Below are 115343 nucleotides of genomic sequence, written 5' to 3'. Positions count from 1 at the left end.
TGAAGGCACTATGGTCGACACATGGGCGACTGTGGGGTCGTGTGCGCAAATCGGTAAAAACGTACACCTGTCTGGTGGCGTGGGTATTGGTGGTGTGCTTGAACCTCTGCAAGCCAATCCAACCATTATTGAAGATAACTGCTTTATTGGTGCCCGTTCTGAAATCGTAGAAGGGGTGATTGTTGAAGAAGGCGCTGTTATCTCAATGGGCGTTTACATTGGTCAAAGCACGCGCATTTATGATCGTGAAACGGGTGAAATCCATTATGGCAGAGTACCAGCAGGCTCTGTTGTGGTTTCTGGTAGTTTACCGAGCAAAGACGGCAAATACAGTCTGTATGCGGCTGTAATAGTGAAAAAAGTCGATGCCCAGACACGTTCAAAAGTCGGTATCAACGCGTTATTGCGCGCTGCAGAATAACGTCACAGTTGATTCATTGAACGCGACATAGACGCGTTCAATGAATCTGGTTAACCTTCGTTTAAACGTTTGAGTTATTTCCAATACCTTTATCATTTGCTGGTCTGGTTGAACAACTCATGAGCATCTATTACTGAATCCATAAAATCCGCCTCAAGATGGGCATTTTCGTCACTACTATGCAATACCGAAATATCGCCGGTAGTTTCAAATACGACAGCTAACACTTGATCATAATTCAGCGCATTAGCTTCGCGCAGTTTACCGAATAAATCGGCTCGGGTCATATTTGCGAGGGCCAAATTATGGTCAAAAATTCTATTGCCGGTCATCAACAATATGGGCCTGTTATCAATTAACCTACTCACCAATTTGGAGCGTTTTCGAGCCCAAGCAATCAACCACTGACCGAAATAAATAGCAGCCAATGCCGTTAACCCCACTAATAAAGAAGGCGATGACAACGAAACAGTGGATGCAAACAAAGAACCAATAGCAATGGTCATGACAAAATCTGCAGCCGACATTTTAGACAAACTGCGTAAACCTACTATGCGGGTATAAAGCAAAATTGCGATGTAGGCAGCGAGCACCGATAGCAATACCCAAGGAATAAGTTGTCCACCCGATGTTATCCATTTTTCAAACATGAAATTCATACTCCTTTGTAATTAATCTACTCGTTTCAATGAGGCGTTATAAACTACCCTTATATGACTAGCTTTTGGGCGAGCGCTGGTTAGGTCGATGACTTTGTTTCACCTTAGTTAAGATAAGTAACAGTGTTATTGTTTAACTAACTTAGGCAGTAATGTTTCCAACCAAGGCACCACGTCATTCTCTGGCTCCAAGGTTTCCATAGCATCCACAATCAACAGCTCATCTACAGGCTTGCCTTGCAACTCTAGCAGGGTTTCAAAAATCTGTTTGCCAGCACCACAATAAGTATCGCCATAACTGCTATCGCCAAGGCCAGCTACCGCGAACGGCTTTTGCTCCATCAACGGCATTTTTTCTCTTAGATCGTAAACAAAAAACTCGAGATTAGGCGGAATATCGCCCTGCCCTGTGGTTGAACTAACAAAAATAATAGCGCTGCTTTGCACGAAGTCATCAATAGTGGGATCGGTAAATAATTCCACTGAGTAGCCCTTTCCGGCAATCATCTCTTCAGCTTGCTCAGCAACGTGCTGTGCGTTGCCATAAACTGATCCAACAAAGATACCTACATCTGCCATTTTTCGTTTTCCTGTGATTGTGTCAATTGTAAAAGTTGTTGCGGGGTTACGCCCCACTGTAATAATAAATCGGCCATTCTGCTATCAAACTGACTACGAATTGTCAGTGGCGTTTGGCTAATGGGGTGACTCAGTGACATGCTAGAGCAGCACAGCGCCAATCCTTCAAAACCAAATTGCTGACGTACAAAAGCGTTTTGCTTACCATCGCCGTGGGTGGTATCTCCGACGATAGGATGACGAATGTGCGCCATGTGTCTGCGTAGTTGATGTTTGCGACCACTCAACGGGCGCAGCTCCACCAGCGAATAGCGTGCGCTTTGATAACGTCCGACCGCAAAAGGTAACTCAAAAGTGCGCAGCGTTTGGTAATCCGTAAAAGCCGGTTGCGCAGGCTTATCTTGGCGAGCTTGCTTATCCGCTATTTTATCCAGTTTTTCTTTTAACGCGTAATCAATGTGCCCTTGTTCAGGGCAAAAGCCGCGAACAATTGCAAAATAACGTTTAGCTACTGCTTTTGCGGTTAATTGTTCAGTCAGTGAGCGAGCCACCTCTGAAGACAGTGCGAATAACAATACGCCCGACGTCGGTTTATCTAAGCGATGCACTGGAAACACATGTTGGCCGATTTGATCGCGCAAAATTTGCATCGCAAATTGGGTTTCACGTTTATCAATTAAACTGCGGTGCACCAATAAACCGGCCGGTTTATCGATCGCAACCATGTACTCATCTTGGTAAACAATATCCAACATCACACTGCAACTCCAACACCCTTGGGTACCGTTTAAAAAATATCAATTCTAAGAATAAAAATCGGTTAGCACGTTAAATTTAACGATTGCGCCAAGCTAACATACTGGCATGAATGAAAATTTCATCTCAGCTTTTGCTCGATGTGGTTAGACGATATACTCTCGACCAACGATATTGCGCTACCAATGATAGCAAAAAGGCCATATGACCCAAAATCAAATCTCCACAATTAGTGAATTCTTATTACATGCTGGCACCGACTATCGCGTGTTTGACATGGGTAGAGGAATACGAGCCCTTGATACTCAGCAATTTTTAGACTGGGAACTGACTAAAGACCTTCCCGCCTTCCCTCGAGCAGGACACGCTTGGTTTGGCATCGTATTTTGGGATAAAACTCGCTCAGACCAGCAATATATCTGGTTTGTGAAACTCCCTTTAGATGAACAAGGCCAAATTGTCACCGCAGCACGTAATCATTATTTACAAATCATCGTTGATGCCCTTGGCTCTCAGCTGCAAAATGCTGAACAAAAAAATGGGCAATTGCCTGATAATCCCTACTCGTTTGTGCCCAATCAGCACCAGTTAGCCGATTTTAACAGTATTAGCCGATTAACATTGCAATTAGGCAACTCGCAGTTTTTCGCGCCAGCGAAAAATTACATTCGCACACCTATGGTAATCGATTGGCAGACGATTGCCTTGCAAGGTCTGGCAGATGTGGTCGCAAATATCCAATCTGATGACATTGCCGAGGTCATTGCGAAGCAATTCGAACACTACCCACAAACGGTGCAACACGCACTGCTCACCAGCATGGAAAATACGGTTGTTCCCGACGTGATCATGCAGAGCATCAGTCATTGGTTATTAGCCCGCCCGGATAATGCACAAGACTGGCAGCACGGTTTACGCGCAATGAGCCAAGTGGCGACTCATCCTTATAGTATTGAATTAACCTCCAATGCGCTGCAATTAGCACTGAGCAGTCAACCCAACACGCTGGCGGTGATCAGTGGTCGATTATGGTCTGCACTACTGGAGAGCAATGCGCAAGGACAACAATTACTTCATCCATTTTTAGAAAAAGTGGCACAAGTAGATAGCAGTTTTCAGTTTTTCCAAGCGGTATTTAGCGATTTGGTGCGAATTCCGTCAATGCGCGAAGCCATGTTGGCGCAACTGCGAAGCACAGATAAATCACAGGGCCTCACACAAGCCGTCGGCTCGCTGTTTTCGCAACCGCAAAACCAAGCCGCGAAATCGGAGTAAATGCATGGAATTTAGTTTGTCGAATATTGTGCTGTTTGCTGTGATTGCCGCGATCATATTTCAATTTTGGCGGATCCGAGCGATTTCCGAGCAAGCAAAAGTTCATCTTGATCGCTACTGCCATCAGCACGGTTTGCAATTGATCAGCATTGCTCGATTTAAAACTCGCTTGATTGTGTATCAGGCAAAACTAGACTGGTATACCCAATTCGCCTTTGAGTTTTCCAGTACCGGCGAAGAACGTTACACCGGGGTAATGACCATGCGCGGTTTAACCATGGCGGATATCGACTTACCCGCGTATCGGATCAATGAGACCTTGTAATAACAAGGTTTAATTGCTGCTTTTTCAGCAAGAGTTTGATGCACCTACAGCAACTTTGATGAGCACTTGGGGTTGATTTGGATTTCTTTAGTCGTTGAATCGAATCCAATACCGTCACCTTGAAGTAAGTGATCACTTTCGTACTAGCCTTTTAAATTAGATACTAACTGCCTAAACCACGTTAAGGCTCGGTCATGTTCGGTATTTTCATGCCAATACATATGAGTCTCTATGGTGGGCATTGTAAACGGCATGGCCAATAAGTGTAATTGCTCATCTTTGAGTCGATTGGCCAACGAAGTCGGGGCGGTTAAGAGCCAATCCGTGTGCTTGATCATCTCTTTAGCGGCATAGTAGTTTTGACAACGCACCACTAATTGCCTCGCCATTCCTTGTTGTTGCAGAATTAAATCTTCTAATACCGCACCGCTGGGGCGATGAGAAACACTCACGTGCTGCGCATCAAAATACGCTTGCTGAGTAGCCAAGTTCACCATCTCGTGATGTTTATCCACTAAAATACTAAAGCTATCATCAAACACTTTCTCATGTCTTACCGGCAGGTTGATCGGCATAGCCACATCAAGCGCCATATCAATATGACCCGATGCCAACGCGCGGGTCAACTGACTGCGCTCCACCTTGACACTGGCAAAGGTAGTATGAGGCGCTTGGTGTGCTAGTAGGTGCGCGATTTGCGGCAACACTGCCGGTTCAATGGCATCATGCATGCCAATGCGAAAATGATGCGTACTGGTCTGGGGTTCAAATTCGCCCCATTGCTGCAGAATTTGTCGCAGCCGACTCAGGTTATCTAAAATCATCGGTGCCATGCGTTGACAAGCAGGTGTTGGTAACATGCGATTTTGACTGCGTTCAAACAATGGATCCTCCAAACACAGACGTAAACGTTTTATGGCATGGCTGACCGCTGAAGGGGTGATATGCAAACGTTCAGCGCAACGCGTCATGTTTTGCTCTTGATACAAACTCTCAAACACTTTGAGTAGGTTCAGATCCAATTGTTGAATTTGTTTTAAGTCAGGCATGTTTGCACCAATATGTGAATAGAATTCATATTACATAGTTAGTTTGTTTCATTTCATTCAAATTAGCAGAATGGTTTATGCTATACCAGTCACATTCATTAATTGGAGCAGCCCATGCATTTCGAACACAGTCAAAAAGCGCAGGATTACTTAGCCCGTGTTAAAGCATTCATGAACGAACACATCTATCCAATAGAAAACAGTGTGTATGCCGAGTTGCATGAACTTAATCCAACTGGCGATTGGCGTAAATGGAAGTTGCATCCGCAAATAGAAGCCTTGAAGCAAGAAGCCAAAGACCAAGGGCTAACTAACTTGTTTTTGCCGGATGAGGAATTGGGTAAAGGCTTAACCTGTCTTGAGTATGCGCCTTTGGCTGAAGAGATGGGACGAGTGCCATTTTCACCTGAGATTTTTAATTGCAACGCGCCTGATACCGGCAACATGGAAGTGCTCTATCACTTTGGCTCTGAGCAGCAAAAACAACAGTGGCTTACCCCCTTGCTTAACGGAGAAATCCGTTCAGTTTTTGGTATGACAGAGCCTGATGTGGCTTCATCAGATGCCACTAATATGGCCGCGAGAATTGAGCTTGATGGTGACCAAGTGGTGCTCAATGGTAAGAAATGGTGGAGCACTGGGCTTGGCCATCCCAACGCCAGATTCACTATTTTTATGGGGCTGTCAAACCCAGAAAATGATCGTCACGCACAGCACAGCATGGTGATTGTGCCATTGGATTCTGCGGGCCTAGAAATTAAGCGCATGCTCAGTGCCTACGGTGATTACGACGCCCCCTATGGTCACGGTGAAATGCACTTTACCGATGTGCGAGTACCCACAGAAAACGTCATTATGGGGCTGGGTAAAGGCTTTGCAATTGCCCAAGGGCGTTTAGGTCCAGGCCGCATTCATCATTGCATGCGCGCTATCGGTATGGCTGAGAAAGCTTTGGAGCTAGCGATCATACGTGGCAGTTCCCGTAGCGCCTTTGGTAAACCCTTAATTGAGTTAGGTGGCAATAAAGAGCGTATTGCCGAGGCACGCATGGCCATTGACCAAGCGCGCTTGCTCACGCTTAACGCGGCATGGAAAATCGATGCGGTAGGGGTGAAACGCGCCATGACCGAAATCTCCGCTATTAAAGTGGTAGTGCCACGCATGCTAGAAAGCGTCGTCGACATGGCCATTCAATTGCACGGTGGGGCTGGCATGTGTAACGACTTCCCACTGGCTAGATTTGCCGCTGGCGCTCGGGCTTTGCGTTTAGCCGATGGTCCTGATGAGGTGCATCAAGGCATGGTGGCGCGCCTTGAGTTGAAAAAATATGCGAGCCAATAATGAACGACACTAAATCAAATCCCAATCCTAAACATATCCTGATCACGGGCGCAGGCTCAGGTTTAGGCAAGGCACTTGCCCTCTCTCTGGCTGGCCCGGGTACGTCTCTTTGCCTTATCGACCAAAATAAAGAAGCGGTACAAAAAGTCGCTGAAACTCTAGCCAAATCGGGGTGTGATACCTGGTTTGAACGCTGTGATATCACCAGCGAAGAAGACATTGCCCAACTCAAATCGACGCTTCAATCCCGCTGGGGAAAGGTCGACCGACTGATCAACAATGCCGGAGTGGCAACAGGCGGGGCGTTACAATATGAAGACATAGAACAGTGGCAATGGGTGCTGAATATCAACCTGCTAGGCTTGGTCAGAATGACGAAAGCCTTGGTGCCTTTGATGTCTGCTGGCGCTAGTATCATTAACATTGCCTCGCAAGCTGGGATAACCCCCATCCCAATGATGGCCAGTTATAATGCCAGCAAAGCAGCAGTGGTAAGCTTCTCTGAAACCATGCATCTAGAACTGGCACCTAACGGCATTCATGTATGTGTGGCCTGTCCGTCTTTTTTCCCGACCAACTTGGACAAGTCCTTGCGCAGCAAGCAGCCAGGCATCGAAAAACTGGTGTCAAAAATGCTCAGCAGATCTGATATCGATGCACACGAGGTGGCGCGGATTATTATCCAGCAAGCCGATGCAAAGAAATTCATGATCGTGACTCATAAACAAGGGAAAACCGCTTACGCGTTAAAACGGTTTTTACCCCAAGGTTATTATTTAGCTATGATAAAACGCAAGACACGCCATTTCGGTCGGATCAAGGAGTCCTAGTGAGCCAATCTAAGTCAAACAAAGTCGATACTGCAGGACAGGTTCGCAGTGGCGAAGAGTTAGATCTAAGTCGCCTCAATCCTTGGTTACTCGAACACCTAGAAGGCATATCGGGACAGCCACAAGTAAACCAGTACGCTGGCGGTGCTTCGAACTGGACTTATTGTCTTAGCTATCCACAAAAACAGGTCATCTTGCGCCGAGCCCCAGCAGGCACTAAAGCCAAAGGTGCCCATGATATGGGCCGTGAGTACCGTCTGCAGAAGGCGCTTAAACCGGTGTATTCCTATGTGCCTGAGATGCTCGCTCATAGTGACGATGACCAGCTGATTGGCAGTGAATTTTATGTGATGGAAAAGCTCACGGGGGTTATTCCCCGTAAGAACTTGCCACGGGGCGTAGAGTTAACTCCTCAGCAAACCAAAGCCCTGTGCACCAAAGCCTTAGACAGCCTAATTGAACTGCACCAAGTCGATTATCAAGCGGCTAATTTGCAGCACCTGGCTAAAGGGTCTGGCTACACTCAACGTCAGATTGACGGTTGGACCGCTCGCTATAGCAAAGCCAAAACCTGGAATGTGCCCAAGGCGGCGTATGTGATGGATTGGCTAAAGGACAATATCCCAAACCATGAACACATTTGTATCACCCACAACGATTTCCGCTTTGATAATTTAGTCCTCGATGCGCAAGACCCAACCCGTATTATCGGCGTGTTAGATTGGGAATTGGCGACCTTGGGTGACCCTTTGATGGATTTAGGTAACAGCTTGGCTTACTGGGTTGAAGCCGGCGATGATCGCATCGCGCAAGGTACGCGGCGTCAGCCTACTCATCTGCAGGGCATGTTAACTCGCCAACAAGTGATAGATTATTACTTGGATAAAACTGGCTTTAAAGTCGATGACTTTACCTTTTATGAAGTCTATGGATTGTTTAGATTAGCCGCCATTGCCCAACAGATCTATTATCGTTATCACCATAAACAAACCAACAATCCGGCCTTTAAACACATCTGGTTTTTCGTGCACTATTTGCTGTGGCGATGTAAAAAAAGTATCAAGCGAGCAACGTCATGAGCGTTATTTATTTAATTCGCCACGGACAAGCCTCCTTTGGCCAACAAAACTATGACCAGTTATCTCCCTTGGGTCACCAGCAGGCAAATCTGTTAGGGCAGTCACTCGCTAGTCGGGTTGGCACATTTGACAAGGTGGTACTGGGCAGCATGCTACGACATAAGCAGACCCTAGATAATTGCCTACCGGCGATGGGACAATCGGTGACGATAGAGGACCAACAGATTGATTCGGGCTGGAACGAATATGATCATCATGACATTTTAGCCCAATTAGGACCTGATTTTTGCGATGCGCAATCTATCGAAACCTGGGTGCGGGCCCAGCCCAACCCGAAAAGCGCTTTCGAGACTTTGTTTAACCAGGCAATGAATCGATGGATGTCAGGCAAACATGATCATGAATATCTGGAGTCTTGGCACGACTATCAGGCACGGATTAAAACGGCATTGCAAAATGTGATAAGTACAAGTAGCGACGCCAATACCATAGGGGTGTTCACATCCGGTGGACCAATCTCAGTGATCAGCCAGCATTTGCTCGGTGTAGATGCCAATAAAGTCATGCATGTGAATTGGACATTGGTAAACTGTAGTTTGACCAAGATTGTTACTACTAAAAATCGAACTTTTGTATCTACACTCAATGATCACAGTCACTTTGAAGGCAAGCATAAGTCGTTAATCACTTATAAATGACGCGTACAATTAGCGCATATAAATATCAGTTAACAATAATCGGTGTGATGAGCACCCATAACAAAAGAAACAGATAATAATGATCAGAAAAAATATCCTTATCACCGGCGCTAGCTCTGGCCTTGGCAGGGGCATGGCCATCGAATTTGCTAAGATGGGCCGCAACTTAGCCTTGTGTGCTCGTCGTGTGGAACGTTTAGAAGAGTTAAAAACCGAACTTTTACGCATCAACCCAGACATTACTGTGTTGATCAAACCTTTGGATGTGGACGATCACGACCAAGTCTTCGAGGTCTTCAAGGCATTTAAAACCGAGATGGGCGAGATTGACAGGATCATCGTCAATGCCGGAATGGGTAAGGGAGCTTCCATTGGTACTGGCTATTTTTATGCCAACAAACAAACGGCCATCACCAACTTTGTGTCGGCGCTGGCCCAGTGCGAAGCAGCTATGGAGATATTCAGAGCCCAAAACGCCGGACATTTAGTGACCATCTCTTCCATCAGTGCGTTTCGTGGTGCAAGACGCGCCATGAATGTGTATGCGGCAACCAAAGCAGGCTTAACCTCGTTAAGCGAAGGATTACGCGTAGATGTGCTAGGCACGCCAATCAAGGTATCCACTGTACACCCCGGTTTTATTCGCAGTGAAATTAACGAAAAAGTGAAAAAGGTGCCCTTTATTGTCGATACCGAAACGGGCTGTAAAGCCATGGTTAAAGCTATCGAAAAAGAAGGCGGCAATAGCTATGTGCCTGTTTGGCCGTGGGCATTCATGCGCTTTGTCATGAAAGTTGCCCCCCTTAGCTGGCTCAAAAAAATGAGCTAAGCGCAAAGCCGGAACTACAAGGTGACCTAATCAGATGCAAGACTCTGCGCTCACGCAACTTGTTCTGCCGCTACTAATCGTCCTTATCATGTTCGGTATGGGACTGAGTTTGGTGGTGGCTGATTTTGCTCGTGTAATAAAAATGCCCAAGGCCATCTTGGCTGGTTTAGCAGGTCAGATACTGTTAATGCCATTACTGGCCTTTGCCGTTGCACTCTTTTTTGAGCTTAGCGCTGAGTTAGCAATTGGCTTGATGATCTTAGCGGCTTGCCCAGGTGGCACCATGTCCAATGTTATTTGTCACATCGCTAAGGCTAATCTGGCCCTATCGGTAACCTTAACGGCCCTTTCCACGCTCATTTGCGTATTTACTACCCCTGTCATTATTGCGTTGGCAGTGGCACACTTCAGCCAAACTCAGATAACGGACTTTTCCATTGTCAGTAGCACAGTGGCACTGATTGTGATCACCTTGCTGCCTTTGTCGTTGGGTTTATTCATTAGGCATAAATTTTCCACCACATCCTTATATTTAGTCCCTTACTTTAGGCGATTCTCTGCGGTATTTGTGGTGCTGATGATCATCGCAATTTGTATTGAAGAGCGTAATACCCTGCTCTCGTCATTCTCATCGGTATTCATGGCCACCTTGGCGCTCAACTTATTGGCGATAGGCATTGGCTTGTTATTAGGCTGGCTGACTCGTCTTAGCGCAATTGACGGCGTCACCTTAGGTATTGAAGTGGGCATTCAAAATGCGGCACTGGCGATTGTTATCGGCGTGTCGCTGCTAAAGCATCCCGATTACGCCATTTCAGCCGGTGTTTACGGCGTTACCATGTACATCGGCAGCTTATTACTAGCCATGCTGGCAAAAAAGGATTGAATTGCAACGGCACAAATACAGCTTGTCGTAACTATTCCTGCAACGGGGAATGAGTTTCAGTAATTTGAAGGAAAGTTCAAACCGTTACTTTATTAAGTTCTAACGACCTATTTCTTTTTTGTCGTTAGCGAATAAGGTTTCAAGCTCGGTTCGACCTTTTTTGCTGATTTCTATCATTTGCGATAAGTCGGAGTTTTTATCGATGACTTGTTGCAGTAATTGCTCGTCGTGCTGTTCAAACATGCTGCACATTTTGCTGGCTTGGTCTTTATCAAATCCATAACTGGTCAACACTTGCTTGGCCGCTTTGATGCCACTGGCAAACATCTCGCGGGTGAATTCTAGGTTTTTGTATTTGGCTAGCTGCATTACGGTAGCGCGGTTACGAGCACGTACAACCATTTTGATATGAGGATAATGTTCACTGACCAAATCGACGATTTTTAACGACTCGGTTTCACTATCTACTGCAATCAGTAATATTTCAGCATGTTCAATGCCTGCGACTTTGAGCAAGTCTAATCTTGTCGCGTCACCGTAAAAAATTTTATTACCGAAGCGGCGCACAAATTCTATCTGTTCAGCATCTTTATCAAGTGCCGTGAATGAGATGTGGTTAGCGGCGAGAATGCGCGCGGTAATCTGACCAAAGCGGCCAAAGCCAGCGATCAAGACACGAGGCTCGTCTGTATCGCGTTGGCTGTCATAAACCGGCGGACAATTACGACTGTTAAACCATAAACTGTGCAATATCACCAAGGGCGAGGTCAATGCCATAGACACGCCTACGATAAGGGTAATTTCACTGGCAATAGTCGGTTCGATAAGACCGGTCAGTGCGGCTTCACCCATCACCACAAAGGCAAATTCACCACCTTGAGATAACATCAGCGCGATCCGCATTGAGTCGGTTTTAGATTGTTTAGATAAGCGCAAAATAGCAAAGATAATGGTGGTTTTAATCGCTACCAATAGCAGTGCTGCGGCAAAGATGAACAGCGGCTCATTGACCAACAACTGCAAATCCAGATTCATGCCAATGGCGATAAAAAACAAGCCTAGCAATAAGCCCTTAAAGGGTTCAATTTCCATTTCCAACTGATGTTTGAAACTGGAGTTGGCCAACAAAATGCCTGCCACGAAAGCGCCCATGCCCATCGACAAACCGGCTTCTTGCATACCCAGCGCCGTTGCCATAACGATCAAAAGCGCCGCCGCTGTCATGATTTCGGAACTCCCGTAATGAGAGATAATCCGCAGAAACGGATTGATCAGATATTTACCAACGACCAACACCGCCACTATGGCTAAGACGCTTATCCACCATGCTGGCGTATCCGCAGAGTGTCCTTGTGATAGCGCTTGAACCAACAACAAGATGGGGATCACAGCAAGATCTTGCATCAGCAGAACCGAAAACCCTTTTTGACCCGGTGCTGTGCGCAATATCCCTTGCTCATTCATTAACTGAATCGCGAACGCGGTCGAAGAAAGTGCCAGCGCCAAGCCAATCACTAAACCGGTTTGCCAGCCTGTATCCAGCATGTAAAAAGTCAATAGTCCAATAACCAAGGAGCAAAACAACAATTGGCCACCGCCGGTGAATACAATCTCACTGCGCATTTTCCACAGCTTTTCCGGCTCCAGCTCCAACCCAATCACGAACAGCAATAGCACCACACCAAGTTCGGCAAAGTGCAGTATAGTTCCCGGCTCAGACACCCAGTCCATTACCGCAGGCCCGATTACCATGCCCGCAACCAAATAGCCTAAAATAGCGCCTAACTTTAAGCGTTTGAAAATAGGGACGGCAACCACTGCTGCGGCAAGAAAAACCATTGATGACGCCAGTACACTCATGTGCGATCCTTATTGTTTGTGGTTGAGGCCAAAGCAACAGGCTAACAATCTAACTTATCTTGGCTTACTCGTACTATGCCCTACTGCACGCTCGCAGCATACCGACTTGGTGATTAGCGTAAGCCTAGCTCCACGTCAGTGATCACAAAATTGCCAGTAAATACTGGATCAGGCATGCCGCTAGGTTCAATTGCAAAATAGCTTTGTTCCTCAGTGGTTAAGCCCTGATACCCGCCAATCACTTGATATAACCACGCTTCGGGATCAAATTCTAATTGTTGCTGTTGATAATATTCCAGCGCAGTGAGGCGCTCGCCGGTATCAATGATCCGACAAAAATAATCTTCTACCGCTTTTTTAAGGCTGTCCTCGGCAAATTCCACCGCACTTTGCTCTTCAATTACGATCTCATGGGCAGCACGATCTGGCTGATAGTTTTTCTGCGGTCGGTTAATCGCGCGTATCGCACTGACCAGCTTTTGCAGCTCGGCTTCATGCTCTATGCGTTTGACATCAGGACTGGCAGGGGCAATGATCCCCGGAGCTTGATTAAACAACATCGGCACTTGTGACAGGCCACAATAATTGACTGGCTGAAAATCAGGACTTTGCTCCATATGCAGCAAAAACCCTTTTAATAAACGGGTGCGCCCGCGCAACTCTCTGAAACGCCCTAATAAGGATAATAGTCTTGCTTGCACAACAGAGAGCTCTTGGGTGACGCGCGAAAAACTGTGTTGCAAAGTGACGATCAAAAGGTGTCTAAGCTCGCGATGGCTTGCGGCAATATTGCTGAGCTCATCGAACTTAAACATTTCCAGTTGATCCAGTAACTCGGATACTTGCGATTGAGCTAATTGGTTTTCACGAATTTTCGCATCAATTGACGACACATAACCAAATTCATTATTGATGCGGCTGAACAACACCCGCACGCTGTTCGATAGCGTTTCGGTTAAACCATACACGTGCTCAGTCAAATCCGACAGGTGCGCTTGTGACTCAGCAAAGCGCTGGTGCTGCAATGCCTCTTTGTAATGTTGTGCTAAGGTTTTTAAACTCGCCAGTGAGGCGCCGATATTAGCATCAATATGACGGGTTCTTTCATCTTGCAAGCTGCCTTCTAATAATTGGCGAACCGCGTTTTTTAAGCGTAAATCGGCATCGTTTTCAGGACGCCATAAAATCCCCTGCTTGATCAAACTGTCAATAACTTTAGCGCTAAACTTGCTCTCATCCAGCGTGCCCGATAGGTACACCTGCATCACCAGATCAGCATGACGGCTCAGTGCATTGAGCAGTTTAACCCCTGCTTGATGCATATTCTGATTCATATCAGACTACCCTGCTGCACTGCACTTTGAGCCTGTTGGGCAAGCGATAGAGACTCTGTTTCATCGATGAATTTGATCACCTCATACAAATACTCCACTTTGCCAGTGGCGATAAAAATCTGTTTATCTTGATTGGGCCGCAGCATATAGCCCAAATCAGTCAGGCGTTTGAATACCTGCTTAATTTGCCCGTCTGTGCTGACACTGGTTGAACCAAACAATTTGTAGTGGGAAATCTTCGCCAATTGCTCGGCAAAAGCAGGCGTATCTTCGATAGTGCCTTGCAATTCAGTTAAGCGGATCGCACTGCCCTGAGTGATCGGAATGTCGGTGCCACTGGCTTGTTGCACCAATAACAACCATTCCACCAGCGGTACGAGATGACCCGATATCTCTTGAAATTGGCTGCTCAATACCCGCCGTTCATTATCGCCCAAACTTTGATAAGCGGCGTAGAATACATCGCCATCAGCAGCGCTGGCCAACGTGCGATTGAGCAGATTTAGCTGCACTTCAATTTTGTCGGCATTCCCGCTGGTTTTCAAAAAACGCCACGCGTCCTCATCACTGACTTGGCAAATAAAGGCGCCGCTGAGTAATTGTTCTAAAATACGACCTTGTTCACTGATCATACATTGGCCTCCTCAGGACGGGATTGACGTTTTTGTAAGCGCTCGGTAATGGCACTGATTTTCGGTTGCACCACTTGGAGTTTGCGGGTGGTTTTGTCAATTAAATAACGATTATCAAACAAAGTAAGCACTTCAGACTCAGGATTAGGGAATGCACCCACCACACTGATATTGTTGTTCTGACAAGCATCAAATATTTTCTTCACATTGGATTGATGCAAGGTGCCCAATTCATCAATCGGCCAATGAATAGTGGTGTTGGCATTGCCACGCAATAAGCGGGTAAAGGCCAGCAGGAACTTACATAAAATAAGATACGCCATACCATGACTCGAAGACTCATTGAGCTGTCGGTCGGTACGAATGATCAGATTTGAATTACCTTCTTTAATATGCAACTCAATGTCTAACAGCTTGCTGATACCGCCACTGAGAGCCGCTCTGCCAAGGATGTCTAATACTCGGCGCATGCTAATGGCATAATCATCATCGGGCAGCTCAACCGCGCCTGTGTCCATCCACGCTTGATAAAGCTTATTAAATTGTGCCAATTCTGGCCAAAATTCCAATTCGGCAATGCGCGAGCGAATTTTCACGGCTGAATCAGAGACCCCATCCAGAAACAGCTCTTCATCGACTTCTTTACTGATGCGCTTACTCTGGCTAGCAATACGTTTATCGATATCTTCAAGTACATTGTAATACTGGGTCAGATCGGCACCAAAAATACGCCCTTGTTCACGCAAGCCATGCAGTTTTTGCGGTACTACTTCGTTGAGCAATTGCGCTAGGTGCACCACCATTCGACGATGCTCAATACTGCGGATCCCTTGGGCATTCACCACCGCACATTCTTCACGAGCCCGCTCCCAGATATCAGCAAGGCCAGTACCCGATTGAGCCGCAATCAATTGATCAAAATGCTCAACATAGACTTTGATATCGGCGATTAAACGCTCTCTGGTTTGCAACAACTCTTGTGCTTCAGAGATACGCTGGCCAATATTCACCGCGTCAGGTTTATCATGCTTAATATCGCCCACGTCTACTTTAGGTAAACGCAACTTTTGCATGCTGCGACTGATACTTTTCACTTCCACGTCTTGTTCGCGGGTCAGTTTAAGCTCCTGCTCCAACAACAGTTGTTGTTCTTTGCAATGTTGTCGCTGCTGTTTAAATTCGGCTTCTTTTTTAGCTAATTCACGTTCTGCTTGGCTGGCAGCTTTTTTGGCTTTCGTCAGACTTTGCTGCCATGTAATTTTGTAACCGACAAAATAGGTTTGATACCAGCGCTCATAGTCTTTGACTTTATGACGGTGGGTGTCGGTGTAAGTAATGTCTTTTTGCAATTGCTTAATGCGCTTTTGCAAACCACCGATTTCATCCACATCAACGCCACGATTGTCCAGCTCGTCAGCCAACCACTGCTCGGATTTCTGTTTGTCCTCTTTGGCAACTTCACGGGCACGTTGCATGTGCTGCTCAACCACACGAATTTTATCTTCGGTGTCACCAATGAGCTGCTGCCAATGGAATTGGTGTTCAGTTTCAGCTTCGCGCTGCTGGTCCTTTATTTCTTGCGTTGCCTGTGCGTACTGAGCCAAACATTTCTTCTGTTCGGCCTCGATACTGCTCAAGCGTTTTTTATTCTGTTGTTTACGTTGTTGCAGTGCTTGGGCGTACTCTTGATACACTTGTTCTTTGTCCTGCTGAGCACGTTTTCTGCTTGCCTCTGCAGTTTTGCAATGACTTTCCGCTTTGGCTTGACTAAGCTCTTGGTTTCGCACCGCTTCACTGGCTTTGGTCAATGCCAGCTCAGCTTCGTTCTGCAACTCCAATGCGCTGCTCAATTGTTGTTGCGCGTCACTCAAGCTTTTTTGTAGGGCCTGTTCGGATTGGGCGTACTCGGGCGTATCTAGACTGTGCAAATCAAGGTTAATACCAAACAGCCCCTGCGCCTTTTTATCCAGCGCAGGTTTTAAATCTTTACGTTTGAGCAGATCTGGGTGAATAACCTTACCCAAATCCTCTTGCCAATTCGGGCGCTCTTTGCGCAGAAATTCCAGCAAGCTGTTCTCTTGTGGATACAAAACCGCTTCAATACGTTCTACTTGATGTTGCGCCTCAAGGTGCTGGCGACGACGTTCTTCCAACTGATTGTTAGCTTTCAGTCGTTGTTGGCTTGCTTGTTGGAAGGCTTTTTGAGCCTGACGAAAGTTTTCTCTTACCGCGTCCTCGGCTATCCCCGCTTCTTTGATTGTCGCATCGAGAATATCCAACTGACTTTGTTCAAATTCATTAAAGCCGGCATTTTTGATGGCCGCGGTAACATCGGCATGTTGAATATTAAGATCGTTTATCTGAGCACGGTGTTCGCTCTCTAGGGCCGCTAGTTGCGCTTGATAGTCTTCGCGGATCAGTTGTAATTTTTGTTGTTCTTCACTTTTTTGTGACGCAACCTGCTGTTGATATTGGCTCTTTTGCTGGCTGAGCTCGTCCAGTTCGAGATTGAGTTTTTCACTCAGTTGGGCCATGCGCTTGTTAAAGCTTGATTCAATATCTTGATGTTTCTCGGTGAGCAGCTGGTAGCGCGTTGACGCAGTTTCTAGCTCACTTTCCCATGCTGGCAGGTGCTGCAAATTGCTTTGCAAGGTGTCAATATCTTGTGATTGCCAGTCGTCATATTCGTTTTCAATCTGCTCTAAATCCGACTCTAGTTTATCTGCATCGGCTTTGGCTACCGATAAGGTTTGATTCAGTGTATCTCGACTTTTCGTCCACTGTGAGTCAAGTTTTTTGCTTTCGAGTTGCGTCTCGTCCAATTTGCCTTGCAGTTCGATTAGGCTGGCAGATAAGGAACTGGCATCCAGCTCCAATTGATGATTCAGTTGAGCCAGTCGCGCCTCAGACTGATTGAGTTGATGATCTGCTTGCTCTAATTTGGCAAATTCTGGACGTATAGCGTCAAACTCTTTGATCAGGTGACATTCTTTAATCCAGTCTTCCACGCGATTGCCACTGAGGCTAGAGCTTGGGGGTTGCACACCGTCCTCTTCTAAAATCGCGGCGATCATGGCTTTGATGGTTTCCATCTTGCCTTCTTTGGAATGCACCGCTTTAGCCAGCTTTTCAATATGACGTAAATGATTGGCTTGGTCGCACAAACTGAAAATACGGGTGTAACCTAATAATTCACGATTGTTGGTACTGTCGTTCAGTACTGCGGTGTCATTTTGCAGTACCGCCCTGAATTCTTTGGTATTTAACAGGTTCGTTACTAGCACGTTGGAACGCTTTAAGCCGCGGGCAAGCTCGTTCATGGTCACACTGCGGTGCTCGCCTGCTTTGTTCTTATACAGGTAGTCGTTTAAGTCGAAAGGCTTACCAATAAAACGATAATTCACACCATTGCCACTGGAGGCCAACACCACCTGACACAAATCATCTTCGTTACGAGCATACTCATAGACGATAAAGCTCGATTCGCGGGGCAAATACCATTTTTCAAAACTATCGCGAGTCGCAGGCACGACACGACTGGGGTATTCACCATAAAACACCGGGATAAGACGCTGCAGCGTGGTTTTACCCGACGCATTAGTGCCACAAATGTTGGTGTGTCCGTTGAGTTTTAATTCGACAACGCCAGGAAGGTGAGTATCGATAAGAATAATGCGGTGTAACCCAGGCATAAACATCCTATTTATTATTATAATTAAGCCAAAGTGCGCAGTGCCCATCACGGTATGTAGAACGGCATGATGAATTTTCTGCAGCTGAGGATTTTAGCGAGCTTTGGCGCAATTTAACACCGAAAAATGGCCTGTAATTCACATCTGGCTGATAAAGCTGAAAATTGTCTGTACTATTAGTCGCTTGTGTTTATCCTTTGCGTCGAATTTTATCAGGGGTGGTGCTTTGAGCGAGCAAATTAACGTTTTTCTATTACTCATTGTTGCAGCCAATGGCGGCTTTATTGCAACGTTACTATTCAACAAAGATCAGCGCACTGTGGCCAACGGGATATTGCTGTTCTTGATTGCATTGTTGCTACTTAAATTGGGCTTTTATATCACCTTCGAACACAACAGCAATGGTCTGCCAAGTTGGGCGTCTGTGCCTCCTTTAGAAGTGTCACTGGTGTTTGGCCCATGCATTTACTTATACCTTACCTATCTGGTGAAACGGCCATCTAACCGTAACGATTATATCCATTTTGTGCCACTTCTAGTGCAGCTCAGCTATTACCTAGTGCTGCACTTATTACCTCCTGAAACAGCGAGTAATTGGGTGTTAACCCATCATCTTGGATGGCTGTCGCATTTCGAATCTTTGCTAACAATAGTGTCACTTACTGCCTACCTGATCTTGAGCTGGGATATGTTTGCTGCCTATCAACACTGGCTCGATGAACACCTCAGCGATGCAGAAAATTATCGCCTTATTTGGCTGCGCAGAATGCTGGGGATCACCTCAGCCTATAGTGTCTTGTGGGCAATATTTACACTCAGTAAAGTTTGGATTGAGTCGAGTTACGAGTCACACTTTCTGTTATTTACCGCACAGGTATTGTTGTTGGGGTTTTTATCTTTAGAAAGCTGGCGTAACTATCAAATGCGCTATCCACGCGTCTATGAGTATCATCTTGAATCTAACGCCATCGACAGTCTTGAACCGCAACTAAGCAGCGCCAATTCAGCATCCCTCAGCGAGGCATGGTATCAACAAATTATCGAGCAACAATGTTGGAAAGAACCTAATCTTAGTTTGGCAAGTTTGGCGGCGCGTTTAGGAACCGATTCAGACTCCTTGTCCTTTGCCCTCAGTGAAGGACGTCAGGAAGATTTCAATGCCACTATCAACCGTATTCGCGTTGAGTATGTCTGCGAGCAGCTGCTGGAAAATCAGCAACAACATGCTAAACCAACTGATATATTGACGATAGCATTAGAAGCGGGATTTAATTCAAAGATCAATTTTGAACGTAATTTTAAACGATTCACCGACACTACACCCGAGGATTTCCTGCGCGGCCTAAGTGAAGAATCATAAGTTCATTTGAAGTCCTTGGCGGCAATAGCTATACCTAACCTAGGTGGCATACTATTCGGATTGCACACTGAACGAAGATAGTTACAGTGATCGAAATGATAAGATTGCGAGTATCCAATACGACTATTGTATCCGACTTGGAGATTAATGATGTTTGGCCTATTCAAAAGCGACCCGATCAAAAAACTGCGAAAGCAATACGATCAAAAACAAACCGATGCCATGCATGCCCAGCGAAGAGGCGACATCAAAACCTATTCCATGCTAACCGCTGAAGCAGAGGCTTTGTGGCAACAAATTCAAAAGCGGGAAGAAAACAGTTAGCAGTGCTTGCACAATTTTGGATTTTTAAAGTTTACTCATTTAGCATTGCTCAACGCACCCCATGTTGATTCGTAGGAGCGTCTAATGTGCAATTAATCATCGTCTATTCTGGCACATAAGGTATAATCGGCTCAGGTTATTGTCTTAAAAGGGTTGTTGATGAAAACACGTGGATACCTACTGTTAATTTGTTTGTTGTCAATTTTCGCGCAAGCTGAAGAGGCTTCAGATTCAGTTGGCCCTTTGGATCCTGCCTATGAGGGAACGCATGGCATGTTAGTGTTTAATGCTGCTTCAGCTCTTTATGCATCTCATATGCCGATGTATCGCAAACCCCACAACGCGCAAATCATCTATAAAATAGAAGCAAGAGACCCGGCGTTAGTGTATTTGGTAAGGGATGCAAATATGGTGACCATCAAACCCGAAAGCTTTAATTTACAAAGACTCATTCGCGGTGAAACGTTAACGGTTAAGGCTGATGTATATATTGGTCATTTTGAACGTGGTGGCAGCCTCACTTACGAGCAAATAGAACTGACATTCAGTGAGCAAAAGTATCTGCGAATGTTAAAGGATCTTGGTGAGCCCGTAACACGCCAAACCTATGATTTGGTGAACCTAAAACGCGGTTCAAGAATGCTCGTACATCAAATACAAAGCGCTCCCAGCTACGATCATATGCTTTTGTTATATGGTGATGTGAATTGCATCACCAATATTGACACGGGTAAACCGGTGCCTTCTGAAAAGATATTAACCGCTAAATTAAGTTTTTGTGGTCCTATGAAACCTTTGTATTATGAAACCCAAGACTTCGCTGAGAATAGTAGTTCTGGAAAATAGGTTAAAAGATCAGATAAAAGAAAACTAAAAAAACTGCACAATCTCTTCACTATGAATGTGCCCTTTGTATCATAGGTTACGCAGTACAAAATAAGCATGATACGTTGCCTAAAGAAAGCGGCGGTCCGACCCATGTTGTAATTCAGTAAGTCGTTATTTTTAACTTTAATTAACGATGAGACAACAAGCGAGCTTTAATTTAAAAGTGCAATAAATCGAGAAAGCAATGAGTTTAACTGCATACAAAAGACACTTCGGCGAGCACACTCTTTTGGGTCCTAAAGGGGTGCTAAAATTATGTCGGGTTCAACACCCTCTACGTGATGCTCCTCTGGACGAAATTGCATTGGGGCAGTTTGATAATGTTTTAAGTCAATGTCGCAAAAAGACATCAACGCTTGGCGGTATTATTGGTGGCACAGTGGCCAACAAAGCGTTGGTTCTAGCCAATCTTGCAACACAAAGTTCTTGCCCTGTAGTGATAGTGACGAAAGACTTCTTTGCGCATTGTGAAGCCGGTGATTTGTCACGCTTGTTCGCCCAATTGGCTCATTACAGTGCCATCTTATTTTTCGACCAGTGCGATGATCTTCTCGACGACACAATATCGAATCACAATGATAACCTTGACAAACAAGCAGTGCTAAAACTCATCGCTTTACGACAAGGTGTTACGCTTTTCTCATTAAGTGATGAGTCGGTAGCCTCTATTATGAAACTGAGATCCCCCTACTTCATTCAACTTGCTGTTGCCTGATCCCTGCGAGTATGGTGTCTAACCATTTAACCACGTTGTTAACCGCGCTCAAAGCGCATACCCAGGAGCGAGCGCGGTATTCTCAACCCCCTTTAACACCTCCAAATTAGCCAACGCAAGCTGACATCCTTGCCCAGTGAATTTATGTCCTTTTGAGCAGTCAACTTGCCATTGTCGAAGCAAATAAGCAGCCAGCGCAGCTCTTACCTTAAGCTGCAACTTTCCATCAGTCATACCATAGTCCATCTGGATTGCTTTGGGCTGAGGAATACTCGGGTGAGCAATTAGGTTTAGTTCAATCTGTTGATGCCACTGCTGATCATATTGTCGACCTTCACAGGTATTGATGCTTTGTTGCAAAGCGGTGATCCCGGTGAATCGCGTACACACAAAATCTCTGAAACTTTGGTGCTTGCGATCATAAGCACGGACATGCCAACGATGACCATTGTTCACTATCGCATGGGGCACAATGACGCGAGTTGACTCGCCAGAACTAACCGACACATAAGCACATTTAATCGGTTGTTTATTATGGATAGCACGCATCAAGGCGGCAATAATTGTTTGATCTGGGTGAATTAGTCGTACCGCATCAAAACATTGCTCAGATGGTTGAATACCACTTGAAATGCCATTACCGAATCCACGACTCAATGAGGTTAAAATCACCTCAGGATCATGTTTGAAAATCGGTTTGAAGCGATCTGTCCGGTGATAACTCTTGGTTTGATGTACTAATGTCAGATTGTCTGGTGCTAGTTCTTTATAGGCAGTGAAGTCACGGGTACTTGCCGCCAAACCGGTTTTAAATCGCTGAATAAGATCCGTTCTGGCGATGTGACCAAAATATTGCAAGCTAAAATCAATGAAAGCTAAACGTTCGCGTTGCGCATGAGTAAACTGATTAAGTTGATCTGACATTGTGTGACTCTTGAAATCTGAAAGTGTATTGAGTGTATTCTTAAAACAAGAAAGATGCAATCATTATGATGCCATCATTATGATTCAGCATGTGCTGGTAAAAAAATAATCAAATAAATTAAACTTTTTGCGCAGATTGAGCGTCGTACTTATAGGCAGTCGTGAGTAAACATGCGATTCGCCTCTGGTAGCCTAGTGAACTACCAGCACTTTCTGGGCCGCGACATTAATCGTACGCGGCTTTTTTATGCAACATAATGTTGCTCCACCTGAACTCTGGTTACTTAGCTTGCTAAACGTTTAGATACGGCGGATAAACACAGGTTCAAATGTTCGGCGATAAAGTCAAAGTGGGCAAAATCTTGCGCTGTGAAAGTATGAGTGCGATCCAAGTATTGTGAGGACAGTACGCCGACATTTTTCTGATTTATCTTTATCGGCGATAAACACAATATGCCCGACTCAATAAATTGTTCTGATTCTATAGTCATATAGTCACGCCACTGCGCATCATGAAAATCATGAATAAAAATTGGTGATTCATGTTCCAGAGTATGTGTCATGACATTGCTTCCCTGATCCAACGAAAATTCCCGATAAAATCGCACGGGCTCACCTTCTTCATCTACTGTTAATCGGCAATCTAATTGGGTTTTGTCTGGACTTATCACCCAAAAAGTACTGCGATGAAAATGAAAAATCTGCGCAAGATGAGTCATAGTGGCATTTAAAAACTCGTTAATACTGCGGCTTGTTTTTGTCAAACCTGACAATGCTTTTACCGCATGAAGTACTTTTAGCTCAACTGACAGTTCGACTCGTTGTTTGTGAATGACGGCAGTGCTTGTGCCGAAATCTTGCGGCTTTGGTAATGGTTTGAGATAGCCTTCAAGCACCGAGGCTTTATATGATCCGAGTAACTCAATCGCAATCTTACGGGTCGATTCGATCTTGGCTTTAACCTTTGCCTCACTCACTCCCATCACTTTGCCAACATCTTTAATAATTTGATCAAAACGTGCTCGGTTTTTTGGTGGAGAGCCTATCGCTTCGCTTAACTGATTAGATAAGCTAATAATATTCATTTCTTTCGTGCGGCTGCTGGGTTGATCCAAAGACTTAATTAATAATTCGCCAAGATTCCACGTGCGGGCTAAGCCAATACTTAATTCTTTGAATTTTATTCCGGCAGTATTTGCACAATATTGCTCAAAAGCCAATTTTGGCATGCCTGATTTTTGGATGAGCTCTCGTGTTAACGAATTACCCGTGCTCCAAAAGGAAGTTTCGCCAATGTTATACATCATGGCTGCGAGATACACTTCTTCTTGGGTATTTTCCTCGTAATCCGGCACCATCATTTTTGCCAACAAACCCGCGTAAAAGGCGTTTGCCATAAGTTTCATTAAACGCTCATACACTTCAGGCACAAGATGTTTAGAATTCAGCAGACCTTCAAGTACTTTGGCGGTTAAGCAAATATTTTTAACCGCATGTACGCCTAAAAAGATAGAGGCCCGAGACACTGTCGTTACTTTTTTAATAGGCGAGCGACTAGAGCTATTGGCGACTTTGATAAGACAAGATGACAAGGCTTGATCGTGTAAAATGATTTTGCTGAGTTTGGGAATGGATGAGCGATCATCATTGGAAAATTTATCCAAGATACCGGCAATAGACGTGATTGCGGGCAGTTCCTCTTTGGCCAATAAGGCTACCCATTGAGAAGAAGTCAGTTTCGGCTTTTCACGCATATTAAATCCCAACGCCGTAATCGAAGGCCAAAGATTGTTCGAAATACGAACATAATTATTTTAAATCAAATAGTTACTTTATAAATCGGGTAACTTTCGATTGTTCAGATTAGCCTAGTCTGGGTAGACAGAGCAAGTTTAATGTGATGCAAACAAACAGAAAACACCTTGCTCAATCGGAACACCAAGTGCTTTGTGTTGACCTATAGTGATGAATGAACGTAATCCAATAGCCTGTTCTTATCTACCTATGTTTGACGTTCATAAGTATTAGCCAAAAACACCACATTTTAGCAAAATCACCTTCTATGAAATCGGAATGAAAATATAACACATTGAATTTTATATCATTTTTATTTGGAACAGACTTTGCTCTTTACAGTGTATTCGGTGTCACATGATGTGATTGCTGATCTTTAAGGAGAATTAAATTATGTTTAGCTTTTTATGTGCTGTGGTGTTCTTTTTCTTTTGGATTATTCCCATTGTGGCAATAGCGGTATCTGATCGAACAAACGGTGGCGAGAAGCTGGCTTGGCTATTAGCGGTCATTTTTGTTTCTTGGTTCGCATGGATATTTTACTTATTACTAGCCCCTCTTAAATCCACCCGCTATAGCGTCTAACGTATTTATTTGGCGAGCTACTTTATTATCCTACAGTTCAGGTTACTTAAAGTTAGCTCGCTTTGCTCTTTGTGCTTTTTAGCCTGCTATTGTGCTATTCGCTTGATTTGCTTTTGTCATGCGATCAAAATCAGGTTTACACACTATACCGGCTAGATTGTCGACAATTGACCTACAGTAACTTGATTATTTAACCTTTCACCTCTATATTGTCGACATTATTTTTAACTCACTTGGTTAATTATCCGTTTTGACACCTGCTCAATCCCCGATTACATCTGCCGATAAGACCTTTTTTCAGTTGCGTACTGACATTGTTGAAGGCGTCATTGCGGCTGGTACTAAATTGAGCGAGACCGAATTATCGACAAATTACGGCGTGAGCCGGGCTGTGATCCGCGAAGCAATCAATCGTCTCGTCGCTTGTCACATAGTAGAGCGTCGCGCCAATGTAGGAGCTCGGGTAGTAAACCTAACCACTGAAGGTCTTATCGAGCTCTATCAAATTAGAGAATCTCTAGAGGGCATGGCCGCGCGTTTAGCAGCAAGCAACATGACCGACACTGAAATTAGCAATCTAGAAAGCTTACTCAACGATCACTTTGAAGAAGTGAAGCAAGGTCACTCTTATTATCAAGAAGCCGGAGATGTGGATTTTCATTATCGGATTATACTTGGTTGTAAAAATAACCATCTTATCTCTATGCTGACTGATGGTATTTACCATTTGGTGCGCATGTACCGCGTGCAATTGGGTATGGCGGGCCCACGAGTTTCAACGGCCTTTGATGAACATAAACACATTGTTCAAGCCATCGCTAACCGCGACGGTGAGCTAGCTGAAATATTAATGCGTAGACACATACTCTATTCGAAAAACAATATTCAAAAGAAACTGTTATAAATTTTGACTCAGGTCATCCCATCTAATTAAAGCGAGGAATACAATGAGCGCTGGAAAATCGTTTCGACAGGCACTTGCCGATAACAAGCCACTGCAAATAGTCGGCACTATCAATGCTTATTCAGCCATGATGGCTAAGCAAATTGGCCACAAAGCTATTTATTTATCTGGTGGTGGTGTGGCTAATGCCTCTTATGGTTTGCCTGATCTAGGTATGACGTCGTTGAATGACGTGCTAGTTGATGTGCAGCGCATTACTGCGGCTTGTGACCTGCCGTTAATGGTCGATATTGATACCGGCTGGGGCGGTGCGTTTAATATTGCTAAAACCATTAAAGATATGCAAAAAGCTGGCGCGGCGGCAGTGCATATGGAAGATCAAGTGGCGCAAAAGCGCTGCGGCCACCGTCCAAACAAAGAAATCGTATCCATTGAAGAAATGGTTGACCGGATCAAAGCCGCCGTCGATGCGCGCACCGATCCTGATTTCTTCATTATGGCCAGAACCGATGCTTTTGCTCAAGAAGGCTTAGACGCAGCGATTGAACGTGCCAAAGCTTATGTGCAAGCCGGTGCCGATGGCATTTTCGCTGAAGCGATTCAAACCGAAGAACACTATCGCGCCTTCAGTGAAGCGCTTGATGTGCCGATTTTGGCTAACATTACTGAGTTTGGTAAAACCGAACTTTGGAATACCCAGCAGTTAGGTGAATGGGGCGTGGATATGGTGTTGTATCCCCTGAGTGCATTTAGAGCAATGAACAAAGCGGCAGAAAATGTATACACCGCCATTTTGGAAAAAGGTGATCAGAAATCCGTTATCGACACAATGCAAACTAGAATGGAACTATATGATTACTTGGGTTATCACGACTACGAACAAAAACTCGACAATTTGTTCTCCCAAGGTAAAAACAAGTAGATAGCCCTTTAGCCAAAAATTAACAATAGAATTCAAAGAGTAGGACGTAAACATGGTTGATAAAAAATTAAGCGGCGCCGGATTACGCGGTCAAAGTGCAGGCGAAACCGCATTATGCACCGTAGGTAAATCGGGTTCTGGACTGACTTATCGCGGTTATGACATTTCCGATTTGGCTGATAATGCGACATTCGAAGAGGTGGCTTATCTGCTTTTCAAAGGCGAGTTACCCAATCAAGCGCAATTAGATGAATACAAAAATACCTTAAAAGCAAAACGCGATCTGCCCGAAGCGCTAAAAACTGTGCTTAAACTGATCCCCGCAGACGCTCATCCAATGGATGTGATGCGCACCGGTTGTTCATTTTTAGGTAACCTTGAACCTGAGCAAGACTTTGAACAACAACAGCAAGCAGCAGATCGTTTGCTTGCCGCCTTCCCAGCCATTATGTGTTACTGGTACCGCTTCACACATGACAATGTTGAAATTGATTGCGCGACTGACGAAGATTCAATTGCCGGTCATTTTTTAAAACTATTAACCGGCAACACCCCCTCGAAACAACACGAACGTGTAATGGACGTGTCGTTAATTTTGTATGCAGAGCATGAGTTTAATGCCTCTACTTTTACTGCCCGTGTTTGTGCATCTACCTTATCTGACATGTACTCTTGTATCACAGGTGCGATTGGTTCACTGCGAGGTCCATTGCATGGTGGCGCAAATGAAGCGGCGATGGATATGATCCAGAAGTTTTCGTCACCTCAAGACGCTAAAGAAAAAATGGCGGAAATGTTGGCCCGTAAAGAGAAAATCATGGGCTTTGGTCATGCCATCTATCGTGAGTCTGATCCGCGCAACGTGATCATTAAAGCGTGGTCTGAAAAGCTCGCTCATGAATTTGGTGACACTAGCCTTTATGATATCTCTGTTGCCTGCGAAGAATTCATGTGGGATACCAAGAAACTATTTTGTAATGCGGACTTCTTCCATGCGTCTGCTTACCATTTTATGGGTATTCCGACTAAGTTATTCACGCCTATCTTTGTCTGTTCAAGACTAACAGGCTGGGCGGCTCACGTGATGGAACAACGCAGCAACAATCGCATAATCCGTCCAAGCGCTGACTACACCGGTGAAGAGCCGCGCAAAGTGCCGCCCATTAGCCAGCGATAAACTACACTTTTCGGCACGACCGAATAAATGTAGAGACACAAACCGCTAAATCCACAAGGTCTGTTATTAAACAGGCCTTGTGTCGATTAAACCAGTAACCAAATAAACGGTGAAACAGCATGAATAGCCAATATAGAAAATCCCTACCCAATTCTAATCTTGATTACTTTGATACCGAAGAGGCGGTGAATGCCATCAAGCCAGGAGCATATGAAAAACTGCCTTACAGTTTGAAAGTGTATGCTGAGAACCTAGTACGCAAATGTGATCCCGCCATGCTCGGCGCGTCTTTGGATCAGATAATTGAACGCAAGCGCGATATGGATTTTCCGTGGTTCCCTTCCCGTGTTGTCTGCCATGACATTCTTGGCCAAACCGCGCTCGTCGATTTAGCCGGCTTGCGCGATGCAATCGCTGCCAAGGGAGGCGATCCCTCAAAAGTGAATCCAGTAGTACCAACACAACTGATTGTTGACCACTCATTAGCGGTGGAACATGCTGGATTTGAAGATGGCGCCTTTGACAAGAACCGCGCCATTGAAGATCGTCGCAACGAAGACCGTTTCCATTTTATCAATTGGACCAAGACCGCGTTTAGAAACATTGATGTGATCCCACCGGGTAACGGCATCATGCATCAAATCAATCTGGAAAAAATGTCGCCGGTTGTACATGCTCGTGACGGCGTGGCTTTCCCTGACACGCTTGTGGGTACTGACAGTCACACTCCTCATGTGGATGCCCTAGGGGTAATCGCAATCGGTGTAGGCGGCTTGGAAGCAGAAAGCGTCATGCTCGGCCGTGCTTCTTATTTACGACTGCCGGATATTATCGGTGTAGAGCTAACCGGTAAACGTCAACCCGGTATCACCGCTACCGATATTGTATTAGCAATCACCGAGTTTTTGCGTAACGAAAAAGTGGTATCGACCTATTTAGAATTCTTTGGTGAAGGCGCAGCCGATTTAACCTTAGGTGATCGCGCGACTATCTCCAACATGACCCCTGAATTTGGCGCCACTGCCGCCATGTTTTATATCGATGAAAGAACCATTGAGTATTTAACCTTAACTGGCCGTGATGAAAAGCAAGTGAAGTTGGTGGAAAACTACGCCAAGCACACTGGCTTGTGGGCGGATTCAATGAAAAACGCTGAGTACGAGCGTAAATTAACCTTTGATTTATCTTCGGTGGGTCGCAACATCGCCGGTCCATCTAACCCCCACCGCCGCGTTTCAACGGCCGATCTTGCCTCCAAGGGGATCTCCGGTGTGGTGGAAAATGAAGAAGGGCTAATGCCGGATGGCGCCGTGATCATTGCTGCAATAACCAGTTGCACCAATACTAGCAACCCGCGCAATGTGATTGCCGCAGGCTTGATTGCCCGCAACGCGAATAAACTGGGATTAACCCGTAAACCTTGGGTGAAAACCTCACTCGCGCCGGGCTCCAAAGCCGTTCAGTTGTATCTTGAAGATGCAAACTTATTACCTGAGTTAGAACAACTCGGGTTTGGCATTGTCGGCTTTGCCTGTACCACCTGTAACGGCATGAGTGGCGCTCTTGATCCGGTGATCCAGAAAGAAGTAGTAGAACGTGATTTGTATGCCACTGCCGTATTATCAGGAAATCGTAACTTTGACGGTCGAATTCATCCCTACGCTAAGCAAGCTTTCTTGGCGTCACCACCGCTGGTAGTGGCCTATGCAATTGCGGGCACAATCCGTTTTGATATTGAAAAGGACATTCTGGGCACCGACCAACAGGGTAATCCTATTCGCTTAATGGACATCTGGCCAAGTGATGAAGAGATCGACGCTATCGTGGCGCAAAGTGTTAAGCCTGAGCAATTTAAAAAGGTCTACGATCCGATGTTTGACTTAACCGTGGATTATGGCGACCACATCGACCCGCTTTACCAGTGGCGTCCTAAGAGTACCTACATTCGTCGTCCGCCCTATTGGGAAGGCGCGTTAGCGGCGCCTAGAACCATGAAGGGTATGCGCGCACTAGCGGTACTCGGTGACAACATTACTACCGACCACTTATCTCCTTCTAACGCCATTATGCGCGACAGTGCTGCCGGTGAATACTTGTTGTCAATGGATGTGCCTGAAGTGGATTTCAACTCTTATGCGACGCACCGCGGCGACCACTTAACCGCGCAAAGGGCCACCTTTGCGAACCCTAAATTGCTCAACGAAATGGTCCAGGAAAATGGCGAAGTAGTGCAAGGATCACTGACCCGTCTTGAGCCTGAAGGTAAGGTCATGCGCATGTGGGATGCGATTGAAACCTACATGCAGCGCAAACAACCGCTTATTATTGTCGCGGGTGCCGATTATGGACAAGGTTCCTCTCGTGACTGGGCCGCAAAAGGTGTGCGTCTAGCCGGTGTGGAAGTGATTGTGGCCGAAGGCTTTGAGCGTATTCACCGCACCAATCTGATTGGTATGGGCGTATTACCGGTAGAGTTTCACGCTGGTACGACGCGCCACACATTAGAAATCGATGGATCAGAGACCTTTGATGTCACCGGTGAGTGCCAACCAGGTGCAACCTTGACGCTGCACATCACCCGTAAAAATGGTGACACTGTCGAGGTACCCGTGAAGTGTCGTTTGGACACCGCCGAGGAGCTTTCTGTGTATGAAGCAGGTGGTGTATTGCAACGTTTCGCACAAGACTTTTTAGAATCTGAAGGTCAATCTGCATGACCCACACTGCGAAGCAATTAAGAATCCCCGCCACCTACATGCGTGGCGGTACCAGTAAAGGAGTGTTCTTTAACCTTGCTGATTTGCCGGAAAAAGCCCAACAGCCGGGCCAGTATCGCGATGCATTGTTATTGCGCGTGATCGGTAGCCCCGATCCCTATGCTAAGCACACCGATGGCATGGGTGGGGCGACTTCCAGCACCAGTAAAACCGTGATTGTGTCTAAAAGTAGTCAGCGCGATCATGATGTTGATTACTTGTTCGGGCAAGTCGCTATCGATAAAGCCTTTGTTGATTGGTCAGGTAACTGCGGTAATTTATCTGCGGCGGTAGCACCTTTTGCGGTGCATGCGGGACTTATCGATAAAGATCGTCTGAGCCAAGATGGCATGCTGACAGTCAAAATTTGGCAAGTGAACATTCAAAAAACCATTATCGCTCATGTCCAGATCCAAGATGGACAAGTACAGGAGTTGGGGGATTTTGAATTGGATGGCGTGACCTTCCCCGCCGCAGAAATTCCGGTCGAATTTATGCACCCCGCTGATGGTGAAGGCGATATGTTCCCGACCGGCAATGTCCAAGATGAACTGGAAGTACCGGGTTTAGGCACTCTAAAAGCAACCTTAATTAACGCAGGCATCCCAACCATTTTTGTTAATGCTAAAGATATTGGTTACACCGGTACTGAGTTGCAGGATGACATCAATAGCAACAGTGACGCCTTGACCAAATTCGAAACGCTGCGCGCCTATGGAGCGCTAAAAATGGGTTTAATAGCGGATATTAGCGAAGCGGCAGGTCGTCAACACACGCCCAAAGTTGCTTTTGTGGCACCGCCAACGCCCTATCTTTCCTCTAGTGGTAAACAAGTCGAGGCGTCCGACATTGACTTGTGTGTCAGAGCCCTGTCGATGGGGAAACTGCATCATGCCATGATGGGTACCGCAGCAGTGGCTATTGGCACGGCCGCTGCCGTGCCGGGTACTTTAGTCAATCTCGCTGCTGGTGGCGGTCAACCTGAGACTGTCAACTTTGGCCACCCCTCTGGCACTCTCAGAGTTGGTGCTAAAGCGGTACTTGAAAATGGCAAATGGCAAGTAGAAAAAGCCATCATGAGCCGTAGCGCTCGAATTTTAATGGAAGGTTGGGTGCGCGTTCCCGCTCCAAAAGCGTAAAAACCTAGTTATGGGGGCGGGTTGAATATAACAATATTCAACCCGCCCCCAACTTCCAGAATCTTAATGAATTCTCGTCAAGTTAGTATCAGGTGAGCTAGACTTAGCGAATCGATTCAACCCGTCCCATTCAATCAGTCATTATGCTTGAGATTTTTTCCTACGCCTTGTCTTACCAGCAACTTGCTTTGCTGTTTTTGTGTGCGTTTTTTATTGGCATGGCGAAAACCGGTGTGCATGGTGTTGTCATGTTTTCGGTGCCTATTATGGCCATCATCTTTGGTGGGAAAGCCTCTTCGGGACTGGTATTGCCAATGTTGATCATGGCCGATGTATTTGCCGTGTTCTACTACCATCGCCATGCTAATTGGGGCTTTTTAATCAAGCTATTCCCCTCCGCCGCAATAGGAGTTCTGATTGCGACTGTAATCGGCAACAACATTAATGATGAGATGTTTAAGCAGATCATGGCGGTCGTCATCATTCTCAGTTTAGCGATCATGATTTGGCTAGAAACAGGCAATAAGCAGAAAATCCCCGATTATCTGTGGTTCGCCATATTGATGGGCACCTTGGGTGGTATTACTACCATGATTGGCAACTTGGCGGGCTCGGTGATGGCGCTGTATTTATTGAGTATGCGCTTACCTAAAAATGAATTCATTGGCACAGCGGCTTGGTTCTTTTTATCGATTAATCTGTTTAAAGTACCATTTCATATTTGGAGTTGGGAAACCATTTCGCTCGACTCGTTTTATCTCAACTTATTGAGCTTACCCTTCATAGCCGTTGGTGCTTACTTAGGGGTTCAGATTGTCAAACGTATATCGGATAAATCCTATCGATGGTTAATCCTTACAATGACAGCCGTGGCAGCGATATTCATGATGATCTAAGTCATGAGATCTGTTGTAGGGCAACCTGTGTCTGCTGTTGAGAATAACGATTCAGCTTGTGGTGTTCACTTGCCCAGCCCATTAAAAATCGCTCAAAATCGGCCCATGCAAAAGGAACTAAGTTGCGCCACTCTTGCTCTAGCGAGGCGAATTCACATTCTAGATTATAGTGAGTTAATGCCTGCTCAAGATACCTAAAATATTGATCAACATTGTGTTGCGCTTGAGTAAATAACTCGTTTTCATTCATACAACTTCCCAGAAAATACACCAGATCTTTGATGCCCACACCACGACCGACATATTGAAAGTCAACGGCAGCTAAGTCTTCTAAATCAGCACTAAAACAAAAATTGGCCAATTTGGCATCGCCGTGTACTAGAGTCCGGTGTCGTGCTTGGTTGAGCTTATGATCAATCGCACGAGCTTGTTGCTTTAAAACACCATCGGTCATGTTTCTATATTCATCTGGGCGTGTGGCCAAATGCCAATACGTACCGACTTGCCACAAGTCTGGTGTCTTGTGCTGCAAAAAGAGGGCATGAAAATAGGCCAGCCAACGTATTCCTTTGTCGATTAATGTGGGCGGCGCGTCATCGCATCGATAAGTAAACCCCTGTTCATCCAAGTCTTCCATGACCAACCAACGCATATCGTCTTGTTTGCCGCTGGCGATAAACTTTGGCACTCGGCAGAACGAGTCTGTCAGGTGTGTGTAGTTAGCATAGAAAGTCTGTTCATTGTGATAAGAGTCCAGTTTACGCTGATGAGATAACGACGTATTCCAGCCCCGAGGATGGTGACCCTGCCCTACAGGATCCACGACTTTCACAACCACTGCCATACCATCAATGCGATATCGAACAATCTCGCCATAGCCACTCCATAGCGATTGAATGCGCTCACCTCGGAGGATTTCTTCAGCGTCGAAATGACCGCTAAGAAGGTTAAACAAAGCTCGTTCAATATCACTATTCATCGGCAACTAGACTCATTGGCTATCTTCCTAATTCGTTTCCATCGCTGAGGAGCTTGGTAAATGTTCGACATGTCGCTAATCATGGGTGTCTTAATAATTATTGGTCATATATCTAATCATGGGTGTCTCGGTAAATCTTCGGTAAATCTTATTTGAGCTTTAGCTTTTCGTTAACACAAAAGGTTGCACCCGATGCTTTCGCGTCTTACTCTTTGTGAATACTGTAAAAGGGCTACGATATGACAACCACTGCACCATTTCCACACTTATTAGCTCCCCTTGATTTGGGATTTACCACCTTGAAGAACCGCACATTAATGGGTTCCATGCACTTAGGGCTTGAAGAAGAAAAAGGTGGGTTCGATAAGTTAGCAGCCTTTTATGCTGAACGAGCAAAAGGTGGCGTGGGTTTGATAGTTACCGGTGGGATCAGTCCTAATATTGCCGGTTGGGTGGCGCCCTTTGCTGGCCGTATGAGCAGCCGTAGGCACGCAAAGAAACACCGTGTTATAACCGAAGCGGTGCATGCGCAAGGCGGAAAAATTTGTATGCAGATCCTGCATTCCGGTCGCTATGGTTATCATCCTTTTAATGTGTCTGCGTCTGCGATCAAGGCACCTATCTCACCATTTAAACCCAAATCATTATCCGCAAGAGGTATCAAAAGCACGATTAAAGATTATGCGCAATGTGCTAACTACGCCAAAATGGCAGGTTACGACGGTGTTGAGATCATGGGTTCTGAAGGATATTTGATTAATCAGTTTTTCTGCGAGCGTACCAACCATCGTGATGATGAATGGGGCGGCAGCTTGGAAAACCGAGCGCGATTGGCAATCGAAATCGTCAAGCAAACCCGTGAAAAAGTCGGGAACGAATTTATTATCATTTATCGCCTTTCGATGATAGATCTGGTTGAAGGCGGTGCGCCTTGGGAAGAGATAGTTTATCTAGCCAAAGAAATTGAAAGCGCTGGCGCGACCCTCATCAACACAGGAATTGGCTGGCACGAAGCGCGTATTCCCACTATTTCGACTTCGGTGCCACGAGCGGCATTTACGTGGGTTACCGAGCGTATGAAATCTGAGGTAAAAATCCCATTAATTACCACAAACCGAATTAACACTCCCGAGGTCGCCGAGCAAGTGCTCGCCGAAGGACAAGCCGACATGGTGTCTATGGCCCGACCATTCTTAGCTGATGCGCACTTTGTTGCCAAAGCGATGCGCAACGAGTCAGACCAAATAAACACCTGTATTGCCTGTAATCAGGCCTGTTTAGATCATGCTTTTGAGCAAAAACGAGCGAGCTGTTTAGTCAACCCGCAAGCTTGTTATGAAACTGAGTTGATATTTAAAACCGTCGCCTCGCCAAAAAAATTAGCAGTGGTAGGGGCGGGCCCAGCAGGATTAGCTTTTGCCACCTATGCCGCTGAGCGTGGTCATAAAGTGCACTTGTACGAACAAGCCAGTGAAATTGGCGGTCAATTTAATTACGCCAAACAGATCCCCGGTAAAGAGGAGTTTTATGAAACCCTGCGTTATTACGCCAAACGTATCGAAATTCTAGGAATTGAACTCCATTTGAACACCAAAGCAGATGCCCAACTGTTAGCGTCACAACAGTTTGATGAAGTGATCATGTCTACCGGCATTAAACCCAGACAACTGGATATTCCTGGCATTGATCACCCCAAAGTTATGGGTTATTTGGATGTACTGCGTGATCATAAACCGGTGGGCCAAAAAGTGGCTCTTATAGGTGCAGGTGGTATTGGCTTTGATGTTGCTGAATACCTTGTTGAGCAAGAAAGTTTAACCACACACCCAGACAAATGGCTAGCCCATTGGGGCATTGATAAAGACTACAAACACGCCGGTGCATTGACTGAACCTAATATTGTCAGTAATGATCGCGAAGTATATCTGCTACAACGTAAATCTACCAAGGTAGGCGCTGGATTGGGTAAAACCACCGGATGGATCCATAGAACCTCCCTCGCCCATCACAAAGTTAAGATGATGAAATCCGTTAATTATGTGAAGATTGATGATCAAGGGCTGCATATCACCATTGATGATAAGCCCAAGGTATTAGAAGTCGACAACATAATTGTATGTGCCGGACAGGTGCCATTTCGAGAACTCGAAGACAGCTTATTGCAAGCAGGTATGACGGTACACGTCATTGGCGGTGCCGATGTGGCCGCTGAGTTAGATGCCAAGCGAGCGATTCGTCAAGGCGCTGAATTAGCAGCCGTCATTTGATAATAACTAAGGAAGTGCAATGCGCGGCTTAATATGGATTTTGTTGCTGCTAATGGGTCTGGGACTGATGCTACCAGAGACCCCCACTATTCCTGTGCAAGGGGCCACCGCGGCGGATTGGAATCACAAAACGTTTTGGCATGCGCCATGGGGAACTTCTGGCGTTCACAAAGGCATTGATATCTTTACCGTTAAGCGCACGCCTGTATTATCGTCAACCTATGGATTGGTAGTAAAAGTAGGCAGCGACGAGAAAGGCGGCAACATTGTTTGGGTACTTGGCCCCAAATGGAAACTGCATTACTACGCCCACTTAGACGACTATAAGGTTAATGAAGGACAATGGATTATGTCGGGCGACCAAATCGGCACTGTCGGCACATCGGGAAATGCCGGAAATCGCCCCCCTCATTTACATTATGCAATCTACTCATTAGTACCCATTCCTTGGCGGTATGATATCGATCAACAAGGGTGGAAAAAGATGTTTGTGCTTAACCCTCATGAGGCATTAAATCGTTAGTAAGTCACTAAGCTTTTAACTCGCTGCGGTATGAAATTGAATTATTAAGCATGCCTGTCCATGTAATTATTAAGCATGCCTGTCCATGTAATTTTTTAAGCATGCCTGTCCATGTAATTTCTCAGTTAAGGTACTTAGCGTTAAAGAACGATTGGTTTTTCGAGCTAACGCTAATTTCTAGCCCATGCTCATGTGTTAATTAGCTTAAGCAAGATTATTTAAGCACCCTTTGTTCAGCCAGACGACAGCGAACCACTCTTAGCCAGTTATCGATTTCAGCAAGTGTGTAATTTTTACTGTAGATCTGAAATAACAAAGTGCAATTGGGTAAGTGTCGATGATAACACGCTACAGTCTATGTAAAGGCGTATCCCTTTAGCCGCCTAGTGCGTGAGATAATATGTCCGACTTGTTTGTGAGTGGTATGGAAGTTGCTCAATCTTTGTTAACAATGTGAACCTATAAAACTCCTCTAACTAAGTTGTGAAGAAACACGTCAGCAAAACGACTTAGAAGATGAGTGTTAACGGTGTTGTTAGCGTGGTCGAGCCGGTACTTACCAGCTTGCCAATAATTGGAGAAACTCAAAATGTCAAAAAGTGATAAAATCATCAGTGGTCCATTACTTGCTGCGGTAGTTTTTGGTGGCGGCTATTTGGCCAGAAAAGGGATCGGTAAAGCGTGGTCTGGAGTAACCAAAGAACCTATCCCCCCTAAAAAGAATAATGCAGAAGCGGAGCTTGGCGAGGCAGTTACCTGGGCAGTAGCCACTGGGGTGGCAGTGGGCTTGTTTCGATTTGCATTACGCAGAGCAAATTACAAAGGCAGTCCATTAGAATAATATTTTATATTGATAAAAATCTAATTTGGCTACAATGTTCACAACTCACATTCCTCCTAGTGGGCTAAGATATTGTGAACTTGTGGCCTAGAAATATTCTCGTAAATAATTAAATTCTGAACACACCTGCAGCACCAAAAAGCTGTTTGTGAACCTCAACCAATGCCGCAATGTTGCGCTGATAACCGCCGCCGATCACTGCGGCAATGGGCAGGCCTTTTTGTTCGCACAAATTAAACACCAGTTGGTCACGCTGGAAAACTCCTTGAGTTGAAATCGCCAGATGCCCCAAATCATCATCGTTATGAATATCAACACCGGCATCAAAGATCACAGCATCAGGTTGAAAGCTATTAATAGCCAAATTAAGTGCGCAATCTACTGTGTCTAGGTAGAGTTCATCTTCAGTGCCTTTAGGCAATGGAAAATCGAGATCAGAAACCTGCTTGCGATGCGGAAAGTTCTTTTCACCATGTATGGAAACTGTCATTACCTTGGGATTATTTTCAGCCAGCTTGGCTGTACCATCGCCTTGGTGCACATCGCAATCAAAAACCAGTACTTTATCGATCTGCGTGTCTTGTAACATTGTTAAGGCTGCTAAATACAAATCATTAAGCATACAAAACCCTGAACCATAATTGGCAAACGCGTGATGGTAGCCGCCTGTAAGGTTTAGCGCCTTGCCTGACTGCAATGCCAATTGTGCTGTTAACACAGTCCCCCCCACAGCCGTTAAGGTTCTCGCAATCAGTTGTTCTGACCATGGGAACCCGATGCGTCGCATGGCCTTCGGATCTAAAGTACCCAGTACGAGCTGATCAACATAATCGGGATTAAACACTTGCTTGATACCTGACAAGGATACTTTTTCTGGGATTGAAAACCACGAAGGCGGCACGCCTTGGGCTATTAGCGCATCATAAATCCCCTGATATTTTTCTATCGGGAAACGATGGCGTTCAGGTAGTTCCAATTGACTGTAGATAGGATGAAAAACCAGTGGGATCATGAAAACCTATGCAAGTTAACCATTTAAAAATAACCTTTTTATGTAATTTAAACCGAAGTTAGTCAATGCCTGCTGAAGCGGTTAATCAGTTACAACAAAGGCATATTTCACCGTTATAAATCGTAATCTTAACGGTTTTTACTACTATCTTGGTGTTTTTCTGGTTTTAATAGTGGATTAATAGTCGCAAAATCAACAGTGGGATCCTAATGTATTTAATTCGCACTTTCGTCAGCCTAACAACGCTGAGCCTGTCAACCTTGGTCATTGCAGATTCTAATCTCGCTTTGCAATACAAAGACTTACAACCGCTGCATGAGATTGCGAAAAATGTGTCAGCGCAGAATATAGAAAAAGATATTACCACCCTTGTCAACTTTGGCACTCGCCATACCTTGTCCGAAACGCAATCTGATACCCGAGGCATTGGGGCTGCAAGGCGCTGGATTAAGGCGGAGTTTGACAAAATATCAGCTTCATGTGGCGGCTGTTTAGAAGTCTATTATCAACAGCAAAGCATCAGCGGTGAGCGCCGCATTCCTGATGCCACTGACGTGGTCAGTGTGATCGCTATTCAGCGAGGTACAACCGATCCTGATCGTTATGTGATCATGTCCGGAGATATTGACTCTCGCGTATCCGATGTGATGAATGCCACTTCAGATTCACCTGGCGCCAATGACAACGCCTCAGGGGTAGCAGGTACTCTGGAAGCTGCCCGCGTGCTGTCACAGTATCAGTTTAACGGCAGTATTGTGTATGCCGCGCTAGCCGGAGAAGAACAAGGTTTGTTTGGCGGCAAAATTATGGCTGAGCAGGCACAAAAAGACGGTTGGCGGATCAAAGCCGTGCTCAATAATGACATGATTGGCAACATTGAGGGAATCAATGGTGTGATCAATAACACCACCGCCCGCATATTCGCTGAGGGAACCAGACAAACAGAAACCGCCGAAGAGGCCCGTATCCGACGTTTTACTGGCGGTGAAGTTGACTCCCCCAGTCGTAATCTGGCTCGCTATATTGATCTAATGGCAGACCGATATATTCCTAACTTGGATACTATGGTGATCTACCGTTTAGACCGATTTGGCCGGGGTGGCCATCATCGTCCGTTTAATGACTTAGGCTATCCCGGTGTGCGTATTATGGAAACTAACGAGAATTACCATCGTCAGCATCAAGATTTACGTACCGAAAATGGCATCGTTTATGGTGATACGCTCGAAGGCGTTAACTTCGACTACGCCGCCAAACTAACCGCGCTCAACGCAGTATCGCTAGCGGGTATGGCGTGGGCACCCACGCCACCAGCAAAAGTGACTATTAAAGGCGCCGTGCAACCAAGTACAACGTTAAGCTGGGCAGCAGCAGACAAAACCCAAAATCCTCAATTAGCCGGTTATAAAATCTACTGGCGCTATACCGATGCCCCCCAGTGGCAGTTCAGTCGTTTTGTCGGTGATGTCACCAGCTTTACCCTAGAGAACGTGGTTATCGACAACTACTTCTTCGGTGTTGCCAGTGTCAGTAAAGATGGCTTTGAAAGTCCGGTGGTATTTCCCGGAGCGGCAGGCGCATTTGGCGAATAAGGCACCACAGATTTCATCGTGGTTAATCATCAAGGCTCGGACAAGTAGACTCTTGCGGGCCTTGATGACACACAAAGGTATCCTCAAAACGTGCCTGCCAGAGCGTAAATTCGCTATCATCCACATCAAACTTCCAAATTTTCTGAATTTGATAATAACTTTCTTGCCCTTGGATCATGAGATGTAACATTTCGGCTACCACCTTGTTTTCGAGTTTGCATTGGGTGCGCCAAAATAGCGATTGCATTTCGCCTTGTTTGGGATGCGCTAACACATTAGATTCAAAGGTTTGACAATGCTGCTTCCCGGGGGCATCCATTTCTTGGCGTTTTAGTTCCAGATTATGAAATTGCTTATAGTAAATACTGACAGCATAGGTGTCTGCCCAACGCTCACCCGGTTTTTGCCACATGTTAGAGCGAAAACTGTCATCGGCTTTTTGAAACAATTGCCACTGTTGAAGCGCATCGACAAAGGGGATCACCAAATGCTCGCCTTGATAGCTACCACGAGGGCTTGCACAACCCGTGAGCAAGATAAGTAATGGCAACAATTGCAACCAAATCTTCAATTAAACCCTTCCTATCAACGACTGACGTTTGGTTTGTGAAAGTAAAGATTATCCAGCGAAAAGGTCTATAGAAGCAAGCGGCGTATCCCATAAAGCTTGGACGGAGTGCTCAAACCGCTGATCATAGCCACTGGAATAAACGCTCACCTTGCCGCGCACCGTATTAGGAGTTAATAGATTATGCGCTTCAAGCAAGTTGGTGGTCTGGCGGGCGATGGCCGCGCTGGTATTGACAAGTTGTGCACGGTCTTGCAACAGCACGTTAATTTGTGGTGTTAGAAAACCGTAATGAGTACACCCTAGCACTATCTGATCAGCATTATTAAGTAGCATGGGCTCAAGGTATTTACGCAGCAAACCAATGGTTTTGTCGGAGTCAAAGTCATTGCTCTCGATTTGTTCAACTAACCCATTACAAGCTTGATTTATGACTTTGTGTTTGCCTGCATAACGCGCCAACAATCGCTGATATTTTGCACTTTCCAAGGTACTTTGGGTTGCCATGACCCCAATAGTACCGGTCAGACTTGCTGCTAATGCAGGTTTAATCCCTGGCTCAGCACCCACAAATGGCATGGAGAAATTCGCACGTAATTCACTAATACAATTGAGCGTGGCGGTGTTGCAGGCCACCACCACCAGTTTTACCTGTTTGCTGGCAAGAAACTCGACAATACGATGGCAGCGTTGTGACACGAAATCTTCTGATTTTTCTCCGTAAGGGGCATGTAGACTGTCTGCAACATAGATAATATCTTCGCTAGGCTGCGCTTTTTGCAACGCCTTCGCGATTGACAACCCGCCTACTCCAGAATCAAATACGCCAATCGGCGAGGTAGGCGAACAATTGCTCCGAGCGCCGCTCATAGCGCTTCAAGACTGTGGTAAAAGTGAAAACAAATGTGCTTAAGCATAGTTAGTCAACCTAAGACTCAGTTACAGATCGTCAAGGAAATCCTCGTAATTCACTTCATCTTGTTCCGGATCCGTATTTAAATCACTGGGAGGCACATCACCATCGGTCACTTTAAACTGCAAGTTTTGGAAATACGCATTCTTAACAAATGCATAAGGATCCAGTGATTGTTCAAGTTGCGCTTCTTGTTCCATCAACTGCGCTCTGGCCTCTAGAACCTTGATGCCTGTGCGCAGGGCCGCGACGTAAAAGGTCAAATCTTGTAGAGGAAAGTAGGACGCGTCAACAAAATCACCCACGCTGGAACGAATATCAGTCGGGCCCATTGCCGGCAACATCAAGAATGCCCCCGTACCCACACCGTATTTGCCCAAAACTTCACCGAATTCTTCTTCTGCTCTTTCCAAACCGATCTCTTTGGCTACATCAAATAGCCCTAGAATTCCGACGGTAGAGTTCAGCACGAAGCGTCCTAGACTAGTCAGACTGCCGCCCACTTTACCTTGCAGTAAATTGTTAACTGTATTGGAAGGCTCTTCTAAATTTAACGCTGCATTGTACAAACCAGTTCGGGCGGGTTGAGGCATATAGTCTACGTAGACAACCGTGGTAGGACGTAATATATATTCGTCTAGCACGTCGTAGTTAAAATCCCACATGACGCGGTTAAAGCCTTCTAGCGGATCACGCTCATCAGTATATTGTTGTGATGGTTGATCTGCTTGTCCATTCTGACGAGAAGCACAGCCCCCCAAAACAGTCAGTGTGACTAACAGGACTAATATCTGAGCTTTGTTCACTGCAATTCCTTATCAATTGTAATCTGTTGTTGCACCTGTGAGCCGGTTTCAAGGTCGATAATAACGTCACCTTGCAACTCGCCCTGAGCCTGCGCAACGTTTTCATCAACAGACACCCTCGCAACTAATTTAACCTGAGTAAGTTGCGATAACGTATAGGTTGGCATCATCGCATTGGCATCAGACAACTCAATCGTTACCGGTAGTTGTACCAATGGCATTTTCACCACTGCTGCAGGCATGCGCACTTGCCCTTGAGCGTCTTGGGCAAAAACAAATAAATACCCGGTTTTTGGTAGTTTTTCAATTAAGTTCTGCGCAATATCTACGGTTACTGTAATTGCCGTTTTTGCAGAAGGTAACGACTCCCCGCGCAACTCGGCAATACGTTTGTCAACCTCAGCACGCATAGGATCGGACGCTGGCAACTTATCTTTCAATTTTTGCCAACTAGCAATGGCTTCTTGAGTATCTCCCAATGTCCCAGATGCAACCGCTAACATGCCATAGGCGTTGATATCCTCAGGGTTTAGCTCAATCGCTCGCTTAATCAATCCTTGTGCTCGACGAAGATATTCCTCTTGCCCTGTTCTGACAAGTGTCTGACTGTAGCTGGATAATATACCGGCATGATTTGGTGCCAATTCATAAGCTTTGGCAAACGCGTGTAGCGCCTCATCAATTCGGTTCAATGACGCTTGCAAACGCCCCAATAGCAACCAGCCGATATGGTCATCTGGAGTGTTGATTAATTTGGTGCGCATCGCCAGAGCAAAATCCTGTACGTCTTCGCCCGTGATCGTTGGGTCAGCTTCTACCACGATGCGCTTGGCCAAAGCAGAAGACTGTTGGGTCACATTTTGCCAATGACGAATATCCGATACTTCATTACTTTGCCAATAAAGGTACCCGCACAGACCAACGCCAATTGTTAGGCCAATGACCAAAACACCGGTGGCACTGCCCGTTTTAGTATTTGTCTCGGTCGATTCATCTACCAATGCTAATTTTAATTCATTGATGGCACTTTGCTTATCTTCCGCTGAGACCAATCCTTCGGATACTTCTCGATCTAATTCCTGCATTCGTTGCTTGATGATCCGAGTATTGGTTAAAATATCCTGCGTTGCACGATCGCCTTTGCGGATCCAAGGCAATACAATAATGCCGATTGCGAGCAAGGATAGCAGCGCAACACCAAGCCAATAACTACTCAATTGTCTTTCTCCAATAGTGAATCTGCTTTTGCTAATTCTGATTCATCAAATCCGGTTGCTTGCTTTTTACGTTGTACCAGTACAAAAGTAGCAGCGCCTATGACGAACAATAACGGCAATAGCCACAACCAGACAGTGACGGCTGTCACAGGAGGATTGTAAGTGACAAAATTTCCATAGCGAGCGATCATAAACTCCATTACCTGCTCACGGCTTTTCCCCTGCTGTAACAGTTCATGCACTTTGCGCCGTAAATCAACCGCAATCATGGCATCTGAGTCAGCAATATTTTGATTTTGACACTGCGGGCAGCGCAGCTCTTGAGTGAGCTCTAAAAACAATTTCTGCTTAGCGGGATCATCAAAATGGTAGGCTTCTTCCGTGGCAAATGCCGCTGAACATAACAATACCAAGATGAATATTAGCGATTTCATTGTGCCATCAACTCGTTGTAAAGGGGTTCAATTTTGCCACGCCAAACACGGGGATTGATATCGCCTATGTGATGCATTCTCACCACCCCTTGTTTATCGATTAAAAAAGTCTCAGGAGCGCCTGTCACGCCTAAATCAAGCGAGTAATCTCGTTTCACATCAAAGATATTAAAGGCGTAGGGATTACCCAGTTTACGTAACTTAGCCGTTACCTCTTGTTGAATTGTGGGTATGCTTTTGATACCGAAATCCGGATCGGTATCCTGATCGTAATACAAGCCAACAATTCGCACGCCTTGCTCGCTAAGTTGCGTTAAGTAAGGCAATTCCACTGCACAGGTTATGCACCATACGCCCCACACATTCATTAAGGTTACCTGTCCATTAAATACGGCAGGTGTGTGGATCCTTTCTGGCTGCATTAAATCCGGCAACTCAAATGGCGGCAATGGCTGATTGACCAGATTCGAATCTAGCTTGCGTGGATCACTGTACAATCCGGAATACAAAAATCCGGACAACAACACAAACAAGGTTAATGGAATTAAAAATATAACGGCCTTTCTCATACTCTTCCTTGGGTAGCGACAGTTTGATCATCTGGTGATGGTGCAGGACTAAATGTTTGTTTTACTTTTGCGACTTTAGCCATCCGATAGCGCTTGTCTGCAATGGAGAAAATCCCCCCCATTGCCATGAACAGGGCGCCAGCCCATATCCAGTTTACAAAAGGTTTAACGTAAATTCGCACAGCCCAAGCACCGCTATTAAGCTGCTCACCCAGAGCAACAAATAAATCACGGGTGATACCACTATCAATACCCGCTTCAGTCATGCTTGAACGTTGTACTGGATAAAAACGTTTTTCAGCTTCTAAATGGGTGATTTTTTTGCTTAAGTTAGCATCAGCATAAACATCCAATATACCCACGTGCCCAGAATAATTGGGCCCTGTGAGATCTCGAACACCGGTAAATTTGAAGTAATATCCACTGACCTCAACCACGTCGCCGCTTTGCATACGCAGGTCTTTTTCCTGTTCGTAATTACTGACCAAGGTAATGCCTATTAAGGTAACGGCAAAACCAATATGACCAAGCACCATCCCCCAATGACTTGGTGTTAAGCTAGCTAACCGGGTGCTCCAAGTACGCTCATCGGCCACGCCCGCCTGAGTGCGTTGCATCACTTCTTGTACTGTGGATACCAGTATCCAAAAGCTCAGCACTAAACCGAGTGTGGCCATATACGTCATTTCGCTGTAGCTACTTTGCACTAACAATGCCGCACAGATGCTTAAACCAAAGGCAATCAGCAAATGATTTTGTAATGCTTTGGGTGATTGGTTCTTCCAGCGAGAAAGTGGTCCCATGGCCAACAACAACACAAAAGGTACAATCAAGTAGACAAACATTTGATTGAAGAAAGGCGCACCAATGGAGATAGAGCCCAAACCTAATTCTTTGTGCACCAAAGGTAGTAAGGTGCCTAACAGCACCACTATAGTGGCTGCGGTTAATAGTAGGTTGTTACCTATCAACATCACTTCTCTGGAGAACCATTGGTAGCGGCCAACACTTTTCAGTTGCGGCGCTCGAATAGCGAATAGCGTCAGTGAGCTACCGATAACAATGGCTAATATCGCAAGGATAAAGAGTCCGCGTGAGGGATCACTAGCAAACGAATGCACCGACACCAGAATGCCAGAGCGTACCAAAAAGGTCCCCAAAAGGCTGAGTGAAAAGGCCGAGATAGCCAACAACACAGTCCAAGATTTAAAAATTTTGCGTTTCTCGGTGACCGCCAGACTGTGCACCAATGCCGTGCCTACTAGCCAAGGCATAAAGGAGGCATTTTCAACCGGATCCCAAAACCACCAACCGCCCCAACCAAGTTCGTAATAAGCCCACCAAGAACCCAATGCAATGCCGACTGTCAGGAACGCCCACGCGGCGATAGTCCAAGGTCGCGACCAACGAGCCCAAGTTGAATCTAATTTTCCAGAAATTAATGCGGCTATAGCAAAAGCAAAAGCCACAGAGAAACCCACATAACCCATATACAACATTGGCGGATGAATGATCATGCCGAAATCTTGCAGCAATGGATTTAAATCGCGGCCATCCACGGGGTAAAAGGGTAACAAGCTTTCAAACGGATTAGACGCGATCAGCATAAACAGGTAGAAACCAATCGCAACCATGCCGAGCACGGATAACACTCTTGCCACCATTTGCTGAGGAATACTATTACTTAAAAGGGCTACGGCAACTGTCCACACCGAGAAAATCAGTACCCAAAGTAGGAATGAACCTTCGTGTCCTCCCCAAACGGCGGTGATCTTGTAATACCAAGGCAACAGGCTATTGGAGTGATGAGCAACATAAGCAATGCTAAAGTCATCGGTATAAAAGCTGTAACTTAGCGCCACATAAGAAAACGCCGTAAAAACAAACATGCCAATGGCAAGCGGTTTGGCCAAAGCCATTACCGGTTTGTGATCGTGATGCGCTCCCCACATTGGATAGATAGCCAATAAAATTGACATCAATAGCGCGAGTACCAGTGAAAAATGTCCTAACTCAGCAAACATAGGAGGTCCCTATTGGCCTGCGCCATAATTTTTAGGTTTAACGTGCTTGATGCCTTTGAGCTTTTCAGCCAATTCCGGTGGCATATATTCTTCATCGTGCTTGGCCAAGACTTCATCTGCAACTATCTTGTTGGTGTCGGTTAATCTGCCTGTGGCGACTATGCCCTGCCCTTCACGGAATAAGTCTGGCAAGATGCCGGTATAACTGACAGTTACGGCTGGGCCGGTATCGACAAGATCAAAAGTGACAGCTAGGGTCTCTTGATCACGGCTTACGGTGCCAGGGACGACCATGCCGCCAATGCGCAATCGTTGACCCACTTTAGGTAAAGTGCCATCTTTACCATCGATGATTTCCGAAGGAGTGTAAAAATGGTCAATATTTTCACTCAAGGCGCTTAACATCATCCAAGCCGCTGCTGCAACCAATAGGACAATAGATGACACGGCTAATAATCGTTTTTGACGTCTTGGGTTCACGCTCGACCTACCTCTTGTTCAGATTTATCATGCTCTGTAGTTGATTCTGTTTGCTTATTGCTTTGCATCTTTGCCTGTTTTATACGTTGTTTACGGGCAATTTGTGCATTTACTGCTTTAATTAATTGTTGCTTGGTCCAAATGCTTTCGTAAACCAATGCCAACACCGCTAACAGCGACACGCCAAAGGCCAGCCACACATAAAAACCGTAGCCCCCCATTTGCCAGAAGGCTTGCCAACTTTCGAACTGAAATGTCATGCTTTGCTCTCTTTGATCAGGGTTTTAACCGCCCAAGGACGATGAATTTCACGGCGTAATAATTCGTTTTGTAATCGTTTGATACTCAAAGCGCCGACTAACAAACTCGCACCAAGTAAATTTATCAGTAATGGCCAAAGCATTTCTGATGCAATCGAGGGGCGTTCAAACTTGCTAATAGTTGCACCTTGATGCAGTGTATTCCACCACTCTACTGAGTAATGAATGATCGGCAAATTAATCACTCCCACCAGCGCCATGACGCTAGCCGCTTTGCCAGCCTGTACTTTATCATCGAATGCTTTATACAAAGAAATGACGCCTAGATACAAAAACAACAAGACTAACTCAGAGGTCAACCTAGCATCCCACACCCACCAAGTTCCCCACATAGGTTTACCCCATGCAGCACCGGTAAACAAAGCAATAAACGTCATCATTGCGCCCACCGGAGCGATGGCCATCATTGCCATGTAAGAAGTACGGATTTGCCAGACCATTCCCACAAAGGCTGCAATTGCCATTGCCGAATATGCGCCCATGGACAAAATAGCGCTAGGCACATGGATGTAGATAATCCGAAACGAGTCGCCTTGTTGATAATCAGCTGGCGCGAACGCCAACCCCCACAGGGTACCTACGAACAAGGTGAGCACTGAACTCCATGCGAACCACGGCAACAACGTTTTGCATAGTTGATAAGCAGATTCTGATTTTGCGTAGGGGTGCAACCACTTCCACATTAACTTTGACTCACTCTTAAGGCATAAGCGATGGCAAGGGGAGCCAACGCTAAGGCTAATAATAACATTGCGCCGATTAAACCTAAATGGGCGCTATAAGGTAATTGCATGGCTGCGGCATCCACCGCCGCTGTCGCAAAAATCAGCAGCGGAACGAAAACCGGTAACAGCAGCAACGCCAATAATACGCCGCCTTTTTGCAGTCCCACGGTTAAGCCAACTGCTACGGCTCCGACCAAACTTAACAATGGCGTACCAATGAGTAAGGTCGCCAATAAAGCCCAATACATTTCAACCGTCAGATTCAAAAAAAGGGCCAGCAATGGTGATAACACGATTAACGGCAGGATACTGGCAATCCAGTGCACACACACTTTCACCACAGACACTAACGCCATAGGTGCGCCGCTTAACATCAGTTGCTCTAATGAACCATCTTGGTAATCATCGCGAAACAAACGTTCCATACCGAGCAATGACGACAGTATCGCTGCCACCCAAATCACCCCAGGACCAATTTTTTGTAACGTGTCAGGCCCAGGGCCGACCCCAAGTGGAAATAAACTGATCACTAACACAAAAAACATCATCGGTTGCAACAGCTCAGCCCGCTGGCGAAACGCCAACGCCATATCACGTTTAAAAATGGCCATCAGCACTGACATCATATGCGGTACTCCAACATCAGTTCACTGGTTTTGTAATCAATATCCAATTGTTGATGGGAGGTAATAATCACTGCGCCACCTTGACCGAGGTGCCCTATTACTCTTTGTCTCAACAACTCTATGCCTTGAACGTCTAAGGCGGTAAAAGGTTCATCTAATACCCAAATTTTTGCGTCTGATTTAAGCCATAGTCTCGCCAACGCCGCCCGGCGCTGCTGACCAGCGGACAGTTGCCTGACAGGAATATCTTCTAGCCCCACGAGCCCGAGCAAGGCAAGGATATCCATTAATTCATGTTCACAATGGGGTAAATTATGCAGTTGGCACCAAAAAGACAGGTTTTCTATGGCGCTTAGAGTGTGATTGAGGCCCGGTTTGTGGCCAATGTAAACCAACTCCTGATGAAATTGGTCATTGACGGTACGAATGTTTTGCCCCTGATAATCAACCTGTCCGGTAGTGGCGTCGGTGAGACCCACTATAATCCGCAAAAGGCTGGTTTTACCCGCGCCATTTTGCCCTCGAATATAAAGTAACTCGGAGGCTGCAACCGAAAAATCTAAATTGTCAAAAAGAAGGCGGTCTTGTTTTACACAAGAAAGATTATGTCCGCTTAACAAGGCCAAAAGTTGCTCGTCTCCAAGGTAGCAATGACATCAACGACGTCAATAAAAAACGGCGCAAATGATACCATAGCAACAAGCCAATACCAGTTATTAGATTCTAAGTGCACAACAAGGTATTCTTAAGTTACATTCAATCTGCGAAAAGCCTGCCGATAAACTGGTTATGTCAGACATTTCCCTCAATACTCAGCAACAACTCACCCAAGCTCTGGCGCAGCTAACGCGGGCTCAAAGCACTTCACCTATTGCAAAGCAAGCGGCTCAGGTGATCATCCAGCACTTGGCCGGTAATCAAATCTCCCTTGGGGTGAACCGGCAACCAGCAAGTATACAACTGCCTAAACCGGATAAATTGCCTGCAGGGTTAGTAGGTACACCAGTAGAAGCGCAACTTCGCGCCGCAACCGATACAAGCGGCAAAGGACTACAGCAGTCAATTCTTGCTTTATTTGACCGCACTAGCACCTCCGGAACTAACCTTCTTGTGGCGCGCCTGAATCAGGCGCAACTTAGTGTGCTATTAGACGCTGTGGCAACTAAAGTTGAACCCGAATCAGGCACAAAATCGCAGATTGTGAATGCCCGCGTGACAGCAATCAGTGGTAATACCTTGTCGGTATCAACACAAATCAATGGCAAAGCACAGCAATTGAGTGTGATTGCATCGCCGCTCCCTACAGGATTAAAAGTAGGTCAAAGGGTTCAGTTGCAACTCATCCCTCAAGGTAACGATTGGCAGGTTCGTTTGCTGACCCCGAGCCAACTCAACCCGCAAAACCAGTCGCAAAGCAAGTCATCAAGTACCGCGGCGCCAAGCTTGAGCGCAACCCCGGTTTCACTCGACAAGCCTCAGTTGGTCAAGCTACTGCCAGCGCAACCAGATCGAGTCGTCTCGGATAATCAAGCAAATAGCATCAGTATTCCACGGTACGTGTTGACCGAGACATTGAGTCGCCAACCCGCACTTTTACCGCTTTTAGCACAGCAAAAGCTAGCGGGCATTGCGTCGCACATCACACAGGTTAAGCTCGTTATTAATCAATCCGGCGCAGGTGAGATTAGGGCTTTTTCGCCTGAGCCTGCCGCCACCCTTAAACTGACACCGGAGCAATTCAAGCAAGTTCAATCCATGCTCAATGGCGAAAATACCCCAAGAGTTAAAGAGGGGACTGCGCATCGACCTTCAGCGACTCATACTGTCAGTCAGCAAAACCTTGAGGGTAAGTCAGTTGCCAGCACGATAACTCAACCCAACATCGGATTGTCAGAGTCTGTCGAAGCAAAGATAGCGGCCGCAACACCGGCCAACAAGCTTGCTGTCGCGGATTTGCCCAATGCCCAAAAGCAAGTGGTTCAACAGCAAATTAGCGACATTATCCGACGCTTAATGCCACAAGCGGGCAGTCCTAGCGACAGTCTCGCACAGATTGAAAAAGGCTTGGCTGACATCTCGTTATTCAAAGATCCTGCAAGCAAAGTGATTATTGAACAACTCGCAAAACAATTACAGCAAGTGTCGGTACAAGGAAAAGATGCTGATGCAAATCAGATTAAACAACTGCTCACTCAAGCAGCTCAGCCCATCACCTCAGTCCAATTAACCCAACCCGTCAATCAACAACAAGGGTTAATGAGCGGTTTGATTGCGCTTGTTCAAGTTGTGCTTGCTGCTCGTCTAGGACGCGCTCAACCGCAAAGCTCCGAACGTTTGTCTCAAGTGATGAATACCCTAACTGGAGTCAGTAATACGGCGCCCACAAGCCAGCCACAAAGAAGTATCAACGAGGTTCATTTATTAGAGCAAAAACATCAGTTGCTCAAACAGCTAGGCAGGCTATTTGCCCAGCATCAGACTGCTAAGCTCACCAGTGCAGAACAAATGTTGCAGGGGCAAGAAGCGCTTTATTACGTGTTACCTTCAGGCACAGGCGACAATCGACGTGACGTAGAACTATTGATAAAGCGTGAACTTGAACATAAAGAGCAAAGCACTAAAAAGGACAGTAAAAACACAATTTGGCACCTAACCATGAAATTGGACGTCGGCGATATTGGCCAAATATTAAGCAAAGCCACCTTGCGAGATATGACCTTAGAATTGGATTTTTATACGTCAAATGAAACCGTAAAAGAGCTAGTATTTAATTATCTTCCGCTGTTTAAAAAACGTTTGGAAAGTTTAGGAATCGAAGTCGCCAAAACCCAATGTCAATTGGGTAAGATCCCCGAGCAGCTCCACAGTCGCCCGTACCAGATGTTCGAAACTAAGGCATAAATTCATGGCTAATAAAAAAACCAAAAGCGCGGTAGGCATCAAATACCAAGATGGCAGCAAAAACGCCCCTAAAGTGGTCGCCAAAGGGTTTGGCGATTTGGCAGAAGAAATCATTAAATTAGCCGAGCAAAGCGGTGTATTAGTGCACGAGGATCCTTACTTAAGTGAGTTCTTAGCGCGCTTAGATTTAGGCCAAGAAATTCCAGAACAGCTGTATCATGTTATAGCCGAATTGATCGCCTTCTCTTATGTCTTACAAGGCAAGTTCCCTGAAAGTTGGGCACAAACCCATAACAAGCTATCAACTAAAGCATAGTGGCTCAAATATCTCGCAATTAACGTCTGTGCAAGCAAACGAGCAAGAGCCGATAACATCGACAATACTTAATCAAATACCGGATAGCTAAAAACGTACTACAGTTAAACTCAGGTTTCACTGCGAATATTGAGTATTATTTTACACACCTAATTGTTTTTAATGAGATTTATTGAAAATCAAAGAATGTGTATTGTGCTAGCTAACATGTTGATTGGAAAAACTTTGATGGATAAACACTCGCTTCCCCAATGGATTAAATTTTGTTTGCCGCTAGGCTTAATACTGGTCAATACAAATGCGTTCGCTGTGGGTAACCATGTGCTACAACAGGACGCTGAAACCATTAATATGAGCCTTATCGGTGTTGCAGTGATATTTGCGGCACTGCTGCTAACACTGATAATTGCCAAAATAGGGCAGGCGAGCGCGCGAAAAAAGTTAGAAGCTAATCAACTCATTCTGGATAGAAGCACCGGATATTTAGATAACTTCCATGTCGGTATTGTGCATGTTCAGCACAGCGGCGAAATTCGCTATTGCAATAAGTTAGCGGCCTATTATTTAGGCAATCGCGCTGAGAAATTGGTCGGTCAATCATTGATTGATCTTATTGATGCACAATACGCTGATAAGCTGCAAGCCTCTCTCGGCGTTAAGGTACAAACCAAAACCCAAGTTATCGGCCCAGTAAAAGAACGTAATTTGCAGTTAGAATTTGCACCACAAAAAGATGATGCTAATGGACTAGGTTCAATCGTATCTCTCTATGACATCAGCCAACAACAGCAACAACTGGACGAAAAATCAAACCAGCTTGCGTTGAATAACACCTTGCTCGATATCTCAGCATTTGGTCAACTATCGATAAATTATGCTGAAAAAACTTTCCACGCGAATGCAATTTTTGCCCGAATGTTAGAGATTGGTGAAGAGACAATGACGGGCCCTCTTAGTGATTTTGAACGCTATTTGAGCCAGTCAACACAATATGCTTGGAATCAGGCCGGTAAACAGATTGAACAAGGTGAACCTGTCGAGTTCGAATGTGCGTTCGACGGTCAAAATGCGCTTCTTCATACCCAAATTTCCGGTATCGCCACGCAATTTGACGACAAAGGGAAAGCCACACAAGCACACTTTACCTTACGTAACCTCAATCCCATTAAAGCACTTAGCGCCGAACTAGCAGCCAGTAAACAGCGAGTCAAAGGTGTGGTAAGTGCCAGTAGCTCGCCAATGCTATTGCTTAGTTCAGGTGGCCAAGTGGTGAGTTGCAACACCTCCTTTGAGTTGATGTTTAATACTTCAATAGAAAGTATTCGAGACCAACTAGCCAACACCTTGCCGTGCTTCCCTGAACAATTAAGAGAAAGTTTGCCTGCAGGTGGACAGGCTAGTGGTATGGCGTACTCAGCTGCAGCGAGCAGTGCGAAAGAGATCGACATCGAGCTATCAACTGGGGAGCGTAAAACCTTAAAAGTGAAGAGCCAATCGTTTCGAGATGATGAGGGCCAGGCCGCTGGCTCCGTGTGTATATTCGAAGATATCACCGAGCTAAAAGCCATTAAAGCGCAGCTTGAACATGAACGATCTCACTTTGCTAATATTATCAATAAGGCGCCCCTGGGGATCGCCATGATTGATGAAGATGACCGCATTGTTCAAGCTAACAAGGCGCTGACCTCACGTTTAGGGCTAAGTGAGCAGGAAATTAAAAAAGGTGATTTTTATCAGCTGTTTACTGATCCAAAAACCTCAGGGAAAGCGGCCAAAAAATTACATAAAAACGGAAAATTAGAAGGCTTCCATGCCAACCTTCGTGGCAAAAGTGACAAGCTTCATCCTAGCGAACTTAATGTCGAATTATTTGATCGTGAAAAACAACAATTCCTATGTTGGATTTCTGATATTAGCGACGAACAATATCAACAGGACAAATTCGAAAGCCTCCTACTGCATAGTAGCATGCCTATGGCAGTGTTAGATCAAGACGGATTTAGCAAACTCAATCCAGCGGCATGCGATTTCTTCTCATTAGAAGATGAAGAAGACTTGTATGGTTACTTCCCCTACTCTAAAAAGCTCAACAATGAAAACAGTGATCTAGACGACTTAAAGAACAAAATTGAGCAAATCAAACAAGATGGACAGGCACTGTCGTTGATGTGGCAACACCGCCGCGGTGATAATCCTCTGCCTTGCCAAGCGACCTTTGTGCCTATGTTCAAAGGACAAGACTTTGATTCTATTCTGTGTATCTGGACCGATTTACGCGCCATTAAAAAAGCCGACGCCGAGCGCATGGAAGCGATTAATCTGCATCAAGCAGCGGAACGGATCATTGTTGAAAAGCAACAATTACTGGAGAGCAGTCAAGACCAATTGGCAAGCAAAGTCAAAAGCCTGTCGGATACTGAGACAAAACTCAAGGCGGTTAAAGAAGATCTTTCAGACAAAGAAACTGAAATATCCACCTTGCAGCAAGCGCATGACGATATCACTGCTCATTTGAATCAATTGCAGAGTGAATATCAGCAAAGTCGCGAATCATTAGCCAATAGTGAGCAAGCAAACGAAGAGCTTTCTGCACAATTAGAACAATCAAGCAAACGAGTAAGTGGACTGGAGCGGCAGCGCAATCAAATTGCCAATGAATTGCAATACAGCGAGAAAAAATACAAGGACGCACAAAATGAACTGGCACAAAGCGAAGAAACTGCCAAGGCGTTAGAACAAGAGCGCCAAGAGCAACAACAAAAAATGCAGGAGTTTGTTGGCGAAATTGAACAGTTAAAATCTTCAATTACTGAAAAAGACAAACAAATCAACGATGTAAGTGGGCAGATTAATGCACTGCAATCTCAGTTAGCAAGCTCAAGTCAAGCGTCCAACAAACTAAGAGAACAACTCATTAATCAGCGCAAAGCCAGTGAACTGGCTGAACGCCAACGCCGCGAACTGGAGCAATCTTGTCATTTAGCGCAATCGGAAGTCTCTAATAAAGCACGGCATATCGACCATCTACAAAACGAAATGGAAAAATTTGAAGAGATGTCGAAACAGCAAAAAGGAGATATGCAGAAGCAGCAGGCACTTCTTGAACAAGAACTCGAACAAAAACAACAACAATTACAAAAAACATTAGAAACCCTGAATGAAACCAAGCGTCAGTCGGAACAAGATAAAGCCGAAAAAGACTTGCAACAACAACGCTTGGAGTTACTGCAAGAAGAATTGTTAGAAGTTGAAAGGCGCAGTGAAGAACAATTACAAAAAATAACCGAAGCTGATGAACAATGGCGTGAAAAACAGCGCGCGTTGCAACAAGCCTTGCAACAAAAACAACAAAAGCTACTTGAGACCGAGCACATTCTCAAGCAACAAGCACAGCAAGTGGAAGCAGAAAAAGCCGCCAAAGCACAGCAACAAAAATTGTTTGAACGCTTACAAGGCGAACTGGCAGAGATGGAACGCCGTAGTGAAGAGCAGCAGCGGCTGATGAACGAAGAGGCCGAACAGCGCTTGCAAGAGCAACAACGTGAATGGCAAAAAGAATTGGCCGGCAAGCAACAAAAACTGCAAGAAGCAGAGGCGCGCCTTAACCAAACACGCTTGCAAACCGAGGCAGAAAAAGCCCAGCAAGTCGAATTGATGGAGCGTTTGCAATCTGAATTGAAGGACATGGAAGCGCGCAGCGAACAACAGCAAAAAGAAATCATGGAAGAAGCGGATAAACGCTGGAAAGAACAGCAAGAAGCGCTGCAAAAAGAGCTTCAAGACAAACAACAGCGACTGCAAGAAACCGAAAAAGCATTGCAGCAAACCACGCAACAAACCGAGGCCGAAAAACAGCAACAGCGTCAGCTATTTGAGCGTTTACAAAGTGAGTTGGCTGAAGTAGAACGTCGCAGTGAAGCTCAGCAAAAACAAAAAACCGAAGATGCCGAGCAACGGTTATTGGCATTGCAACAACAATGGCAGCAAGAGCTTGAAGCTAAACAACTGAAGTTGCAACAAACCGAACAAAGTTTGAACCAAGCCAAACAACAAACTGAGGCTGAAAAAGCGCAGCAGCTAGAGCTTAAGCAACGTCTAGAGTCTGAACTTGTTGAGATGGAAAAACGTAGCGAGCAGCAAAAGCAACAAATCATCGAAGAAGCAGATCAACGCTGGAAAAAACAACAAGAGGCCTTGCAACAGGAGCTTGAAGCTAAACAGCAAAAATTAATTGAGACCGAACAAGCACTGCAAAAAACCGCGCAGCAAACTGAATCGGAGAAACAGGCCAAACAACAACAAGAACGTATATTTGAAAAATTACAGGCTGAATTGGCCGAGATGGAAGAGCGCAGTGCCAAGCAGCAGCGAGAAATGCAAGAAAGCGACCAACAATGGCAGCAACGCCAAGAAGAACTAAAACGCGAGGTAGAGGCTAAACAAGCAAAATTGCAATTAACTCGTAAGCAGCTAGATGAAAATCAACGCCAATCTGATGCTGAGAAACGGGAAAGATTAGAGCAACAACAAAAGCTCGAACAACTTAAAGTCGAGCTGGCGGATGTGGAGAACCGTGCGACTAAACAAAAAGAGATGTTACAAGGCAGTGACGAACAATGGCGCCAACACCATGCAGAAATTGAACTGCAGAAGAAGCAACTTCAGCAATCTTTATTAGAAGCAGAGAAGCAAAATGCCCAGATGCAAGAAAAGCTGAATCAAAGCCTACAAGAATTACAAAAAGCGGAATCTCAAGTATCAGACACGCAAACGGGCGAACAGAAGCTACAAGCAGAACTTGAAAAAGCAAGAGAAGAAGCCAGAACCTTACAGCAACGTTTGAAGCAACAAGAACAACAAGAACTACAACTTCAACAACAGTTGGCCGACCAACAAAAAGCATTACAAAATAGTGAGCAGAATATTGCAACCATGCAATCGGAGCAACAGCAGCTGAGTAAAGAATTACAAGCAATTCAGCAAGAATATGACAACACCAAAGCAAGTCTTAACACTCAGGATAGCAATCAATCTGAGTTAAATGAGAAATTGCAGCAACTTGAAAATGAACTCAATAGCAGTAAACAGCAAATTGCCAGCAAAGAAAGTGAATTGGAAAACGCCCAAAAACAACTGCAATCGAGCCAGGTTGAACTGCAAGACAAAGAGCAAGAGCTAATTAAAGCTCATCAAGAAGAGCTTAAACAAGCCAAAGATCAGCAACCGATTGCCGAACAAAAAGAAGTGCCTGAATTTGCAAAACTACCGATCCCTAAAGATCCTCAGGTATGGTTCGACCTACTCCCTTACCTGCAAAAGAATCCGCCGAAAGAGTCGCTAGCCATAGCGTTAAGTAGTTTAATGTCCGATTTAGAAACCGCGATGAACGCCATGGATAGTGCGGTGAATGAAGACGACAGTAAAGCCATTCTAATGCAGGCGCGTAAACTGGGTTTTATCGCCAGAAAAGTCAACTCAGAGCCCCTCGATGATGTGGCTACACGACTTGAAGCAGACTTCCAACAAGGGCAAGTGGACAGTATTTCAATTTTCTGGCCAAGCGTGAAAGAATCTTTGATGACCACCCTGCGGGTAATATACTCTCATTTACACAGTTAACGGGCAACAGAGCGATAATAAAGATCGCCAAGTCTAGAATGGTGAGGGACATTCCCCCAGAATTCTTTCGCCGCTAAACGGGTGGTCGAACTGAAGTTTTTCAGCGTGCAACATCAAACGGTTAGCGGCTTGAAAACTGTCATCATTACCGTACAGGTCACAACCTAAAATAGGATGCCCCATATATTGACTGTGGATCCGCAATTGGTGGGTTCGGCCCGTCTTAGGGTAATACTGTATGCGGGTCAAATCAGGATTTATCTGTCGGTCTAAAACCTGATATTCCGTTAGCGCAGGCTTACCATGTTCAACGCAGGTTTTTAGCCGAGGAAACAATAAGGGATCTTTAGCAATGGGGATATCTATCTGACCAAAGTCTTCCTTCACATGCCCGTCCAACACGCTAATATAGGTTTTTTGTACGGTGCCCATTTCAAATTGCTTAGCTAGCTGAGTATTGGCAAGTTTATTTAAGGCAATGAGCATGATACCCGACGTACCCAGATCCAATCTGTGCACCATACGTGCGCTGGGGTATTGCTGGGTTAACCGGAAGTGTACTGAATCCTTGTTCAGCGGATTCTTGCCAGAAAGGGATAACAAACCACTGGGCTTATTAATCAACAAAAAGTGTTCGTCGACGAGCAAAATATCGATTTGTTGCAAACATTCAGGAGCAACAAAGTTGTCAATGATAGTATTCGCCATTAACGACAACGGGTGTTTTGCGTTTGTTTACCTGCCATCGACAAAATCTCGCCACGAAGATAACACGCGAATAAAGTCATCTAGCCCGCAACCTGACATGGACTCTTGATCATATAACTCAGTACCTTCAGGTAACTCATCGGGAGCGTCAAAATCCAAAGTTTTTGATCTTACCTCCACCTCATCAGGATCAAGTACTAGCGTGATCTCCATGCCTGGTAACACATACTCCTTAATTTGTTCACTTTGCAATTGTTGAATTGCGGCAAATAGTGTTGAGATTTGCTGCTGATTATCACCAAGTTCTTCTGAAAACCAACGAGAAAATGTCTCACAGCCCATATCAAATTGTGCAATTGGACGACCTTGTAGATCTCGAATAAATTGATAATTCATAATTGCCTTAAGCTGTGCTGAGGAGCGCTTTACTCTTACTGGAGCAACCAATATACACTTCGCCCTTTTCCTCTAGATGAGTTAAATACACTCTGACGTCAAATTCAATTTGATGATAGTCAGGTAACATATGTCGACAGAGCTGATAAAAAGCTTTGTTATGTTCTTTTTCTTTCAAATGCGCTAACTCATGCACCACGATCATATTGAGAAATTCAAGCGGTGCATTTTTGAATAGTGTGCTGATGCGAATTTCATTTTTACTTTTAAGCTTGCCACCCTGTACTCTTGATACAAAACTGTGCAAGCCAAGTGCGTTATTGACCACATGGATCTTTTTATCGAACACGACCTTACTTAAAGGCTGCGACTTTTTAAGATACTGATTCTTTATATCAACGACATAATTACGCAGTGCCGCATCGTTAGCCACATTGCTAACCGCGGGGTATTTATTCAGTAAATAACCGGACAAACGATCCTGCTCTAGCAAATCAGCAATTTGCTGTTGTAAGTTAGGAGCATAAGCAGATAGGTATTTTAGTGAAGACACGGTTGTTATTTCAGTCGTGGATAAACCACTATTGTACTCTTTGGCGGCACGACTGTCATTTGTGCGGTTGTAACTTAATTTCAGACAATAGGAATATACAACAAAGAGTCTTGATTCTAAGTCGTGTTCCATGCACACTGCGCGAAAAACGGCGGGGCTAATATGCAAAACAAAATTATCTATCAATTTCCATCTGCGCAGGTTGCCAATCGTTTTTTAAACGAGATAAATGCACCACAACTGCCTCATATCAAAGCAAAGCTCCATCGCGGCTCGGATAAAGTCGAGGTGGTTTATTTTTATGCTGATAGCGGCTTTGACAGCACCAGTTCCGAATTAGATGATTTGGCGTCAAAATACGATGGTGCTGAGTTTAGTTAACCTGAGCTAAAGGATAATAAGTGCCCTCAATAACGCACTTTTTACGCTTATCTGCGTTGAGTTTTTTAGCAATAGGCCAGCTACTACGTGAGAAAACTCGCCGTGATAATCGCAAAAAATCCATCATTGATGCGTGTTTTGAAGATTGGCGTTTACTTATTCTCATTAACACTTTGAAATCTTAGTAATATTTAATTGCTCGACACATTTTATCCAACAGTTCAGGTCAGTCAATCAACAGCATGGCTGATCGGTGCTCACAAAAAACCCCGAAGTTGTTATCAAACCTTCGGGGTTCCTTTATCTCTACATAAGCTATTCAATTCGTGTCATAGCGTTCGCTATCACGCCCCCCCCTTTGGAACTAAAAAGCCCCGCTTGAATAAACGGGGAAACTCACGCTTAGGAGAGGTGGTCATTAGAGAAATGTTGTTAAAGCACTTCTTCAGATGCTACAGGCTCTTCAGGTTTAACTGTTTTAGACAATAGCAGTTCTTCACGAAGACGTTTTTCAATGTCTGCCGCCATTTCCTTATGCTCTTTCAAATATTTAACAACGTTCGCTTTACCTTGTCCGATGCGCTCGCCATTGTAGCTATACCAAGCGCCGGCTTTTTCAACGAACTTTTGTTTAACACCCAAGTCGATAAGCTCTGCTTCTTTACATATACCTTCGCCGTACATGATTTGGAATTCAGCTTGCTTAAACGGCGGTGCAACTTTGTTCTTCACGACTTTAACGCGGGTTTCATTACCTACCACTTCATCTCCGTCTTTGATTGCACCAATACGACGAATATCTAAACGTACCGAGGCGTAGAATTTAAGTGCATTACCACCAGTAGTGGTTTCAGGTGAGCCAAACATTACACCAATTTTCATGCGAATTTGGTTGATGAAAATCACCAACGTATTAGAACGTTTGATATTACCTGTTAATTTACGCAATGCCTGAGACATTAATCGGGCTTGCAAGCCAACATGAGAGTCACCCATGTCACCTTCAATTTCGGCTTTTGGAGTCAATGCTGCAACAGAATCCACCACCACGACATCCACTGCACCTGAGCGCACTAACATGTCACAAATCTCTAGTGCTTGCTCACCGGTATCAGGTTGTGACACTAACAAGTCATCAATATTTACACCCAGCTTGCCGGCATAAACAGGATCCAAAGCATGCTCTGCGTCAACGAATGCACAGGTCTTACCCATTTTTTGCGCTTCAGCAATCGCTTGTAAGGTTAAGGTTGTTTTACCGGATGACTCTGGGCCATAAATCTCGACGACACGACCACAAGGCAAACCGCCTATGCCTAAGGCAATATCAATAGTCAACGACCCCGTTGAAATCGATTCAACATCAAGCGCTTTATTGTCACCTAAGCGCATAATGGCTCCCTTGCCAAATTGCTTTTCTATTTGACCAAGAGCAGCTGAAAGCGCACGTGATTTGTTGTCATCCATTGGATTATCCTTTGTGTAAAACCTGTAAACACTAAATGTGTTGTTAAAACATCTATTTTTTAATGTTCTTTAACCAGGTAAATTGCTAATTCAGATTATGCTGTGAGTATACTGTATGATTATACAGTTACAAGTCTAGTTTTGGTTTTTTTGTTAAATTTTTTGGTTCTGCGCTATTGCGTATCGCTCAGGTATCTTCCTGAATTAGACTTTTTCACATTATTCACAGTAACTTATGTCATTTACCAGTGGTATTTTAGAAAAAGCATGGTTTCATGCATACTAAAAACATTTATTGCTGTCCTTGGTGTGAGAAAAGAGCTTAACCCATCTTGCTCTCTAAGCGTTTCAAGTTACACTTTAAAACTAACTGCTTGTTTTTGATCCTTTGCGTTAATCACGCTATTTTAGAAACATCAGAGTTAAACAAAAACGCTAAAAGAATACGTGCTTTGATTAAACAATTCGGTTCAGATTCCTGCAAGTTCAGGACAATGTTCACGTAAATTTGTTAATCGTAAACAATAACCTTGCGCTCTTTCAAAAGAAGCGCGATAGCTGGGTATTTCATAATCGTAGAATTAACTAAATTTTGCTTATCAATCAAAATGCGCAGAGTAAACAGGCTCGTCGTTTTACTTGTAATGTGCATGTTTTTTACCTTTAGCTGGGCAGATTCAGAAATACAAGAGCATACTTTGTTATACGATATTGGATTAGAAGGAGGTTGGATCCCCTATCAGCGAGGAAAGTCTATTGGTACCGAAGGCGTTTTCAAGCAGGTAATGCGGGCAATTCAAAACAATACTAACTTAGTGTTTGAAACCGTTCAATTCCCCGCTAAGCGGGCGGAGAAAGCGCTGTTAGACGGCATGGTAGATTTTGATTTCAATGTGGTCGAATGGATGCCAAGTGGGGATTACGGCAAAGAGAAGTATCAGTTAAGCGACCCACTATTTTCGGTCACAGAATATGTCATCACCCTTGATCAACCACCTTATTTAATTAATCAGCCTGAGGATTACTATGGTAAACCTGTTGGTACTGTTGCCGGATATTTTTATTTTGATAGTGATAAATTTACCCGAGTTGATTTTTTGTCAGAAAGTTTGCTGATGCAGGGACTGAGCAAAGAGCGCTTTGATGCCATCATTATGGAAAAAGAAAGTGCTAAATACTGGGCGTCAGTTTTTGACATGAAAATACGCATGGCAGTAGTACATACTGAGGGGTCTATTCGAGTACGTTTACGTAAACAAAAAGCAGCACTGCTACCGGAGCTCAATCGCGGCATTCAGACTATTATTCAAAATGGGCAGCTTGAAGCCATTTTGCAAAAACATAACATCACAGATGCCTTGCCCACATCCTCGATTGAATGACTCAAACCAAGTAGTTAGAACGACGTGAAAGACTGATACCCCCCCTTTCAAAACTTACGGTTATCTAAACGGAATTGATTTTGCCTTGAGATAGCTGCACCAAAACTGTATTTATTAAACAGAGGCAACCTGTAGGTTAGTCAGCACATATTGCATTGCAAACGCTATAGCGCGTATCCGCACTTGATGTCGGTCACCGGTAAAAACCCGAGACTCGCAACTCAGATTGCCATCTATCCAGAATCCGAACCACACGAGCCCTACTGGTTTGTCGTCGCTGCCACCACCGGGTCCGGCAATACCGCTTATTGCCACAGCGACCTCTGCACACGAGCTTTTCGCGCAGCCAGCAGCCATTTGTTCTACTGTAGGTTGCGAAACGGCACCCTGTTCATTCAAAGTAGTTAAAGACACACCAAGTAAGTCGTGTTTAGCTTGGTTGGAGTAAGTCACATAAGATTGCTTAAACCAGTTAGAACTCCCCGCCACGCTGGTTAACGCAAAAGCCAGTCCGCCGCCGGTGCACGATTCAGCGCAGCTAATGTGTTGCTTGTTAGCTGCGAGTTTTTCACCAAGCGAATTAGCAAGTGAGTAAATAGATTGGGTTAGCATATTGATCAAACAAAGTGATTAAATGATGGCATAAACGATAGCGTTTTCACGGCAAAAATAACATCTTTATCCTTTTGCGTTTTATGAAAAAATCAATGTGTTTTCTAAACTCTCACCATCACGTTATTGATGTTCGTCACAAAGATCCCCGCTCACATTACAATTAATACCATTTATCACAGCAACACTCCCATTCGAGTAATGTCACTAGAGTCGGCATGGGCTTCCCAATTACTCTTCAGACAGGCTCGATTTAACCAGCCTTAATAACAATAACGTAATTACGATCTCGTAGCTGCGAATTGGGAGAACATATGTTTACAAAAAATAGTCTTACTCGATCTGTGAAATTAGCTTTTCTACTAGGTTCAGTGTCACCATTAGCATTGATGTCGCATAGTGCAACGGCGCAAGAAAGTACTGACGCTGCCTCCGCCAATGTTGAGAAAATATCCGTCACAGGCTCGCGTATTAAACGCGAAGAATTAGTGGCCTCATCACCTATAAATATCATTGACGAAGTTTCAATTGAGATTACAGGCGCCAATAACGTCGCTGCATTTTTGAATGAGCTTCCCTCTGCGGGTGTGCCTGGCACGACCGATACCGCCTCTAACTTTAGAACTTCTACCACTGGATTAAATACCGTTGATTTACGTAATCTAGGATCCAACCGTACCTTGATCTTAGTGAACGGACGGCGCCACGTTGGTGGTTCGGCTGGTTCGCCGACCGTTGATGTGTCGATGATTCCGGTAAACTTAGTAGAACGAGTCGAAGTGGTGACCGGTGGTGCGTCAGCGGTGTATGGCTCGGAAGCTATTTCCGGTGTCATAAACTTTATCATGAAAGACGATTTTGAAGGTGTTGAACTGACCGGACGAATGGGTACTTCAGATGAAGGGGGCGCCGATGAAACTGACTTTTCAATCACCGCAGGCGGTAACTTCAACGATGACAAAGGCAACGCCGTTGTGCATTTAAGTTACAGTGACCGAGGTATATTGAACTCCCGTGATAGAGCACTTTCAGCCAACGATTCGACCAACAGTACTTTTGGTCCTAAAGGTAACTTTTTTGTACCTGGTGTTGGCTTTGTCACCCAAGATGAAACCACCGGTTTGTGGGATAAAAACTTCGTTGCTGCCGAAGATGGATTCAATCGAAACCAAGTACGGATCATTCGTGTTCCTACCCAGCGAACCCAATTTAACGCTAATATCACCTATGAAATTAATGAACACTTTAACTTTTTCAGTGAAACCGCCTACAACGAGTTATCTTCAGATTCTCGCTTAGAGCCAACCATTGTCGGCGACTTCGTATCGGTCGGAAACAGTATTGCCAATATCCGCATCCCCACAGACAATCCTTTTGTACCGACTGAATTGCTTGACGCAGTGCGCGCCGGTAACCCAGACGCAACTGAAATACAGATGTTTCGACGTTTCGTCGAACTAGGTCCACGTACCAGTGATGTGCAAAGGCGAGTGTTCAGAACCGCTTTAGGTTTTGAAGGGATCATCAACGATGATTTTGATTATGAAGTGTATTACCAATACGGTAACTTCGGTCAAGACCAAACCAATGGTGGCGTGTTTAACACCTTAAACTTCTATAATTCCTTGCGTGTAGAAGCTGATGGTAACGGTGGTTATCAGTGCGCGGATGAGTTCTCCCGCGATTTAGGCTGCGTCCCAATCAATGTGTTTGGTGCCGGCTCTATCTCCGGTGATGCGCTTGAATGGGTTTCGGTGGATAGCCAGTTAACTTCTCGTATGGACCAACAAGTTGTAGGCGCCACTATCTCAGGTGTGGCTTTCGAGTTACCTGCCGGTGACGTAGGCGTGGCTTTTGGTTATGAATGGCGTGAAGAAGAAAGTCGCTTCAATTCTGACTCACTCGCCCAATCTGGCCTTACGTCAGGCAATACAACGCCTAATACAGTGGGTTCCTATGACGTTAACGAGTTCTTTGTAGAGGCCATAGTACCAATATTAGCCGATGCGCCATTTGCTCACTATCTAGGATTAGAGTTGGCATACAGGACATCTGACTACAGCACCATTGGTTCGGCCAGTACCTACAAGGTGTCGCTTGACTGGTCCCCTTTTGAAGATTTGAAAATTCGCGGTGGCGTGTCTACGGCGGTTAGAGCACCAAATATTGGTGAATTGTTTGACCCGGGCAGTGAAACCTTCCGCAGCTTTGTCGATCCTTGCGCCTTAGGCGGTAAAGGTGGCACCAGCAGCACCGGTGAAACTTACCAACAGCAATCGGCGGAAGTACAGGCCAATTGTGCCACGATAAATGGCACAGCCACGCTGGATCCCTTCGGCCAGAATATTCGCAGTGCCGGCGGACTTTCGGCCGGTAATCCGGATCTAGATAAGGAAGAGTCAGACGCAACCACCATTGGTTTTGTGTATACACCATCACAAGTTGAAGGCTTAAGCTTCACCATGGATTACTACAAAATTACCGTGGATAACGCGATTAACAGCTTTAGCGCACAAACCACGGTTGACCAATGTGTGCGTCAATCCAACTTCCCTGATAATCCATTCTGTAGTTTGATCGAGCGCGATCCTAACACTGGCTTAGTGTTGCGGATAAACGCGCTGGCGATTAACGTGGCTGAATTCGAAGTATCCGGTGTCGACTTTACTGCCGATTATGCGTTTGACCTAGGTCCGGGTAACTTGAAACTGGGCATGGTCGGAACTCATTCGATGTCGAATGACTTCTTACCCTTTGCTGGCGGTGAGGCTGTAGATAGTCAAGGCGAGATTGGTGCTCCAGATTGGAAAGTAAATTTAAACGCCACCTATACCTTGGATGATTTAGTTTTGGCGTTCTCTTCAAGATACATAGATCGGGTGTTTGTTGAAAACGACCAGAAAGAAAACTTTGGCGAGATTGGCTCCTATGTTTATCACGACTTACAAGCCCGTTATCGCTTTGGGCAAGACAGCAATTATGAAGTCTATGCTGGTGTAGATAACCTGTTTGATAAAGAGCCGCCGATGTTAGGACAAGGCATTCCTGGCGATATAACCGGTACTAACACTGCCGCAGATGTGTATGACGCTATTCGCCGTTATTACTATGTAGGATTTCAAGTGAACTTCTAATAGTGCTGCTGTTGCAGATTAAATAAGCAAAATCCCTAGCCTTGGCTGGGGATTTTTTTGTTTTGCTAGAAAAAACTCACACAGCTCTTATAATGCTCAGGCACAACCAACGCCGAATCCAGATAGGCCCCCTATCTGACTACCAAAACCGATAAATCGAAGAGTTTGCAAACGCAATGAATCAACCTGTTCAACAGCCAGAACTTGAAAGTCACACGCCGATGATGCGCCAGTATTTGGGTATTAAAGCCGAGCATCCGGATATTCTGCTGTTTTATAGAATGGGCGACTTCTACGAATTATTCTTCGATGATGCCAAAAAAGCGTCGCAATTATTGGACATTTCCTTAACCGCGCGTGGGAAGTCCGGCGGCAATGCAATTCCCATGGCGGGCGTGCCTTATCATGCGGTAGAGAACTACCTAGCGCGATTGGTGAAAATGGGTCAGTCGGTAGCTATTTGTGAACAAGTGGGCGATCCAGCCACCAGCAAAGGGCCCGTCGAGCGCAAAGTACAGCGCATTGTTACTCCAGGTACAGTGACAGATGAAGCCCTGTTAGATGATAAAAATGACAATTTGTTGGCAGCCGTGTGCGTGCATAAAGGTGTGTTTGGCTTTTCGACACTCGACTTATCCAGTGGCAGGTTTATTGTCACTGAATTGGCCGACCAAGAGTCGTTATTGGCCGAGTTGCAACGTAGCGATCCCGCGGAGCTACTTTATCCTGAAGGATTTAGCCACCAACATTTAATTGAAAAACGCGCCGGTTTGCGTCGTCGTCCTAGCTGGGAATTTGATTATCAAACTGCCTACAATCAGCTTAACCAGCAATTTGGTACAACAGAGCTCAGCGGGTTTGGTGTTCAAGATGCCAAGGTAGCACTGTGCAGCGCTGGCTGTATTATGCAGTATGTCAAAGACACGCAGCGAGCATCTTTACCACACATTCGACACATATCGTTGAACCATCACGGCGACTCGGTGCAAATGGATGCGGCGACGCGGCGCAATTTAGAGCTAACCGTAAATTTGTCTGGCGGTGTTGAGAATACCCTATCGAGCGTGCTAGATAACACAGTGACTCCCATGGGCAGTCGTATGTTGAAACGCTGGATACAAAACCCACTTCGTGATGTGGCCATTTTACAAGCCCGACAAGATCGCATTCAAGCCTTGATTGAACATGATTATCTGTCGATCCAAGAATTATTAAAACCGATTGGCGACATGGAGCGCGCACTGGCAAGATTAGCCCTGCGCTCGGCTCGTCCAAGGGATTTCTCACGACTTTGCACCGCCTTCGATGCACTGCCTGAAATTCAAGCATGCTTGGCGGACTTAGCCGCATTTTCGCCTAATCTAACCTCTCAAATTGCAATTTTTCCAGAACTTAGCGCTTTACTTAACAGTGCTATCATCGACAATCCTCCGGTCTTGATCAGAGACGGTGGCGTGATTGCCCCAGGCTATAATGCCGAGCTTGATGAGCTGAGAAATCTCGCCAAAGGGGCAACGGATTACCTTGAAGAGTTAGAAGCCCGGGAAAAACAGCGCACCGGTATTCCATCATTAAAGGTCAGCTACAATCGCGTGCACGGTTACTATATCGAAATCAGCCGCAGCTATGCCGATCAAGTTCCTGCCGATTATGTGCGCCGTCAAACACTGAAAAACAATGAACGTTACATCATTGCTGAGCTTAAGGAGCATGAAGACAAAGTATTAACCAGCCAAAGTCGCGCATTAGCATTAGAGAAGCAACTCTACGACCAACTGTTTGATACCTTGCTACCGCACCTCACTGAGTTAATGGCATCGGCCATGGGACTGGCTGAACTGGATGTCTTGTGTAATTTAGCTGAACGAGCAGAGGCACTGAATTTTTATCGACCTACGCTAGTCGCCAAAACGGGCATTTATTATGATCAAGGCAGACATCCGGTGGTGGAACAAGTCATGCAGTCACCCTTCATTGCAAACCCTATCGCAATGGATCCATCGCGCCGTATGTTGATCATAACAGGGCCAAACATGGGCGGAAAATCGACTTATATGCGTCAAACTGCACTAATTGTGCTGATGGCATATATTGGCGCTTTTGTGCCTGCCCAAGACGCTCGCATTGGTCCTATCGATCGAATTTTCACTCGTATCGGTGCTTCCGATGATTTGGCCTCGGGCCGCTCGACCTTCATGGTAGAGATGACCGAAACCGCCAACATTTTAAATAATGCCACGCAAAACAGTTTGGTATTGATGGATGAAATTGGTCGCGGTACCAGTACCTATGATGGCTTAAGTTTAGCTTGGGCATGCGCCGAATATTTGGCAACTCGAATTAATGCCTTCACCTTGTTTGCAACCCATTATTTTGAGTTAACTGAGCTTGCCCATGAATTAGACTCATTGGTGAATGTGCATCTTGATGCTGTCGAACATGACGATAGCATTCGCTTTATGCACGCAGTACAAGAAGGCCCAGCTAATCGCAGCTATGGTTTACAAGTGGCGCAATTGGCAGGTGTACCTCGGGCCGTTATCCAATCAGCTAAGAACAAATTAGCGCTGCTAGAATCACAGCAAAAAATAACCAATACATCGGCTAGCCCTAAAGCAGCAGAACAACAATTAGATCTGCTCAGTGAAATAGATCCGGTAGCGCTAAAACTTGACGACATCAGCCCTGATGATTTGTCGCCTAAGCAAGCACTTGAGCTAATTTATACCCTTAAAAGTCTGCGCAACTCAGTGGGACAAGGCTAACCGACTCATTCCGCGGCTGGCGAGTCGGTCAGACACACAGGTGGCGACAGGGTTTCATTATGCGATTTAACAATACGTTAGACGCGTTTTTAAGTGAAAAGTTAATTGTATGAAACGCCGCCTTTGCGTATACTGTTGAGCCGTCCATTAGCCGAAATTTTGTCGGTACCTTGGTCACGATTTCCGATCAACTCCAAAACGTCTTAGGTTTTACATGACAAAGTATATTTTCGTCACAGGTGGTGTGGTTTCATCACTTGGAAAAGGCATTGCTGCAGCCTCTTTAGCAGCGATCCTCGAAGCGCGCGGCTTAAAGGTCACCATGCTTAAGCTCGACCCATACATTAATGTTGATCCGGGCACCATGAGTCCAATTCAACACGGCGAAGTATTTGTCACTGATGATGGCGCAGAAACTGACCTTGATTTGGGTCACTACGAGCGATATATCCGCACCCGGATGACCAAACGCAATAACTTTACTACCGGTAGAGTGTACGAAGAAGTACTCAAGCGTGAGCGCCGAGGTGATTATTTAGGGGCCACCATTCAGGTCATTCCTCATATTACCAATGAGATCAAAAGACGCATCCTTGAAGGCGCTGAAGGGGTTGATATTGCCATCGTTGAAATTGGTGGCACTGTGGGCGATATTGAATCACAACCCTTCTTGGAAGCCATTCGCCAGTTAGGCAGTGAACTGGGCCGTGAACGCACCATTTATATGCACCTAACATTAGTGCCTTACATGGCGGCATCAGGTGAGGTAAAAACCAAACCCACTCAGCATTCGGTTAAAGAGCTCAGATCCATCGGTATCCAACCGGATATACTGGTCTGTCGCTCTGAAAGTGCGCTGCCATCAAATGAACGTCAAAAGATCGCATTGTTCACTAATGTTCCTGATAAAGCCGTTATTGGTTTGAAAGACGTCGACAGTATTTATCGAATCCCTGCGGCATTGAAATCCCAAGGCATGGATGAGTTGGTAGTCAACCGTTTTGGCTTAGATTGCCCTGAAGCAGATCTCACCGAATGGGAACAAGTGTTATACGCTGAATCCAATCCCTCCGGTGAAGTCAACATTGGTATGGTCGGCAAATATGTTGAATTACCGGATGCGTACAAGTCTGTTAACGAAGCACTCAAGCATGCCGGACTCAAAAATCGTCTCACGGTTAACATCCATTATATTGATTCGCAAGATATCGAAAGCAAAGGCGAGCAGTTACTTGCTGATTTGGACGCTATTTTGGTGCCAGGTGGCTTTGGCGAGCGTGGTATTGAAGGCAAAATTGCAGCAGCAAAATACGCCAGAGAAAATAATGTTCCCTACTTAGGTATTTGCCTTGGTATGCAGATCGCATTGATAGAATATGCGCGCAACGTTGTGGGCATGGAAAATGCGAATAGCACCGAGTTTGATCCCGATTCGCCCTATCCTGTTGTTGGTCTCATTACCGAATGGCTAGACTCAGCAGGTAGCACAGAGGTCAGAGATGAAAGCTCAGATCTTGGTGGTACAATGCGTTTGGGAAGTCAGCTATGTCATTTGATCCCAGGCACCAAGGTACATGAAGCGTACGGCAATTCGGAGATATACGAACGCCATCGTCATCGCTACGAGGTGAATAACAACTTGCGTGATCAAATCGAAGCTAAGGGTCTGATTGTATCTGGACTTTCTACCGACAAACGCTTGGTAGAAGTGATCGAACTACCCGATCACCCTTGGTTTATAGCAGGACAGTTTCACCCCGAATTTAACTCTACACCCCGTGACGGTCATCCCCTATTTACAGGGTTTGTGCACGCCGCTGGTGAATACCATAAAAATAATAATTAAGGAATTAGACTGCTTGAGTAGCGCGTTAATCGCGCACAGAGCTTTAGCAATTAAACACAATTACTCATTTTTATAAGGCAATTACAAATGGCAAAAATCAGCAAGGTTATCGGTCGTGAAGTCATGGACTCTCGAGGTAACCCTACCGTAGAAGCAGACGTTTATTTAGAAAGTGGTGCTTGGGGAAGAGCTTGCGCACCTTCTGGCGCTTCAACCGGCTCTCGTGAAGCGTTAGAACTGCGTGACGGTGACAAATCCCGTTACTTAGGTAAAGGTGTATTGAAGGCGGTAGCGGCCGTCAATGGCGATATTCAATCAGCACTGATTGGCCAAGATGCATTAGCACAACGTCAAATCGACCAAATCATGATTGATTTAGACGGAACCGAGAATAAAGAAAAGTTTGGCGCCAACGCTATTTTGGCTGTGTCTCTTGCTACTGCAAAAGCGGCAGCGATGGAAAAGAAAGTGCCGCTGTACCAGCATATTTCTGAGCTTAACGGCACTGCCGGTCAGTACTCCATGCCAGTCCCGATGATGAATATCATTAACGGTGGTGAACATGCAGACAACAACGTTGATATTCAAGAGTTTATGGTTCAGCCAGTTGGCGCACCAAACTTTAAAGAAGCGTTGCGCATGGGTGCCGAAATCTTCCACAGCTTGAAAAAAGTATTGTCTAATAAAGGACTAAGCACTGCAGTTGGCGATGAAGGTGGCTTTGCGCCAAACCTGAGTTCTAACGAAGAAGCGCTTACAGTGATCATCCAAGCGGTTGAAGACGCTGGTTACAAAATGGATAAAGATGTCACCTTAGCACTCGATTGTGCAGCTTCCGAGTTTTACGTGAATGGCCAGTATGATCTAAAAGGTGAAGGTAAAGTGTTCTCCTCAGAACAATTTAGTGATTATCTTGCTGACCTATCTAACAAATATCCAATCATCTCAATCGAAGATGGTTTAGATGAGAGCGACTGGGATGGTTGGGCTTATTTAACCGGAAAAATTGGTGACAAAGTGCAGCTGGTTGGCGACGATTTATTTGTCACCAATACTAAGATCCTGAAACGTGGTATTGATAATGGTGTGGGTAATTCAATTCTCATCAAGTTCAATCAAATTGGTTCGTTATCAGAGACGCTTGATGCGATTAAGATGGCCAAAGATGCTGGTTTTACCGCGGTTATCTCACACCGCAGTGGTGAAACTGAAGACGCCACTATTGCCGATTTAGCGGTGGGAACTGCTGCCGGACAAATCAAAACAGGTTCATTATGCCGTTCTGATCGCGTCGCTAAGTATAACCAATTGCTTCGCATTGAAGAGGCATTGGGCGATGCTGCCACTTACGGTGGTCGCAAAGAAATTAAAGGTCAATAGTCCTTATCGGGGTATCAACTTCGAGTTGAGCCAATGTAGCAAAGGTGACATAAACAGATAAAATGTCACCTTTGTTATACCGTCTAGCTCGATAGTCTGATATAAATCGGATGATGTCTGATACCAATTCTCAACGCCAAGTTGATATCTTCGCCAATGACCAACGACAGCGGTACTTTGCCGAGCTGTGCAACGCCCTGTACGAAAGAGAATTACAGGCACTAAGCCAACACGCCCCCAACAACCTCAGTTTATTACAGCGTCGACTTGCTGGACTTCCCTACCATATTAAGAATGCCGCAGAGCATCTACTCAACCACAATGCACCGATAGAAGTAGACGTGCACAACGGTAGTTGGCAAGCCAAGCAAGCGGCGAAATGTGTGTCGAGTAAACACGATCAAGATAAGAATCATGCTTGGTATCACAGTCATGTTCGCATGGGCCTTCCGGTGCCAATTTATATCAGTGAATTAGGTGTGCAAACGGTCGAGTTAGATTCGATTGATCGCATCGATGCCGAGTCGCACAAATTGCATGTTAACAAGCACGGCTGGTTTGACTACTCAGGACAGGCACTCAGTCAAAGTAAGTCACTGCATTATGAAACCCGCTTGTTACTGCCCAATAAAGCCAATATGGTGGCAGCCTGCTGTGGACACAGTTGGAATCACCGAGGTAAAAGTCTGCCTCGCGCATTAAGTCTCAGAGAGTTACTGCTTTCTACTACCATTAACTGGAAAAACTTTAAGTAACCTGGACTCTGAATAAGTAGTAAACCAGCATTCTTTATTCCAAAGTGATATATAGAGATTTGTTCACTATGGTTGACGCTATGTCCGTAACGCGATACAACTAATGCAAGTGACCAACGTTCATAACTACAAGAGCACAAAGTGAATCGACCAAACAGTCTTTTACTAAACATCCTACTCCTTCTGGCAGCGAGACTGCACGGGTAGGTTGTAACATGTCACAACCAAACACAAAACCCGTGCAACGCACGGGTTTTTTTATGGTCAAATACAATACGGGAGAACGGCCATGTCCAATCAAGTGAAAATCTTTGACACCACCTTGCGTGACGGCGAGCAAGCTTTGCCTGCAAGTTTAACGGTGAAAGAGAAATTACAAATTGCGCTGGCACTTGAACGACTTGGCGTTGATATTATCGAGGCGGGTTTTCCGGTCTCATCTCCAGGCGATTTCGCGTCAGTGCAAGCCATTGCTAAAACCGTTAAAAATGCCACGGTTTGTGGTCTATCTCGGGCGTTAGATAAAGACATAGATGCCTGCGGTGAAGCGCTAAAAGTGGCTGACCAATTCCGAATTCATACTTTTATCGCCACATCCGAGATCCATGTAGGGGCAAAACTGCACAAATCCCAAGATGAAATTGTCGATATGGCGGTTCGAGCGGTAAAACGCGCACGTAATTATACCAACGATGTGGAGTTTTCCTGTGAAGATGCGGGACGCACCCACATAGACTATTTGTGTCGAATGGTCGAAGCCGCAATCTCGGCAGGTGCCACTACCGTTAATATTCCAGATACCGTTGGCTATACTACCCCGACTGAGTTTGGCGGCATTATCAAGCAGCTATTTAATCGCGTACCCAATATAGATAAGGCCATTATTTCAGTACATTGTCACAACGATCTTGGTTTAGCGGTAGCAAATTCGTTAGCCGCTATAGAGCAAGGAGCGCGACAAGTCGAGGCAACGGTAAACGGCATTGGCGAGCGTGCAGGCAATTGTTCGTTGGAAGAGATTGCGATGATCCTACAAACCCGTCATAGCATGCTCAATTTAAACACCAATATAAAAAGCCAAGAGATTTCTCGCACCTCTAAACTGGTCAGTCAATTGTGCAATATGCCGGTGCAGGCGAATAAAGCGATTGTCGGTGCGAATGCGTTTAGTCATTCATCAGGTATCCACCAAGACGGTGTTCTAAAAGCACAGAATACCTATGAGATCATGACTCCAGAAAGTGTTGGAATTAATAAGAACAATCTCAATCTGACCTCTCGCTCTGGCCGCCATGTGATCAAGCATCGTCTTACCGAGTTGGGATATCAGCATAGCGACTATGATCTTGATACCATTTATGCGGCCTTTGTAAAACTGGCCGACAAGAAAGGCCAAGTCTTTGACTACGACCTTGAGGCATTGCTGTTTTTCGATCAGCAACGTCAAGAAGAAGCACACTACGAATTGCTCTATTTACAAGCAAATTCAGGTCGTGAGATCATCCCAAGTGCCACCGTAAAATTGCGCATTGGTGACGACCAAATTACCCAATCAGCGATTGGTAATGGACCAGTTGATGCCGCATATAACGCCATTACCAAGGCCATTGGTCACGAAAAAGTAGAAGTAGTCGATTTTAAATTAGACTCCAAGGGTGAAGGCGCTGATGCACTAGCGCAGGTGAGCGTTATTGCCGAATACAACGGTCGTCGCTTTAACGGAATTGGGCTGGCCACGGATATTGTCGAAGCGGGTGTCAAAGCGCTCATTTATGTATTGAACAATACCCATTTGGCAGATCAAATTGATCAGCAGAAAAAACAACAGACCAACATTGCAGGGGTTTAGATGTCTAGTTACGAAATAGCCGTATTGGCAGGAGATGGGATCGGTCCAGAAGTGATGGCCGAGGCAATAAAAGTACTTAACGTTATTGAGCAAGTTCATGACCTGACATTTGATCTTAATCACTATGACGTAGGTGGGCTGGCAATTGATAATCACGGGCAGGCACTACCGCAATATACGTTGGCAGGGTGTGAGCAAGCCTCAGCCATCTTATTTGGCTCCATTGGTGGTCCAAAGTGGGACAGCCTGCCATTGGAACAACGTCCAGAACGTGCAGCCTTGCTAACCCTGCGCAGTCATTTCGATTTATTTAGTAACCTCCGTCCGGCCAAAATCTATCCGGGCCTCGAGCATTTATCGCCACTACGGGCTGATATTGCGGCCAGCGGTTTCGATGTGTTAGTGATCCGTGAGCTAACCAGCGGTATCTACTTCGGTAAGCCCAAAGGCTTAGAAGGTGAAGGTGAAGAACAGTTTGCCTATGACACCATGCGTTACAGCAAACGCGAGATCCGCCGCATCGCTATCAGTGCCTTCGAAGCGGCAATGAAGCGTGGTAAAAAAGTTACCTCCGTGGATAAAGCCAATGTGCTGATGTGTTCTCGCTTGTGGCGCGAAGTTACTGAAGAGGTAGCAAAAGACTATCCTGAGGTTACCCTTGAACACATCTATATTGATAACGCCACTATGCAGTTGCTGCGCTATCCCAGTGAATTTGACGTGATGCTGTGCTCCAATTTATTCGGTGACATCATCTCTGACGAATGCGCCATGATTACCGGCTCTATGGGGTTATTACCCTCGGCAAGTATTAACCAAGATGGCTTTGGTTTGTATGAGCCCGCTGGCGGTTCGGCCCCGGATATCGCTGGCAAAGGGATTGCCAACCCCATAGCGCAGATCTTGTCGGCTGCCATGCTACTGCGCTTTAGTTTGGATCAGTCTGAAGCGGCTGATAGCATTGAAAGCGCAGTGATTAAAACCCTCGCAGACGGCGTTTTTACTGGTGAGCTGCTTAGCCCTGATAAGCAACACTTAGCCAAATCGACTGCACAAGTAGGTGACTACATCTGTGCACAAATTCGTACCCAAGCAGGTCAGTAAATTAGCTTATCAATAGGACAAACTCACATGGCTTTATCGTTATACGACAAAATCTGGCAAGCACACGTGGTAGATCAACTGGGCGAAGACAGTCTTGTATATATTGATCGCCACCTGATCCACGAGGTGACCTCACCACAAGCATTTGCAGGACTGAACGAGAAAAATCGTAAAGTCAGAGCGCCGCAAAAAACCTTTGCGACTATGGATCACAGTATATCCACACGCTCACTTGCCTTGGATGCTTGCGGCCCAGATAATCAATTGCAATTGCAAACCCTAGTCAAAAACTGTCAACAACATAACATTGAGTTGTTTCCGGTGGGCCATCAAAAGCAAGGCATTGTGCACGTCATCGGTCCTGAACTGGGCATTATTCAGCCTGGCATGACCGTGGTTTGTGGCGACTCTCATACTGCCACCCACGGTGCATTTGGCGCACTGGCGTTCGGCATTGGCACCTCTCAAGTGGAGCATGTGTTAGCCACTCAAACACTGAAACAAAGTAAAGCTAAGAGCATGTTGGTGCGGGTAGATTCAAGCTTACCAACTGGCATCACCGCCAAAGACATTATCTTGGCGATTATCGGTAAAATTGGCCATGCTGGCGCCACAGGTCATGTGATCGAGTATGCAGGACAGGCAATCCAAGCTTTGTCGATGGAAGAGCGAATGACCATTTGTAATATGAGCATTGAGGCGGGCGCCAAAGCCGGTTTTATTGCCCCTGATGAAACTACCTTTGCGTACTTAAAAGGCCGAGAATATGCCCCTCAAGGCGAACAGTGGCAACAAGCCATCGCCTATTGGCAGACATTGAAATCGGATGAGGGTGCGCACTTCGACACAATAGTCACCTTGAATGCTCAAGACATTTCCCCACAAGTAACCTGGGGAACCAATCCAGGTCAAGTTATTGGTGTCAACAGCCCGATTCCAGCGCCTCAAGATTTCTCCGATCCCATCGAGCGTGAATCGGCAATCAAAGCGTTAAAATACATGGATTTGACACCTGGTGTGAAATTAACCGATGTCGCAATCAACAACGTGTTTATTGGTTCATGCACCAATAGTCGCATAGAGGACTTACGTGCGGCGGCACAAATTGCTAAGAAGGGCAAAGTAGCCGCTGGCGTCACCGCGATAGTCGTCCCTGGCTCGGTGAAGGTGAAACAACAAGCCGAACAAGAAAATCTACATACTATTTTTATTGAAGCTGGCTTTGAATGGCGCTTGCCGGGCTGTTCTATGTGTCTGGGCATGAACGATGACATTCTAAAACAGGGCGATCGTTGCGCCTCTACCAGTAATCGCAATTTTGAAGGTCGCCAAGGCCGTGGCGCAAGAACCCATTTAGTCTCACCGGCGATGGCTGCCGCTGCAGCATTAAAAGGTCATTTTGCAGACGTTAGAGAATTTTAGGAGCACGTTATGTCAGGATTTACCGCACATGTGGGTACAGCTGCCCCTTTAGATCAAGCCAATGTCGACACTGATCAGATCATCCCGAAGCAATTTTTAACCGGTGTCACCCGCACCGGTTACGGCAAACACTTGTTTCACGATTGGCGATATTTGGATTTGCACGAGCAACAGCCTAATCCCGAGTTCGTATTAAATCAGCCTCAACATAAGGGTGCGAGTATACTCTTGGCCAGGGAAAACTTTGGTTGTGGTTCAAGCCGCGAACATGCGCCTTGGGCGTTGGATGACTTCGGCTTCAAAGTGGTCATTGCAACCAGTTTTGCCGATATCTTTTATGCCAACTGCATTAACAACCAGCTACTACCCATTGCCTTGAAAAGTGCGCAAATGGATGAGCTGTTCAACGCAGTCGCCGCTGATCCTAGCGTTCAAATTGCGGTGGATTTAACGCAGCAAAGTGTCAAGGTGAATCAGCACCAGTTCCATTTTGACATTGCCGAACATCATAAGGGAAATCTACTCAAAGGCTTAGATGCCATCGGCCAAACTCTCGAGTTAGAAGATAAAATATTACAGTTCGAACAAAATGCTTTTAGTTGGTTAAGATAATGCCCGAGATGCGTTGTTACGTGGCATTTTATCTCGCCTTAAGACTAATTTTTGCAAGAATTGTGATGTCCTTTACGATAAACTTGCGGCAAATAAAAATAACGATTGAGACTAGACCGTAAATGCTCCAGCAGATTGATATCAATGACTTGAAACCGGGAATGTTTGTCAACAACGTGATTGAACAATCGGGTATGCTGAAAATTAAAACCAAAGGAATGGTTAATTCGGCCAAGTCTATTCAGATTCTAAAAGCCAAAGGCGTACAAAAGTTAGAAATTGACCTCTCGCGCAGTAAGATTGATCAATCAGAGAGTTCAATCGATGCGAGTGGTTCTGCGTCCCAGCAACAATCGACTGAGTCCGTCCCTGCCCTCTCTGACAGAGAGCAGCTTGACGCGGCAACCCAGCTTTATAATCAAGCACTGACCATTCAAAGTCGCTTTTTTAAACGGTTAGAAGCCAAAGACACACCGTCGCTAGCAAGCGTCAAAGATCTGAGTTTAAACATCATTGATTCGGTTGTTGCCATGCCAAATGGCTTGAGCTGTCTATCAATGATGAATAAGACCGGAAAGTATCTGCTAGAGCATTCGCTTAACTGCTCCATTTTCCTGACCATGTTTGCCCAACACCGCAACATGAGCCAAGCCGAAATTGAGAGTATTAGCATGGCGGGATTGTTAATGGATGTTGGCATGACAAATATGCCAAACGACATCACTCAGTCCACCAAGAAGCTTACCGACGCGCAAAAAGAGATAGTCACGACACATGTGGATATTGGCTTAGATTTGATCGACCGCTGTGGCGATGTGTCCGATATTGTTCGCGATATTATCTTTAATCATCACGAGCGTATTGATGGCTCTGGCTATCCAGATTCGCAAAACGATGTTGATGTCAGCGTGTACGCGAGAATGGCTGCGATAGTTGACAGCTATGATGCCATGATCAGCGAACGTCTATTTAAGAAAGCCCTTACCCCATCGAGGGCTCTGAGCCGATTGCTAAAAGACCCTAGTTATGACCAAGCTCTAGTGACACAATTTATTCAGTGTGTTGGCGTACATCCTGTGGGCTCGTTAGTGAAACTGAATAATGGCCGGCTAGCAATCGTTATTCGAGGCAACAGTACAACCCCATTACAGCCTACCGTATCCACGTTTTATCACATTAAAACGGCAAATTATTCTGAAGTGAAGACCATCGATCTGAGTCGCTCTGAAGTAAAAATTGAAAGTAGTGTAAGACCAGAAGAATTTGGTTTGAATCTCACTAAGTTTTTCAAAGACGTCTTTTCAGGCGCGTTGTAAATTCGCACATCAACCTGAGTATCAAAGCGCCTAACGCGAGATTAATGTAACCTGAATTTGAGATAACAAGCTGATGTTAGGCGCAGCTTAATGATTAAACTTCTCTCGTTTGGGAAGACCAAAAGCAGCAATACAGGCACATACCAGTGCAATAATGCCCCACTTAATGATGTTCACATATAAGCCTTGTTGATCTACCTCTAATAGCGGTTTGACATCACTTTGAACACCGAAGTACTGCTCAAGATCTAGAAACAGCTCAAATGAGGCATAGCAAAATATGATGACGCAAATGATCCTGACCGATACATCAATCAATTGCGGTATTCTCGATTTACCCGATTCAATTTCCATTTAAGCGATTTCTTTGGTTAAGTTAAAAACAAGACGTTAAACACCGAGTTAACGCTATCCGAAACAAGAATGGTGCACAAATTTTGAGTGTTTCCACATCACCAATCAGACAAAGCGTCCATACTAAATTCCTGTCCTCTAAACGACATGATGACATGTTGCGGCTCAATGCCTACCACCACCAAACCATCTTCAATTTCTTGCCCTTCGCTGATCCGTTTCCCATTTACCCTAACCCAACGCTCTTCTGGCGCAGAAACATACATGTGGGCTGAAAACGCCAGGCTGGGTAATTGGGTTAATGCCCAAGCTGGTAATTCGGCTACCGTGGGAACATCTTTGATAGGTTCTACATCAACCACTGGATCAGCCGGTTGACTGTCACCAATGGACTCCATGGCCGCTTGAAAACGCTTTAGCAACTCTGGCGGTATGTCTGAGCGTTGTTCTTGTTCTGCTTTTTGAGATTCAAGCTGTTGCGCAACCAAGGCGTCCTCTTCACGTTTTTGTTTACGCTGCGCTTCTAGTTGAGCAAGCTTTTCTTTTTCAAACTCGGCTAATCGTCGTCGTACTTCAGCTTCGTCTAGCTCTTCTATTTGCGGCTCTGAACTGCTGGCTACGTTGGTGGCTTGCGGTGGCGTCTCAGGTGGCGTGTTATTTGGTGCAACCGTTTGTTGTTCCACTATCTTGGGCGTTTGCACAATAGTCGACTCTGTATTTTTCCAATTCACTCGTTCGCCAAGGTTGGCTAACACCCAACCGATACTCAAACCGCCCAGAATCACCAAGACTACGACTAATGTTTTTCGACCATAATACTGCCACGCTTCGGGCAACTCTTGCACGGAAGGTAAAAACAAACTGCGATTAAATTGCTCGGATAATCCTTGGTCAATAACATGGTGGTGACCAGAGGTGTCTTCTAATAGTTGTTGGGTTTTGGACTTGGTTATTTTAGGTGGTTTTAGGTCGACCGTCATATCTGGGTCGATTTCAATTTCCTGTACTCCCATTTCAGCCAGTGCTTTAACCATATCATCACTGTTAACGACACCGGATTTTTTGATCTTAACGGGACCGTTCTGTTGGGTTACCTTGATGATCACCATACCCGGCTTGAGTTGTTCAATAGCAATACGTTTGGTCATCTCAGCCTCCAATCCAGTAACCGAGCAACACAGAGACTGTGAAACACGCCAACAGGATAAGTGTCCACTGCTTACCTTGACGCTGCTTGACAATGTCATCGCCAAGGATCTGTCTGGCCGCAGCTACGAAGATGTGCCGCCGAACATGTTTATGCTGCTTCGTAAAGCTGAGGGTTAACGCACGATCACACAACAGATTGATCACTCTTGGAATGCCACCGGTGATTTGATACACCGCCTGCAAAGTCGCCTGACTAAAAATACTGTCGTTGCCATCAGCGACCGAAAGACGATGGGCGATGTAATTCTTCACCTCTACCGCGGATAACGGTAATAGGTGATAACGAGCGGTGATGCGCTGTGCCAATTGTCGAAGTTCGTTACGTTTGAGCAACTGCTGTAATTCGGGTTGACCAATCAAAACGACTTTTAACAGTTTTTCACGATTGGTTTCTAAATTAGTGAGTAAGCGCAGTTGCTCTAACACTTCAGGTTGAAGATGTTGCGCTTCATCGACAATCAGTACCGTATTTATACCGTTTTGATGATTGGTTGTGAGCTTCGTCAGGATTTTGTCGGTAAAATACTTTAGGCTAGCTTGTTTCTTCAAGTAACGTATTTTCAACTCATCGCAAATCGTAGCAAGTAACTCAATGGCTGAGAGCGTAGGATTTAGGATCATCGCAACTTGGGTGTTATCTGGTAATTGTTGTAATAATTTACGAGAAACCGTGGTTTTGCCAGTGCCCACTTCCCCCGTCAACATCACAAATCCGCCACTCTCTCTGAGTCCAAAAATCAAATGGGCTAGGGCTTCTTTGTGCCTTGGACTCATATAAAGGTAGTCAGGATTTGGCGCGATTGAAAAGGGATTATCCGATAATCCAAAGTAGTTCAGATACATGTTTTAGGGCCTGCTGATCTCTCGTGTTGTTGTATACCGCATTGACAATACAGCCATGTCTTGATCAATTATGTTTAACACTTCATGCATCACTTTGCTTGAGATTTACACGGAACTTTCATTTTGAATGTAGCCTCTTGTCTAGCCAAATGGCTGAATATACAAGGTATGTACTATAAGGTAACACTAATTAGAGCAATCTCAAAGACTGCATTTATTGCTGTTTTAAGGCATAATAAGCCCCATTGAAATGGCTTATAATGTGGATGATTCAACTCAGCGATGAAATGTTATTTAGTAGGCGGTGCCGTCAGAGACGCATTGTTGGGACGAGCTGTACAAGATAAAGATTGGGTAGTGGTAGGTGAGACTATTAACTCCATGCAGGCGCTTGGCTACATTCAGGTTGGCAGCGACTTTCCCGTTTTTCTGCATCCCCAAACTAAGCAAGAATATGCACTGGCCCGAACCGAGCGAAAAGAAGGTAAAGGGTATACCGGTTTTGCAGTTGATAGTTCACCACAAGTTACTTTAGAACAAGATTTGCTACGTCGCGACCTCACCATCAATGCCATGGCAAAAGATCAAAATGGCCAGATAATAGACCCTTACGGCGGTCAACAAGACCTTCAGCAACGTCTACTGCGACATGTTTCACCTGCTTTTAGCGAAGACCCATTGCGCGTGTTAAGAGTGGCGCGCTTTGCTGCCCGTTATGCTGAGTATGGTTTTAGCATCGCAACTCAGACAATGGACTTGATGAAATCCATGGTCAAGGCCGGTGAGCTTGATCACTTAGTGGCAGAGCGAGTATGGAAAGAAACCTCGCGCGCCCTACTGGAAAATCAGCCTCAAGTATATTTTGAGGTGTTGCGCGAATGCGGTGCACTCAAAGTCTGGTTCCCCGAACTCGATTGTTTGTGGGGAATACCCAACCCAGCCCAATGGCACCCTGAAATTGATACTGGCATTCACACTATGATGGTGCTTGAACAAGCGGCTGATCTTAGCCAAGATCTCAGTATTCGTTATGCCGCGTTAGTACATGATCTCGGTAAAGGTTTAACCGATCCTAAGCAATGGCCCTCGCACAGAGGTCATGAAACACTTGGACTTGAACCAATCAAAGCACTCAGTGATCGTTTAAAAGTGCCTAACGAGTGCAAAGAGCTGGCACTGCTTATGAGTGAGTTTCACGGTCATATTCATCGTGCCTTTGAGTTAAAACCAGCGACTATTGTAAAGATGTTTAACCGCTGTGATGTGTGGCGCAAATCAACGCGGTTCGAAAAACTATTGGTGGCCTGTAAAGCCGACGCACGCGGGCGCACGGGATTTGAACATAGTCCATACCAGCAAGCAGACTATATTCATGCAACCTACGTGGCAGCTAATGCTGTAGGAGTTCAACCCATAATCGAAGCCGGTTTTCATGGCAAAGAAATCCGCGAGCAGCTCAATTCTCAGCGCACTGCCGCCATCAAAGCAGTGAAGCAATCATGGCTAACAGAAACTCATTGAACAGAGTCTTATAATCTGTGATGACGCTTGTGTTGAAGGGCAAGTTGCAATTAATTATTTCCAAATATCAGTTAATTAATTCTGCCTATCTCATCGTTAGTCCTCTATAATTGCGAGCAATTAAGCTCGTGGAAACTATGTGAATAAAAATGTTTGAGCAATTAGAACTTGACGAAAAACTATGCAGCGCAGTTGCTGACATGGGTTATAAATCTCCAACTAGCATTCAAACGCTGGTCATCCCACCGGCGATGGAAGGCCAAGATATTCTGGCCAATGCCCCTACTGGAACCGGCAAAACTGCCGCGTTCTTGCTGCCTGCTTGTCAGTTTTTACTGGATTTCCCTCGCCAACAGCCGGGATCTTGTCGAATACTGATCTTAACGCCAACTCGAGAACTTGCCCTGCAAGTATTTGAGCAAGCGGAATTGATCACCAAATACACGGATATCGTCTGCGGACTGATAACCGGCGGTATTAATTATGGTACTGACCGCGAAACACTGGATCAAAATCTGGATATTTTGGTCGCCACACCGGGCAGGTTATTCGAACACATCGAAAAAGAGAGTTTTGATTGTCGTGACATTGAAACCCTTATTTTAGATGAAGCGGATCGTATGCTCGACATGGGATTCTCAGCCATTGTCAATCAAATCGCGGCAGAAGCGCGCTGGCGTAAGCAAAGCATGTTGTTTTCAGCGACCTTGGAAGGCAAAGGAATTGAGCGTTTCGCTAAAGACCTGCTAAACGAACCGGCACTTATCGAAGCCAATCCCAGTCGCAAAGAACATGCAAAAATATTGCAATGGATCCACCTAGCAGATAGCCCCGCACACAAATATGCGCTGCTCAAACACATTCTTACCAATCAAATTGAAACTGCGGTGGTGTTCGTTAAAACCCGTGATCGTCTAAACGAATTAAAGCAAATATTGCAACGCGACGGTATTGACGTCATTTATTTGCAAGGTGAGATGCCACAAGACAAGCGTATGAGCGCCATGGCAAAATTCAAAGCAGGCGAAGTGAACATATTATTGGCTACGGATGTCGCAGCGCGAGGCATTGACGTTGAAAACATCAGCCACGTGATCAACTTCGACTTACCGCGCACTGCCGATATCTACGTACATCGAATTGGCCGCACCGGACGCGCGGGTAAAAAAGGCACGGCAATCTCTATCGCAGAAGCCCACGAAATGGGCATAGTGGCGAAAATTGAACGCTACACAGAGCAACGCTTAAAACGTCGAGTGATTGAAGAGTTGCGCCCCAAGCACAAAGAAGCCTCACCTCCGGTGAAAAAGAAAAAACCTAAATCACAAAGAAAGAAAGTTAAAAAGCCCAAAAAATCTAAGAAGTAACCTCATGAAAAGGGCAGCCATAGTGCTGCCCTTATTCTTAATGGTTTGGATTCATTGGGCTGTCGTCTCAAAGCGAATTGCGGATCATCAAAATCTTCTAGATCCACTTCCCAAAGCAGACATTGCGTAAACAATGCTGTTTATGTGGGTTAATGAAGGTCTGAAAAGACTTCAGGATGTTGCTCTGCGATTCGAAGTAAAGCTACAGCAGGACCGTTGGGTTCGCGCCTGCCTTGTTCCCAATCCTGTAAATTTCGTCTACTAACACCTAACATAGCTGCAAATGCTGCTTGTGACATTTTCAGCTTGGCTCTGATGATGTTTGGAGCAGACGGCTCAGATAGCGCTTTTGTTCTAAGCTTTTTCTGCCCTTTTTTGAAACTCTGAATTTCTTCAATGCCAGCAAGGATTTCTGCGCCGATATCACGATTTGGAGAACTACGGGGGCAGAATCGATGAAATCCAAGTATTCTCACTATACTCAGTGCAGGACGAGAAGATATATGTTGATAAAATGGCAATGGGTGCGGAACCCATGAGATATATTCACTTGTTCTCAATAGATTGTCAGGATTCACATCCTAATATTTAAAGCACAATAGACCAGAACAGTCTTACAACTGCACTATCCATCATCTGACTGAATTATGAATTATGAGTTATGAGTTATGAGTTATTCAATGACTTTGATTCTATCAAGCTATTCAAGTAAATCGGAAATTCTCGCTGGATAACCGAGACAATTTAAAAGTTAACCACGCTAACGTTTACTTTTTACATTTTTGCATTTTTACATTTTTACATTTTTAATGAAAAATTTTATCAGAATTGCCTACTTCCGCTCCAACAGTCCGGATAACTCATTGTTTTTAATAAAATTACTTCGGTGGAACGGTTATTGCTTCTAGTAACAGTGGACGGCATATGAAATTGATTCGAAGCTACGAAGTCGACCATATGCATTTACAACATTAATGAATATAAGGATTAATGATGAAAATTAAACTGATTACAGCAGCCGTAGCCATGATCGCTTTGTCTGGCTGTGACGTAGACAAAACCCGTTCAGGTGATATGCCCAGCGTAGACGTTGACGTTAGCGCAGATGCAGGCCGCCTACCAAAATACGAAGTCGAATGGGCTGATGTGGATATTGGCACCACCACCGAGACTGTTGAAGTGCCTGAAGTCGTTGTTGTCATGGAGGAAAAGCAAGTCGAGGTACCTTATATGGATGTTAATATGCCTGACGACGACAGTCCTAAATCGAAGCGTACCATTGTGGTTGAAGCTGAAGTGGCAGGTAACATGCACGACTTACAGATCGAAAAAGTATACGCAAAAGATCGCCGTTTGTTTGTGGTTTCTAAATTAAAAGCCACCGATAAATCATTAGAAGGCAAAACCGTACGTGTCTCTGACCGTATAGTTATCAATGCGCCTGATCTTGATTTACAGCACTTTATCATTGGTGACAAGCCGCGAGGAGATTGGAACAACCAATATACGTTTGTTGCCAATGAATCTGACTTACGGAAGCGTACTAAAGGTGCTAGGGAAATTTATTCTCGATAACACGCTGTAAATTTAATGAAGATATCCCAAAGCATGCAAAATAAATTGCGGCCAAATGGCCGCAATTACTTTAACCCGATTTAGTTGTTTCAATTCCAAGCAATAATATGGATTCTCACGCTCTATTCTTAGGGGCAGAGCCGATGAAATATCTCCTTTGCATTAGGTTAAGTCGGAAACTTAATTTCTAAATTGCAGCATCTTATGGCACAAAAACAGCCTAATCGGTTGTTGATAAAACCTCACCGTTGAGCAAGCTTAATGGTCACAATATCAACCTCTTTTTATACCTATTGAAAATACAATGCCTACCAAGCTCACTGTTCAATTCGTTGAATAGTGGTAAGAGGCCAACCATCGATGTTCAGCTAACGCTAATAAGTAAATTAAATACTTGAGTCCTGATGTTTGGTTGTGCTTTGTTTTGGAAAAATTGTATTATAATCAGATGAGAAGAGTAACAGCTCGCGCTTCTTCTGCCGTTAACTAGGATTCTTACTATTAATAAAAAACACACAGTGAACCAAGCCAATTTACGTGACACGGCGAAAGTCATGTATTCCAATATCATGATAGGCATGTTTGGAAGCTTTATTTCGGCTGCATTTTTGGTTTTTGGCTTTTCATCTCAAAACACATTTAGCCTAAAATTGATATGGTTTTTGGCAATGTCTGCGCTGATATTAGTTAGAATTCTTGACAGCCTTTACTGGTATTTCAAACTGCGTAATTCTGAGTTTGATGGGCAAGCCGCACTCAACCGCATTGTTTTAGGGGCTATTGCAACTGCCTTATTATGGAGCGTGTTCTCAGTTGGATTCTACGACACTATGGGCACCAGTGAGTTTGCTGCCACATTAGCAATTTTATGTAGCCTTGCAGGTGGTTCAAACTCCATCTTGTCAGGACACCGACTCGCGGCAGTATTGTTCGTTATATTGTTGTTAGCACCTGTATCAAGTATGGCAATCTTTTCTGACATAGATGACCATTTATATCTAGGTATTTTAGGACTCATGTTTTGCGTTGCCATCGCTATCTCAGGATTACGCGCAGCAAATTTGATGATAGACACGATCAATTTACGAAATGAAAATAGTCATTTGGTGGCAACCATGCATGACGAATTGGCCCAAGTTGATGATGTCCATCACCAACTAACTGACGCCTATGAGCGACTCAATGAGGCTAATAATTCACTAGAAAAAGAAGTGGAACGTCGCACCGCTGAAATACGCGCCTTGTCGAGTCTCGATCCCCTGACTCAGCTTTATAATCGAGCTGCTTTTATCGAACAATTACAAAAAACAGCAAAAGCGAGTATTAACCGAGGCCATTCGATTGCATTGTTGTTCATTGACCTAAATGGTTTCAAGAAAATAAACGATACTTTGGGTCATAAGGTGGGCGATGCTGTCTTGGTCGAAATCGCTAGCCGACTTCGCGCATTTGCCACAGATTATAAAGCAGGACGTTGGGGCGGAGACGAATTTTTGATGTTACTGCCTTACGCGAATCACGAAACAGCCATGTCGGTTGCCAATGCCCTGCTCGCCCGAATATCGCAACCATTGGACGTGATGTCGAATCAGCTGCATTTGACCGCGACCATAGGGGTGGCCATGCTACCTGAGCACACCAAAAATGAGACTGAACTGATCCAATTAGCGGATTTTGCGATGTTCGAGCAGAAGAAGCTACACCTTAGCGAGCCTCGCATGTTTACTCATGACTTATTCCAAAGTCTTAAACATGTGGAGAATTTGCGTGATGGTCTGCAAGAAGCCATAGATAAAAAGCAATTATATGTGTGTTATCAGCCCATTGTGTGTTGCAAAAGTAAAATTCCTTGGTCTTTTGAGGCATTGTTACGATGGGATTTTAATGGTGATTTAGTGAATCCGGATATTTTTATACCGCTTGCCGAACAATCAGGTTTAATTCACGACATTGGCGCGTGGGTGTTGAATCGGGCGTGTATTGACGCCAGCCAATGGCAACACAGCCCCAATGCTTCAGTATCAGTCAATGTCTCGATTATTCAGCTGATGGACGATGATTTTATTCATATCCTCGACAAAGCATTAAAAACCAGCAAGCTTCCACCACAAAGGCTCCATCTAGAAATTACCGAATCAATGTTTGCCGATAATAAGGGCAAAGTTAGGGCACAACTAGATGCAATTAAAGCCCGCGACGTGCAAGTGTCAATCGACGATTTTGGTACTGGCTATTCGTCCTTAAGCCAATTACAAACGTTGAATTTCGATACCGTCAAAATAGATCGTTCTTTTGTACAAAATATTGATGAGGGCGGAGAAGCTATTATTAAAGCGACTATGTTTATCGCCAATCAATTCGGTAGCCAGACAGTTGCAGAAGGTATTGAAACCGAACTCGAAGCACAACGAATGGACGAAATGGGTGTCGATTATTTGCAAGGCTTCCTTTTTGCAAAACCGATGAGAAACGACGATTTGCGTATTTGGGTGGAAAAACTAAACAGCCAAGTTATTTCGATTAACTAACCTGAACTCTGGATAGTATGTGTTGAGCGATTGAATATTACATTACTATTTCAAAGTGTTATTGAGGATAAGTAAAAGCGAGTTTTCGTAAGTAATAGCTGGTCTATTGCTAGAAAACTCAACGCAAATGAGCGTAAAAAGGGCATTATTGAGGGACACTGATTATTCAGTGCTCAGGTTAACTAGCGAATATTAGCCGCCATTTCAATATTATTAAGGCATAACTAAAAATAGGCTTGCCTGTTGTATTGGCTTTTTATTTTATTTCCGAGCAGAAAATCGGCACAATACAGCGTTTTAATACTAAGAGTCCAAGCAATGGCCCAGTTATACTTCTATTATTCTGCAATGAACGCCGGTAAATCAACGTCTCTTCTTCAATCGGCATACAACTATCAAGAACGCGGAATGCGGGCTGAAATTTTCACAGCGGCGCTGGACGACCGATTTGGTCAAGGTAAAGTTGCTTCTCGCATTGGCCTGCAAGCTAACGCCCATTTGTTCAACGAGCAAAGTGATATGTTTGACGCTATCGATACCCTTGCTAACACTGGCAAAATTGATTGTGTGTTCATTGATGAAGCGCAATTTTTATCAAAACTACAAGTAATGCAACTTACTGACGTGGTTGATAATTTAGATATTCCAGTGTTGGCTTATGGCTTGCGCACTGACTTTCTAGGAGAGACGTTTGAAGGCAGTCACCATTTACTCGCTTGGGCCGACAAAATGATTGAATTAAAAACTGTCTGCTACTGTGGTCGTAAAGCCAGCTTTGTGGTGCGCAGAGATGACACCGGAGCACCTGTGAATCATGGAGCTCAAGTGCAAGTAGGTGGTAACGACAGCTATGAGTCAATGTGTCGTAAACACTTCAAAGAACTAGTTTGGTCTAAGTAACCTGAACTTGAGATAGATATACGCAAAGCAACAGCAAACAGGAGCCTTAGGCTCCTGTTTTTATGTCATCCAGATGATATTTGTCAATCAGTGAATATAAAGTTGGACGCGTTACCCCAAGCAACTCTGCGGTACGTGACATATTCTTTTCTGATTGAAAATAGGCACGGCGAATCGCTCTACTTTCAGCTTGCTCGCGCACTTCGCGCAAATTTAGGCTCTCGCCAGTATCACCATCTTCACGGTACACCAAGCCCAAATCATCAGCTTGGATGGTACTTCCCTCGGCCAGAATAACCGCTGATTTCAATTTGTTTTGTAACTCGCGAATATTACCTTTCCAATGATGCTGTAACATCGCTTTGATAGCACCGTCGCTGAGTCCTTTGACCTTAGTACCAAACTCTTCGTTGTATTGATTCAAAAAGGTTTTGGCTAGCAACACCACGTCATTTTCTCGATCCCTAAGTGGTGGAATTTTAATGATAATTTCACCGACCCGATAAAACAGGTCTTCACGGAAAGTTTGTTCGCTCACCATGTCTTGAAGGTTGCGGTGGGTGGCGCAAATCACGCGGATATCGACTGGAATTTCACTACGTCCACCGACTCGCTCGATCACGCGTTCTTGCAAGAAGCGCAACATTTTAGCTTGCAAACCCAGTGGCATATCGCCTATTTCATCAAGAAACAAAGTACCGCCTTGAGCCGTTTCTATTTTACCTGGCGTGGTTTTATTGGCTCCCGTAAAGGCCCCTTTTTCATAACCAAACAATTCACTTTCAAGCAAGTTTTCAGGGATAGAAGCACAGTTGATAGCAACAAAATTTTTGTCTTTACGCAGACTATGGTCATGGATACTACGGGCAAACACTTCTTTACCCGTTCCACTTTCACCTAACAATAAGGTGCTAATGTCGGTCTGTGCAATCTTTTCCGCTTTGCGACTAACTTGCTGAATTGACTCACTGTTACCGATGATTTTACTCATCGATGATGAGCTTTTTGCTAACTGACGGTTTTCTTGTTCTAACTTGTAGAGGTTGGCAGCTCTGTTGATCAATATTTGGATCGTATCGGAATCGATCGGCTTCTGATAAAAATCATAGGCACCTAGCGCAATGGCTTTTAACGCATTGTCTTTGTCATTATTACCGGTGACCACTATCACTTTGGTCTGAGGCGCTAAACTGAGAATTTCTTCTAACGCAGCAAGTCCCTCGGACGCATTAGCCGGATCAGGCGGTAGACCTAAATCCAAGGTAACGACCGTTGGCTCATATCGTCTTAATTGGTTAATGGCTGATTGTCGATCTTCGGCAAATACAACTTCATATTCGCTTAAACTCCATTTCAACTGCTTTTGAATGCCTAAATCGTCATCAACTACTAATATTCTATCCACGGCTATCGGTTCCTGTTAGTTTATTATTATTGTGCAGGAAAGCTCAGTGTAAACACTGAGCCCTTATTTTGCTCACTTTCAACCTTTATACTACCACCAATTTTTTCAACGAAGCTTTTCGCATCATATGCCCCGATGCCCATTCCAGCGTTGCCTTTGGTTGTATCAAAGGGTTTAAATAATCTTGTGTCTATAAACTCTTGGCTCATGCCCTCACCTGTGTCGGCGATGGTTACAATGACAAAAGCGTGATCGACACTCAGATCAACAGTGATAGTAACCGTGCCGGTGTCAGAGGTAGCTTGCTGTGCATTACTAATTAAGTGATACATTACATTACAGAATTTTTCCTCATCGATCACCAGTTGTTTTTCATCAATCACGATTAATCTGGGTACCGGTAAATTTCCTGCACACTTTTTAACAATGACATTATTTAAGCTGCGAGACACATTGACAATTTTCTCACTGCTTTGCTGCACTTCCTTTTTATCGGTTAATTGGCGAAGCATTTTATCCATGCGTGCTTTGGTGTGTTTCAGGGTCTCGAAGGTGTCTTCAATGAATTCAGGGTTATTTTTGTGCTGTTCTGCATTGGCTAAAATCAGATCAATTTGCGCCAATACATTTTTCAAATCGTGTAACACAAAAGCAGACATGCGATTAAAAGCCGCAAACTGAGCATTCTCAGCCACTTCTTTGCCCGCTTCATTGTGAAACAAATAGCTGGAAACCTGCGCCCGCACTGCGGATAAATAATCTCGCAGCTCCCAATTGAGTTTTCGCGTTGATTCATGACCATTTAACACCGCCATGCCCCATAACTGTTCCGATTTATAAATAGGCATAACCAGTTGAAATGAACATTCATTCAATAACGCGTGATTAACTTTTAGCCCCTCATACACGAAAGGTTTATAGCGCAATTCCTCAATATCAATGATCCAGTCTTTTTGTTCACAATAGCTGGCTAGCTCGTGCAATATCTGCCATTCCCTTGGGGTTAGCTCATCGTGATCATTTTGTGCTTTTATAACTAGGTGTTGCCCTTCTTTTTTAAGCAATAGGCCATCATCGTATTCAATTGCCTGTATAAGCCCGTTAAGCGCATTGTGATATACCTCCGAGATATTCGACTCGTTTAAAGGTAAGGCTTCCGTTAGCTTTAGCCACTCAATCCGATAATCGAACTGATTGGCAAAAAAGTGTTTGGTAATAAATACGCGTATTTTTACCCGCAAACTATTGGATAAAAACAACGTCATTAGCAGCACAGTGGACAGGACAATTAACAGGATTTGTATCGTCGCTCCCCATTCGCCACCGATGTATTTTACAAAATAACCGGCCATTGCCATGACAAATAAGTAAGCACCGGCAACCATCAATAACGAACTGTGCAGAACAATTTCGCGAGAGATGAATATATCGACTCCCCAATGTTTGATGCGTCTGATGGCCAGTACCAACAGAGGCAACAAAGCCGTGTAGATATAACCTCTAGCAGCGATGTAATTGACCTCGAGATTCCCCACCATAGTGGCATTGGCGAAGGTCACAAATTCAAACAGATTAGTCGCCCCTAAATATAGCACCAGCGGCTTGTACGCCCAGCGACTTTCACCGGCTTGGCGATAGATGAGTTCTAGAATGACCAAGGCTTGCAACGCAATAATGGTATGCGCCATAAACCGCCAGGTTAATGCGATGGGTAAAAACAGCGGAGCAACAACTGCAATAATGGGGATCGCTAACATGACCATTGAAAAGGGTTTGGCGAGAACCTCATTAAGACTGCGAAAATCAGTATTGATGCAAGACAACAGAAAAATTAACCAGATGCTTTGCTTGATGGTATCAAACAAAAATAGCTGCTGAATATTCACTGCGCCAAACAGCGAGTTGATATGAAATAGCGACCAGCAGGCTGTACCGGCAGTCGCTAAGATCAGTAGGTATTTAGCCAGTCCTGCTTTGCGTACGGTGAACAGTAACAGTAATAATAAGCTGTAGCTGGCCGTACTTAGCACAAATCCTATGTCTGCAATCATGATAGAGCAAGTACCCTTTTATTAAATGTAGGATTTATTGACTAACGTTTTTTCACAACCATGCTGCCGATGGAATAACCGGCTCCAAAGGAACAAATCAATCCGTAATCGCCCGCAGCTAAGTCTTGATGATGCAGATGAAATGCAATGATAGAACCAGCAGACGCCGTGTTAGCGTATCGATCTAGCACGATCGGCGCTTCACCCGGCTTTGCCTCTCTGCCAAGTAATTTTTTAGTGATCAGCGTATTCATATTGATATTGGCCTGATGCAACCACCAGCGTGTCACGTCTTGCGGGGTTAGCTCATGGCGCTGCAAGTGAGCCGCAATGTGGGCGGCCGCCATCGGACACACTTCTTTGAATACTTTACGGCCTTCTTGATGAAATAATTTATCCGCACCATAAGGTGAGGTATCGAAAGCACGACTCATATAGCCAAAATTAGAACGAATATTATTGGAATAATCCGTTACTGCTTTGGTACTGAGAATGTCAAATTGGTGTGCGCCAGTAGCGGTGCTTTGATGTTCAATTACCATCGCAGTTGCCACATCGCCAAAGATAAAGTGGCTGTCTCTGTCGGTATAGTTTATTTGTGGTGATACTAGCTCAGGATTAATCACCAACACACATTTTGCGGTTTCAGCGGCGATCATTTCATAGGCACGGTGTACGCCAAATGTTGCTGCTGAGCAGGCGACCAACATATCAAAACCAAAGCCTTTGATGCCTAAAGCACCTTGAACTTCAATCGCGATGGCTGGATAGGAGCGCTGTGTGTACGCACAAGACACAATCACAGCGTCAATATCTGAGGCTTTTTTGTTTGCTGCCTTTAGTGCTTTTTTGGCTGCATGCAGCGCAATTTCAGCTTGATGAGAAAGCTCGTCATCACTGCGTTCTGGGATCTTAGGGCGCATTCGATTTACGTCTAACACGCCCTCTTTAACATAAACATGTCGACTCTTAATGCCCGAAGCCTTTTCAACAAACTCGGCACTTGAGTATGGCTTTGCCACGATTTCTCCAGCTTCAATCGCCTTGCTATTTTCTTGATTAAACTTACTAGCGTACTGATTGTAGCTTTCCACTAATTCGGCATTGGAAATACTATGTTCAGGCGTCCACAGCCCAGAACCACTTATCACGACGTTTTTTGTCATTTAAAAATCCAGTCATATATTGTTTGCACTCCGTCCTCTAAACCCAAGTCATTGAAAGATTGGTAGTCAGGAGACTTTATAACAACAAGCTTAGCGTTTTGTGTCTCAAAAGTCATGAAACAATGAATAGTATGAGGATGCAAAAGTGATTAAAACGGTGATTTAAATGCAGATTACGGTAGAACTGTGAAATTTATAAAAGTGTTGGCAATAATTATCCAAGGTTCTGGACACAAAACGCCTCAACACTGGCAAGTGCTGAGGCGGTGCTTATTAAAAGCTATAATTTACCGACTTTTCTAACAGTTGTTTTGCGCTGAACTTGCCTTTGACACAAGACTGAATGTCTTTGTTTTGAAATACATATATCTTGTCTTGCTTATTCGACCTATCAGTCTGTGCGAAATTTGCCAGTATAAAGCTGACATGTTCGTCACTGTCCAAAGCAGCCAACCCATTACCATACTTACATAGTGTGTTGGATACGTTGGTCTCAAACTGACTGATAAACGCGCTGTGTTGCTGTTGCTGGATCTGGCGTTTTTTGGCCGCCTTTTGTTTTTGTTGTTGCTCTAATTTCTGCGCCGTCTTTTCAACTTCCGCTTGTTGTGATTTCAGTTTGGCGATGTCTTTTTCAAGCTGTTTTTGCTGATTCTTCAATTCAGTTGCGCGCTCTTTATCAGCGGTGCGCAGCTCAAATTCAAGATCCCTTAACTGCCGCTGAGCATCGCGTAATTGGAAAGCAAAGTCGCGGTCTCTGTGACGCAAGTCGCGTAGCCTTTCTCTTGCTTCTTCCATTGCTTCGTGCGCCTGCTCAACGGCATCTTCGACAGTGTCTTGCCAGTCTTCATCAGAAAACTCAAAGATAAACTCTTGCTCCTCGCCAGCGATAGCTGGTATCGGTGGTATCGGTGGCACCCGAAATTCATGCATATCGCTAAACTCGAAAAACACCTGACGACCACCTGAAGACGTATCAACATCAAATACCACGCCCTGACCAGCCAAATAGGTCACCTCTAAGCGACGTACTTTATACGCATTCTGATCACTGCCTTGAGATAATGCGGTGCGCATAATGTTGGTCATTATCTCCAACTCGCTGCTTAGCGCTTGAACGTCAGTTTTAGCGTGTGTTGGAGTCGTCGATAACCCTAAAAAAACAGTGGCTATTGCGCTAAATAGCAAACCTTTACTCGGTATTGACTTGCGTGATGTTTTAAATCTTTGCATATTAGTGACATAGTTCATTTTAAGATCCCCTACTTATTCATATTCAAATCGGTGGGTCGAGATTGACCCGACCAACCAGCCGTAGCCGGCGTGTCGTATAATTCTTGTTGTAATTGATTGAGCTGTCTTGCAAAGAACAGCTGATCGTCGTTGCGTTGCTCATTGATAAATTTAATTAATTCGCCAAAGTCTTCTTTACGCTCTTGTCTGCTAGACGCCAATAAATAGTTAGTAAGCTGAGTACTGGTGGCCAATTGTTGCTCTTGCAATGATTTAGCGTAGGAATTCATTACCAGCTGTTGCTGTTGACTAAATTCCGCCAGTTTCTGCTCAACCACTTGATCAATATTGGGTTGCGAACGGTTAAAACTAAAGGTCATGGCGTCATCTTCAAAGCGCACTTCAAAACCACTGACCACTAACACAATCGCTAAAACTGACAGGGCCGTTGAAAATACCGGCAGCCCTTGCCAATGCCACCATTTACGTTCAGGTTGAAAATGATAAGTTGCCTGTTTATTCCAGTTTGGTGGTGTCTGAGGTTGATAATCTTGAGCCTGTAAACCAATCTGATTTGCTACCTGTACTTGAGCGGCGAAGTCCGCATCTTGAGCACACAAGGATTCAAACTGCTGTCGTTGTTCCTCGCTAAGACTGTTTTCCATCCACGCTGCCAATAAGGTAGCATGCGCTTCATTACGTGATGTGGGATTAGACATATTCCACCTCCAAAAGGTTTTTTAACTTGGCCAACGCGCTGTATAACTGAGACTTGGCGGTATTTGAAGAAATCCCCAACTGCTCGGCTATTTCGTCGAATGTAAACTGACCAAAAAATTTTAATTCAACCACTGCTTTTTGCGATAAAGGGAGTTGCTGCATGGCACTGACCAAAAGAGACGCGTCTTGTGACGCCACTAAAACAGACTCCTGTCCAAGCCCGGGCGAAACTAATTCGGGCGCATCATCTAAGGCTTGGTTAGGTCGCTTTCGCCGATAAAATTCAATACAGCGAAAATGCGCTATTTTAAATAACCAGCTTTTAAAACTGCCATCACCACGGTAATTACTTAAATTGCGAAACACTGAGATAAACACTTCTTGCATAAGATCTAGCGCATCTTCGCGAGTGCCAGTCATGCGAATGCCGTAGTTATACACTTGCATTTCATAGCGTTTAATCAAATTTAACCATGCTCGCTTGTTACCGTTTAACGCTTTGGCAATTAGTTGCTCATCGCTTTTTTCAAACACGTTTTAGCTTTCCAATTGTTAGCTTGTTAATAATGTCGAGAAGGAGCTGAAAATAGTTCTAAATTTTTATTATTTTTTTATTGTCGGGATCGGCATCAACGGAGAAAACAGCTCCGCCAGCTTTCTAAACAACCTGACTCGGGTAGTCCCAGAGCGCCAAACCAAGCCGATTTCACGAAAGGCGTTATCTTCTGCAGGCATAGAAACAAGTTGCGATGTGCTCAGAATATGATTCTCTATTGCTAGCTCCGGCATAAAGGTAAAACCCAATTTGCTATTGGCTAGTTGCACCAAAGTGTAAAGACTAGAAGCGGCCAGCGAGCTAACTTGTTCAGAATGTTGCAATCCACACGCACTGACGGCATGCCCCGTCATACAATGCTCTTTTTGCAGTAGAAATATACTGTGTTTGGGCATCGCTGAAACATCCATTGGCTGCGGTAAGGTATCAACTAGCTCACTGTGCGCAATCAAATGAAAAGGATCATGACCAATAACCAATTGCTTACAACCCGGTGTTTCCATCGGCAGCGCAAGAATCAGCAGATCAAGCTCACCTTCGGTTAGTTGGTGAAGTAAATTTTCGGTGGTATCTTCTTGAAGTTGTAACTGTAATTCAGGGAAATTGCTGTTAACTGTGGTTATTACCCCTTCGAAAATAAAGGGGGCGATGGTTGGGATAACCCCCAACTTCAATTTACCCGCTTGCCAATTTCCGGAGGTCTGAGCAAAATCCACCAGCTCATTCACATCGTTCAATAATGTCTTACTTCGCGCTACCAACTCCAAACCAAATGGCGTAAAGACAAAGGTTTTGTGATCCCGCTCTAGCAATTGACAGCCAAATTGCTCTTCGAGGTTTTGAATCGCTGTGCTCAAGGTAGACTGACTAACATGGCATTGCTGTGCTGCTTTATTGAAGTGCTGTACTTGATGCAAAGTTACTAAGTAATGTAAGTGTTTAAGGTTTGGCCATTTCATCATTATGCTTCTAGTAAATAGATTGTAATTGCCAGTTTAAATCAGTTTTTCAAAATATGATATCTGCTGCTAAGGGTCTTTGCGCATTGCACCAAGAAGCCTATACGACTGTAATTGCAACTAAGAGGAGCCCAGCAAGGCCAATGTCTAAAGTTCGCGTTAGATGAGGCTATAAGTGACGATTTAAAACAATCAGATGCTGTGGGGAATTGGCTACTAACATTTCGCCACTTTAGTGTACTAAAAAAAAGAGCCTCCAAAAGGAGGCTCAGTTAATTCGATTACGCACAGGTTGCGACTTATCGCGTTACCTTTACGCGGTCTAGACTACAAAAACGGCTTTGAGAATGTAGAAGAACACTATCGACAGTGCTGCACCGGCGGGTAGTGTAATGATCCATGAGACCACAATGTTTCTAACCACTCCCAAATTCAGTGCCGCAATACCTCTTGCCATTCCCACACCTAACACAGCACCGACTAAGGTTTGTGTTGTTGAGATTGGCAAGCCTGAACCTGATGCAATAACAACAGTCGAAGCAGCAGCCAATTCAGCGGCAAAACCACGACTTGGAGTAAGGTGCGTTATGCCCTTACCGATAGTGCGAATAACACGGTGGCCAAAAAGCGCCAAACCCGAAACAATACCGAAAGCGCCCAATGGCAATATCCACCAAACCAATGGCGTTTTGGCGACGATCTCGCCGCCGTTATTGACCACAGACACAACCGCAGCTAGTGGACCAATCGCGTTTGCAACATCGTTAGAACCATGAGCAAAGGCCATACAACACGCGGTCACTACCATTAATATGGCGAAGATTTTTTCCACATTGGTGTAATGCATAGAACGGTCTAAGGACTCATCAAACTTAATGCGGTTGATGTAAAGTCGACCTAAAATCCCCACGCCCACTGCAACACCAATAGAAATTAAATAACCATCCATAGTGCCTATTTCTAAACCGACGTGTTTCAGGCCTTTCTTAATGGTCACCAGTACCATTACAAAACCCGCAAGTGCCATGTAAAAGGGCACATAACGCTTAGCGCTTTTAAAAGGTTTATCGGTATCAAAAATAAGCTTTTGTGCGCTCATAAAAATCAAATAGGCAATCGTACCTGAGATCGCGGGTGTAATTACCCAACTTCCAACGATACCCCCTACTTTAGCCCACTCAACAGAATCAGCACTGACTCCTACTGCAGCAAAGCCGACAATCGCACCTATAATTGAGTGCGTGGTAGAGACTGGCCAGCCCAGATAGGATGCGACCGCAAGCCAAATACCAGCTGATAGCAAGGCCGCTATCATGCCAAAGACTAAGAGCTCAGGCGTGTCAATAAAGTATGCTGAGTCGATAATACCTTTGCGGATGGTTGCTGTGACTTCGCCACCGGCTAAGTAAGCACCGGCGAATTCAAAGATCATGGCGATAAAGATCGCTTGTTTAATGGTTAACGCTTTGGAACCTACTGAGGTACCCATGGCATTAGCGACATCATTTGCCCCTACGCCCCAAGCCATTAAAAAGCCAACCGCCGCTGCTACAACGATCAGAACGAGCCCGTAAGTATTGATAATATCCATAGAGATTCGCCCTTAACCCGGTAACATCATTTCAAGTCTAGAACCAACGCGCTCAGCGACGTCAGCCAATTCTCCAACCCACTCGATCGTTTTGTATAAAAACATCACGTCTACTGGGTTGAGCTGTGCTTCAATATTCATTAGTCCTTTACGCAAATGAATTTGCAGGCTATCCGTGTCGTCCTCGATAGCGTCTAGCTTTTCGATCATTTTTTCCACTAGATTGACTTCTCGGCCTCTAAATCCAGCTTCGAGCAACTCGTCCAATTCATTAATTGCAGTTTTGGCCTGATTACTCGCTTCTAAACAACGCGCGAGATATTCTTTAAACGATTGATGCAATGGTTCAGGAACTTGTAATTCTCTGCCAATGGTTCGACCGGCAATGTCTTTTGCTTTGTTGGCCAATTTATCTTGCTCGGTCAATAACGACAAAATGTCTTGTCGATTGATCGGCATAAACAAACCTGACGGCAAGTTAGTACGAAGATCACGTTTAATGTCATCAGCTTGTTTTTCAAGCTTAGAAATTTCTTTTCGGATTTCTTCCGCGCCTGCCCAATCTAGTTGGTAGACACGTTCAAAAAACGGCGTGAGTAACTGAGCGCACTCATTAACCAAGTTGATATGGTCTTCGAGTGGCTTAAGTGGTGACTTGGCAAATACGCCAAGAAATGAGTTAGAAGGCATAATTTTTCACTTCATAAGTTTAGTTGAGCCAATAAAAACTGAAATTATGATACTGGAAAGGCATAGCAGTTTATATGAATTTTTTGTGACAGTGTTTGGGTAAACAAACCAGCTAGCTTTTATCGCTAGAATCGCCTCTAGACATCTCATTTAAATTACTTTTAAAACAGAACCTTAAGTATATTAACTAGGTTTTATTCGAACGCTATAAAGGCGCTTTCGGGTGACACTTTCCCCACGTTCGCCAACACGTACAAAGCGCAGTGAGACTCAAAATAGGTTGAATCAGATTGCAAAATCATCAGTATTTCGTTGCATTTTAGTCACTGTGAAAGAGAGTCGTTCTCGGTTTTACCCAACGATAATTTCGTTATACAAGTGGGAGGAATGGGTAACTTCCCTACCCATTTGAATAAAACCACACAGAATAAGTGACAAGCGAATAAAAATTAATAAAAGTGGTTAAAAACAATCGATTAGTTGATCCACAAGTGGTGCAATACGCTATGCTAGAAGTATCAATCGTAAAACAGGATTATGTGAATGAAAGCAATGATCTTAACCTTGATAGGAAAAGACAAACCCGGACTTGTAGAATCGTTAGCACAAAAGGTTTACACCCTTAACGGTAATTGGTTAGCGAGCAACCTATCCTATATGGCGGGCCACTTTGCTGGCTTTGCACAAGTTGAAGTGCCACCGGAAAACCAACAAGAGTTAATTAATTTCTTACAACAACACCCTCATCTTACTATTCACTCAGTCAGTGTCGAAGAAATGGATAAAGATGATTTCGAGGTTGCTGAGATAGATATCATGGGTAACGATAAAACCGGAATAGTGCAAGAATTAACCACAACGCTGAATCGGTTTAATCTCAATATTATGAAATTCGAGTCCAGCTGTGAAAGCGCGCCAAATTGGGGAAGTTTGCTGTTTAAAGCTCACGCAGTTATAGCTATTCCTGCGGAATTTGATTTAGATGTTTTATCCGACGCGTTAGAAGATATCGCTAATGATTTGGTTGTCGATATTGAACTGCGCTGAGTCATTCGCAACCAGAATTAACTGACCATTTTCAACTCGAACCATCGGGCCAATGAACGTAATTTAAAAGGGTTCGTAATCCATGCAGCAAGACCAACTTTATTATCCTAAAGAACTCAGTTGGCTGTCGTTTAACCAACGTGTTTTACAAGAAGCGGCAGACAAGAATAACCCCATTGTAGAACGCATTCGTTTCTTGGGTATCTACTCTAGTAACATGGATGAGTTTTATCGGGTCCGAGTAGCTGAAGTTAAGCGCCAAATATACATCTTTTTAGATGAAGGAAATGAAGAAGCCGCCCAGAAAACCAAAGAGTTAATGGAGCAAATTCAGCAAAAAGTTATCGTCATGACCGAATCGTTTGAAAAGATTTATGACGAAATTGTCAAAGGCTTAACACGCTACAATATTTATTTAATTGACAAAAACGCGCTCACGGACTTTCAGCGAACGTGGTTAATCGATTATTTTCGCAATAAAATTCTTCGCCACATTGCGCCTATCCTGATCCATAAAAAGGTCGATTTGGTCCACCGACTTAATGACTTCGGTACTTATCTGTATGTGGCTATCCATAAAAAAGATCGGGCCACTAAATATGCCACCATTGAATTGCCGACTGAGGCTATGTCGCGATTTATTCTTATCCCGCCAGAAAAATCGCGCAAGAAAAAGCACATTATTCTCATCGATGATGTCATTCAGCTATGTTTAGACATCATTTTTAAAGGGTTCGTTGAATTTGATGAGCTCGAAGCCTACTCATTTAAAGTAACCCGAGATTCAGAATATTCAATCAATGACGAAATTGATGAAAGTTTCGTGGAGAAGATGTCGGAAAGCATGAAGCAAAGGCTTATCGCAGAGCCTGTGCGGGTAATTTATGATGCAGATATGCCAATGGACATGATTAAAAACCTGCGTAAACGTTTGAAAATTTCGTCCTTCGACAGTTTGCTGGCTGGCGGGGCTTATCGTAACTTCAAAGACTTTATTGGCTTTCCCAATGTCGGCAGAGCTTATCTGGAAAATACTCCCTTACCCGCTATTAGCTCCCGTGTATTTACTGAATTTGATACCGTATTCGATGCCATCAGCCACAAAGATATTTTATTGTACTACCCGTATCATCGGTTTTTGCATTTTACCGAATTTGTCCGTCAAGCTGCGTTTGATCCTAGTGTTAAGCATATCCGCTTAAACATCTATCGCGTCGCAAATAAGTCAAGGATCGTCAGCTCACTGATTGATGCCGTGGATAATGGCAAAACAGTAACCGTGGTGGTTGAATTGCGCGCGCGCTTTGATGAGGAAGCCAATATCGAGTGGTCTAAAACCATGACCGATGCGGGTATTCGTGTGGTGCTGGGTTCTCCTTCGTTTAAAATACACAGTAAATTGTGCGTGGTCAGTCGAGAAGAAAAAGGGGAATTGGTGCACTATTCCCACTTTGGAACCGGCAACTTCAACGAAAAGACCGCTAAAATTTACACTGACTTTAGTCTGTTTACTCGCAACGAGGAGTTAGCACAAGAGGCCATTTGGGTCTTCGATCTGATCCAATTGCCTTATCGCCGGAATAAGTTTCAGCATCTTCAGGTATCACCGTTAAATGCCCGTACTAAGATCCAGATTTTAGTACGTCAGGAAATTCAAAATGCGATTCAAGGATTGCCTTCGGGTATAACGCTTAAGTTAAATAACCTCGTTGACGCTGAACTTATTGATGATTTGTATAGGGCTAGTCAGGCTGGCGTTAAAGTGCAGGCGATTGTGCGCGGCATGTGTTCTTTGATCCCGAATGTCAAAGGTATGAGTGAAAATATATTCATTACCAGCATAGTCGATCGATTTTTAGAGCATCCTCGGGTAATGATTTTCCAAAATGCGGGCAATCCCAAGGTGATCATCTCCTCAGCCGATTGGATGGCTAGAAATATGGATAACCGCATTGAAGTGGGTTGTCCCGTTTACGATGAAGATTTAAAACAGCGCATTATTCAGATTGTAGGCATTCAGCTTAAGGACACCCTAAAGGCTAGAGTCATTGATGCGGATCAGACCAACCGCTATGTTCGTCGCGGAAATCGTAAAAAATTGCGCTCTCAAGTGGAAATTTATCACTTCCTTAAAGGGCTGGAATAGGGCATGGTTTGATGTCTGTTTTATCGTTAATTCGCAGAGCAATTGTCCATGCCAGAGATCAGTGACGCTTTTGACAACGTAGAATCACGTCCTTCAACGCAAGTGGCGGCACTCGATATTGGTTCTAACAGTTTCCATTTAGTGGTCGCTCGAATTGTTGCCGGTAACGTGCAAATTCTGCATAGGGTAAAACAAAAGGTACGCCTGGCCGATGGCTTAGACAGTCAATTTCGATTAGACGACGCGGCAATGCAACGGGGGCTAGAAACCTTAGCAGTCATTGCCGAGAGTTTAAAAGGATTTGCCCCTGACTCGGTGCGTATAGTTGCCACTTACACTTTGCGAAAAGCAAAAAACGCCAAAGAATTCATCAGAGCTGCAAAGAAAATACTGCCCTACCCAATTGAAGTCATATCAGGCATTGAAGAGGCGCGACTAATCTATTCAGGCGTTGCTCACACAATACAGGATTCGGGCAAACGGTTAGTGATAGATATTGGCGGCGGCTCAACAGAATTCATCATTGGTGAGGGTTTTGAGACTAAACTACTGCGCAGTCTACAAATGGGTTGTGTAAGCTACAGTAAACGTTTCTTCGATAACGGCGAGATGACAAACCAAGCTTTTAAGCGTGCGATAATGGCCGCGCAGCAAGAGCTGGAGCTAATCGACGTCAAGTATCTCAAACAAGGCTGGCAACATTGCATAGGTACTTCAGGCACTATCAAGGCCATAGTGTTAGTCGTGCAATCACTGAATTCAGAAAACTCAGAAGGCTTTGTTAATTTAGACCATTTAAAAACCTTAAAGCAACGTTGCATAGACGCCAAGCACATAGACGCGCTTGCCTTTCCAACGCTAACCCAAGACCGTGTTCCGGTATTCGCAGCAGGCTTGTCGATATTGATTGCGGCATTTAAAAGCTTAAAAATATCAGCAATGGAGTATTCTCCAGCAGCACTGCGTGAAGGTGTCATGTATGAAATGGAAGAACAGCTTGCCCATCATGATATTCGTGAACGCACGGCACAAAGCCTAGCAACTCGCTACGACGTCGATTTAGAGCACGCAAAACGCGTTCACAACACGGCACTGTATATCTATGACCAATGCCGTAAACAATGGAAAATTAGCGGTCAAGCGAGTCGTAACATGTTGGGATGGGCAGCGATGCTGCACGAAATAGGTCTGCAGATCAATTCCCGAGGTGTGCAACGCCATTCTGCCTATATTTTACAAAACGTCGATTTGTATGGCTTTAATCAAGAACAACAGGCGTTATTAGCGATATTGGCGCGGTTTCACCGAAAAAAAGTACGACTTGAAGAACTCCCCGAGCTCTGGCAATTCGATCCTGACTCAGTGATCAAGCTACTCATCATTCTTAGACTAAGTGTGATACTCAACATTAAGCGTCAAGATGATATTTTGCCCGAGTTTGCTGTTAGGGTGAAAGATCAGAGCATCGACATCCAGTTCCCTAAAGAGTGGTTGGAGCATAAGCCAATATTCACTGCTGATTTGGCGCGAGAGTCCACTTACTTATCAACATTAGGTTATCAGTTGACGGTTAACTAAAGATATGACGCGTTTAAAAAGTCGCTTTTCTTAATCGCGGCTAATTTGCTACCTATTGTTATTGGATAAATATTTTTGCAGCTAAGATGCAGACATACAATTTTGTAATAAATTTAGGTGTTGAATAAATGTGAATGCAATTAACTCACACGATTTTGAGTTAATTAGCTAAACTATAAAGAATTATTCCTAGGAGGAATGGCTCATGTCTCTTGCCAGACTAATTTACTTAAGTGATTCGAATGAAGTTATAACGTGGAAATTGGTCAAGGATATATTGTCTGTCGCGCAAGAAAACAATAAGTTGCAGAATATTACTGGCATTCTATTGAGCCAAGGCCTGCACTTTTTGCAAGTGCTAGAAGGCGAGGAACTTGATATTCAAGAGCTTTACACACATATCAAAAATGATAGGCGCCATGGCAACCTGCAATTATTGAGCTGTGAGAGTATCGACCAAAGGCAGTTTGGGGAATGGAGCATGAAAGGTGTCGAATTTATTGATTTTGATAAAGATAAGCAAAAGAAAATTCTCGACAAATATTGTCAAGGGGGAGAAGATTTTTACTTACCAGAAGATCCACAGCAATGTATACAATTGATTAATGATTTTGGTTTAACACGTTCAACTTAGCTTTTTACAAGCGGCAGCGAGTTAATTATTGCAAAAACCGCTGCTCATCATCAATGGTGCAGGCCTCTACATTCTCTGGCTGATTGCGTCTATCTACCACCCAACACTCTTCGTAAATTGAGCAATAACAAAGCTCAATGCTGATGTGTTTATCGGTTTTTGCCAGTATGCCGGCATTCTCGCCTTCGTATGAAACTGGGATACTACTGCTTTGAGGTGATAAGGTAATAGAGCCAATATGCGATTGTCTGATATTTTTAAATGTTGAAATTTCCGTCCACGATTTTATATAGTCAGAGCCGTTTTGAACTTTTGCATATTTGATTAATGCCGGACCTGTGCCACTATTGGTCACTCTGTAACTAAATGAATTACCGCTAAAACTCCTGAAAATTTCTACCTTTGGCCAAACAGAGGCTCTGGCATATTCACGATCAACGTAGGCTGAATACATTGAAGTAAATGCGGTAACCAAACCAATAAACAGTGCAGACAGAGCGACTATCATCTCTGGGTTTCTGTACCACTTTAGATTTTCCATTGTTGTTAACTCCTTGACGAAAGTAGTAGCAAATATTATGCGAGATGATAAAGGGATTTAAATGAATTAGCGACCGAGGTACTCATCAATCAAATCGGAAAGGCTGTCTTGCAAATGTTCTTCGAATTCGTCGAGATCTTTGCCGAACACGTTTAAATAGAGCGCTGCCTTGTCATAGTCTAACCGTTTGCCATTAGTGCGGTATTCGGTTTCATCTAGTGACTTATCGTAACGAGGTACAATAACCCAACGTACGAAATCTGAATCGAGCGAAGCAACTACCTGCTTAGCATGTTTGCAAAACCCTTCTATATGATCTGCCCCGTCAGGCCCCAAACACCCCGGTTCGACGCGAAAGGTTACGGTCAATTTTTTGTATAGGGGTAAGGGTAATTCAACGTCCATCGTAAATCCCTAAAACCAAACAGATTATTACTATAAACAAGGCTGAGAATTTAGCCAGTAAAAAGACAAAAACCGAACATCGAGTATCTCAATGTTCGGTTTTTGATTGGCTATATTGCTGATTGTAGAAGTTAGGTAATCGACGCCTGATAAATACTTTCAATAGACGTATTGAGCGTACTATCAAATTCTTCATCACTGAGTTGATACATTAGTCCTTCTGACAAGGCGCGTGAGAAACTGGCGATCATGCCTTCATTTTCAGACAATCTTCTATTGGCTTCTTCACGGCTATAACCACCAGAAAGTGCTACCACTTTGAGTACCCTTGGATGTGATATCAAGGTGTCATAGAATCCAGCGGTTTCTGGCAAGGTTAATTTCAACATAACCATTTGCGTATCAGGTAACGCATCAAGATGCTTAAGCAGTTCACCTTTAAGCAATAACTCGGCTGCCGCTTTTTCAGGGCTGTTAATGTCAACTTCTGGTTCGATAATGGGTACTAGTCCTTTCGCTAGGATTTGCTTACCCACTTCAAATTGTTGTTCAACGATGGCATGCACGCCATCTGCGTTAGCCATTTTCACTACCGAGCGCATTTTTGTGCCAAACACATCTTTGGCGTTGGCTTTGTCGAGTAACTCGTCAAGACCGGGGATGGCTTTCATCAATTGCACGCCGTTTTTTTCGTCTTCTAGGCCTTTATCAACTTTCAAAAACGGAACAACATTCTTTTCTTGCCACAAATAATGCGAGCTTGCTCTACCTTCAATTTCACGATCTAAGGTGTTTTCAAACAGAATGGCACCTAGTACGCGCTTACCATTAAATGCTTGGCTGGTGATAATACGGGTACGCATCTCATGAACTTTAGTAAACATTTGTTCATCGCCAGAATACATATCTTCGGTAACACCGTAGAGTTTCAAAGCTTTGGGTGTGCTACCACCGCTTTGATCGAGCGCCGCGATAAACCCGTTTTCAGTTTCGATTTTTTTTAGCATGTCTAATTGTGCTTGTGATGCCATTCGCAACACTCCTTATTAACTTGGTAGAATACAAAGATAGTTTAGGACGCTTTTACCGCCTCTTATAATATTTCTGAGTTTATTTGCTCTCACCCCGAGACTCTAACATGGCTACGGCGGGTAATACTTTTCCTTCTAAAAACTCTAAGAAAGCGCCACCACCGGTAGATATGTAGGATATGTTATCGGCAATATTGTATTTGTCCACTGCCGCAAGCGTATCACCGCCTCCTGCAATAGAAAACGCTTTGCTTTGCGCTATTGCCATCGACAGGGTTTTGGTACCTTGTTCAAACTGTTCAAATTCAAACACACCAACAGGTCCATTCCACACGATAGTACCGGCATTTTTAATGATCTCGGCCAGCTGCTCTGCTGTCTCAGGACCTATATCAAAAATCATATCGTCGTCTGTTACTTGGGACACCGACTTAGTGGTTGCTGCTGTTGACTCCGAAAATTCTAAACCGGTGACCACATCGACAGGAACCGGAATAGCACCGTTGTTATCTTTAGCGGCCTGCATTAAGCGTTTGGCTTCTGGCACTAAATCAGGCTCGTATAGCGATTTACCGACATTGTGACCTTCGGCAGCAATGAATGTATTGGCAATACCGCCACCAACAATAAGTTGATCAACGATCCCTGAGAGTGACTCTAGTACCGTCAATTTAGTCGACACTTTTGATCCCCCGACTATGGCCACCATTGGGCGAGCGGGATTATCAAGTGCTTTAGTTAAGGCCGACAGCTCATTGGCTAGCAATGGGCCTGCGCAGGCGACGGGAGCGAATTTTGCGACACCATGAGTAGACGCTTGTGCGCGGTGAGCAGTACCAAACGCATCCATTACAAACACATCACACAAGGCAGCATATTGTTTTGACAAGGCTTCATCGTCGTCTTTTTCGCCAGGATTAAAACGCACGTTTTCGAGAATAACCAGTTCACCTGCCTCAACACTCACGCCATTTAAGTAATCCCCAGCTAGTCGCACCGTGCAATCCAAGGTTTCAGATAAGTAAGTGACGACCGGCGCGAGCGAGTATTGTTGCTCGAAGGTACCTTCTGTAGGACGTCCAAGATGCGACATAACCATCACTTTGGCACCGGCCTTTAGCGCATGTTCAATGGTAGGGAGTGCGGCTTTAAGTCTGGCATCTGAGGTGACTACGCCGTCTTTTACCGGCACATTAAGATCCTCTCTGATCAGAACCCGTTTACCCGCTAGATCAAGATCTGTCATATTCACGATCGGCATAAAGTATCCTCTAATTCAAATTGTCTTAAGTCTGTACTATTGTGTAAACCTTGTCCCGCGTATGCGGTAACAGGTTTGTAAAAATTTCTAATCGTGCAACGTTTCCCTGAACATCGCTCGAGCGGTATCTAACATGCGATTAGCAAAGCCCCACTCGTTGTCACACCAAACCAATATTTTAATTAACTGTTTATGGCTCACTCGCGTCTGAGTTCCATCAACAATACACGAATGCGGATCATGATTAAAATCGACCGAAACAAGTGGCTCTTCAGTGTAACCTAAAATACCCTTTAATCTGCCCTGACCTGCTCGGTGTAAGGCTTGGTTCACCTCTTCAATGCTCACTTTTGCGTCGACCGTCACACTCAAATCCATGGCGGTCACATTAATAGTCGGTACGCGCACGGCAATCGCTTCAAAACGTCCTGCAAATTTGGGCAGGATACGCTCAATCCCAACCGCAAGCTTAGTATCAACGGGAATAATGGACTGACTCGCCGCACGGGTGAGGCGTAAATCTTTATGATAAGCGTCTATTACCTGTTGATCATGCATCGAAGAATGAATAGTCGTCACTGTGCCACTTTGAACAGCAAACGCCTCATCGAGCACTTGGATAACAGGAACAATACAGTTGGTTGTGCATGAGCCATTTGAGACAATGCGATCTGCAACTTGCAGCTCTTCATCATTGACGCCATAGATGACGGTTGCGTCCATGTCTGGCGTTGAGGGATGGGAAAATAGAACTTTTCTTGCCCCTTGGGCAATATGAATTTCGGCATCAGCGCGATCATTGTGTACGCCGGTACATTCCATCACCAAATCAATATCTAATTCCGTCCATGGCAATTCATCAATTCGGGCATGTTGTAACAATTGAATCGCATCGCCATTGACCGACAAGGTGGTCCCCGATAACGCCACAGGAAAACCAAAGCGCCCATGCGCCGTGTCGTATTTGAGTAGATGGGCGATGCCCTCTGGCTCAGCGATATCGTTTATTGCGACTATCTCAATCGACTGATTCTGGCCCGTTTCATAGAGCGCCCGAAGCACATTTCGACCGATTCGTCCAAAGCCATTAATTGCTATGCGTATCATGTCATTCTTAAACGTAAAGGGCGCAATTTTTTGCGCCCGTGATGCTCAATCTATCTAGATCATATAGATCGACTACTTACAGGCTAAAGTATGCCTTGCGCCGCATCGACAACAGCGTCTGCCGTAATGCCGAAATGTTTCAACAAAGCGCCGCCAGGTGCTGACTCGCCAAAGGTGGTCATCCCTACAATCGCGCCATCAAAACCAACATATTTGTGCCAGAAATCGACATGCGCCGCTTCCACTGCAACACGTTTGCTGACGTTTTTAGGTAATACGCTGTCTTTGTAGTCCTGATCTTGTGCATCAAATACCGTCGTGCTTGGCATTGACACCACGCGCACTGAGTGACCTTTGTCGCTAAGTTTTGCCGCAGCTTCAACAGCAACCCCCACTTCAGAGCCGGTTGCAATTAAGATCACATCAGGTTGACCTTGGCAATCAACCAACACGTAACCACCTCGGGCAACATTAGCTAATTGTTCGTCTGTACGGCTTTGTGCTGGCAAACCTTGGCGACTAAAGACCAACGCTGTTGGACCTGTCTTGCGTTCTATTGCCGCTTTCCAAGCCACTGCTGTTTCAGCACCATCACACGGGCGCCACGTATCAAGGTTTGGTGTCAGGCGCAGGTTGGCAATTTGTTCAATGGGTTGGTGAGTAGGACCATCTTCACCTTGACCAATCGAGTCATGGGTGTAAACGAAGATATTTGGAATACCCATCAAGGACGCCATGCGTACCGCATTGCGTGCATATTCCATGAACATAAGGAAAGTCGCGCCGTAGGCTCTAAAGCCGCCATGCAAACCAATCCCGTTCATGATACCGCTCATACCAAACTCTCGAACACCGTAGAAGATATAGTTACCGCTAGCATCATCCGCGGTGATGCCTTTAGAGCCGGACCAAAGCGTTAAGTTAGAACCGGCCAAGTCAGCGGATCCGCCCACCACTTCAGGCATAAAGGAAGCATAAGCTTCAATGGCATTTTGCGACGCTTTACGACTGGCAATATTTTCGGCTTTGTGTTGCGACTGCTGGATGAAATCCTGTGCTTTTTGTTCAAAATCGGCAGGTAAATCACCGGCTAAACGACGGGTCAATTCTGCCGCTAGCTCAGGGTGGGCTTGCGAATATTTTTCTAATAACTCATGCCATTGTTGTTCAAGTTGCGCGCCTTTGTCCTTGGCATCCCACTGTGCATAAATATCGTCTGGGACTTCAAAAGAACCGTGTTTCCAGCCGAGCTGCTCGCGAGTTGCTTGAACTTCATCTAAACCTAGTGGTGAGCCATGACTATCATGACTACCGGATTTGTTCGGTGAACCAAAACCAATCACGGTTTTACAGCAGATCATGGTTGGACGCTTCGTTTCGGCTTTGGCTGCTTTAATTGCGGCAGCAACGGCGTCGGCATCATGACCATCAACACCCGCAATGACATGCCAGCCGTATGACTCAAATCGAGCAGGTGTATCGTCGGTGAACCAGCCTTCGACTTCGCCATCAATTGAGATGCCGTTGTCATCCCAAAAGGCGACGAGTTTGCCCAAGCCCAAAGTGCCCGCCAATGAACAGGCTTCATGAGAAATACCTTCCATTAGGCAACCATCGCCCAAGAAACAGTAGGTAAAGTGATCGACAATGTCGTAGCCAGGTTGATTAAATTGCGCCGCTAACATTTTTTCAGCAATCGCCATACCGACCGCATTACTGATCCCCTGCCCCAACGGACCAGTGGTAGTTTCAACGCCCGGTGCATAGCCATATTCAGGATGCCCAGGTGTTTTAGAATGTAGTTGTCTGAAGTTTTTCAGCTCTTCTATCGGCAACGCATAACCCGTCAGATGCAGCAGAGAGTAGATCAACATCGAGCCGTGACCATTCGATAAAATGAAACGATCGCGGTTTGGCCATTGCGGATTTGCTGGATTATGGTGCATAAAATCGCTCCACAATACTTGGGCAATGTCGGCCATTCCCATAGGTGCTCCAGGGTGTCCCGAATTGGCTTGTTGTACCGCATCCATGGATAAAGCGCGAATGGCGTTGGCGAGTTCTCGACGTGAAGGCATATGATCTCCTGCTAATTATGGATCACAAACATAATCAAAATTTAGCATTCTTGCGTATTAACTTGATTAGTTAGCTTGTTTTCGATTTGAGCGGTCATTTTCCATTAGTGGAAACCTAACTGCAACGCTTATTCCATATTGATTATGCTTTTTTTGTTATGGAATCAACTCTTCGAACAAAACTGGACTGGAAAGACAAGATTACATCTAGACATTTGGACGTCTAGATGGAAAGACTGGTATTTTTAAAATTAGTGGTTAAAATACCTTTATTGCCGTTGTAAAAGTCGGTTCACAAAATTAACTGTAGGAATTATCAATGACGACACACCTTTTTACATCAGAGTCTGTATCTGAAGGTCATCCGGATAAAATTGCCGATCAAATCTCCGATGCAGTGCTAGACGCAATCATCACTCAAGATCCTAAGGCGCGTGTTGCTTGCGAGACGTTCGTTAAAACGGGGATGGTACTGGTGGGTGGTGAAGTCACGACTTCAGCTTGGGTTGATATTGAAGAGCTGACTCGTAAAACCGTCCGCGAGATTGGTTATACTCATTCCGATATGGGATTTGATGCGGACTCATGTGCCGTGCTAAATGCCATAGGCAAACAATCACCCGATATCAATCAAGGCGTTGACCGTACTTCCCCAGAAGAGCAAGGCGCTGGAGACCAAGGGTTGATGTTTGGCTACGCCAGTGACGAAACTGACGTGTTGATGCCCGCACCTGTGACTTATTCACACAGACTAGTAAAACGCCAGTCAGAAATAAGAAAAAATGGCACTTTAGACTGGCTACGCCCCGATGCAAAAAGTCAGGTTACGTTTGTTTACGAAGACAACCAACCTGTGGGTATTGATGCCGTAGTGCTGTCTACCCAACATTGTGACTCGATTAGCTTGACCGACTTGCAAGAAGCGGTGATGGAAGAAATCATCAAGCCAGTGCTTCCGGCCAAATGGCTTTCAAAGCAAACCAAATACTTTATTAACCCAACGGGTCGATTCGTGATCGGCGGCCCTATGGGCGATTGTGGACTTACCGGACGTAAAATAATTGTCGACACCTACGGCGGTATGGCTCGACATGGTGGTGGTGCATTCTCTGGTAAAGATCCATCCAAGGTTGACCGCTCAGCCGCTTATGCGATGCGCTACGTGGCGAAGAACCTTGTCGCAGCTGGCTTGGCTAAACGCTGTGAACTGCAGGTGTCTTATGCCATTGGTGTGGCCGAGCCAACCTCGATCAGCATAGACACCTTTGGCACTGGCAAAGTGTCAGATGAACGACTTACCGAGATCGTTCGAGCACATTTTGATTTGCGTCCGTATGGATTGGTGAAAATGCTCGATTTAGAGCGTCCGATATATCAATCCACGGCAGCTTACGGTCACTTTGGCCGCGAAGAGTTCCCTTGGGAAGCGACCGACAAAGCTGAAGAATTAAGGGCTGCTATTTAAGCCACTGGAAAGTCACAGAGCGATAAGAGGAGGATTGAAATTCAATCCTCCTCTTTCATTTTCGCACAAGATTGGGCTTGCTGACTCACACACTGCCCAACCTTCGCAGGGCATCTATCTAACACCCCCACTAAATAACCTAGACTCTGGATAATAAAGGCCCTCAATTCCCAAGTGGCCGCAGCTGCGGGTACTTGCGATTCAAACTGCATATCTTGAATATCATCCACATTAGCGTAAATTTCATTGGCAGATTGATTTACAACAGTTCCACTTATGCCGCGAGTAACGCGTCCGCTAAGTCACAAAATTAAAACGTATACATTCATCGCCAAAAGAATTTTGTTCATCGTCACGATTCATCTATATTGATTGGTACAAAGCAGTGTAGGTAACAACAGAATTTAATCGTAACGATGGTGGGTATGCAGTGATGCAAAAATACGTTACGATTTTAATCAATTACTAAGCTGTTTTATTAAACATATTTTTATTACTGAGAAGCGAGCAAATTGCATGCTAAAACCTGTCATTAAGTCCTGTGTTGCTATTGCGCTAACTGTGGCATTAATTTCTTCTTGTGCTACCTCACCTACCGGTCGTAAGCAGTTAAAACTATATTCTAAATCACAACTTGCCAACATGGGTTCTCAAGCTTTCGATAGCATGAAAACCAATCAAACAGTGTCTACTAAAGAAGTGACCAATCAGTTTGTTACCTGCGTGGCGAACTACATCACCAAACACGTACCTAAAAGCGTATATGATGGCGAGTGGGAGTTAGTTGTATTTGATGATAAACAAGTCAACGCCTTTGCTTTACCAGGTGGCAAAATTGGTGTTTATACTGGTTTATTAGAAGTGGCCGAAAATCAGCATCAGTTAGCTGCGGTTATAGGCCATGAGGTCGGTCACGTAATTGCAGAGCATGGTAACGCCAGATTATCCAATTCAACCTTGATTGGAATCGGTATGGAAGTAACCAATGAATTGCTACAAGCCAACCAAATAGCCAATAGCAACATGGTAATGGCAGCTATCGGAATGGGTGTGCAAGTAGGAGTGCAGTTACCTTTTAGTCGCGCGGATGAAAGTGAAGCGGATCAAATTGGGCTGGAATTGATGGCCTTAGCAGGCTTTAAACCTAAAGAATCGGTACAGCTATGGAAAAACATGGATGCGGCTAGTGGTGGTAATCGTTCGGCAGAATTTATGTCAACTCACCCTTCACCTTCGACACGTATCACCAACTTACAGGCTCTGATGCCGGCGGCAAATCAATTAGCAGCCAAGGCCAAAGATAAGCCCAATTGTCAGAAATAATAAATAACCTGAACTGAAGAATAAGATAAAAAAAATGCCGCAAAGCGGCATTTTTTTGGCAACAATGAAAGCTAGTCTTGCTTGTGTAAATGGACATCCATTTGCGGGAATGGAATACCGATACCTTCTTCATCGAAACGTAATTTCACTGCTTCAGTGAAATCATATTTTACCGTCCAATAGTCGCCTGATTTTACCCATGGGCGCACGTTAAAGTTAACGCTGCTATCTGCCAACTCAGCAACTGCAACCAAAGGCTCAGGTTCTTTCAGAATGCGTTCATCAGCAGCAAGCATCTCTTGCAAAATAGCTTTCGCTTTACGCAGATCAGCGTCGTATGCAATGCCAACCACCATATCGATCCGACGCGTCTCTTTGGCGGAATAATTGACGATATTACCTTTGTAAATTTCGCCGTTAGGCACAATCACTTCTTTATTATCACCGGTTGTCATGATAGTCGTGAAAATCGTAATGTCTTTGACCACACCTGACGTACCCGCGGCTTCAATAAAGTTACCTCGCGTAAAAGGGCGAAATACTAAAAGCATCACACCTGCGGCAAAGTTCTGTAGTGAACCTTGCAGTGACAAACCAATGGCCAAACCTGCAGCACCTAAGATGGCAACCAAAGATGTGGTATCAACACCAAGTTCGTTTAGCGATGCGATGATAACGAACAGCATCAATACTGCATTGACGATTGCTTTTAAGAAACCCACCAGCATTTCGTCGTATTTAGAGCGTGCTAGTACTTTGCCAAACACATTGACTAGAACGCCAACCACTATTTTACCAACGATGTAAATGACGATTGCGAAAAAGATATTGATCCCCCAAGGGATCACGTAAGTTTCAAGTAATTCTGAAACAGTTATATCATCAAGCATAAAACACTCCTGAATATGACGATTATTATTGAAAATAGCGCACAATGGGCTTTTACAACAGAGTTGAAAATTTAGATCAACTCAATAATGAAGAAGACTTTTCATCCGACTCAGAAATAATAGATG

General features: G+C 44.8%; 100 protein-coding genes (1 of these 100 cut by a window edge). 50 read left to right on the top strand and 50 right to left on the bottom strand.

Features of this window, described 5'->3' with window-relative positions; all coding sequences use genetic code 11:
- A protein-coding gene (gene dapD / locus ABD036_RS08275; RefSeq protein ID WP_343858568.1) for a 2,3,4,5-tetrahydropyridine-2,6-dicarboxylate N-succinyltransferase crosses the window boundary here: on the top strand, positions 1-421 show its 3' portion. 404 nt of this gene lie to the left of the window's left edge; only the last 421 of its 825 coding nucleotides appear in the window; the start codon falls outside the window, past its left edge; it ends in the stop codon at positions 419-421.
- A 92-nt stretch (positions 422-513) separates the two neighbouring features.
- Here the strand turns inward: dapD and ABD036_RS08270 are convergent, their stop codons facing one another.
- The 3 genes from ABD036_RS08270 to truC all read right to left on the bottom strand — a co-directional run bounded on the left by ABD036_RS08270 (position 514) and on the right by truC (position 2417).
- A complete protein-coding gene (locus ABD036_RS08270) occupies positions 514-1071 on the bottom strand; it encodes a DUF421 domain-containing protein (protein ID WP_343858566.1) in 558 nt (185 codons plus the stop codon).
- A 135-nt stretch (positions 1072-1206) separates the two neighbouring features.
- Positions 1207-1659, bottom strand: a complete 453-nt coding sequence (locus tag ABD036_RS08265) for a flavodoxin domain-containing protein (protein ID WP_343858564.1) — start codon at positions 1657-1659, stop codon at positions 1207-1209.
- A complete protein-coding gene (truC, locus tag ABD036_RS08260) occupies positions 1647-2417 on the bottom strand; it encodes a tRNA pseudouridine(65) synthase TruC (RefSeq protein WP_343858562.1) in 771 nt (256 codons plus the stop codon). Before truC ends, ABD036_RS08265 begins: the two co-directional genes overlap by 13 nt.
- A 202-nt stretch (positions 2418-2619) precedes the next feature.
- Between truC and ABD036_RS08255 the strand changes: the two genes are divergently transcribed.
- Positions 2620-3690, top strand: coding sequence for a DUF3549 family protein (locus ABD036_RS08255; protein ID WP_343858560.1), 1071 nt, complete (start codon positions 2620-2622; stop codon positions 3688-3690).
- Between the two features lie 4 nt (positions 3691-3694).
- On the top strand, positions 3695-4015 hold the full coding sequence (locus ABD036_RS08250; protein ID WP_343858557.1) for a DUF3301 domain-containing protein: 321 nt from the start codon (positions 3695-3697) through the stop codon (positions 4013-4015).
- Positions 4016-4158: 143 nt separating this feature from the next.
- Here the strand turns inward: ABD036_RS08250 and ABD036_RS08245 are convergent, their stop codons facing one another.
- Entirely contained in the window at positions 4159-5064 is a 906-nt protein-coding gene (locus tag ABD036_RS08245) for a LysR family transcriptional regulator (protein ID WP_343858555.1), read from the bottom strand.
- Between the two features lie 114 nt (positions 5065-5178).
- Here ABD036_RS08245 and ABD036_RS08240 point away from each other — a divergent pair, with 114 nt between their 5' ends.
- The 6 genes from ABD036_RS08240 (at position 5179) to ABD036_RS08215 (ending at position 10727) form a co-directional block, all read left to right on the top strand.
- On the top strand, positions 5179-6405 hold the full coding sequence (locus tag ABD036_RS08240; protein WP_343858553.1) for an acyl-CoA dehydrogenase family protein: 1227 nt from the start codon (positions 5179-5181) through the stop codon (positions 6403-6405).
- On the top strand, positions 6405-7235 hold the full coding sequence (locus ABD036_RS08235; RefSeq protein ID WP_343858550.1) for an SDR family oxidoreductase: 831 nt from the start codon (positions 6405-6407) through the stop codon (positions 7233-7235). Before ABD036_RS08240 ends, ABD036_RS08235 begins: the two co-directional genes overlap by 1 nt.
- Complete coding sequence (locus ABD036_RS08230) at positions 7235-8314, top strand: phosphotransferase family protein (RefSeq protein WP_343858548.1); 1080 nt, start codon at positions 7235-7237, stop codon at positions 8312-8314. The genes ABD036_RS08235 and ABD036_RS08230 overlap by 1 nt, the downstream gene beginning before the upstream one ends.
- On the top strand, positions 8311-9012 hold the full coding sequence (locus ABD036_RS08225; RefSeq protein WP_343858546.1) for a histidine phosphatase family protein: 702 nt from the start codon (positions 8311-8313) through the stop codon (positions 9010-9012). Before ABD036_RS08230 ends, ABD036_RS08225 begins: the two co-directional genes overlap by 4 nt.
- Before the next feature lie 79 nt (positions 9013-9091).
- Positions 9092-9841, top strand: coding sequence for an SDR family oxidoreductase (locus ABD036_RS08220; RefSeq protein ID WP_343858543.1), 750 nt, complete (start codon positions 9092-9094; stop codon positions 9839-9841).
- A gap of 34 nt (positions 9842-9875) precedes the next feature.
- Complete coding sequence (locus ABD036_RS08215; protein WP_343858540.1) at positions 9876-10727, top strand: bile acid:sodium symporter family protein; 852 nt, start codon at positions 9876-9878, stop codon at positions 10725-10727.
- 99 nt (positions 10728-10826) lie between these two features.
- Here the strand turns inward: ABD036_RS08215 and ABD036_RS08210 are convergent, their stop codons facing one another.
- The 4 genes from ABD036_RS08210 to ABD036_RS08195 form a co-directional block, all read right to left on the bottom strand.
- Complete coding sequence (locus ABD036_RS08210) at positions 10827-12587, bottom strand: monovalent cation:proton antiporter-2 (CPA2) family protein (protein ID WP_343858539.1); 1761 nt, start codon at positions 12585-12587, stop codon at positions 10827-10829.
- Positions 12588-12700: 113 nt separating this feature from the next.
- Positions 12701-13921: a phosphoenolpyruvate carboxylase gene (locus ABD036_RS08205; protein ID WP_343858537.1), complete on the bottom strand. Its 1221-nt coding sequence runs from the start codon at positions 13919-13921 to the stop codon at positions 12701-12703.
- Entirely contained in the window at positions 13918-14553 is a 636-nt protein-coding gene (locus tag ABD036_RS08200) for a hypothetical protein (RefSeq protein ID WP_343858535.1), read from the bottom strand. The genes ABD036_RS08205 and ABD036_RS08200 overlap by 4 nt, the downstream gene beginning before the upstream one ends.
- Positions 14550-18245 carry an ATP-binding protein gene (locus ABD036_RS08195; RefSeq protein ID WP_343858534.1) on the bottom strand — a complete coding sequence of 1232 codons (3696 nt, stop codon included), beginning with the start codon at positions 18243-18245 and terminating at the stop codon, positions 14550-14552. The genes ABD036_RS08200 and ABD036_RS08195 overlap by 4 nt, the downstream gene beginning before the upstream one ends.
- Positions 18246-18471: 226 nt before the next feature.
- Between ABD036_RS08195 and ABD036_RS08190 the strand changes: the two genes are divergently transcribed.
- The 4 genes from ABD036_RS08190 to ABD036_RS08175 all read left to right on the top strand — a co-directional run bounded on the left by ABD036_RS08190 (position 18472) and on the right by ABD036_RS08175 (position 21532).
- A complete protein-coding gene (locus ABD036_RS08190; protein ID WP_343858533.1) occupies positions 18472-19605 on the top strand; it encodes an AraC family transcriptional regulator in 1134 nt (377 codons plus the stop codon).
- A 150-nt stretch (positions 19606-19755) separates the two neighbouring features.
- Positions 19756-19929: a DUF6435 family protein gene (locus tag ABD036_RS08185; RefSeq protein ID WP_343858701.1), complete on the top strand. Its 174-nt coding sequence runs from the start codon at positions 19756-19758 to the stop codon at positions 19927-19929.
- 159 nt (positions 19930-20088) lie between these two features.
- Entirely contained in the window at positions 20089-20775 is a 687-nt protein-coding gene (locus ABD036_RS08180) for a hypothetical protein (RefSeq protein WP_343858532.1), read from the top strand.
- A gap of 226 nt (positions 20776-21001) precedes the next feature.
- Positions 21002-21532: a hypothetical protein gene (locus ABD036_RS08175; protein WP_343858530.1), complete on the top strand. Its 531-nt coding sequence runs from the start codon at positions 21002-21004 to the stop codon at positions 21530-21532.
- 48 nt (positions 21533-21580) lie between these two features.
- Here ABD036_RS08175 and ABD036_RS08170 read toward each other — a convergent pair whose 3' ends face one another.
- Together ABD036_RS08170 and ABD036_RS08165 are read right to left on the bottom strand one after the other, a co-directional pair.
- Entirely contained in the window at positions 21581-22456 is an 876-nt protein-coding gene (locus tag ABD036_RS08170; protein ID WP_343858529.1) for a WYL domain-containing protein, read from the bottom strand.
- 284 nt (positions 22457-22740) lie between these two features.
- A complete protein-coding gene (locus ABD036_RS08165) occupies positions 22741-24210 on the bottom strand; it encodes an HDOD domain-containing protein (protein WP_343858527.1) in 1470 nt (489 codons plus the stop codon).
- Between the two features lie 433 nt (positions 24211-24643).
- Here ABD036_RS08165 and ABD036_RS08160 point away from each other — a divergent pair, with 433 nt between their 5' ends.
- From ABD036_RS08160 to ABD036_RS08130, 7 genes are all read left to right on the top strand, one after another.
- A complete protein-coding gene (locus ABD036_RS08160) occupies positions 24644-24835 on the top strand; it encodes a PLDc N-terminal domain-containing protein (RefSeq protein ID WP_343858525.1) in 192 nt (63 codons plus the stop codon).
- A gap of 250 nt (positions 24836-25085) precedes the next feature.
- Complete coding sequence (locus ABD036_RS08155; protein ID WP_425542561.1) at positions 25086-25739, top strand: GntR family transcriptional regulator; 654 nt, start codon at positions 25086-25088, stop codon at positions 25737-25739.
- Positions 25740-25782: 43 nt separating this feature from the next.
- Complete coding sequence (gene prpB, locus ABD036_RS08150) at positions 25783-26661, top strand: methylisocitrate lyase (RefSeq protein ID WP_343858522.1); 879 nt, start codon at positions 25783-25785, stop codon at positions 26659-26661.
- A gap of 52 nt (positions 26662-26713) precedes the next feature.
- Entirely contained in the window at positions 26714-27838 is a 1125-nt protein-coding gene (prpC, locus tag ABD036_RS08145; RefSeq protein ID WP_343858520.1) for a bifunctional 2-methylcitrate synthase/citrate synthase, read from the top strand.
- 119 nt (positions 27839-27957) lie between these two features.
- The gene (gene acnD, locus ABD036_RS08140) at positions 27958-30555 is read left to right on the top strand and encodes a Fe/S-dependent 2-methylisocitrate dehydratase AcnD (RefSeq protein ID WP_343858517.1); all 2598 of its coding nucleotides are present in this window, start codon (positions 27958-27960) and stop codon (positions 30553-30555) included.
- The gene (gene prpF / locus ABD036_RS08135) at positions 30552-31733 is read left to right on the top strand and encodes a 2-methylaconitate cis-trans isomerase PrpF (protein ID WP_343858515.1); all 1182 of its coding nucleotides are present in this window, start codon (positions 30552-30554) and stop codon (positions 31731-31733) included. Before acnD ends, prpF begins: the two co-directional genes overlap by 4 nt.
- Positions 31734-31876: 143 nt before the next feature.
- Positions 31877-32629 carry a sulfite exporter TauE/SafE family protein gene (locus tag ABD036_RS08130; RefSeq protein WP_343858514.1) on the top strand — a complete coding sequence of 251 codons (753 nt, stop codon included), beginning with the start codon at positions 31877-31879 and terminating at the stop codon, positions 32627-32629.
- A gap of 1 nt (position 32630) precedes the next feature.
- On the opposite strand, the gene ABD036_RS08125 is transcribed toward ABD036_RS08130, so the two are convergent.
- Entirely contained in the window at positions 32631-33608 is a 978-nt protein-coding gene (locus ABD036_RS08125) for a phosphotransferase (protein WP_343858513.1), read from the bottom strand.
- Between the two features lie 239 nt (positions 33609-33847).
- Between ABD036_RS08125 and ABD036_RS08120 the strand changes: the two genes are divergently transcribed.
- The 3 genes from ABD036_RS08120 to ABD036_RS08110 all read left to right on the top strand — a co-directional run bounded on the left by ABD036_RS08120 (position 33848) and on the right by ABD036_RS08110 (position 37239).
- The gene (locus ABD036_RS08120) at positions 33848-35875 is read left to right on the top strand and encodes an oxidoreductase (protein WP_343858512.1); all 2028 of its coding nucleotides are present in this window, start codon (positions 33848-33850) and stop codon (positions 35873-35875) included.
- A 19-nt stretch (positions 35876-35894) separates the two neighbouring features.
- Positions 35895-36398: a M23 family metallopeptidase gene (locus ABD036_RS08115; RefSeq protein WP_343858509.1), complete on the top strand. Its 504-nt coding sequence runs from the start codon at positions 35895-35897 to the stop codon at positions 36396-36398.
- A 589-nt stretch (positions 36399-36987) separates the two neighbouring features.
- Entirely contained in the window at positions 36988-37239 is a 252-nt protein-coding gene (locus ABD036_RS08110; protein ID WP_343858506.1) for a DUF4235 domain-containing protein, read from the top strand.
- Positions 37240-37348: 109 nt separating this feature from the next.
- Here the strand turns inward: ABD036_RS08110 and ABD036_RS08105 are convergent, their stop codons facing one another.
- Positions 37349-38251: a histone deacetylase family protein gene (locus ABD036_RS08105; protein WP_343858504.1), complete on the bottom strand. Its 903-nt coding sequence runs from the start codon at positions 38249-38251 to the stop codon at positions 37349-37351.
- A gap of 209 nt (positions 38252-38460) precedes the next feature.
- Here ABD036_RS08105 and ABD036_RS08100 point away from each other — a divergent pair, with 209 nt between their 5' ends.
- Complete coding sequence (locus tag ABD036_RS08100; protein ID WP_343858501.1) at positions 38461-39843, top strand: M28 family metallopeptidase; 1383 nt, start codon at positions 38461-38463, stop codon at positions 39841-39843.
- A 22-nt stretch (positions 39844-39865) separates the two neighbouring features.
- Here the strand turns inward: ABD036_RS08100 and ABD036_RS08095 are convergent, their stop codons facing one another.
- The 12 genes from ABD036_RS08095 to ccmA form a co-directional block, all read right to left on the bottom strand.
- The gene (locus ABD036_RS08095) at positions 39866-40414 is read right to left on the bottom strand and encodes a hypothetical protein (RefSeq protein ID WP_343858498.1); all 549 of its coding nucleotides are present in this window, start codon (positions 40412-40414) and stop codon (positions 39866-39868) included.
- 48 nt (positions 40415-40462) lie between these two features.
- Positions 40463-41281: a glutamate racemase gene (gene murI / locus ABD036_RS08090; RefSeq protein ID WP_343858495.1), complete on the bottom strand. Its 819-nt coding sequence runs from the start codon at positions 41279-41281 to the stop codon at positions 40463-40465.
- A gap of 69 nt (positions 41282-41350) precedes the next feature.
- Positions 41351-42130, bottom strand: coding sequence for an MlaA family lipoprotein (locus ABD036_RS08085; RefSeq protein WP_343858492.1), 780 nt, complete (start codon positions 42128-42130; stop codon positions 41351-41353).
- Positions 42127-43347 carry a c-type cytochrome biogenesis protein CcmI gene (gene ccmI / locus ABD036_RS08080; RefSeq protein WP_343858490.1) on the bottom strand — a complete coding sequence of 407 codons (1221 nt, stop codon included), beginning with the start codon at positions 43345-43347 and terminating at the stop codon, positions 42127-42129. The genes ABD036_RS08085 and ccmI overlap by 4 nt, the downstream gene beginning before the upstream one ends.
- Positions 43344-43781, bottom strand: a complete 438-nt coding sequence (locus tag ABD036_RS08075; protein ID WP_343858487.1) for a cytochrome c-type biogenesis protein — start codon at positions 43779-43781, stop codon at positions 43344-43346. Before ABD036_RS08075 ends, ccmI begins: the two co-directional genes overlap by 4 nt.
- Positions 43778-44350, bottom strand: a complete 573-nt coding sequence (locus tag ABD036_RS08070) for a DsbE family thiol:disulfide interchange protein (protein ID WP_343858484.1) — start codon at positions 44348-44350, stop codon at positions 43778-43780. Before ABD036_RS08070 ends, ABD036_RS08075 begins: the two co-directional genes overlap by 4 nt.
- On the bottom strand, positions 44347-46374 hold the full coding sequence (locus ABD036_RS08065; protein WP_343858481.1) for a heme lyase CcmF/NrfE family subunit: 2028 nt from the start codon (positions 46372-46374) through the stop codon (positions 44347-44349). The genes ABD036_RS08070 and ABD036_RS08065 overlap by 4 nt, the downstream gene beginning before the upstream one ends.
- 9 nt (positions 46375-46383) lie before the next feature.
- Positions 46384-46854 (bottom strand): cytochrome c maturation protein CcmE, encoded by a 471-nt coding sequence (gene ccmE / locus ABD036_RS08060; protein ID WP_343858478.1) that lies wholly within the window; start codon positions 46852-46854, stop codon positions 46384-46386.
- Entirely contained in the window at positions 46851-47114 is a 264-nt protein-coding gene (gene ccmD / locus ABD036_RS08055) for a heme exporter protein CcmD (RefSeq protein ID WP_343858475.1), read from the bottom strand. The genes ccmE and ccmD overlap by 4 nt, the downstream gene beginning before the upstream one ends.
- Entirely contained in the window at positions 47111-47857 is a 747-nt protein-coding gene (locus ABD036_RS08050; RefSeq protein WP_343858472.1) for a heme ABC transporter permease, read from the bottom strand. The genes ccmD and ABD036_RS08050 overlap by 4 nt, the downstream gene beginning before the upstream one ends.
- Positions 47857-48522, bottom strand: a complete 666-nt coding sequence (ccmB, locus tag ABD036_RS08045; protein ID WP_343858700.1) for a heme exporter protein CcmB — start codon at positions 48520-48522, stop codon at positions 47857-47859. Before ccmB ends, ABD036_RS08050 begins: the two co-directional genes overlap by 1 nt.
- Positions 48522-49151 (bottom strand): cytochrome c biogenesis heme-transporting ATPase CcmA, encoded by a 630-nt coding sequence (gene ccmA, locus ABD036_RS08040; RefSeq protein WP_343858469.1) that lies wholly within the window; start codon positions 49149-49151, stop codon positions 48522-48524. Before ccmA ends, ccmB begins: the two co-directional genes overlap by 1 nt.
- A gap of 163 nt (positions 49152-49314) precedes the next feature.
- On the opposite strand from ccmA, the gene fliK reads away from it, so the two are divergent.
- From fliK to ABD036_RS08025, 3 genes are all read left to right on the top strand, one after another.
- The gene (fliK, locus tag ABD036_RS08035) at positions 49315-51426 is read left to right on the top strand and encodes a flagellar hook-length control protein FliK (protein WP_343858466.1); all 2112 of its coding nucleotides are present in this window, start codon (positions 49315-49317) and stop codon (positions 51424-51426) included.
- 4 nt (positions 51427-51430) lie between these two features.
- On the top strand, positions 51431-51742 hold the full coding sequence (locus tag ABD036_RS08030) for an EscU/YscU/HrcU family type III secretion system export apparatus switch protein (protein ID WP_343858463.1): 312 nt from the start codon (positions 51431-51433) through the stop codon (positions 51740-51742).
- 228 nt (positions 51743-51970) lie between these two features.
- Positions 51971-57361 (top strand): PAS domain-containing protein, encoded by a 5391-nt coding sequence (locus ABD036_RS08025; RefSeq protein WP_343858460.1) that lies wholly within the window; start codon positions 51971-51973, stop codon positions 57359-57361.
- A gap of 33 nt (positions 57362-57394) precedes the next feature.
- Here ABD036_RS08025 and ABD036_RS08020 read toward each other — a convergent pair whose 3' ends face one another.
- Genes ABD036_RS08020 through ABD036_RS08010 form a run of 3 tightly spaced genes read right to left on the bottom strand, consistent with a single transcriptional unit; the run spans position 57395 to position 59018 of the window.
- Positions 57395-58069 (bottom strand): RluA family pseudouridine synthase, encoded by a 675-nt coding sequence (locus ABD036_RS08020; protein ID WP_343858458.1) that lies wholly within the window; start codon positions 58067-58069, stop codon positions 57395-57397.
- Between the two features lie 27 nt (positions 58070-58096).
- Positions 58097-58465 carry a YacL family protein gene (locus ABD036_RS08015; RefSeq protein WP_343858455.1) on the bottom strand — a complete coding sequence of 123 codons (369 nt, stop codon included), beginning with the start codon at positions 58463-58465 and terminating at the stop codon, positions 58097-58099.
- 7 nt (positions 58466-58472) lie between these two features.
- Positions 58473-59018 carry a YgjP-like metallopeptidase domain-containing protein gene (locus ABD036_RS08010; RefSeq protein WP_343858697.1) on the bottom strand — a complete coding sequence of 182 codons (546 nt, stop codon included), beginning with the start codon at positions 59016-59018 and terminating at the stop codon, positions 58473-58475.
- A gap of 162 nt (positions 59019-59180) precedes the next feature.
- Here ABD036_RS08010 and ABD036_RS08005 point away from each other — a divergent pair, with 162 nt between their 5' ends.
- The gene (locus tag ABD036_RS08005) at positions 59181-59399 is read left to right on the top strand and encodes a hypothetical protein (RefSeq protein WP_343858453.1); all 219 of its coding nucleotides are present in this window, start codon (positions 59181-59183) and stop codon (positions 59397-59399) included.
- Positions 59400-59831: 432 nt separating this feature from the next.
- Here the strand turns inward: ABD036_RS08005 and recA are convergent, their stop codons facing one another.
- A complete protein-coding gene (gene recA / locus ABD036_RS08000) occupies positions 59832-60866 on the bottom strand; it encodes a recombinase RecA (RefSeq protein WP_343858452.1) in 1035 nt (344 codons plus the stop codon).
- A gap of 650 nt (positions 60867-61516) precedes the next feature.
- On the opposite strand from recA, the gene ABD036_RS07995 reads away from it, so the two are divergent.
- Positions 61517-62248 (top strand): substrate-binding periplasmic protein, encoded by a 732-nt coding sequence (locus tag ABD036_RS07995; protein WP_343858450.1) that lies wholly within the window; start codon positions 61517-61519, stop codon positions 62246-62248.
- 114 nt (positions 62249-62362) lie between these two features.
- On the opposite strand, the gene ABD036_RS07990 is transcribed toward ABD036_RS07995, so the two are convergent.
- The gene (locus ABD036_RS07990) at positions 62363-62860 is read right to left on the bottom strand and encodes a CinA family protein (RefSeq protein WP_343858449.1); all 498 of its coding nucleotides are present in this window, start codon (positions 62858-62860) and stop codon (positions 62363-62365) included.
- A gap of 314 nt (positions 62861-63174) precedes the next feature.
- Here ABD036_RS07990 and ABD036_RS07985 point away from each other — a divergent pair, with 314 nt between their 5' ends.
- The 10 genes from ABD036_RS07985 (at position 63175) to ABD036_RS07940 (ending at position 79043) form a co-directional block, all read left to right on the top strand.
- The gene (locus ABD036_RS07985; RefSeq protein WP_343858447.1) at positions 63175-65994 is read left to right on the top strand and encodes a TonB-dependent receptor plug domain-containing protein; all 2820 of its coding nucleotides are present in this window, start codon (positions 63175-63177) and stop codon (positions 65992-65994) included.
- Positions 65995-66170: 176 nt separating this feature from the next.
- Positions 66171-68759 carry a DNA mismatch repair protein MutS gene (gene mutS / locus ABD036_RS07980; protein WP_343858445.1) on the top strand — a complete coding sequence of 863 codons (2589 nt, stop codon included), beginning with the start codon at positions 66171-66173 and terminating at the stop codon, positions 68757-68759.
- 214 nt (positions 68760-68973) lie between these two features.
- Entirely contained in the window at positions 68974-70605 is a 1632-nt protein-coding gene (gene pyrG / locus ABD036_RS07975; protein WP_343858442.1) for a CTP synthase, read from the top strand.
- 87 nt (positions 70606-70692) lie between these two features.
- Positions 70693-71985, top strand: a complete 1293-nt coding sequence (gene eno / locus ABD036_RS07970; protein ID WP_343858440.1) for a phosphopyruvate hydratase — start codon at positions 70693-70695, stop codon at positions 71983-71985.
- A gap of 113 nt (positions 71986-72098) precedes the next feature.
- A complete protein-coding gene (locus ABD036_RS07965; protein ID WP_343858438.1) occupies positions 72099-72740 on the top strand; it encodes a hypothetical protein in 642 nt (213 codons plus the stop codon).
- Between the two features lie 289 nt (positions 72741-73029).
- The gene (leuA, locus tag ABD036_RS07960) at positions 73030-74589 is read left to right on the top strand and encodes a 2-isopropylmalate synthase (RefSeq protein WP_343858435.1); all 1560 of its coding nucleotides are present in this window, start codon (positions 73030-73032) and stop codon (positions 74587-74589) included.
- A complete protein-coding gene (leuB, locus tag ABD036_RS07955) occupies positions 74590-75693 on the top strand; it encodes a 3-isopropylmalate dehydrogenase (RefSeq protein WP_343858432.1) in 1104 nt (367 codons plus the stop codon).
- A 27-nt stretch (positions 75694-75720) separates the two neighbouring features.
- The gene (gene leuC / locus ABD036_RS07950) at positions 75721-77115 is read left to right on the top strand and encodes a 3-isopropylmalate dehydratase large subunit (protein ID WP_343858429.1); all 1395 of its coding nucleotides are present in this window, start codon (positions 75721-75723) and stop codon (positions 77113-77115) included.
- 9 nt (positions 77116-77124) lie between these two features.
- On the top strand, positions 77125-77727 hold the full coding sequence (gene leuD, locus ABD036_RS07945; RefSeq protein ID WP_343858426.1) for a 3-isopropylmalate dehydratase small subunit: 603 nt from the start codon (positions 77125-77127) through the stop codon (positions 77725-77727).
- A 122-nt stretch (positions 77728-77849) separates the two neighbouring features.
- Positions 77850-79043 carry a cyclic di-GMP phosphodiesterase gene (locus tag ABD036_RS07940; RefSeq protein ID WP_343858423.1) on the top strand — a complete coding sequence of 398 codons (1194 nt, stop codon included), beginning with the start codon at positions 77850-77852 and terminating at the stop codon, positions 79041-79043.
- Positions 79044-79130: 87 nt separating this feature from the next.
- Here ABD036_RS07940 and ABD036_RS07935 read toward each other — a convergent pair whose 3' ends face one another.
- The 3 genes from ABD036_RS07935 to ABD036_RS07925 all read right to left on the bottom strand — a co-directional run bounded on the left by ABD036_RS07935 (position 79131) and on the right by ABD036_RS07925 (position 81449).
- Positions 79131-79397 (bottom strand): hypothetical protein, encoded by a 267-nt coding sequence (locus ABD036_RS07935; protein ID WP_343858421.1) that lies wholly within the window; start codon positions 79395-79397, stop codon positions 79131-79133.
- Positions 79398-79495: 98 nt separating this feature from the next.
- Positions 79496-80545 carry a general secretion pathway protein GspB gene (locus ABD036_RS07930; protein ID WP_343858418.1) on the bottom strand — a complete coding sequence of 350 codons (1050 nt, stop codon included), beginning with the start codon at positions 80543-80545 and terminating at the stop codon, positions 79496-79498.
- Position 80546: 1 nt separating this feature from the next.
- On the bottom strand, positions 80547-81449 hold the full coding sequence (locus tag ABD036_RS07925; RefSeq protein ID WP_343858415.1) for an ExeA family protein: 903 nt from the start codon (positions 81447-81449) through the stop codon (positions 80547-80549).
- A 282-nt stretch (positions 81450-81731) separates the two neighbouring features.
- Here ABD036_RS07925 and ABD036_RS07920 point away from each other — a divergent pair, with 282 nt between their 5' ends.
- Positions 81732-82970, top strand: coding sequence for a multifunctional CCA addition/repair protein (locus ABD036_RS07920; protein WP_343858413.1), 1239 nt, complete (start codon positions 81732-81734; stop codon positions 82968-82970).
- A 149-nt stretch (positions 82971-83119) separates the two neighbouring features.
- Positions 83120-84337, top strand: a complete 1218-nt coding sequence (srmB, locus tag ABD036_RS07915; RefSeq protein ID WP_343858411.1) for an ATP-dependent RNA helicase SrmB — start codon at positions 83120-83122, stop codon at positions 84335-84337.
- A 149-nt stretch (positions 84338-84486) separates the two neighbouring features.
- On the opposite strand, the gene ABD036_RS07910 is transcribed toward srmB, so the two are convergent.
- Complete coding sequence (locus ABD036_RS07910; protein WP_343858409.1) at positions 84487-84897, bottom strand: helix-turn-helix domain-containing protein; 411 nt, start codon at positions 84895-84897, stop codon at positions 84487-84489.
- 433 nt (positions 84898-85330) lie between these two features.
- Here ABD036_RS07910 and ABD036_RS07905 point away from each other — a divergent pair, with 433 nt between their 5' ends.
- From ABD036_RS07905 to ABD036_RS07895, 3 genes are all read left to right on the top strand, one after another.
- Positions 85331-85912: a hypothetical protein gene (locus ABD036_RS07905; protein WP_343858407.1), complete on the top strand. Its 582-nt coding sequence runs from the start codon at positions 85331-85333 to the stop codon at positions 85910-85912.
- A gap of 518 nt (positions 85913-86430) precedes the next feature.
- Positions 86431-88440: a putative bifunctional diguanylate cyclase/phosphodiesterase gene (locus ABD036_RS07900; protein WP_343858404.1), complete on the top strand. Its 2010-nt coding sequence runs from the start codon at positions 86431-86433 to the stop codon at positions 88438-88440.
- A 318-nt stretch (positions 88441-88758) separates the two neighbouring features.
- Positions 88759-89340, top strand: coding sequence for a thymidine kinase (locus ABD036_RS07895; RefSeq protein WP_343858401.1), 582 nt, complete (start codon positions 88759-88761; stop codon positions 89338-89340).
- A gap of 46 nt (positions 89341-89386) precedes the next feature.
- Here ABD036_RS07895 and prsR read toward each other — a convergent pair whose 3' ends face one another.
- From prsR to ABD036_RS07850, 9 genes are all read right to left on the bottom strand, one after another.
- Positions 89387-90745, bottom strand: coding sequence for a PEP-CTERM-box response regulator transcription factor (gene prsR, locus ABD036_RS07890; RefSeq protein ID WP_343858400.1), 1359 nt, complete (start codon positions 90743-90745; stop codon positions 89387-89389).
- A 26-nt stretch (positions 90746-90771) separates the two neighbouring features.
- Positions 90772-92796, bottom strand: coding sequence for an XrtA/PEP-CTERM system histidine kinase PrsK (prsK, locus tag ABD036_RS07885; RefSeq protein WP_343858397.1), 2025 nt, complete (start codon positions 92794-92796; stop codon positions 90772-90774).
- 41 nt (positions 92797-92837) lie between these two features.
- Positions 92838-93962: a beta-ketoacyl-ACP synthase III gene (locus ABD036_RS07880; protein WP_343858394.1), complete on the bottom strand. Its 1125-nt coding sequence runs from the start codon at positions 93960-93962 to the stop codon at positions 92838-92840.
- A 273-nt stretch (positions 93963-94235) separates the two neighbouring features.
- Positions 94236-95213, bottom strand: a complete 978-nt coding sequence (locus tag ABD036_RS07875) for a hypothetical protein (protein ID WP_343858392.1) — start codon at positions 95211-95213, stop codon at positions 94236-94238.
- Between the two features lie 11 nt (positions 95214-95224).
- Positions 95225-95914 (bottom strand): hypothetical protein, encoded by a 690-nt coding sequence (locus tag ABD036_RS07870; RefSeq protein WP_343858389.1) that lies wholly within the window; start codon positions 95912-95914, stop codon positions 95225-95227.
- Positions 95907-96449, bottom strand: a complete 543-nt coding sequence (locus tag ABD036_RS07865) for an RNA polymerase sigma factor (RefSeq protein WP_343858386.1) — start codon at positions 96447-96449, stop codon at positions 95907-95909. The genes ABD036_RS07870 and ABD036_RS07865 overlap by 8 nt, the downstream gene beginning before the upstream one ends.
- A gap of 69 nt (positions 96450-96518) precedes the next feature.
- A complete protein-coding gene (locus ABD036_RS07860) occupies positions 96519-97430 on the bottom strand; it encodes a hydrogen peroxide-inducible genes activator (RefSeq protein ID WP_343858695.1) in 912 nt (303 codons plus the stop codon).
- Positions 97431-97752: 322 nt separating this feature from the next.
- Complete coding sequence (locus ABD036_RS07855) at positions 97753-99021, bottom strand: inorganic phosphate transporter (RefSeq protein ID WP_343858383.1); 1269 nt, start codon at positions 99019-99021, stop codon at positions 97753-97755.
- A gap of 12 nt (positions 99022-99033) precedes the next feature.
- Positions 99034-99711, bottom strand: a complete 678-nt coding sequence (locus ABD036_RS07850) for a TIGR00153 family protein (protein WP_343858381.1) — start codon at positions 99709-99711, stop codon at positions 99034-99036.
- A 543-nt stretch (positions 99712-100254) separates the two neighbouring features.
- On the opposite strand from ABD036_RS07850, the gene ABD036_RS07845 reads away from it, so the two are divergent.
- From ABD036_RS07845 to ABD036_RS07830, 4 genes are all read left to right on the top strand, one after another.
- A complete protein-coding gene (locus tag ABD036_RS07845; RefSeq protein ID WP_343858378.1) occupies positions 100255-100758 on the top strand; it encodes a glycine cleavage system transcriptional repressor in 504 nt (167 codons plus the stop codon).
- 82 nt (positions 100759-100840) lie between these two features.
- Entirely contained in the window at positions 100841-102904 is a 2064-nt protein-coding gene (ppk1, locus tag ABD036_RS07840; protein ID WP_343858376.1) for a polyphosphate kinase 1, read from the top strand.
- 48 nt (positions 102905-102952) lie between these two features.
- Complete coding sequence (gene ppx / locus ABD036_RS07835) at positions 102953-104482, top strand: exopolyphosphatase (RefSeq protein WP_343858374.1); 1530 nt, start codon at positions 102953-102955, stop codon at positions 104480-104482.
- A 205-nt stretch (positions 104483-104687) separates the two neighbouring features.
- On the top strand, positions 104688-105116 hold the full coding sequence (locus ABD036_RS07830) for a BLUF domain-containing protein (RefSeq protein WP_343858373.1): 429 nt from the start codon (positions 104688-104690) through the stop codon (positions 105114-105116).
- A gap of 25 nt (positions 105117-105141) precedes the next feature.
- On the opposite strand, the gene ABD036_RS07825 is transcribed toward ABD036_RS07830, so the two are convergent.
- The 6 genes from ABD036_RS07825 to tkt form a co-directional block, all read right to left on the bottom strand.
- A complete protein-coding gene (locus tag ABD036_RS07825) occupies positions 105142-105657 on the bottom strand; it encodes a hypothetical protein (protein ID WP_343858371.1) in 516 nt (171 codons plus the stop codon).
- 66 nt (positions 105658-105723) lie between these two features.
- Complete coding sequence (locus tag ABD036_RS07820; protein WP_343858369.1) at positions 105724-106062, bottom strand: hypothetical protein; 339 nt, start codon at positions 106060-106062, stop codon at positions 105724-105726.
- A 131-nt stretch (positions 106063-106193) separates the two neighbouring features.
- Entirely contained in the window at positions 106194-107093 is a 900-nt protein-coding gene (locus tag ABD036_RS07815) for a fructose bisphosphate aldolase (protein WP_343858367.1), read from the bottom strand.
- A 79-nt stretch (positions 107094-107172) separates the two neighbouring features.
- Positions 107173-108354, bottom strand: coding sequence for a phosphoglycerate kinase (locus ABD036_RS07810; RefSeq protein ID WP_343858366.1), 1182 nt, complete (start codon positions 108352-108354; stop codon positions 107173-107175).
- A gap of 87 nt (positions 108355-108441) precedes the next feature.
- Positions 108442-109461: an erythrose-4-phosphate dehydrogenase gene (gene epd / locus ABD036_RS07805; protein WP_343858365.1), complete on the bottom strand. Its 1020-nt coding sequence runs from the start codon at positions 109459-109461 to the stop codon at positions 108442-108444.
- Positions 109462-109544: 83 nt separating this feature from the next.
- On the bottom strand, positions 109545-111539 hold the full coding sequence (tkt, locus tag ABD036_RS07800) for a transketolase (protein WP_343858362.1): 1995 nt from the start codon (positions 111537-111539) through the stop codon (positions 109545-109547).
- A 319-nt stretch (positions 111540-111858) separates the two neighbouring features.
- Between tkt and metK the strand changes: the two genes are divergently transcribed.
- On the top strand, positions 111859-113004 hold the full coding sequence (gene metK, locus ABD036_RS07795) for a methionine adenosyltransferase (RefSeq protein ID WP_343858359.1): 1146 nt from the start codon (positions 111859-111861) through the stop codon (positions 113002-113004).
- Between the two features lie 41 nt (positions 113005-113045).
- Here metK and ABD036_RS07790 read toward each other — a convergent pair whose 3' ends face one another.
- Positions 113046-113234, bottom strand: coding sequence for a hypothetical protein (locus tag ABD036_RS07790; protein WP_343858356.1), 189 nt, complete (start codon positions 113232-113234; stop codon positions 113046-113048).
- A gap of 286 nt (positions 113235-113520) precedes the next feature.
- On the opposite strand from ABD036_RS07790, the gene ABD036_RS07785 reads away from it, so the two are divergent.
- The gene (locus tag ABD036_RS07785; protein ID WP_343858354.1) at positions 113521-114327 is read left to right on the top strand and encodes a M48 family metallopeptidase; all 807 of its coding nucleotides are present in this window, start codon (positions 113521-113523) and stop codon (positions 114325-114327) included.
- 71 nt (positions 114328-114398) lie between these two features.
- Here ABD036_RS07785 and ABD036_RS07780 read toward each other — a convergent pair whose 3' ends face one another.
- Positions 114399-115217: a mechanosensitive ion channel family protein gene (locus tag ABD036_RS07780; protein WP_343858352.1), complete on the bottom strand. Its 819-nt coding sequence runs from the start codon at positions 115215-115217 to the stop codon at positions 114399-114401.
- Between the last annotated feature and the right edge of the window lie 126 nt (positions 115218-115343).

Origin of the sequence: Aliiglaciecola litoralis (assembly GCF_039523355.1) — a bacterium.
Taxonomy (GTDB): Bacteria; Pseudomonadota; Gammaproteobacteria; order Enterobacterales; family Alteromonadaceae; genus Aliiglaciecola; species Aliiglaciecola litoralis.
The sequence above is the reverse complement of the archived record's forward strand: the minus strand, read 5'-3'. Positions and strand labels throughout refer to the sequence as shown.

Bases quoted from the DNA above. Each gene is read 5' to 3' on its own strand.
- srmB (WP_343858411.1), top strand. From the start codon at position 83,120: ATGTTTGAGCAATTAGAACTTGACGAAAAACTATGCAGCGCAGTTGCT.
- ABD036_RS08015 (WP_343858455.1), bottom strand. From the start codon at position 58,465: ATGAATTATCAATTTATTCGAGATCTACAAGGTCGTCCAATTGCACAA.
- ABD036_RS08030 (WP_343858463.1), top strand. From the start codon at position 51,431: ATGGCTAATAAAAAAACCAAAAGCGCGGTAGGCATCAAATACCAAGAT.
- ABD036_RS08065 (WP_343858481.1), bottom strand. From the start codon at position 46,374: ATGTTTGCTGAGTTAGGACATTTTTCACTGGTACTCGCGCTATTGATG.
- metK (WP_343858359.1), top strand. From the start codon at position 111,859: ATGACGACACACCTTTTTACATCAGAGTCTGTATCTGAAGGTCATCCG.
- ABD036_RS07935 (WP_343858421.1), bottom strand. From the start codon at position 79,397: ATGGAAATTGAATCGGGTAAATCGAGAATACCGCAATTGATTGATGTA.
- recA (WP_343858452.1), bottom strand. From the start codon at position 60,866: ATGGATGACAACAAATCACGTGCGCTTTCAGCTGCTCTTGGTCAAATA.
- tkt (WP_343858362.1), bottom strand. From the start codon at position 111,539: ATGCCTTCACGTCGAGAACTCGCCAACGCCATTCGCGCTTTATCCATG.
- ABD036_RS07895 (WP_343858401.1), top strand. From the start codon at position 88,759: ATGGCCCAGTTATACTTCTATTATTCTGCAATGAACGCCGGTAAATCA.
- ABD036_RS07855 (WP_343858383.1), bottom strand. From the start codon at position 99,021: ATGGATATTATCAATACTTACGGGCTCGTTCTGATCGTTGTAGCAGCG.
- ABD036_RS07990 (WP_343858449.1), bottom strand. From the start codon at position 62,860: ATGCTAACCCAATCTATTTACTCACTTGCTAATTCGCTTGGTGAAAAA.
- ABD036_RS08170 (WP_343858529.1), bottom strand. From the start codon at position 22,456: ATGTCAGATCAACTTAATCAGTTTACTCATGCGCAACGCGAACGTTTA.
- ABD036_RS07820 (WP_343858369.1), bottom strand. From the start codon at position 106,062: ATGGACGTTGAATTACCCTTACCCCTATACAAAAAATTGACCGTAACC.
- ABD036_RS08205 (WP_343858537.1), bottom strand. From the start codon at position 13,921: ATGAATCAGAATATGCATCAAGCAGGGGTTAAACTGCTCAATGCACTG.
- ABD036_RS07850 (WP_343858381.1), bottom strand. From the start codon at position 99,711: ATGCCTTCTAACTCATTTCTTGGCGTATTTGCCAAGTCACCACTTAAG.
- leuA (WP_343858435.1), top strand. From the start codon at position 73,030: ATGTCCAATCAAGTGAAAATCTTTGACACCACCTTGCGTGACGGCGAG.
- ABD036_RS08005 (WP_343858453.1), top strand. From the start codon at position 59,181: ATGCAAAACAAAATTATCTATCAATTTCCATCTGCGCAGGTTGCCAAT.
- ABD036_RS08115 (WP_343858509.1), top strand. From the start codon at position 35,895: ATGCGCGGCTTAATATGGATTTTGTTGCTGCTAATGGGTCTGGGACTG.
- ABD036_RS08195 (WP_343858534.1), bottom strand. From the start codon at position 18,245: ATGCCTGGGTTACACCGCATTATTCTTATCGATACTCACCTTCCTGGC.
- prpF (WP_343858515.1), top strand. From the start codon at position 30,552: ATGACCCACACTGCGAAGCAATTAAGAATCCCCGCCACCTACATGCGT.
- eno (WP_343858440.1), top strand. From the start codon at position 70,693: ATGGCAAAAATCAGCAAGGTTATCGGTCGTGAAGTCATGGACTCTCGA.
- ABD036_RS07925 (WP_343858415.1), bottom strand. From the start codon at position 81,449: ATGTATCTGAACTACTTTGGATTATCGGATAATCCCTTTTCAATCGCG.
- ABD036_RS08110 (WP_343858506.1), top strand. From the start codon at position 36,988: ATGTCAAAAAGTGATAAAATCATCAGTGGTCCATTACTTGCTGCGGTA.
- ABD036_RS07825 (WP_343858371.1), bottom strand. From the start codon at position 105,657: ATGGAAAATCTAAAGTGGTACAGAAACCCAGAGATGATAGTCGCTCTG.
- ABD036_RS08050 (WP_343858472.1), bottom strand. From the start codon at position 47,857: ATGTGGAAGTGGTTGCACCCCTACGCAAAATCAGAATCTGCTTATCAA.
- leuC (WP_343858429.1), top strand. From the start codon at position 75,721: ATGGCTTTATCGTTATACGACAAAATCTGGCAAGCACACGTGGTAGAT.
- ABD036_RS08270 (WP_343858566.1), bottom strand. From the start codon at position 1,071: ATGTTTGAAAAATGGATAACATCGGGTGGACAACTTATTCCTTGGGTA.
- leuD (WP_343858426.1), top strand. From the start codon at position 77,125: ATGTCAGGATTTACCGCACATGTGGGTACAGCTGCCCCTTTAGATCAA.
- acnD (WP_343858517.1), top strand. From the start codon at position 27,958: ATGAATAGCCAATATAGAAAATCCCTACCCAATTCTAATCTTGATTAC.
- ABD036_RS08165 (WP_343858527.1), bottom strand. From the start codon at position 24,210: ATGCGTGAAAAGCCGAAACTGACTTCTTCTCAATGGGTAGCCTTATTG.
- ABD036_RS08215 (WP_343858540.1), top strand. From the start codon at position 9,876: ATGCAAGACTCTGCGCTCACGCAACTTGTTCTGCCGCTACTAATCGTC.
- ABD036_RS08225 (WP_343858546.1), top strand. From the start codon at position 8,311: ATGAGCGTTATTTATTTAATTCGCCACGGACAAGCCTCCTTTGGCCAA.
- ABD036_RS08125 (WP_343858513.1), bottom strand. From the start codon at position 33,608: ATGAATAGTGATATTGAACGAGCTTTGTTTAACCTTCTTAGCGGTCAT.
- ABD036_RS08105 (WP_343858504.1), bottom strand. From the start codon at position 38,251: ATGATCCCACTGGTTTTTCATCCTATCTACAGTCAATTGGAACTACCT.
- ABD036_RS07810 (WP_343858366.1), bottom strand. From the start codon at position 108,354: ATGCCGATCGTGAATATGACAGATCTTGATCTAGCGGGTAAACGGGTT.
- ABD036_RS07780 (WP_343858352.1), bottom strand. From the start codon at position 115,217: ATGCTTGATGATATAACTGTTTCAGAATTACTTGAAACTTACGTGATC.
- leuB (WP_343858432.1), top strand. From the start codon at position 74,590: ATGTCTAGTTACGAAATAGCCGTATTGGCAGGAGATGGGATCGGTCCA.
- ABD036_RS08025 (WP_343858460.1), top strand. From the start codon at position 51,971: ATGGATAAACACTCGCTTCCCCAATGGATTAAATTTTGTTTGCCGCTA.
- prpC (WP_343858520.1), top strand. From the start codon at position 26,714: ATGGTTGATAAAAAATTAAGCGGCGCCGGATTACGCGGTCAAAGTGCA.
- ABD036_RS08185 (WP_343858701.1), top strand. From the start codon at position 19,756: ATGTTTGGCCTATTCAAAAGCGACCCGATCAAAAAACTGCGAAAGCAA.
- ABD036_RS08235 (WP_343858550.1), top strand. From the start codon at position 6,405: ATGAACGACACTAAATCAAATCCCAATCCTAAACATATCCTGATCACG.
- ABD036_RS07880 (WP_343858394.1), bottom strand. From the start codon at position 93,962: ATGACAAAAAACGTCGTGATAAGTGGTTCTGGGCTGTGGACGCCTGAA.
- ABD036_RS08100 (WP_343858501.1), top strand. From the start codon at position 38,461: ATGTATTTAATTCGCACTTTCGTCAGCCTAACAACGCTGAGCCTGTCA.
- ABD036_RS07930 (WP_343858418.1), bottom strand. From the start codon at position 80,545: ATGACCAAACGTATTGCTATTGAACAACTCAAGCCGGGTATGGTGATC.
- ABD036_RS07995 (WP_343858450.1), top strand. From the start codon at position 61,517: ATGTTTTTTACCTTTAGCTGGGCAGATTCAGAAATACAAGAGCATACT.
- ABD036_RS08200 (WP_343858535.1), bottom strand. From the start codon at position 14,553: ATGATCAGTGAACAAGGTCGTATTTTAGAACAATTACTCAGCGGCGCC.
- ABD036_RS07965 (WP_343858438.1), top strand. From the start codon at position 72,099: ATGTCTGATACCAATTCTCAACGCCAAGTTGATATCTTCGCCAATGAC.
- ccmB (WP_343858700.1), bottom strand. From the start codon at position 48,522: ATGTCAGTGCTGATGGCCATTTTTAAACGTGATATGGCGTTGGCGTTT.
- ABD036_RS07905 (WP_343858407.1), top strand. From the start codon at position 85,331: ATGAAAATTAAACTGATTACAGCAGCCGTAGCCATGATCGCTTTGTCT.
- ABD036_RS08130 (WP_343858514.1), top strand. From the start codon at position 31,877: ATGCTTGAGATTTTTTCCTACGCCTTGTCTTACCAGCAACTTGCTTTG.
- ABD036_RS08120 (WP_343858512.1), top strand. From the start codon at position 33,848: ATGACAACCACTGCACCATTTCCACACTTATTAGCTCCCCTTGATTTG.
- ABD036_RS08020 (WP_343858458.1), bottom strand. From the start codon at position 58,069: ATGGCGAATACTATCATTGACAACTTTGTTGCTCCTGAATGTTTGCAA.
- prsK (WP_343858397.1), bottom strand. From the start codon at position 92,796: ATGATTGCAGACATAGGATTTGTGCTAAGTACGGCCAGCTACAGCTTA.
- ABD036_RS07940 (WP_343858423.1), top strand. From the start codon at position 77,850: ATGCTCCAGCAGATTGATATCAATGACTTGAAACCGGGAATGTTTGTC.
- epd (WP_343858365.1), bottom strand. From the start codon at position 109,461: ATGATACGCATAGCAATTAATGGCTTTGGACGAATCGGTCGAAATGTG.
- ppx (WP_343858374.1), top strand. From the start codon at position 102,953: ATGCCAGAGATCAGTGACGCTTTTGACAACGTAGAATCACGTCCTTCA.
- prpB (WP_343858522.1), top strand. From the start codon at position 25,783: ATGAGCGCTGGAAAATCGTTTCGACAGGCACTTGCCGATAACAAGCCA.
- ABD036_RS08210 (WP_343858539.1), bottom strand. From the start codon at position 12,587: ATGAGTGTACTGGCGTCATCAATGGTTTTTCTTGCCGCAGCAGTGGTT.
- ABD036_RS08265 (WP_343858564.1), bottom strand. From the start codon at position 1,659: ATGGCAGATGTAGGTATCTTTGTTGGATCAGTTTATGGCAACGCACAG.
- ABD036_RS08240 (WP_343858553.1), top strand. From the start codon at position 5,179: ATGCATTTCGAACACAGTCAAAAAGCGCAGGATTACTTAGCCCGTGTT.
- ABD036_RS07830 (WP_343858373.1), top strand. From the start codon at position 104,688: ATGTCTCTTGCCAGACTAATTTACTTAAGTGATTCGAATGAAGTTATA.
- ABD036_RS08160 (WP_343858525.1), top strand. From the start codon at position 24,644: ATGTTTAGCTTTTTATGTGCTGTGGTGTTCTTTTTCTTTTGGATTATT.
- murI (WP_343858495.1), bottom strand. From the start codon at position 41,281: ATGAGCGGCGCTCGGAGCAATTGTTCGCCTACCTCGCCGATTGGCGTA.
- fliK (WP_343858466.1), top strand. From the start codon at position 49,315: ATGTCAGACATTTCCCTCAATACTCAGCAACAACTCACCCAAGCTCTG.
- mutS (WP_343858445.1), top strand. From the start codon at position 66,171: ATGAATCAACCTGTTCAACAGCCAGAACTTGAAAGTCACACGCCGATG.
- ABD036_RS08220 (WP_343858543.1), top strand. From the start codon at position 9,092: ATGATCAGAAAAAATATCCTTATCACCGGCGCTAGCTCTGGCCTTGGC.
- ABD036_RS07845 (WP_343858378.1), top strand. From the start codon at position 100,255: ATGAAAGCAATGATCTTAACCTTGATAGGAAAAGACAAACCCGGACTT.
- ABD036_RS08070 (WP_343858484.1), bottom strand. From the start codon at position 44,350: ATGAGAAAGGCCGTTATATTTTTAATTCCATTAACCTTGTTTGTGTTG.
- ABD036_RS08245 (WP_343858555.1), bottom strand. From the start codon at position 5,064: ATGCCTGACTTAAAACAAATTCAACAATTGGATCTGAACCTACTCAAA.
- ABD036_RS08075 (WP_343858487.1), bottom strand. From the start codon at position 43,781: ATGAAATCGCTAATATTCATCTTGGTATTGTTATGTTCAGCGGCATTT.
- ABD036_RS08180 (WP_343858532.1), top strand. From the start codon at position 20,089: ATGAAAACACGTGGATACCTACTGTTAATTTGTTTGTTGTCAATTTTC.
- ABD036_RS07985 (WP_343858447.1), top strand. From the start codon at position 63,175: ATGTTTACAAAAAATAGTCTTACTCGATCTGTGAAATTAGCTTTTCTA.
- ABD036_RS07860 (WP_343858695.1), bottom strand. From the start codon at position 97,430: ATGAAATGGCCAAACCTTAAACACTTACATTACTTAGTAACTTTGCAT.
- ABD036_RS07920 (WP_343858413.1), top strand. From the start codon at position 81,732: ATGAAATGTTATTTAGTAGGCGGTGCCGTCAGAGACGCATTGTTGGGA.
- pyrG (WP_343858442.1), top strand. From the start codon at position 68,974: ATGACAAAGTATATTTTCGTCACAGGTGGTGTGGTTTCATCACTTGGA.
- ABD036_RS08250 (WP_343858557.1), top strand. From the start codon at position 3,695: ATGGAATTTAGTTTGTCGAATATTGTGCTGTTTGCTGTGATTGCCGCG.
- ABD036_RS08255 (WP_343858560.1), top strand. From the start codon at position 2,620: ATGACCCAAAATCAAATCTCCACAATTAGTGAATTCTTATTACATGCT.
- ppk1 (WP_343858376.1), top strand. From the start codon at position 100,841: ATGCAGCAAGACCAACTTTATTATCCTAAAGAACTCAGTTGGCTGTCG.
- ABD036_RS07815 (WP_343858367.1), bottom strand. From the start codon at position 107,093: ATGGCATCACAAGCACAATTAGACATGCTAAAAAAAATCGAAACTGAA.
- ABD036_RS08175 (WP_343858530.1), top strand. From the start codon at position 21,002: ATGAGTTTAACTGCATACAAAAGACACTTCGGCGAGCACACTCTTTTG.
- ABD036_RS07785 (WP_343858354.1), top strand. From the start codon at position 113,521: ATGCTAAAACCTGTCATTAAGTCCTGTGTTGCTATTGCGCTAACTGTG.
- ccmD (WP_343858475.1), bottom strand. From the start codon at position 47,114: ATGACATTTCAGTTCGAAAGTTGGCAAGCCTTCTGGCAAATGGGGGGC.
- ABD036_RS07875 (WP_343858392.1), bottom strand. From the start codon at position 95,213: ATGAACTATGTCACTAATATGCAAAGATTTAAAACATCACGCAAGTCA.
- ABD036_RS07870 (WP_343858389.1), bottom strand. From the start codon at position 95,914: ATGTCTAATCCCACATCACGTAATGAAGCGCATGCTACCTTATTGGCA.